The following is a 112,892-nucleotide window of genomic DNA, read 5'->3' on the forward strand; positions in this document are numbered from 1 at the left end:
AAACTCGCTGCGCTCAGACATGGGCTGCTCTTCGGCCACGCCAGGCTCCGGTGCTCGGCTCGCTTTACGGCTCGATTTCAAATCAAGGGCCAAAGGCGAAGTCAGAGCCAGAGCCGGAGCCGAAGCCAGAGCCGGAGCCGAAGCCGGAGCAAAGCGAAAACCGAAGCCGAGCCCAAGGCCAAAAGCCGAGACCAGAACAGTCACCCACCTACACGCGGCCCATCACACCCGACGGTATGCTGGCGCCCCCGGAAAGCGTCACGGATGTCGCCATGGGCATATGGTCTCCGATTGAGATGTTCTGTCTGCTGGCGGGCCTGGTCGTCTGGGCTGTGGTCAGCGTTGTCAGCGTGCGTCTGGTGCTCGCGCACCGTCGTGTATGGCCGCCGGAGGTCGTCGAGCACGGCGCCGCGTTTCCGACGCTGTCCACGCATGCGCGACTGGCCGCGCTCGATGCGCTGTTGGCGAACGGACGGATCGGTGTCGCCGAACATGCGGCACGTCGTCGGGATCTGATGCTGGAATCGGTCGGTTTCGGGCGCTAGGACAACGACAAACGACGCTGCTCAAAAAATCCGCGCCAGCCATTCGGTCGCGGCCGTGGCGAGCGTGCCGCTGAGTACGCCAAAGAAGCCGATCGCGACGACGCCACCGAGCCACGCCCACAGCATCAGCGCGCCGTCGCGTTCCAGCAGCGCCAGCGCGTAGGCCAGCAGCAGCAGGCCGAACACGTAGTTGGTGAACGGGATCGGCAGCGCCAGCAGCACGCCGAGCAGCACCAGCTGCAAGCCGGTGAACATCGCTGCCGCGCGGTGGTCGAGCACGCCGGGCAGGCGCGGGCGGCTGAGGCGCTCGACGCGCCGGAGCCAGGGGTCGAGCACGGTTTCGAACCGTTGCACGGCGCTGCGGTGCGGGCCGCGTTCGGCGATGAAGCGGGGCAGCCAGGGCTTGCGCAGGCCGATCAGCAGTTGCGCGCCGACCAGTGCGACCAGCGGGCCGCCGATCGCGCCGCCGACGCCCGGAATCGGGATGAAGGCGGGCAGGGTGGCGACGAACAGCATCATGCCGAACACGCGCTTGCCCAGGCCGATCAGCAGGTCGGCGAAGCGCAACTGGTCTTCGGGGTCGCCCAGCGCCATCGCGGTGAGCAGTTCCCGGGTGCTGGCTTCCTCGCGCGAGGGGATCTCAGGCGTCATTGACGCTCGCGTCCGCATCCGGAAGACGCTGCAGCAGCAGCTTGTCGACCCGGGGACCGTCGAGGTCGACGATCTCGATGCGCCAGCCCTGCCACTCGAAATGCTCGGCCACGTTGGGAATGCGGCTGAAGCGCGCGATGGTCATGCCGGCCGCGGTGTGGAAGATGTGCTCATTCTCGCCCGGCAGCGGTCCGCCACCCAGGAGCTCGCGCAGCGCGCCGGTGGGCAGCGTGCCGTCGACCAGCATCGAGCCGTCCTCGCGCATCACCACCAGCGGCGTCGCATCGAGTCCGCTGCTCTGGGTGCGGCCGATCACCGCTTCCATGACGTCGTTGAGCGTGACCATGCCGGTGATGTCGCCGTATTCGTCGACCACCAGCGCCAGCGACTGCTGGTTCTCGCGCAGGATTTCCAGCAGCTTCATCGCCGGCGTCGACTCGGACACGAACAGCGGCTCGCGTAGGTACTTGAACAGGTCGAATTCTTTCTTCTCGAGCCGGTCGATCAGCGACTTGATCTCGAGCACGCCGACCACGTCCGAATCGTTGCCGCGGAACACCGGATAGCGCGAGTACGGCGTCTCGCGCATCTCGGCGAGGTTCTCCTCGAAGCCGGACGCGATGTCGAGCCAGGCGATGCGCGTGCGCGGCGTCATCAGGCTCTCGGCATCTCGATCGCCGAGCGTCAGTACCCGGTTCATCATGTTGCGTTCGTCGGCGTCGATCACGCCCTGCTCGTGGCCTTCGCTCACCAGCATGCGGATCTCTTCTTCGGACACCTGCGCCGCCTCGGTCTTGTCGAGGCGCAGCAGCTTCAGCATCCCGCGCACGCTGGCGCTGAGCAGCCAGACTGCAGGCGTCGCGGCGCGCGACAGCCAGTGCATCGGCAGGGCCACCAGCGATGCCAGCCGCTCGGGCGCGAGCAGGGCCAGGCGCTTGGGCAGCAGCTCGCCGAAGACGATCGTCAGGAACGTGATCAGGCTGACCGCGAGCACAGTGCCGACGGTCGAGGCATAGGTGCCCAGGATCGGCAGACTGGTCGCCAGCCACATACCGATCAGACTGCCCAGCGCATCGCCGCCGAGCATGCCGGTCAGCACGCCGATCGTGGTGATGCCCACCTGCACGGTCGACAGGAAGCGCTCGGGATGCTCGGCGAGTTCCAGCGCGGTGCGTGCGCTGCGATGCTCGGCGGCCATCTGTTTGAGACGCGGTTTGCGGGACGTGACCACCGACATTTCCGACAACGCAAAGAACGCGTTGCAGGCGATCAGGGCCAGGACGATGAGGATCAGCTCAAGCATTGCCGGGGCCTCCTGCCGGATTGGGGGCGATGCAGGGCATCGGGGGAGGCGTCAGCAATATGCGTCGCGGGGAACGGTCTAGAGTCGTCGTCCATGTGAAAGATGAACAGCGCAAAGGGCGCGGCCCGGACTATAACAGCCCGCGATGTGAGGGCTGCCGTACACCGGCGGCGGCCCGGGCTGGCCCGAAGTGTCATCGAACCGTCATAATTCGCGCCTTGCGCAGAGCGTCCGGTCCCGGGCGCGCGACTTCAAGGCGTCCGGTCATGTTCTCCCTGCAAACGATCTTCGGCCAAGGCAACCAGTTCTACACGCTGCTCGAGGAGGCCGCCGTGGCCGCCCACGACAGCACCGTGGCGCTTCACGCGATGCTCAAGGCGGCGGACCGCCAGCCGGCGCTCGACGCGTTCAAGCTGGCGCGCATGCGCGAGCGCGAAGCCTCCGACAAGATCAGCCAGGCGCTGGTGGACAGCTTCATCACCCCGATCGAGCGCGAAGACATCGAGGCGCTGGGATCTGCGCTGTACAAGATTCCCAAACAGGTGGAGAAGTTCGCCGACCGCTATTCGCTGGCGACCATGCATCTCGAGCACATCGACTTCGCGCCGCGCGCGGCGATGCTGGAGCAGGCGTCAGCGGTCGTGGTGAAGATGGTCAAGACCCTGCGCAGCATGAAGCTCGAGCCGATGAAAGCGCTCAACGACGAGCTGCGCGCGCTGGAGAACGAAGCCGACAGGCTGATGCTCGAGCTCTACCGCGACATCTATTCGGGCAAGCTCGATCCGCTGCAGATGTTCCTGCTCAAGGAATTCTTCGAGATTCTCGAAAAGGCGATCGACCGCTGCCGCGAGGCCGGCGTGGTCGCCTACGAGATCGTGCTGAAGAACTCCTGACGGGCTGCCGGACATGCTGACCCTCGTGCTGATCGTGGTCGCGACCGCGCTGGTGTTCGAATACATCAACGGGTTCCACGACACCGCCAATTCGATCGCGACCGTCGTCGCCACCAAGGTGCTGTCGCCGATGCAGGCGGTGGGCCTGGCCGCGTCGATGAACCTGATCGGCGCGCTGATGGGCACCGCGGTCGCCAAGACCATTTCCTCCGGCCTGATCAATGCCGGCGTCGTCGACGTGGGCTCGCAGCTGATCCTGTGCGCGCTGCTGGGCGGCATCGTGTGGAATCTGATCACCTGGTGGTGGGGCCTGCCGTCGTCGTCCTCGCATGCGCTGATCGGCGGCCTGATCGGCGCCGCGCTGGCGGCGGCGTCCAACAACTTCAACGTGGTGATCTGGTCGGAGCCGGCGCAGCCGATCTGGCACAGTGCGGGTGTGCTGTGGAAGGTGATCGTGCCGATGGTCAGTTCGCCGGTGCTCGGATTCGCGGCAGGCTTTCTGATGATGGGTGTGCTGTTCTTCGCGATCTCGATGATGGCGCGCAGCGGCGGCGTCCTTGCACGCATCGCGCGGCCGCGTTGGGTCAACGCGTTCTTCGGCAAGAGCCAGATCGTCTCGGCTGCCGGCATGGGCTTCGCGCACGGCATGAACGATGCGCAGAAGACGATGGGCATCGTCGCCCTGACCCTGGTCAGCGCGCAGAGCGTTGGCACGCTGGACAACCTGCCGGCCTGGCTGGCGTTCCTGCATCCCTCCGATGCGGCGCTGGCGGAAGGCGACATCGATCTGTGGATCAAGATCACCTGCGCCCTGGTCATGGCGGCCGGCACCGCGGCGGGCGGCTGGCGCATCATCAAGACGCTGGGCCACAAGCTGGTCAAGCTGCACCCGATCCACGGTTTCGCCGCCGAGACCAGCGCCGCGTCGGTGATCCTGGCCGCGTCGTCGATGGGCATTCCCGTGTCGACCACGCACAACATTTCCGCCGCGATCATGGGCGTGGGCACGGCCAAACGCCTCAACGCAATCAAGTGGACGGTCGTCAACAAGATGATCTGGGCGTGGATCCTGACGATCCCGATGTCCGGCGGCATTGCCTACGGCCTGTTCCGGATGTTCCACCACTTCGGCTGGGTCTGACCCACAGCGGCTGGCGCTTGCCGGCCGTTTGCTAGAGTCGTCGGACACCTGCATGAGGATGTGCCCGTGTCCCGACTCGGCCTCACCAATATCTATCTGAAATGCGGACTGGTTCTGATCGTCATTGGACTGGTCTGCGCTGTTGCGCTGTTCGCGGTGATGCCGCCGGCGAACAGCACGTCGTTCCAGTTGCTGATGTGGGGCGCGCAGGGCGGATTCCTGAGCGGCCTCGTGCTCTACGTCATCGGACGCGTCGTGCACGCCACGCGCCAGTCGCGTCGGGCCTGATCTCGGCCGGCACATGGCGGCCAAGAGCCCGGCAGCCGAAGACGCCTACGCGATCTCCCGCGCCCGCATTCTCGCCGCGATCCACGCGGTGCCGGTCGGCAGAGTCGCCGGTTACGGACACATCGCACGCCGCGCCGGTCTGCCAGGGCGCGCGCGGCTGGTCGCGCGGGTATTGCGCGATCACGGTGATCCGGACCTGCCCTGGCATCGCATCTTGCGCAGCGATGGCCGCATCGCATTTCCCGATGGCTCGCCGGGCTTCCGAGAACAGGCGCAGCGGCTGCGCGCCGAGGGCGTCACGGTGACGCGTGGCCGGGTGCGAATGCCGGCCGACGACACCCTCGACGCCGCGCTGTGGGGACCCGACGCACACGCCTGATCCGGCACGATGGTCTACACAGCGTCGCCGGTATCATGGCGCCGGAAAAAACGAGGATTCCGGATGTTTCCGAGGTTGCCGCTGGCCGTCAAAGTGATCCTGGCCATCAATGTGGTCGTGTTCGTGTTGCAGCTGGCGATCGGCAACGCGCTCGCGCATTTCATGCTCTGGCCGCTCGGCGGCGCGGATGCGGGCGGGCTCGGTTTCCAGCCGTGGCAGCTGGTGACCTACGGCTTCATGCACGATCCGCGCAACATCGGGCATCTGGCCTTCAACATGCTGGCGCTGGCGATGTTCGGCTCGCAGCTGGAATACACCTGGGGCACCAGGCGCTTCGTCACCTATTACCTGGTCTGCGTGATCGGCGCGGGGCTGTGCCAGCTCGGCGTGGTGACGTGGTCGCTGGCGCAGGGCGCGTTCCCGTATCCCACCCTCGGCGCGTCTGGCGGTGTGTTCGGCCTGCTGCTGGCATACGGCGTGCTGTTCCCGAACCAGCGGCTGGTGCTGCTGTTTCCGCCGATCCCGATGCGTGCGCGCACCCTGGTGATCGTCTACGGCCTGGTCGAGCTGGTACTCGGCATCACCGGTACACGCTCGGGCGTGGCCCACTTCGCGCACCTGGGCGGCATGCTGTTCGGTTGGCTGCTGCTGCAGCACTGGCGCGGGCGTCCGCCGTTCAATCGCGGTGGCGGCAAGCGGCACGTGCGCAGGGTCTGAGACGTCCAGCTCCGTCAGGTTTCGATGGGTTTCGCTTCGCGCTACCCATCCTACGAAAGCCTGGCCAGTCGACGCACGGTCGATCGTCAGCCGCACACATCGCCCGACGCATCACAAGCCGCCCAAAAAAAAATGCGCCGGACAAGCCGGCGCATTTTCGTGTCGCAAAGTGGCCCCGGCTCAGCGCCAGATGCGCACCTGGTCTTCGGCCTTGCGGGTCATCGCATCGGTGGCGCCGCACTTGAAGGTCTCGGTGTAGACCGGCAGGTTCGCCACCGGACCGTTCGCGCGCCACTGGCCCGGCGCATGCACGCTGGTGGCGGCATTGCGTGTGGCGGTGTCGACGGCCGACTGCTGGCGCCACAACTGCGCCCAGCCGCGGAAGAAGGCTTCCTTGGCCGGCTGCGCGAGCTCCGGGTTCGCCTGCTGCAGCGCGTCCCATGCGAGCTCCACGCCGGCCAGATCGGCGGCGTTCTCGTCGCGGGTCAGCGCACCGTTGACCTGCGAGCCGGTCAGGCCCGGGTAGCCGTAGGCGTTGTACTGGGCGACGAGCTTGTCGGTGGCGGTCAGCCAGCCGGCATCGTCGTCAGTGCTCCACCAGTTGCGTACGGTGCCGGTGGCGTCGACCTGCTTGCCCTTGATGTCGATCGCGCGGCTCAGCTCGTGACCGACCAGTGCGCCGTACGTGCCGTAGTGCGTGGCGGCTTCGGCAGCGACGTCGAGCACCGGCGGCTGCAGCACGGCGGCCGACACGATCAGGCGGTTCTGCGCCAGGTCGTAGGCGAGCGCCGGCGTCTGCGGCAGCACGTCCCAGCGGCGGCCGGCATTGGCCTGGCCGATGCGACGCATCTCCTGCGCGTGACGCCAGGTGGAGGCGATCAGCATGTTGCTGCCGAAGCTGGCGCGGCCCATCGGCTGCACGGTGTAGTCGATGTCCTGCACCGGCGCGCCGATCTCGATCTTCAGCGCGGCGAGCTTGGCCGTCGCCTCGGTCTTCGCGGTCGGGGTCATCCAGGTGCTGCGCTCGATGCCGCGGCCCAGCGCATCACGCACCTGGCCGGCGATCGTCTCGGCGCGGGCACGCGTGGTATCGGGCAGATACGCAGCCACGTACTCGCGCGACATCATCGGGCCGGCCGCGCGGTTGATCGCGCCCAGCACCAGTTGCTGGCGCGCGGGCTGGGCGGTTTCGCCGCGCAGGATGCGGCCGTGGAAATCGTATTCGGCGTCGCGGAAGCTCTTCGACAGGTACGGCGCCATCGCGTTGCCGATATGGAAGCGCAGGTACGCCTTCCACTGCTCGGCCTTCAGCGAATTGACCAGTGTGTCGAGCTGCGCGAACAGCGCCGGATTGGCCAGCGACACCTGCGTCGCCTGCACGCCCTGAGCGGCGAGGAACTCACCGAGTTCGAGACGGCGGTACTGCTTGTCGAGGCCGGCGGTGTCGACCAGCGCGTACTGCGCGCGCGGATCGCGCAGTTCGGCGAGGGGCTTGGACGCGGCCGCGATGCGGCGCTCCAGATCGATCACCAGTGCGGTCTCGGCATCCAGACGGTCTTCTGCGGTGCCGGTCAGCGCGAGGATGTTGCGCACGTACTGCGTGTACTGCGAGACGATCTGCTGCGTCTCGGCATCGCCGCGGCTGTAATACGCGGGGTCGGGCAGGCCGAGGCCGCCCTGGGTGAAGTAGCCGACGTGACGCGTGAGATCGCCCAGGTCGACTTCCGCGCCGAATTCGAACAGCACCGGAATACCGACCTGATGCAGCGCAGCGAGCGCCGGCGCGATGTCGCGGGTGCGGCGGATGCCGTCGATGCGTGCGATCAGCGGCGCGATCGGCTTGGCGCCATCGGCCTCGACCGCGGCCTCGTCCAGGCCGCTGGCCCAGAAGTCACCGAGCAGGCGTTGCACGTCGTTCTGCGGCGACGTCATCGCCTTGTTGAGCAGATCGTGCTGCTGGGTGAGCGCGAGCGCCTGCAGTTCGCCGAGGGCCGAGCGCGTGCCCTGACCGGCGACGACCATGTTCGCGGCCAGCCAGTCCTTGTTGACGAAGCTGTAGAGGTCGGTACACGCGGTGACCGGCGGCGGTCCCTTCGGGGCGGCGGCGCGACGGCGCTGCGCGTCGGCATCGGAACTCAGGCCGACCAGCAGTGCGATCGAGGCGGCGAGCAGGGCGGGGCGGGCGAGCGTGTGCTGGATCGGCATTGCGGAGTCCGTGCGGGCATGAATCGCGCAAGTCTAGCAAGCTGTGGGATGCGGCAACGGTGCGATTGACCGCGTGGGCGATGGAGGGCGATGGCGTCCGCAGCCGGAACGATATCGATCGCTCGGCTCAACCTGTTCAGCTCGATTGGAGCTGCTGTTGACGGTGTAGGAGCGCGCTTGCGCGCGACATGGGTTCACCGTGGAGCCCCATCGCGCGCAAGCGCGCTCCTACAAGGGGCGTCGGCCCCAAACAGAAAAGCCCGGCATCGCTGCCGGGCTTTTCTTCGTTACCGCGATGCCGCGTGGATCACCAGATCACGACCTGCTGGTCGCCGCTGCGGACCATCGGATCGCCGGGCTTGCACGAGAACGCGGCCGCGAACGCGGGCAGGTTCGAGGGTGCGCCGACGGCGCGGAAGTTCGCCGGTGCGTGCGAGTCCGTCTTCAGGCGCACGTCCAGCTCCTGCGGCGTGAAGTTCCGGCGCCACACGGTGGCCCAGTTGAGGAAGAAGCGCTGGTCGCGGCTCAGGCCGTCGGTCATCGGGTCGGGCGTGTCGCCGGCCGCCTTCTTCATCGCGTCATAGGCCGTCGCCAGACCGCCGAGATCGGCGATGTTCTCGCCGAGGGTGAGCTTGCCGTCGACATGCTTGCCCGGCGCGGCTTCATACGCGTTGAACTGCGAGGTCAGCAGATCGGTGCGGCCGGTGAAGCCGGTCGAATCGGCCTGGGTCCACCAGTTCTCGAACTTGCCGGTCGGGCCGAAGCGGCTGCCCTGGTCGTCGTAGCCGTGGGTCATCTCGTGACCGATCACCGCGCCGATGCCGCCGTAGTTGATCTCGTCCGACGCATTGGGATCGAAGAACGGCGGCTGCAGGATCGCGGCCGGGAACACGATCTCGTTCTGCAGCGGGTTGTAGTAGGCGTTGACCGTCTGCGGCGTCATGCCCCACTCGGTCTTGTCGACCGGCTGGCCGATCTTCGACAGCATCCACTTGTAGTTGAATTCCGTCGCAGCCAGAACGTTGCCGATGTAGCTGTCGCGCGAGGTCGACAGGCCGTCCCACGCGCGCCACTTCTCGGGGTAACCGATCTTCGGCGTGAACGAGGCCCACTTCTCCATCGCCTTGGCCTTGGTCTCGTCGCTCATCCAGGCCAGGTTCTCGATGCGCACCTTCAGCGATTCGCTGAGGTTCTTGACCAGCGTTTCCATGCGCGCCTTGGACTCGGCCGGGAACGCGACCTGCACGTACAGCTGGCCCAGCGTCTCGCCGGCCTGGTCATTGAGCGTGTCGAGCACGCGCTTGCCGCGCTCCTTGAGTTCCTTCTGGCCACGCAGCTTGTTGCCGTAGAAGTCGAAGTTCTCCTGCACAAAGGCATCGCCCAGATACGGCGCGGCGCCGTCGACGAGGTGATAGCGCAGATAGGCCTGCCAGTCGGCGACCGGCGTGTCGCCGAGCATCGCGCTGACTTCCTTGTGGAAATCCGGGATCGCCAGCGAGAACTTCTCCGGCACGGCGACGCCCTGCGATTCGAAGAACGCCGTCCACGGGAAATTCGGGGTCAGCGCATCGGCTTCCGCCGGCGTGACCGGGTTGTAGAACAGCTTCACGTCACGCGACATCTCGACGCTGGACTTGGACTTCGACGCCAGACGCGTTTCGAACGCCAGCACCGACTTGGCCTGCGTCGCCGCATCGGCGGCCGGCACGCCGGACAGCTCGAGCATCTTCGCCACGTGGGCGACGTACTGCTCGCGCACCGGAGCCTTGTCGGCATCGGTGTAGTAGCTGGTGTCGGGCAGGCCCAGACCGCCCTGCATCGCATAGGCGATGTTCATCGTCGGCACGTCGAAATCGGCCTCGGGGCCGAAGCCGAACAGACCGCCTTCGCCGCGCGCATAGGTCTGGCGCAGGTACTCGGCGACGGCCGGGCCGTCGGCTAGCGCTTCGATCGCGGTCAGACGGTCCTTCAGCGGCTCGACGCCCTGGGCGTTGATCTTCGCCTCGTCCATGCCGGTGGCCCAGAAGTCGCCGACGATCGTCTCGATGCCGGTCGCGGCGGTGTCGGCCGCCGACTGCTCGGCGAGCTGGCGCTGGATGGCGGTCGAACGCTCGTCGAGCATTTCGAACGCGCCCCACGAGGTGCGATCACCCGGGATCGCATTGGCAGCGAGCCACTTGCCGTTCGCGTAGGCGTCGAAATCGGTACAGGCGTTCTTGCTGGTGTCGAGATCGCCGATCTCGAAGCGGTTCACGCCGGGCAGCGTGCTCTCGTCGAGCGTCAGCTTTCTGGGTGCGGCGGCATCCGTCGCCGGCGCGGCGGCCGTGGCCGGCGGGGTGTCCTGGTCGCCCGAACAGGCGGACAGCGCCAGCACCACCGAACAGGTCAGCAGCAGGCGCTTGGGAACGAAGGCAATCACGTGGAATCTCCGAAAGGAAGGACCGCCGGGCGGCGCCCGGTGTGGGCGCACTCTACGCCTGCCCCGGAAGCGCCGGGGGTGTCGAAGGTCATGCGTGCGTCCGGGCCGCTGGGGCGCGGTCAAGGTCCGGCCGCGCGCGGTTGTGCGGTTCGTGGCGATCCGCTTTTCAACGGCGGGTGACGTTCGACCCATGCGCAGTTGCGCGGGACAGGTGAGGATCGCGCTGTCGTGCCGATGGCACAGGGAGAGAACCCATGCTCGCGATCCGTGACCTGACCAAGACCTATGCCAACGGCGTGCGCGCGCTGGACGGCGTGACCCTCGACATCCCGCGCGGCATGTTCGGGTTGCTGGGGCCCAACGGCGCGGGCAAGTCCTCGCTGATGCGCACGCTGGCAACCTTGCAGTCGGCTGATGGCGGCAGCGCCACGCTCGACGGCAGCGACGGTCCGATCGATGTGCTGCGTGACAAAGATGCGGTGCGCCGCCAGCTCGGCTATCTGCCGCAGGATTTCGGCGTGTATCCCAAGGTCAGCGCGCTGGATCTGCTTGAGCACTTCGCAGTGCTGAAGGGCCTGACCGACCGCAAGCAACGACGCGAGGTCGTCGACGGCCTGCTGGCGCAGGTGAACCTGTGGGATGCGCGCAAGCGCAAGCTCGGCACGTTCTCCGGCGGCATGCGCCAGCGCTTCGGCATCGCCCAGGCGTTGCTCGGCAATCCGCGCCTGGTCATCGTCGACGAGCCCACCGCCGGTCTCGATCCCGAAGAGCGCAACCGCTTTCTCAACCTGCTGGCGGCGATCGGCGAGGACGTGGTGGTGATCCTGTCGACCCACATCGTCGAGGATGTCACCGACCTGTGCCCGACCATGGCGATCATGAATCGCGGTCAGGTGCTGCTGACCGGACGACCCAGCGACGCGATCGAGGCGCTGTCGCAGCAGGTCTGGCGCAAGCAGGTCAGCAAGGAGACGCTGTCCGGGTACGAGGCTGCGCACACCGTGCTGTCGACGCGACTGGTCGCCGGTCAGCCGGTGATCCACGTGCACAGCGCGGAACGGCCGGAAGACGGTTTCGTGCAGATCGATCCGGATCTCGAAGACGTGTACTTCCAGCGCCTGCGCCTGCAGGCACGGCAGCAGGTCGCCGCAGCGCCGGTCGTCTGAGCCGGAGCCCGCCATGATTTTCGAATTCTTCCGTTTCGAGCTGCGTCAGCAGCTCCGCTCGCCGCTGCTGTGGTTCCTCGCGGTCCTGTTCGCACTGCTCGGTTTCGGCGCGGCCTCCAGCGATGCGGTGCAGATCGGCGGCGCGATCGGCAACGTGCATCGCAATGCGCCGGTCGTCGTCGCGCAATTGTTCGGCGCGTTCACCCTGCTGACGATGCTGATCGTGCCGATCTTCGTCAGCACCGCGCTGCTGCGCGATTTCGAGCAGGGCACCGCGGACCTGCTGTTCGCGGGTCCGGTACGCCGACGCGACTATCTGCTCGGCCGCATCGGCGCCGCGCTGTCGGCCAGTCTGGCGGTGTTCGTCATCATCGGCATCGGCCTGTTCGTCGCGCAGTTCATGCCGTGGATCGATCCGGCGCGCCTCGGGCCGGTGTCGCTGCAGCCGTATCTGTGGTCGCTCGGCGTGCTCGTGCTGCCGAACCTGCTCTTCGTCACCGCACTGCTGGCGTTGCTGGCGGTCACCACGCGATCGATCCTGTGGGTCTACATCGGTGTGCTGGCGTTCTTCGTGGTTTACGGCGTCAGCGCGACGTTGATCAAGGACATCGACAACATCTGGCTGGCGACGCTGGTCGAGCCACTCGGCGTGCGCGCGTTGTCGCGCACGGTGCGGTACTGGTCGGCCGAGGAACGCAATGCCGGCCTGCCCGCATTCGCCGAGTATCTGCTCGCCAATCGCGCATTGTGGCTGGGCGTATCGCTGACGCTGTTCGCGGCGGCCTTCGCGCTCTTCCGGACCGAGCGCAGCGGGACGGGGCGCGGACTGTTCAAGCGTCGACGCGTGACGGCTCCGGCCACCGTGGCATCGGTCGTGCCGTCGCGCGCACCGATCCGCGTCCAGCCTGTGTTTGGCGCGGCGACCGCGTGGTCGCAGACCTGGCGACAGGTGCGCTTCGACACCGTCGGCGTGCTGCGCAGTGTGCCGTTCCTGGTGATGCTGCTGTTCGGCATCCTCAACTTCGTGCCATCTGCGCTGTTCCAGCAATCGATGTACGGCACGTCGGTCTATCCGGTCACCTCGCAGATGCTCGATGCGCTGCGCGGCAGCTACAGCTTCCTGCTGCTGATCGTGGTGATGTTCTACGCCGGTGAACTGGTGTGGAAGGAGCGCAGCGCCAAGCTCAACGAAGTGGTCGACGCGATGCCGGTGCCCAACCGCATTCCGTTGCTGGCGAAGTTCCTGACCCTGCTGGTGGTGATCGCGCTGTTCCAGCTGATCGGTATGGCGATGGCGATGGCGGTGCAGCTGTTCAAGGGCGGCGTGCAGCTCGAACCGCTGGTCTATGCGCAGGCGCTGGTGTTCGACTCGATTCCCTACGTGATCATGGGCGGGCTGGCGCTGGCGTTGCAGGTCTTCGCCAACAACAAGTTCATCGGCTACGGCCTGCTGGTGCTGGTGCTCGTCGCGCAGGCCGTGCTCGGCATGCTCGACTTCACCCACAACCTCTACACCATCGGGGCGTGGCCGAACGCGCCGTACTCCGACATGAACGGCTACGGGCATTTCCTAATCGGTCAACTGGCATTCCAGGGGTACTGGGGCCTGTTCGTCGCAGCGCTGTTGTTGCTCGCGGCCGCGCTGTGGGTGCGCGGCGTCGATGGTGGCTGGCGCCAGCGTCTGGCCGGCATGCGCGCGCAGTTGCGTGGTGGGTTGGGCATCGCATTCGCGGTCGCGGTGCTCGCGTTCGGATCGGTCGGCGGCCTGCTGTTCTGGAACACCAACGTCCGCAACGATTTTGTCTCGCCCGATGGCCAGCTCGATCTGCAGGCCCGCTACGAGCGCGACTACAAACAATACGAGTCACTGCCGCAGCCGCGCATCGTCGCCAGCCGATCGGACATCGATCTGCGCCCGGAAACACAGTCGATGACCGGCACGTTGATCTACACGGTCCGCAATCCGTATGCCGTCTCGATCACCGACGTGCACATCGGCATGAGCGACGACCGTGCGCTGGTCGACGTGGATCTCGGTGGGCAGACGCTTGCCAAGCACGACGAGCCGCTGGGCTATCGCATCTACCGGCTCGCCACACCGCTGGCGCCGGGCGAGACGCGCGAGTTCCGCTTCCGGGTGGACTTTCATCCGACCGGCATCACCAGTAGCCAGGCGCAGACGCAGTTCGTCGAGAACGGCAGCTTCTTCAACAGCGGGATGTTTCCGCAGTTCGGCTACAGCGCGCGTGTCGAGATCAGCGACCGCAACGAACGGCGCAAGCGCGATCTCGGCGAACCGCGGCGCATGCCGAAACTGGAAGACGAAGCCGCCCGCGCAAACACCTATCTGACCGACGACGCCGACTGGATCGATTTCAGCACCACGATCTGCACCGCACCCGACCAGATCGCGCTCGCGCCGGGCTACATCGAGCGCGAGTTCGAACGCGACGGGCGTCGCTGCTTCAGCTACGCGATGGATCGCCCGATGCTGAATTTCTACGCTTTCCTGTCCGCGCGCTGGGAGGTGCGCAAGGTGATGTACAAGGACATCCCGATCGAGGTGTATTTCGATCCCAAGCATCCGTTCAACGTCGACCGGATGATCGAGGCGACGCAGAAGTCGCTGGCGTATTACGAAGCCAACTTCACCCCGTACCAGCACCGTCAGCTGCGGATCATCGAGTTTCCGGGCTATGAGAGCTTTGCGCAGGCTTTCGCCAACACGGTGCCGTACTCGGAGTCGATCGGTTTCATCGCCGACCTGCGGGATGCGGACACGCTCGACTATGTGTTCTACGTCACCGCGCACGAGGTCGCGCACCAGTGGTGGGCGCACCAGGTGATCGGCGCGAACGTGCAGGGCGCGACGATGCTGTCCGAATCGCTGTCGCAGTACTCGGCGCTGATGGTGATGGAGCAGGAATACGGACGTCCGCGCATGCGCCAGTTCCTGAAGTACGAACTGGACCGCTACCTCGGCGGCCGCGGCGGCGAGCGGCTGGAGGAACTGCCGCTGTACCGCGGGGAAAACCAGCAGTACATCCACTACCAGAAGGGTTCGCTGGTGTTCTATCGCCTGCGCGAGGAGATGGGCGAGGCTGCGCTCAATCGCGCACTCAAGCGTTTCCTCGAGGACAAGGCCTACCAGCCGCCGCCGTACACGACGTCGCGCGAACTGCTGGACTACATCCGTGCCGAAGCGCGACCCGACCAGCAGACGCTGATCACCGATCTGTTCGAAAAGATCAGCTTCTACGACAACCGGGTGGTGGCGGCCGCGGCGAAGCGTCGCGACGACGGGCGCTACGACGTCACGCTAACCCTGCATGCGGCCAAGCGCTACGCCGACGGCACCGGCCGCGAGACCGAAGGCGCGCTCGACGACTGGATCGAGGTCGGCGTGTTCGCACGCGGGTCGTCGGGCAAGGAGCACGACGAGAAGGTGCTGTACCTCGAACGCCACCACATCACGACGGCCGATCCGGTGATCACGGTGACGGTTGACGAGGCGCCGTTCGAAGCCGGCTTCGATCCCTACAACAAGCTGATCGACCGGGTGTCGTCGGACAACCGGCGGCGGGTGTCGCTGTAACGCAGTGGGACGTTCGGGGCGATGCGGCGCATCGCCCCGGATGTCCACGATCAGGCCGCCGGGGCGTCGGGTCCCGGCGGTGCCGCCGCGGCATCGTTGAGCCGCTTGCTCTCGCGGCGCGGCCGCGTCAACGGCGTCGGCTTCGGGCCCGGTGCGCTGGTGTTCTTGATGATCAGCGGGATGCCGGCGCGGGTGTCATTGCTGGCGGTTTCCAGTTCGAAGCGTTCGGCGTCGAGACGGCGGACCTGGATCGCGATCGCGTCGGCGTCTTCTTCCGGAACATCGAGTTCGCGCAGTACCGCGGCGCCAAACTGCACCGCCGATTCGAAGGTCTCGCGGATCTGGAAATCGACGCCGGCGTTGACCAGCGACAGCGAATGCTCGCGGTCGAACGAACGCACCAGCAGCTTGGCCTGCGTGAACTGGTGCGCGGCCAGTTCGACGATGCGGTCGGCGGCCTCGCGGTTGTCGATGCAGATCGCGATCGCGCGGGCGGTGCGGGCGCCCGAAGCATGCAGTACATCAAGCCGGGTGCCGTCGCCGTAGTAGACCTTGAAGCCGAATTCCGCCGCGCTCTGGATCATCTCGATATCGGTGTCGATGATCGTGACGTCGACATCGCGCGCCAGAAGCGACTGGCTCATCACCTGGCCGAAGCGGCCGAAACCGATGATCAGCACGCTGCCGCTCTGGCCCGCGACGTCTTCCACGTCGTCCGGCCGCGCCGCCTTGGCCTTGACGATGAAGCGCTGGGTCATCAGCACGACCAGCGGCGTCAGCGCCATCGACAGCACGACGATCGCGGTGAAGTTCGCATTGACCTCGGCGTTGATCAGCCCGGTCGCGGCGGCGGTGGAGAACAACACGAACGCGAATTCGCCGCCCTGCGCCATCAGCACCGCGCGCTCCAGCGCTTCGGGATGCGAACTGCGGGTGACGCGCGCGACGATGTAGATGCACAGCGCCTTGGTCGCCATCGCAGCGAACACGCCGCCGACGATCAACGGCCAGTTCGCCGCGACTACCGTCAGGTTCAGCGCCATGCCGACGCCGAGGAAGAACAGGCCCAACAGGATGCCGCGGAAGGGTTCGATGTCGGCTTCGATCTGGTGCCGGAACGAGGATTCCGACAGCAGCACGCCGGCGAGGAACGCGCCCATCGCCATCGACAGGCCACCGAGCTGCATCAGCAGCGCCGCGCCCAGCACCACCAGCAGCGCGGCCGCGGTCATGACTTCGCGCGCTTTGGCCGCAGCGAGAATGCGGAACATCGGGTTGAGCAGATAGATGCCGGCGATGATCAGGGCGACCAGGGAGCCGATGCCGATCGCGATCGATATCCAGCGCGAGGGGGCATCGGCAGCGGCCTCGGGCGTCGGCGCGAGGAATGCGATCAGCGCGAGCAGGGGCACGATCAGCAGGTCTTCGAACAGCAGCACGGAGACGATCTTCTGGCCGTGGGGCAGGGCGATCTCGCCGCGTTCGGACAGCAGCTGCATGACCACCGCGGTCGAGGTCATCACGAAGCCGGACGCGCCGACGAACGCGATCGGCCACGGGAAGCCGAACGCCGCGCCGAGCAGGGTCAGCGCGGTGATGCTGAGGATGATCTGCAGCGCGCCGAGCCCGAAGATCTGCCGGCGCAGACTCCACAGGTGCGAGGGCCGCATTTCCAGGCCGATGACGAACAGGAACATCACCACGCCGAGCTCGGCGACGTGCAGGATCGATTGCGGATCGGAAAACCAGCCGAAGCCGAACGGCCCGATCGCCAAGCCCGCGGCCAGATACCCGAGCACCGAGCCGAGCCGGAGCTTGCGGAACAGCGGCACCGCGACAACGGCCGCGCCCAGCAGCGCGACGACCTGGATCAGCTGGCTGGTGGTTTCGTGGGCCTCGGTGGCCATCGACTATTTCCTGGATGCGGTTGCGGACAACAGCAAGAAGCCGCCGGCCAGTGCGATGTTCTTCATGAAGTGCAGCAGCTGGCCGTCGAACACATGGGGGCGTGCCGACCAGAACGGATGCGACAGCGCGGCGTACGCTACCAGCAGCGCCGCAGCCGCCAGTGCGACCCAGCGTAGGCGCCAGCCGCCGAGCAGCAATAGCCCCAGCAACAATTCGCCGACGCTGAGCACCAACGCGGCATTCGACAGCGCCATGCCGTTGAGCGCGCCCCAGACCCGCCAGCCCCCCAGCACGACGAACAGGCTGGCCATCAGGACGCGAGCGAGCAGCATCGGTGCGGACGGCGCACTGGATCTGAAGGCCATGGGTGGATCCTGTCGAGGATGCGTGAAGGGTGACACAGCGCCGGACGGGCGCCCAGCGGGGACGTGGCACGCATCGTGTCGCGACCTGGCGCCTGAGCGCCGGCTGTCGCGGCGCACGGCCGGCCGCTGGAGTGGCAGGCTGAATTGGCGTAGACTCTGCCCCGTTCTGCAACACGGCTGCCCCTGGCCGACGCGATCCGCGTCGACAGATACGATCCTGGTACGCCTACCGCATTGATCGATTCCTGATCCGCGCGGACTTATCCCGCACGTCTTTCGTCGCGCAGACCACGGCCCGGAGCATCCGGCAGCCGTTTCATCATTGCTCGCAGCGCGGTTCTGGATAGCTCCGAGCAAGACTTCCCAGCGTTTCCGTTCCGGTGTCGTGCGTCCGCACGATTCGCAGGCGGTGGCGTGCGGAAGCGCAAGGAGTTCCAAGATGACGTTTGAAGACCTCGGGCTGTCGCCCGCGCTGCTGCGCGCGCTCGCCGAAAACGACTACAACACGCCCACGCCGATCCAGGCGCAGGCCATTCCGCTGATCCTCGGCGGCAACGACGTCCTGGGCGGCGCCCAGACCGGTACCGGCAAAACCGCCGCGTTCGGTCTGCCGCTGCTGCAGCGTCTCGCCAAGGAAACGCCGCCCAAGGGCCCTCGCAAGCCGCGCGCGCTGATTCTGGTGCCGACCCGCGAGCTCGCTGTGCAGGTCGCTGAGAACCTCAAGACCTACGGTCGCCATCTGCGTCTGAACGTTACGACGATCTTCGGCGGCGCCGGCATGCAGCCCCAGATCGACAACCTGCGCCGCGGCGTGGACGTGCTGATCGCATGTCCGGGCCGTCTGCTCGACCATATGGAAAGCGGTCACGCCAAGCTCGACGCCGTCGAAGTGCTGGTGCTGGACGAAGCCGACCGCATGCTCGACATGGGCTTCCTGCCGCAGATGAAGCGCATCATGAACCGTGTGCCGAAGCAGCGTCAGACGCTGCTGTTCTCGGCCACGTTCGAGCCGCGCATCAAGGCGATGGCGCTGGAGTTCATGCGCGATCCGCAGCAGGTGCAGGTGGCGCAGAACAGCACGATCGCCGAGACCATCGCGCACCGCGCGCATCCGGTCGACAACAGCCGCAAGCGCGATCTGCTGGTCGATCTGTTGTCCAAGCGCCACACCGACCAGGTGCTGGTGTTCGGCAAGACCAAGCACGGCTGCAACCGTCTGGCCGAACAGCTGGCCGAGTCCGGCCTGCCGGCAGTCGCGATCCATGGCAACAAGAGCCAGGCGCAGCGCCAGAAGGCACTGGACATGTTCAAGTCCGGTCGTGCCCGCATCCTGGTCGCCACCGACGTCGCCGCGCGCGGCCTCGACATCCCGAACCTGCCGTTGGTGATCAACCACGATCTGCCGATGGTCGCCGAGGACTACGTGCACCGCATCGGCCGCACCGGCCGCAACGGTTCCACGGGTGAGGCGCTGTCGCTGGTCTCGCCGGAAGAGGGCGGTCTGCTGCGCCAGATCCAGCGCATGCTCAAGGCCGAGATCGACCTGACGGCCGTGCCCGGCTTCGAGCCCAGCCAGCCGGTGCGTCTCGACACGCCGATCCCGAAGAACGGTGGCGGTCAGCGTCGTCAGCCGTCTGCCGGTCGTCCGGGTGCACGCATGGGCGAGCAGAAGCCCGGTGGCGAGCGCGCTCCGCGCAAGCCGGGCAACCGGGGTCACGGCAAGCCGGCGGACCGCAGCGCGCATGCGCATGCGGGCCCGAAGCAGCACCGTCCGGGTGCTGGCCGTCCGCAGGAACGCCGCGACAGCCGCGCGTGATGCAGAGCGCGGCGCGGGCCTGACGGTCCGGTTCGTGTTCGATCCGCGTTGATGAAAAAGGCCGCCTTCGGGCGGCCTTTTTCTGTTTCGGCGCTGGCGCAACTCTGGATGTCAGGTCGCATCGCCGCTGACTTTTCGGGCGCTGGGCGTATCAGGTTGGAGGTCTCAGGTGCTGGAAGACCAAAGCCCTCCCCCGCAGGCGGGGGAGGGCTTCCAGAATCCGTGCTGCGCCCACAACGCAAAAGACCGCCTTCCGGCGGCCTTCTCGCATCGGGCGTGCGCCCTCAGACGCCGGCGACGCGGCGCGCGGACTGGAAGCGGCTGGCCCAGTAGCCCGAGTCCAGCTCGGAGACCATGACGTCCTTGCCGGTACGCGGTGCATGCACGAAGCGGCCGTCGCCCAGATAGATGCCGACGTGGTCGATGCGGTTGCCGCGGCGGCCGAAGAACACCAGGTCGCCGGCGGTCAGCGCGGTGCGCTCGACGCGCTCGCCGTTCTGCGCCATGTCACGGGAGACGCGGGGCAGATCGATGCCCAGCGCGGTGCGGAACACGTAACCCACCAGACCGCTGCAGTCGAAGCCGCTGTCGGGACTGGAGCCACCCCAGCGGTACGGGGTGCCGATGAAGCTCAGGGCGCGCTTGAGCAGGCCCTCGACGCGACCGTCGGCCTGGACCGGCTTGTCGACGTCCATCGCAATCAGTTGGTTGATGTCGCTGGCCAGCAGCATTTCCGGCTGGGCGAGCTGCGCGGTCGGGGTGGTGAGCGCGCGGGCGACCGAGGTGGTCGTTTCGATCTGGTCGGCGGAGTCGCCGGCGAGGCCTGGGCCTGCAAAAACGGGTGCTGCGGAGAGCGCGAGAACACTTGCGACAAGGGCAGTGCGAAGGCGGCTGTGGCGTTTGGCGCGGGCGCCTGGCGTTGCGTCTGTCATCGTCACGTGTGTTTCACATTGTCGCGGATCAGCGGGGGAAGCTACCGGACGAAGATGTGAAAGTTGTTAAACAAAAATTAATGAATGCGTACAATTCCTCGTTTTTGAACAGAAATCGGTGAAGGCCATGTGGAGAAAGCGGCGTCATCTTCAGGTCCGACAGGCGAAATTCGGCGCTGCGATCACGATGTGAAATTGTGAATGCGCGTGTGTGTGAATGCCACGAGAAAGATGGCGGATCGGGGTGACCGTCCTCATAAGTGGTCCACCGATCCGGGGAAGGGCACCCCGGGTGCTGCACATGCATCCCCAATCTATATCGGTAGGCGTTGCCCGCAGCAGACCACAACACGCGGGTTGGCGCGGCGCCGTACGGCGCGCTAGTGGAGGACGCGCTTGGACCCGGAGTAGTTCCGCACCCAGTAGCTGCCGTCCAGGTGGTCCAGCCGCACGGTGCCGCCGGTACTCGGGGCATGCACGAAGCGGCCCTCGCCGACATAGATGCCGACGTGGGTCACGCTGCCACCACTGCCGAAGAACACCAGGTCGCCGGTGGCCAGGCGGGCGGGCTCGATCTTCGGGCCCTGATAGGCGAACAGGTCGCGGGAGGTCCGCGGCAGGCGCAGGTCCAGCATGTCGCGGAACACGTAGTTCACCAGGCCGCTGCAGTCGAAGCCGCCCTCGGGTGTGTTGCCGCCGTAGCGGTACGGCGTGCCGACGAGGCTGATCGCGCGCATCAGCACTGCATTGGCCGCGGCCGGGTCGGCCGGTGCGACGGGGGTCCAGGTGCGGGTCGCGGCTTGCGGCTTCGCAGCTGGCTGGGTGGGGCGGACATCATCGCGCCCGCAGCCGGCCAGCGAGAGCGCGCCCACGAGCAGCGTAAACAGCCAGCGGCGCGCAGCGGTTGGCGCCGGCGTGCCGGAGTCCGGATAATGTGGGGTTGCTTGCATGGGGCTACCGGTGGATTGCATCGCCGCATCCTGCCCCAGCCACACATCCTCCTCAAGCGGCGCTGCCGCGCTATCCGGATATTCCAGCAATGAAGATCGAGAAAGACCGCGTCGTCCGTTTCCATTACAGCGTCGCCGAAGCCGGCCAGGAGCCGGTGGAAACCTCGCGTGACCGCGAGCCGCTGGCCATCCTGTTCGGCCACGGCAACATCATCCCGGGTCTGGAGAAGGCGATGGACGGCCGTGAAGCCGGCGAGACCTTCAAGGCCGACGTGATCGCGGCCGATGCCTACGGCGAGCGCCGCGACGGCATGACCCAGCGCGTGCCCAAGAAGCATTTCGCCGAGCAGAAGCTCGCGCCGGGCATGCAGGTCGTGCTCAATACCAGCTTCGGCCCGCGCGCGGTGACGATCGAGAAGATCGGCATGAGCGTCGTCGACGTCGACCTCAACCATCCGATGGCCGGCAAGGACCTGCAGTTCGACATCGAGATCGTTGAAGTGCGTGAAGCCTCGGCCGAGGAAGTCGAGCACGGCCACGTGCACGGCGACGGTGGTCACCAGCACTGAGGCACGTCCGCGCCGCCGGCATTGACGCCAGCGGCGCTCCACATCGCGAGGACCGCAGGATGCAGACGCAGGCCGCGCTTGGACCGGTGCCCACCGGTCAGCGACTCGAAGTGATGGACGTGCTGCGCGGCATCGCGCTGCTCGGCGTGTTCGCGATGAACATCGAATGGTTCAACCGGCCGATGCAGCAGATGGGCTCGGGCATTCCGGTCGATGCGGCCGGGCTCGACTACGCGGTCGCGTGGATCGTGCACGTCTTCGTGGCCGGCAAGTTCTGGACGATGTTCTCGCTGCTGTTCGGTATGGGCTTCGTGCTGATGAGCGGCCGGATCGCCGCGGCCGGACTGTCGGTCGAACGCGTCTTCCTGCGCCGGATGGCAGCGCTGCTGCTGTTCGGTGTGCTGCACATCGTGCTGCTGTGGCCGGGCGACATCCTGCATACCTATGCGATCGCCGGCGCGATCCTGATGGCGATGCGCGCCGTCGCGCCGAAGTGGCAGCTGGTGACCGGCCTGCTGCTGTACGCCGGCATTGCGGCTTTCTATCTGTTGTTCGCGGCGGTGATGTTGGTGCTGCCCGAAGCTGCACTGGCTGAGATGTCCGCGCCGATCGCGGCGAGCGCCGAGCGCGCGGCGAGTGTCTATCCCGATGGCGGCTTCGGCGCAGTGCTCGTGCAGCGCGTCAGCGATTACGCGCAGATCGGTCTGATGGGCCAGACGATGATGGTGCCAATGGTGCTGGGCGTGTTCCTCATCGGCAGCTGGCTGATGTCCGGCGGCTGGCTGCAGGCCCCGGCCGCGCAGCGCCGGTTCTGGTGGCGCCTGCTGGCGATCACGTTGCCGACGGGCCTGGTGTTCACTGCGCTCGCGGTCACTGTCGGCACGACGTTCACGCTCGGCGCGATGGATCCACACGGACTCCTGGCGCAGGGGTTGATGCTGTGCGGCGCGCTGCCGATGTCGCTGGCGTATGTCGCGCTGATCGTGCTCGCGTGGACCAGCGGCGCCGGGGCGCGCGTGCTCGGCGTATTCGCGCCGGTGGGGCGCATGGCGCTGACGCATTACCTCGCCCAGTCGCTGATCTGCTCGCTGCTGTTCTATGGCTACGGCTTCAGCCTGTTCGGCGAACTGGGCCGCGCGGCGCAGACGGGGATCGTGCTCGGTGTGTTCGCGCTGCAAATCGGGATCAGCCATGCGTGGCTGTCGCATCACCGCTATGGACCGATGGAATGGACCTGGCGCTGGCTGACCTACGGACGTCGTCCGGGTTGGCGGCGCATTCCCGCACTGCCGTGAGGGCACCGGCATGAACGCGCGGGATGACGTGCTGATCGTCGGCGGCGGGGTCATCGGCCTCGCCAGCGGCATCGCGCTGCTGCAGGCCGGCCGCGGTGTGCGTGTGCTCGAGGCCGGCACTGCGGGCTGCGGCAGTTCGCACGGCAACTGCGGCACGATCACGCCGAGCCACGCCGCACCGTTGGCCGCGCCCGGCACGGTGGCCAAGGCGCTGCGCTGGATGCTGATGCCCGACGCGCCGTTCCGGGTGAGCCCGCGGTTCGACCCGGCGCTGTGGCGCTGGATGATCGGCTTCGCGGGCCACTGCAACCGGCGCGACTGGCTGCACGCGATGCGCGCGCGCTCGACGATCCTCGAAGCCTCGCGCAGTGCATTCCCGGAGTGGCTCGACACCCTGGGCATCGACTGCGAATTCGAAGCCTCCGGCGTCGATTACATCTACCGCGACCGCGCCGATTTCGACACGTTCGAGGATGAAGCCACGCAACTGCGCGCGCTGGGCGTCGCGGTCGAGCGCATCGACGGCGCCGACTATCTACGTCAGGAGCCGGCCCTGCGCGAAGGCGTGGTCGGCGCGATCCGTTTTCCCGGCGATGCGCGCCTGCGTCCCGATCGCTACGTCGCAGGCCTGGCACGCGCGTTCCGCGCGCTGGGCGGCGAACTGGTCGAGCACTGCGAAGTGCGATCACTTGAGGAGACCGGCGAGGGCGTGCGCGTCGACACCATTGCGGGCGTGTTCACCGGTCGCGACTTGTTGCTCGCCACCGGCGCCTGGTCGCCACTGCTTGCGAAGTCGCTGCGACTGCGGGTGCCGGTGCAGCCCGGTAAGGGCTATTCGATCACCTATTCGCGTCCGTCGATCGTGCCGCGCACGCCGATGGTGCTGCACGAACGCAGCGTCTGCGTGACGGTCTGGGACAGCGGTTTCCGGCTCGGCAGCACGATGGAATTCTCCGGCTACGACCGCTCGCTCAATCGCGTGCGTCTCGATGCACTGGAGAACGCGGCGCGCGAATACCTGCACGAACCGGTCGGTCCGGTGCGCGAGGAAGAGTGGTACGGCTGGCGACCGGTCAGCGTCGACGACGTCCCGATTCTCGGTCCCGCGCCGGGTCATCGTCACCTCTGGCTCGCAACCGGGCATGGCATGCTCGGGGTCAGCATGAGCGTGGCGACCGGACAACTGATGAGCGATCTGATCTGCGGCCGCACGCCGCGCTTCGACCCCGCGCCGTATGCGCCGGCGCGGTTCGCATGAGCGCTTCGCAACACGACGACGCCGCATTGCTGCACTTCGACCTGATCGTGATCGGTGGCGGCTCAGGCGGCCTCGCTGCGGCGTTCCGCGCGGCCGAATACGGTCAGCGCGTCGCGGTACTCGAGCCGCAACCGCTCGGTGGTACCTGCGTCAACGTCGGCTGCGTGCCGAAGAAGGCGATGTGGCTCGCGGCCGATCTGCGCCAGCGCATCGGGCAGGCCGCGCGTTTCGGCTTCAATCTGCCGATGGACGCGCACGTCGCATTCGACTGGCCGTCTTTCATCACCGATCGCCAGCGTTACATCCACGGCATCCACGACAGTTACCGCAAGCGGCTCGACCGCGACGGCATCCTGGTGCTGCCATCACGCGCGCGGCTCGCCGGTCCCGATCGCGTCGAGTGCGAAGACGGGACCTGTCTCACCGCGCCGCATATCGTGCTCGCCGCGGGCTCGCATCCGCAGCGCCCCGATGTTCCGGGAGCCGCGCTGGGTGCGATTTCCGATGACTTCTTCCGCTGGTGCGAGGCGCCGCCACGCGTGGCGATCATCGGCGGCGGTTACATCGCCATCGAGCTTGCGGGTGTGCTGCAGGCGCTCGGCAGCCAGGTCGCGGTGTACGTGCGCGACCAGCGGCTGCTGCGCCAGGCCGATGCCCAGCTCACCGCGCAGCTGGAGGACAACTATCGCCAGCAGGGCATCGAACTGGTGTTCGGCTACGCGCTCAAAGCGCTGCATCGCGATGATGACGGCCTGCGTCTCGAAGCCGAAGACGGCACGATGCGTACGGGCTTCGATCAGGTGCTGTTCGCGACCGGCCGCCGGCCGAACACCGCCGACCTCGGGCTCGAAACCGTCGGCATCACCGTCGACGCCGCCGGCACGTTTCCGGTCGACGCGTGGCAGGCCACATCCGCGCCGGGCGTGTACGCGGTCGGCGACATCTGCGGCTGCGGACCGACGCTGACGCCGGTCGCGATCGCGGCGGCGCGTCGTCTGTGCGACCGCCTGTTCGGCGGCAAGCCCGACGCGAAACTCGACGCCGACAACGTGCCATCGGTGGTGCTCTCGCATCCGCCGCTGGCGATGGTCGGCCTGACCGAGGCGCAGGCGCGCGAGCGGCATGGCGACGACGTGCACACCTATTGCAGCAACTTCCGCCCGATGCGCGAAGCGCTGGCCGAATCGACCCAGCGGAGCCTGTTCAAGCTGGTCTGCGTCGGTGACGACCGGCGCCTGGTCGGCATCCATCTGCTCGGCGATGGCGCCGACGAGATCCTCCAGGGGTTCGCGGTCGCGCTCAAGCGCGGGATCACCCTCGACGATCTGCACGACACCATCGCCATCCATCCGACCAGCGCCGAAGAAGTGGTGCTGATGCGCTGAATGTCAGCGCGGTCCGGATGCCGGGGCAGCCGGACCGCGCCTACAATGCGCCGATGCGCACCGACCTCTTCGACCTTCATCGCGGCGACGCGCCGCTGCTGATCAGCGTCCCGCACAACGGCACGCACGTGCCCGACGCGATCGCCTCGCGGCTCACCGACGATGCGCGCCGCGTGCCGGACACCGACTGGCACGTCGCCGATCTCTACGCATTCGCACGCGAGCTCGGCGCGTCGATGTTGGTGCCCACGCATTCGCGGTACGTCGTCGACCTCAACCGGTCCGAGGACGACGTCTCGCTGTATCCCGGCCAGAACACGACCGGTCTGTGTCCGGTGGTGCGTTTCGACGGCGGTTCGGTATATCTGCCCGGCGCAGAACCATCGCCCGACGACGTCACTGAGCGCGTGGACACCTACTGGCGCCCGTATCACACCGCGCTTGCCGAAGAGATCGCGCGCCTGCGCGCCGCGCATGGGTGGGTGGTGCTGTGGGAAGCCCATTCGATCCGCGGCACGCTGCCGTTCCTGTTCGAAGGTCCGCTGCCGGATCTCAATCTCGGCACCGCCAGTGGTGCGAGCTGTAGTCCCGAGCTCGAAGCGCGGATGACCGCGCAGCTCCAGGCGCAGTCGACGTTCGGCTTCGTCGCCAACGGCCGCTTCAAGGGGGGGCACATCACTCGGCACTACGGACAGCCGGAGACCGGCGTCGAAGCCGTGCAGTTGGAAATCAGCCAGCGCTGCTACATGGACGAGGAAACGTTCGCCTGGGACGCGGCGCGCGCCGATCGGCTGCAGCCGCTGCTGCGCACGCTGATCGAAGACGCGATCGGATATGCCGGCGGAGACTCGCGCCGCGCATGAGCGCCACGCGTGCCAGCGATGCCGAGCTGCTGCGTCCGTTCAAGCCGATGCTGTGGCTGGTCGCCGCCGCGGTGTTCATGCAGATGCTCGACACCACGATCGTCAACACCGCGCTGCCGTCGATGGCGGTCGATCTGGGCCAGTCGCCGCTGCGCATGCAGTCGGTCGTCGTGGCCTACGCGCTGACGGTCGCGATGCTGATTCCCGCGTCGGGCTGGCTCGCCGATCGCTTCGGCACGCGGCGTCTGTTCGTCGCGGCGATCGTGCTGTTCTCCGCCGGTTCGCTGGCCTGCGCGCTATCGCAGAATCTCGATGCGCTGGTCGCTTCGCGCGTGCTGCAGGGCGTCGGCGGCGCGATGATGATGCCGGTCGGGCGGCTGGCGGTGCTGCGCGCGGTGCCGCGCACGGCGTTCCTCGCGGCGATGAGTTTCGTCACCGTGCCCGGCCTGATCGGCCCGCTGATCGGTCCGGCGCTTGGCGGCTGGCTGGCCGATGTCGCGTCCTGGCACTGGATCTTCCTGATCAATCTGCCGCTGGGCGTGCTCGGCGCGATCTCCGCATTGAAGTGGATGCCAGACCTGCGCGCACCGGTCTCGCGCTTCGACCTACCGGGCTACGCGATGCTCGCGTTCGGCATGATCGCGATCTCGTTGTCGGTCGAGGCGTTGTCGGGCAATGCCGCGCGGCATGCGGCACTGGTCGTGCTGCTGGTCACCGGCCTCGCCGCGCTGGTCGCGTACTGGCTGCACGCCGCGCGCTCGGTCGCGCCGCTGTTTCCGTTGACGCTGTTTCGCACGCGCACCTTCAGTGTGGGTCTTCTCGGCAATCTGTTCGCGCGCCTCGGCAGCAGCGGCATGCCGTACATGATTCCGTTGCTGCTGCAGGTCGCGCTCGGCTATCCGCCGACCCACGCCGGACTGATGATGATTCCCGTCGCGCTGGCAGGCATGTTCTCCAAGCGTATCGTCGTGCCGCTGGTGCAGCGCTTCGGCTACCGCAACGTGCTGGTGGTCAACACCGTGCTGACCGGTCTGACGATGGCGAGCTTCGCGCTGGTCGACGTGGGCCAGCCGACCTGGCTGCACATCGTGCAGTTCGCGATCTTCGGCGCGGTCAATTCGCTGCAGTTCACCGCGATGAACACCCTGGCGCTGCGCGATCTCGGCGGCCCGGAGGCGAGCGCCGGCAACAGCCTGCTGTCGATGGTGATGATGCTGGCGATGAGCCTGGGTGTTGCGACCGCGGGCGGTTTGCTCGGCGCCTTCAGCGGTGAACCGGTCGGCGACGCGCCGGTGCTCGCAGCATTCCGATGGACCTTCGTCTGCATCGGCGCGCTGACGTTGGCATCGGCAGCGATCTTCGCCCAGCTCGGCCGCACCCATCGCATTCCCGGGCGCGTGGTCGAGACCAGCGATCAGGCCTGACGCAGACCGGCGCGGCGGTTCGCGCAGCGACTGTTGCAGGTACGGCTCGTTCCACTCACGCCGGCCACCACACCAGCAGTTGCAGCGCGAGTGGCACCGTGACGATCGCGAGCAGGGTCTGCAACGTGATCAGAGATGCCATCAAAGGCGCATCGCCGCCCATCTGGCGCGCCATGATGTAGGCGTTGGACGCAGCCGGCAGCGCGGCATAGAAACAGGCGGCGCGGGTGACGTCTTCGTCGGCGCCGAGCAGACGACAGGTCGCGACGGCGAGCAGCGGCAGCGCCAACAGTTTCAATGTCGAGGTGATGCCGAGTGCCAGCGGCCGCGCGGACGACCAGTTGAAGTCGAGTCCGCCACCGACGCAGATCAGACCCAGCGCGAGCGACGCGCTGCCGACGATGTCGAGCCCGTTGCCGAGCGGCGCGGGCACCTGCAGGCCGATGACATTCACCAACGCGCCGGCGACCGTCGCGACGATGATCGGATTCTTCGCCAGCATCGTCGCGATGCGCGCGGCACCGACGCGCGTGCCGCTCCACCACGCCAGCGCGACGACGGCGACCACGTTGACCACCGGCAGGCAGATCGCCAGCGCCAGCATCACCAGTGCAGCAGCGTCGTCCTCGAACAGCAGCGACGCGACTGCGAGTCCGAAGTAGGTGCTCGGACGCACGGCGCCCTGGATGATCGACGAACGGCTGGGGTCGGGCAGGCGCGGTGCGAAACGCAATGCGATCACCAGCAGCGCGACCATCGCCAGCGTCGGCAGCAGGGTCGCTGCGGTGAGATCGCGCAGCGCGCCGCCGGTGAATTCCAGCCGCGCGGTGTTGATGAAGAGCAGCGCGGGAAACGCGACGTAGAACGAAAACCACTCGATCGCCGGGAAGAAGCCCTCCGGCGTCCAGCGGCTGCGCCGCAGCCAGACGCCGAGCAGGACGATCAGCAGAACCGGGATGGTGTAGTCGAGCATCGGTCAGGCGCGGCTGACGGGCGTGGCGGTGTGATCCGTCGCCACGTCACGGCGCGCCATCAGACTTCCAGTGTGGCCAGGTCGCCCTTGGTTTCCAGCCAGGCCTTGCGGTCCGACGCGCGCTTCTTCGCCAGCAGCATGTCGACCAGCGAATGCGTCTGCAGGCTGTCGTCGTCGGTCAGCTGCACCAGGCGACGTGTGTCGGGATGGATCGCCGACTCGCGCAACTGCGAGGGATTCATTTCGCCGAGACCCTTGAACCGGGTGACGTTGATCTGGCCCTTGAGCTTCTCGCGCGCGATCTTCTCCAGCAGCAGGCGCTTCTCTTCCTCGTCGAGCGCGTAGAACACCTGCTTGCCCACGTCGACGCGGAACAGCGGCGGCATCGCGACGAAGATGTTGCCGGCCGCGACCAGCGCCGGGAAATGGCGCAGGAACAGCGCGCACAGCAGCGTCGCGATGTGCAGGCCGTCGGAGTCGGCATCGGCCAGGATCACAACCTTGCCGTAGCGCAGACCGGAGATGTCTTCCTTGCCCGGATCGCAGCCGATCGCGATCGCCAGGTTGTGCACTTCCTCCGATGCCAGCACCGAGGTGCTCGCCACTTCCCAGGTGTTGAGGATCTTGCCGCGCAGCGGGAGGATCGCCTGGAAATCCTTGTCGCGCGCCTGCTTGGCACTGCCGCCGGCCGAGTCGCCCTCGACGAGGAACAACTCGGTACGCGAGAGATCCTGGCTGATGCAGTCGGCCAGCTTGCCCGGCAGCGCCGGGCCCTGGGTGACCTTCTTGCGGACGATCTGCTTCTCGGTCTTGAGCCGCGCACTGGCGCGGTCGATCGCGAGCTGGGCGATCTTCTCTCCCAGATCCGTGTGCTGGTTGAGCCACAGGCTGAAGGCGTCGTGCGCGGCGCCTTCGACAAAGCCCGCGGCCTGGCGCGACGACAGCCGTTCCTTGGTCTGGCCGGAGAACTGCGGGTCGGTCATCTTCATCGACAGCACGAAGGCGACGCGGTCCCAGACGTCTTCCGGCGCCAGCTTGACGCCGCGCGGCAGCAGATTGCGGAAGTCGCAGAACTCGCGCAGCGCGTCGGTGAAGCCGGTGCGCAGGCCGTTGACGTGGGTGCCGTGCTGCGCGGTCGGGATCAGATTGACGTAGCTCTCCTGCACCAGCTCGCCATCGACCACCCACGCAACCGCCCAGTCGACGGTCTCGGTGTCCTTCTTGAGCGCGCCGACGAATAGCTCCGGCGGCAGCAGCTCGCGTTCGGCCAGCTCGCCCTTGAGGTAATCGCGCAGGCCGTCCTCGAACAGCCACTGGTCGCGCTCGCCGGTGGCTTCGTCCAGCAGGGTGACGGTCAGGCCGGGACACAGCACGGCCTTGGCCCGCAGCAGATGGCGCAGCGCGCGTACGCTGAACTTCGGGCTGTCGAAATACTTCGGGTCGGCCCAGAAGCGCACCCGGGTGCCGGTGTTCTTCTTGCCGACGGTGCCGACCACTTCCAGCGGCGACGCGCGGTCGCCATCGCGGAAGGTGATGCGGTGCTCGCTGCCGTCGCGCTTGATGTGCACTTCCACCAGCGTCGACAGCGCATTGACCACGCTGACGCCGACGCCGTGCAGGCCGCCGCTGAAGGTGTAGTTCTTGTTGTTGAACTTTCCGCCCGCGTGCAGGCGCGTGAGGATCAGCTCGACGCCCGGAATCTTTTCTTCGGGATGGATGTCGACCGGCATGCCGCGGCCGTCGTCGGACACCTCGCAACTGCCGTCCTTGAACAGCGTGACGGCGATCTCGCGGGCATGACCGGCCAGCGCTTCGTCGACGGCGTTGTCGATGACTTCCTGCGCCAGATGGTTCGGGCGCGTGGTGTCGGTGTACATGCCGGGGCGGCGCTTGACCGGATCCAGGCCGGAGAGGACTTCGATATCGGCGGCGTTGTAACGGGTGTTCATTCGATGCTGCGCAGCGGGAATCGGCGCATGTTAAAGGAATTGCCGATCCGCCGATTCCAGGTCCCTTCGCAACAGGAAATGCCGCAATCCGCGCCGCCGCTGCATGTAAGCGGTTGCAGCGAAGTTAGGGCCTTGTGCACCGGTTGTAAGCGGGGCGTTGTTCAGTTGCGGGCCGGGTCGCGGTGGCTAGGTTCGAACCGTCGAGCAGATCCAGCCGACACCCTTCATCCGCCGCTCCGCCGCGGATGGTTTGCAAGACGCAACGCTGCTCCACTTTCGAATTCAAATCCGGAGAGTCCAATGAAGACCCGCAACGTACTGTTCGCCGCCATCGTCGCCACCGCCTTCGCCGCCCCCGCGTTCGCCCAGGATGCCTCGGTCGAGCAGCAGGCCCGCGACGCCCAAGTCGCCGCGCAGCAGGCCGAGCAGGCTGCCCAGACCGCCGAGGCTTCGGCGCAGGCTGCCGAAACTGCCGCCACCGAAGCCGGTTACGCGACCGACGCGGTGAACGAGGCCTACGACGCGCAGGCCGACGCCGCCGTCCAGACCGCCGAAGAGCCGGTGCCGCAGGTCGAGGCAGAAGAGGAAGATCCGGCCTGATCCACGCGCCCGGCATCACCCACGGAACGCCCCGGTCATCCGGGGCGTTCTGCTGTGCGGGCGGGCATCGATGTGCCGATCTGTTGCGCGGGACCGGGCGCCGCTCGGCCACAGCCTGTAGAATGGGGCTTTCCAGCGACCTGCTGTGCCCATGACGCCTCCTTCCAGTTCCATCACTCCGCTCGTGTTCGTGACCGGCGGCGTGGTCTCTTCCCTCGGGAAGGGCATCGCGGCCGCCTCGCTGGCGGCCATTCTTGAAGCCCGCGGCCTGCGGGTGACGATGATGAAGCTCGATCCGTACATCAACGTCGATCCCGGCACGATGAGCCCGTTCCAGCACGGCGAGGTCTACGTGACCGACGACGGCGCGGAAACCGATCTCGATCTCGGGCACTACGAGCGCTTCATCAATGTGCGTCTGTCCGGCAAGAACTCGATCACGACCGGCAAGATCTACGAAAGCGTGATCCGCAAGGAGCGCCGCGGCGATTACCTCGGCGCGACCGTGCAGGTCATTCCGCACATCACCGACGCGATCAAGCGCGCCATCGACGAGGCGACGCAGGGCTACGACGTGGCCCTGGTCGAGATCGGCGGCACGGTCGGCGACATCGAATCGCTGCCGTTCCTCGAGGCCATCCGCCAGATCCGCACCGACCGCGGCAGCGACAAGGCCGTCTTCATGCATCTGACCCTGGTGCCGTACATCGCGGCCGCCGGCGAGCTGAAGACCAAGCCCACGCAGCACTCGGTCAAGGAACTGCGGTCGATCGGCATCCAGCCCGACATCCTGCTGTGCCGCAGCGAGCAGCCGCTGCCCGATGGCGAGCGCCGCAAGATCGCCTCGTTCACCAATGTCTCGGAGAAGGCGGTGATCTCGGCCGTCGATCTCGACAACATCCACAAGATTCCGATGTGGCTGCACGCGCAGGGTCTGGACGAGATCGTCGTCGAGCGCCTGCGCCTGGGCGACAAGGCCAAGCCGACCGCCGATCTGTCGGAGTGGATCGATGTCGTCAATGCGGTCGAGCATCCGATCGACGAAGTCGTGATCGGCGTGGTCGGCAAGTACGTCGACCACAAGGACGCTTACAAGTCGGTCGGCGAAGCGCTCAAGCATGGCGGCGTGCGCCAGCGCACCCGCGTCAGCCTGAAGTGGATCGAATCGCAGGACATCGAGCGCGATGGCGCCGCCGCGTGGCTCGGCGATGTCGACGGCGTGCTGGTGCCGGGCGGCTTCGGCGATCGCGGTTTCGAAGGCAAGGTCCTCGCCTCGCAGTACTCGCGCGAAACCGGCCTGCCGTATTTCGGCATCTGCTACGGCATGCAGGCCGCCGTCGTCGACATGGCGCGCAACGTTGCCGGTCTCGAAGGCGCCAACAGCACCGAGAACGACAAGCAGTCGCCGCATCCGGTGATCGGTCTGATCACCGAATGGCGCACGCAGTCGGGCGATGTCGAGCGTCGCAGCGAAGAAAGCGATCTAGGCGGCACGATGCGTCTGGGCCTGCAGGAACAGCGCCTCAAGCCCGGCACGAAGTCGCGCGAGGTCTACGGCCAGGATGTCGTCGGCGAGCGCCATCGCCACCGCTACGAATTCAACAACCGCTACCGCACCCAGCTCGAGGACGCCGGCCTGGTGATCGCCGCCAAGTCGATGGACGACCTGCTGGTGGAGATGGTGGAACTGCCGCAGCATCCGTGGTTCATCGCCTGCCAGGCGCATCCCGAATTCCTGTCCACGCCGCGCGGCGGCCATCCGCTGTTCGTCGGCTTCGTGCGCGCCGCGCGCGAGCAGAAAGCCGGCGGCGCGCTGCTCAAGGAGGCACATGCATGAAGCTCTGTGGATTCGAGGTCGGTCTCGACCAGCCGTTCTTCCTGATCGCCGGTCCCTGCGTCATCGAGTCCGAGCAGTTGCAGCTCGACGTCGCCGGCCAGTTGAAGGAGATCACGTCCGATCTCGGCATCAACTTCATCTTCAAGTCGAGCTTCGACAAGGCCAACCGCACCTCCGGCACCAGCTTCCGCGGCCCGGGCATGGAAGAAGGCCTGCGCGTACTGGCGGAGGTGAAGCGCCAGCTCGGCGTGCCGGTGCTGACCGACGTGCACGAATACACGCCGATGGACGAGGTTGCCTCGGTCGTCGACGTGCTGCAGACGCCGGCCTTTCTCGTGCGCCAGACCGATTTCATCAAGAAAGTCTGCGCCGCCGGCAAGCCGGTCAACATCAAGAAGGGCCAGTTCCTGTCGCCGTGGGACATGAAGCCGGTCGTCGAGAAGGCGAAGTCCACCGGTAACGACCAGATCATGGTCTGCGAGCGCGGCGCGAGCTTCGGCTACAACAATCTGGTCAGCGACATGCGTTCGCTGGCAGTGATGCGCGAGACGAATTGTCCGGTCGTGTTCGACGCCACCCATTCGGTGCAGCTGCCGGGCGGGCAGGGCAATTCCAGCGGTGGCCAACGCGAGTTCGTGCCGGTACTGGCGCGCGCGGCGATCGCCGTCGGCGTGGCCGGCGTTTTTATGGAGACGCATCCCAAGCCGGAAGAAGCACTCAGCGACGGTCCGAATGCGTGGCCGCTGGCCCGCATGCGCGCATTGCTGGAAACCATGCTCGAACTCGACGCCGTGACCAAGCGTGCCGGCTTCGCGGAAGCGGACCTCTGACCGGCTGGCGAATACGTTCTGGTCCGGGAAGCGTGATTTCATCCAGAACAGTTGAAGTCGTGATGCGCGGCGCACGCTCGTTCTGGCTTGCAGTGGCGCTCATCCTGGTGTCAATGCCGTCCGTCGCCTGCTCGTGGGGCGATCCCTCGCGTCGACTCCAGGATGAGATTCGCGGCTATTACGATGCTGATGTGGTCTTTCTCGCGCGAATCCGTGATGTTAAAGAACGTCCCCCCGGCGGCAATGACCGTTTCTGGACGGCTGTCGCTACATACGACGTGCTCGAGGTCTATCGGGGCACGCCGTCCAGCGACGGCGTCGTCGCATCTGAAATGACTTTCAAACCGGGTGTTGACGGGGCTCCCCCCAGCTCCTGTACTGGAGGTTCTCTCCCGACGGGTAGTGAAGGTGCCGTGTTGCTGATCTTTGCATCGAGGCAGGATCGGGAAGATGTCGCCTCTTACTACACAATCGACCGATTCAACACTTCGCGGATAGGCGCCTGCGAAGGGTGCGACGCTGTCCTGGAAAGAATGCGCCTGTACGGTGAAGCTGAGCACGTCCCGCCGAAGCAAAACTAGAATCCGTTTTTCCGTTTCATCCTTCGACATTGAGACTTTTTGCGACCATGACGACCATCGCCAAGATCCACGCCCGCGAGATCCTCGACTCCCGTGGCAATCCGACCCTCGAAGCCGAAGTGACGCTGGAAGACGGCAGCTTCGGCCGTGCGATGGTGCCCTCCGGCGCCTCGACCGGCGCCCGTGAGGCGGTGGAGCTGCGCGATGGCGACAAGACGCGCTATCTCGGCAAGGGCGTGCTCAAGGCCGTCGGCAACGTCAACGGCGCGATCGCCGAGGCGTTGAAGGGCTTCGACGCCGCCGACCAGGCCGGTCTCGACAAGCGCCTGATCGATCTCGACGGCACCGAAAACAAGGGCCGACTGGGCGCGAATGCGCTGCTGGGGGTCTCGATGGCGAATGCGCACGCGCTGGCTGCGTCGAAGAAGATTCCGCTGTGGAAGCTGCTCGGCGGCGACCGCGCGCCGGTGCTGCCGGTGCCGATGATGAACATCATCAACGGCGGCGCGCATGCCGACAACAACGTCGATTTCCAGGAATTCATGGTGTTGCCGGTCGGCTTCTCGAGCTTCTCCGAGTCGCTGCGCGCAGGCACCGAAATCTTCCATGCACTCAAATCCGTGCTCAAGAGCCACGGCCTGAGCACGGCGGTGGGCGACGAAGGCGGCTTCGCGCCGGACTTCCGCAGCAACGTCGAAGCGCTCGACACGATTCTCGAAGCGATCGGCAAGGCCGGCTATGCCGCGGGCGACGATGTACTGCTGGGTCTGGACGTCGCGTCGAGCGAATTCCACGACAACGGCAAGTACCACCTGGTCGGCGAGAACAAGCGCCTGACCGGCGAGCAGTTCGTCGACTTCCTTGCCGACTGGGCCGCGCAGTACCCGATCGTCACGATCGAGGACGGCATGGCCGAGGATGACTGGACCGGCTGGAAGCAGCTGACCGACCGCATCGGCGACAAGGTGCAGCTGGTCGGTGACGATCTGTTCGTCACCAACCCGAAGATCTTCAAGGAAGGCATCGATTCGAAGACCGCGAACGCGATCCTGATCAAGGTCAACCAGATCGGCACGCTGACCGAAACGCTCGAAGCCATCGCGATGGCGGATGCGGCCGGTTACGCCGCGGTCGTGTCGCACCGTTCCGGCGAGACCGAGGACACGACGATCGCCGACATCGCGGTTGCCACCACGGCCACGCAGATCAAGACCGGTTCGCTGTGCCGCAGCGACCGCGTCGCCAAGTACAACCAGCTGCTGCGCATCGAAGAGGCCCTGGGCAGTGCTGCCCGGTATGCCGGCCGCGATGCGTTCGTGTCGCTGAAGCGCTGATTCCACAGGACTCATTCGATGCGCGCGTTGCTCGTCGTGCTGCTGGTGCTCGCCACGCTGCTGGCCTGGTTGCAGTACCGGCTGTGGTTCGGCGTGGGCGGGACCGAGCAGGTCGAGGAACTGCGCGGTCGCGTCGAAACGCAGGCGCGCCAGAACGAAGGCCTGGAACAACGCAACGCCGCGCTCGCGGCCGAAGTCGCCGACCTCAAATCCGGTGAGGCGGCGATCGAGGAACGCGCGCGTGGCGAGCTCGGCATGATCAAACCGGGCGAAACCTTCTACCGCGTCGTCGACGATGCACGCATCGCGCCGCTGCCGGCCGAGCACGCGCTCGATCCGGACGCGCAGCGCCGCGCGCAGGACCAGGCGCCGTGAGCACCCCGGATCGGGTCCGGGGCGGGCTCTGGGTCATCGTGCCGGCCGCCGGTCGCGGCAGCCGGTTCGGTGGCGCGGTCCCGAAACAATTTCTCGAGGTCGGCGGGCGCAGCGTTCTGGCGCACACGCTCGACGCGCTCGCCAGTCATTCCGGCATCGGCGGCATCGTGCTGGTGCTCGGTGCGGACGACGCCCCGCTGCTGCCCGAAGCCGTGCTGCACGGCAAGCCGCTGGTCCGCGCACCGGGTGGCGACACACGTGCGGCATCGGTGCTCGCCGGTCTGCACGCATTGCCCGAATCGGTCCGCCCCGACGACTTCGTGCTGGTGCACGACGCCGCGCGTCCGAACCTGCATGCCGACGATCTGGATGCGCTGCTCGAACGCGGCCGCATGGATCCGGTCGGCGCGATCCTCGCCTCGCCCGTACGCGACACGCTCAAGCGGGCGGGCGACGACGGCGGCATCGACGGCACGCAGCCGCGCGAACGCCTGTGGCGCGCGCTGACCCCGCAGCTGTTCCGCCGCCTGCAACTGGGCCGCGCACTGGAAGCGGCCGACGCTGACGGCATCGCCGTCACCGACGAAGCCATGGCCATGGAGCGCCAGGGCGCCCGACCATTGCTGGTCGAAGGCCGCGAAGACAACTTCAAGATCACCACGCCGGCGGATTTCGCGCGTTTCGAGTTCGAGTTGTCGCGACGGCCGTAACGCCTGCGCGACTGACACCTCTGTCTCCGGGACCTGATTCGCGTCGTGTCTCAGACAACGTCTGGTTTCCGATCTGCAGTTGCGCCTAAGTATCTGGAAGGGCTAGAAAATTTCCCGTCACTCCCGCGAAAGCGGGAGTCCATTGACGTGCGCGTGGACGTTACGAAAGTCCTTGGATTCCCGCCGTCGCGGGAATGACGACTCTTAATTTCAGTCGCCAGCCGAGGCACGACGCAAATCAGGCCTCCGCGAGAGGTCGACGCGTACCGCGCATCGCGTGAGGGCAGGGCGCGCCACCAGATCCAATGATGGGTTTCGCACCGCTCTACCCCTCCTGCGCAGATCCGGCCTGCCGACTGGTCAGGCGTGTTCGCCAAGGCCGTACCTCCGACTTGCCCGCGCGCCGATCCATGGCAAGCTGCCGTCCCGTTTTCCTGCAGGGTCCGCCCCATGACCGCCACGCCTGATTTCCGCATCGGCCAGGGCTTCGACGTCCACGCCTTCGGCGACGGCGACCACGTCATGGTCGGCGGCGTCCGCATCCCGTTCGAGCGCGGCGTGCTCGCGCACAGCGATGGCGATGTCGCATTGCATGCACTGTGCGACGCGATGCTCGGCGCGCTCGCGCTCGGTGATATCGGCGTGCATTTCCCGCCGTCCGACGACCGCTGGAAGGGTGCCGACAGCCGTGCGCTGCTGCGGCATTGCAATACCTTGCTGGACGAGCGTGGCTGGCGCGTCGGCAACGCCGACGTCACCGTGATCTGCGAGCGGCCGAAGATCGGCCCGCATGCGGCGGCGATGCGCGCGGGGATTGCCGACGACCTTGGCATTGCGCTCGACTGCATTTCGGTCAAGGCGACGACCAGCGAACAGCTCGGCTTTACCGGCCGCGGCGAAGGCATCGCCGCGCAGGCCGTGTGCCTGCTGGTGCGCGATGGCGGCTGAGCCGGACGAGAGCGCCGACCTCGTGGCCGGCACGCCGACCGCGCATGGCGCGCCGGCGCTGTCGGCGACGATCCGCCAGCATCCGTCGGATTTTCGTGTCGACGAGATCGACGGCTTCGAGGCCAGCGGCGCGGGCGAACACCTGCTGCTGACGATCGAGAAGACCGGCATGAACACCGCGTTCGTCGCGCGCCTGCTCGCGCAGTGGGCGGATGTCGACGGCCGCGCGGTCGGCTACGCCGGGCTGAAGGATCGCCACGCACTGACGACGCAGCGTTTCACCGTGCAGTTGCCCGGCCGCGACGCGCCCGACATCGCCGCGCTCGAGGCCATGGCCACCGGACACGGCCAGTCGCTGCGCGTGCTGGCGCAGGCGCGGCACGCGCGCAAGCTGCCGCGCGGCGCGCTGGCGGGGAACCGCTTCGTGCTGACGCTGCGCGATGTCGTCGGTGATGTCGCGGCGATCGAGGCGCGCCTGCAGACGATCGCCACGCGCGGCGTGCCGAATTACTTCGGCGAACAGCGCTTCGGTCACGACGGCGGCAACATCGACAAAGCACTGCGCATGTTCGCCGCGCCGCGCCGGCGCATGGACCGTGACCAGCGCGCGATGCTGCTGTCGGCCGCACGCTCGGCGTTGTTCAACCGCGTGCTCGCGGCGCGCGTCGACGCCGGCGACTGGGACACCGGTCTCGATGGCGAGGTCTGGATGCTCGACGGCAGCCGCAGCGTGTTCGGGCCAGAACCGGCCAGCGTCGAGCTCGACGCACGCGTCGCCGCGCAGGACATCCATCCGACCGCGCCGCTGTGGGGCCGCGGCGCGTTGCGCAGCACCGGCGAAGCACTCGCACGTGAAACCGCGGCACTCGACGATCCGCAGGCGCTCGCGCTGCGCGAAGGCCTGGAAACCGCGGGCCTGTCGCAGGAACGTCGCGCGACACGCCTGCGACCGGGCGAGCTGCGGTGGACCTGGCAGGCAAAGGACCAGTTGCAGGTGTCGTTCGTATTGCCGGCGGGCTGTTATGCGACCTCGGTGCTCGCCGAACTCGGCACGATCGGCAACGCCGCCGCCCGTCGGCCCGCACCGGACGCGCCGACCGACGGTTGATCTGCATACGCGACGCGGGTGTATAGCGCAGGGGCAGGTACCGCAACGGCGGCGCGCCTGCGCCGAGCCAGTCGCCGCGGAGCACGACCATGCCGTCCTTCCTCCGAACCACCCTCGTGCTGTCGGCCTGCGCGCTGGCGGCCTGCGCCAGCAACTCGCCACGTCTGGCGGATGCGCCGCCCACCGGCCTCCGGATGCAGTCAGCGGATCCTTTGCGGATCACGACCGACGACGACTATGTCGCACGGGTCAACCGCGAGGCGCAGCGCCGCGGTCTGCAGGTGCAGTGGATCAATCCGCCGCTGCGGCGGAATGACTGATCGCGCTCAACCGGCAACGCGCAGGGCGGGATCGCTGATTTCGAGGCCGCGCAGGATCACGCCGGCGTGGGTGCGGTTGCGCGCGCCGAGCTTCTCGAAGATCGCCGACATGTGCGCCTTGATCGTGCGTTCCTGCACGTCGAGGCGGTCGGCGATCTGCTTGTTGAGCAGGCCTTCGGCGACCAGACGCAGCACCCGGAACTGCTGCGGCGTCAGGCTCGCGAGGCGCGCGGCGAGATCCATGTCGGCCGGCGCGGACTGCGCGCGCGCGACCGCGCCGCGCAAGGCGGGCGGCAACCACTGCTCGCAATCGAGCACCGCGCGGATCGCTTCCCGCAATTCTTCGAGACCGGCGCTCTTGGGGATGTAACCGGCGACGCCGTGATCGAGCGCGCGGCGCACGACCAGCGGATCTTCGTTTGCCGACACCAGCACCACCGCCACTGCGGGGAACTGCGCGCGGATCGCGGCCAGTCCGGCCAGCCCGTGGTTGCCGGGCATGTGCAGGTCCAGCAGCACGAGGTCCATGTCGTCCTCGTTCTCCAGCGCTTCGAGCACGCCGTCCAGCGTCTCGGCCTCGCGCGTGGTGACGTCGGGCGCCGCGTCGGCCGCGGCGCCGCGCAGGGCGGCGCGGAACAGCGGGTGGTCGTCGGCGATCAGCAGCTTGGGCATTCGGGGGCCGGGATTGGAATTCGGAATCGAGGGTTCGGCGCGGTGGGAGCCAGCGGTGGTTGTCGAATCCCGCGTCCGGATCCGATCGCCACACTAGCAAGCCCGGGCGGGGCGCGCGGCTGGTACCAAAGTACGATGGCCGCCGGCGAACGCGCTGCTACGGTGACTGCATGACCAAGACCCGCATGCGCCGGCCGCTGTGCCTCGCCACCCTCGCGCTGTCGCTCGCCGCCTGTGCCGGCAGTGCGACGCGCAGCGATCCTGCCTCGATGCGCGGAGACGACGCCACGATGTTCAGCGCCCAGCGCACCAGCCTCCACCGCGGCGACGACGATCTGCTGACCGCCGGCCTCGGTCTGGCCGGCCTGCAGGCGATGACGCCCCCGACCTTCGCCGATCCCGAACATCCGCTCGCCGCCGAAGCACGCCGTCGCGCGCTGTGGGCGAACTGGCGCGGCATCGCCGATCTCGCACCGGGCGGCGGTTACGGCACGCTCTACGGCAGTCTGGCCGCTGTGCCGGGCCGCGAATTCCACGCGCTGGCCACTGTGCCCGGTGCCTCGCAGCCGCATCGCGTACTGGTGCAGGTGCCCGACGACTTCGACCGCACGCGCCGCTGCATCGTGGTCACCGCGTCTTCCGGCTCGCGCGGCATTTACGGCGCAATCGCCGTCGCCGGCGCCTGGGGTCTGCCGAAGGGTTGCGCCGTCGCCTACACCGACAAGGGCGCAGGCACCGACTACTTCGACGCCGATGCGGGCATCGGCATCGCGGCCGAAGGCACGCCGTCCGCCGATCGCACGCAGGCCGTCTTCGCGCCGGATGGTGCGGGGCAGGGCGTTGCGTTCAAGCATGCGCATTCCGGCGACAACCCCGAGGCCGACTGGGGCCGCCACGTCCGCCAGGCCGCCGAGTTCGCGCTGCAGGCGCTGGGCGAGGCGTATCCGGACGACGCGCCGTTCGACTTCGACAGCACCCGCGTCATCGCGGTCGGCATCTCCAATGGCGGCGGCGCGGTGCTGCGCGCGGCGGAACTCGAAGGCGACTGGCTCGACGCCGTGGTCGCCGGCGAACCCAGCATCCACGTCGATGCACCGGGCGCGCGTTCGCTCTACGACTACACCACCGAAGCCGCGCTGCTGATGCCGTGCGCGCTGCTCGCCGTCGACAACCTGCCGCAGCCACCGTTGACCGCACAGGTCGCACCGCTGTGGACCGCGCGTTGCGCCTCGTTGCGCGCGGCTGGTCTGGTCGAAGGCAACGACGCTGCGGCGCAGTCGCGGTCTGCGTTGGAGATCCTGCGCACGCATGGCTGGACCGATGGCGCGCTGCGCGCCGGCGCGTTGTCGGCCGGCTTCGATCTGTGGCGCGCGATCGCCGCGACCTATGCATCCGCCTATGGCCGCTTCGATGCCGACGCGCATCCCTGCGGTTACCGCTACGCGGCGCAGGGCCCGGACGGCAGTCCGCGCCCGTCGACCGCGACCGAACGTGCGGCCTGGTGGAGCGACGGCGGCGGCATTCCGCCGGGCGCGGGTGTCGGCCTCGTCGACACACGCATGGCCGGCGCAGATCCGCTGTTGCCCGGCCTGCAGTGCCTGCGCGCGCTCAACGATGGTGACGATGCGGCCGCAAGGCGCGTGCAGGCCGGTATCGCCGAGACGCAGGTCGGCCTGCCACGCGCAGGCCTGCCGGTGGTCGTGGTCCATGGCGCCGACGACGGGCTGATCCCGATGGCCTTCACCAGCGCGCCCTACGTCGGCTGGGCGCAGGCGGCCGGACGCGACGTGCGCCTGTGGCAGGTCGCCAATACACAGCACTTCGACGGATTCCTTGGGCTTCCGGACTATGCCGCGCGCTATGTACCGCTGCTGCCGTACGTGTACGCCGCGCTCGACCGCGTCGACGCACACCTGGACGGCGAGGGCGCGCTGCCGACGGACGCCTCGATTCCGACCACGCCGCGCGGCGCAGGCAAGGCACTCGACGCGACCCACCTCGCGATGCCCCGCTGACGGACCGACGTCCAGCGCGGTTTGCCTCACGACAACGCTTGCAGCCCCCATGCGTTAGTAGTAATACTACTCACCATGGACATCACCCAGACCCAGCACGCGATTCTCGAGATGATCGGCGAGCGCATCGCAGCCGAAGGCATGCCGCCCTCGCAGACCGAGATCGCCCGCGCGTTCGGCTTCAGTGGTGTGCGCGCCGCGCAGTACCACCTCGATGCACTGGAAGCTGCCGGTGCCATCGAGCGGGTGCCGGGCAGGGCGCGCGGCATCCGCGTGCTGGTCCCGGTGCAGCAGGCGCAGCATGCGTTGGCCCTGGGCGTGACGCCTGGCGACGCGCTCCGGCTGCCGGTGCTCGGGCAGGTCGCCGCCGGCGCGCCGATCGGTGCCGACATCGGCTCCGACGATTACCTCGTGCTCGACCGCGTGCTGTTCTCGCCGTCGCCCGACTACCTGCTCAAGGTCAAGGGCGATTCGATGCGCGACGAAGGCATCTTCGAAGGCGATCTGATCGGCGTGCACCGCACCCGCGATGCGCGCTCGGGCCAGATCGTCGTCGCCCGCGTCGATGATGCGATCACGGTCAAGCTGCTGAAGATCGGCAAGGACCGCATCCGTCTGATGCCGCGCAACCCCGATTACGCGCCCATCGAGGTGCTGCCCGACCAGGATTTCGCAATCGAAGGCCTGTATTGCGGGCTGGTCAGGCCGAACCGTTGAGCACACTGCCGCTCAAGCGCATGTCGCGCGCGGTGTTCCCCGACGGGCATCCGCGTCGCGCGCCGCTGACCGGCACGCATCCACCCACTTAATTTTGCATCCTCCCAGCAGCGTCGCAGCCTGTGCGACCTGCGATTGCGAGGATGCCTCCACCAGACCGGAACACGAATGACGAGGACCACCACGATGGACGAGAACAAGAAGCGCGCGCTCTCCGCAGCCCTGAGCCAGATCGAGAAACAGTTCGGCAAAGGCTCGGTAATCCGCATGGGCGACCGCGTGTCGGAAGTGGTCCCGGTGATCCCGACCGGTTCGCTGCAGCTCGATCTCGCACTCGGCATCGGCGGCCTGCCGCGCGGCCGCGTCATCGAGGTCTACGGTCCGGAATCGTCGGGCAAAACCACGCTGACCCTGCAGACGATCGCGCAGTGCCAGAAGCTCGGTGGCGTCGCAGCGTTCATCGACGCCGAGCACGCGCTCGATCCGACGTACGCTGCGAAGCTCGGCGTCAACGTCGAGGATCTGCTGGTCTCGCAGCCCGACACCGGCGAGCAGGCGCTCGAGATCGCCGACATGCTGGTGCGCTCGAACTCGGTCGACATGGTCGTCATCGACTCCGTCGCCGCGCTGACCCCGCGCGCCGAAATCGAAGGCGAGATGGGCGACCAGCTGCCGGGCCTGCAGGCCCGTCTGATGAGCCAGGCGCTGCGCAAGCTGACCGGCAACATCAAGCGCAGCAACTGCATGGTGTTCTTCATCAACCAGCTGCGCATGAAGATCGGCATCATGATGCCGGGCCAGAGCCCCGAGACCACGACCGGTGGCAACGCGCTGAAGTTCTACGCCTCGGTCCGCCTCGACATCCGCCGCATCGGCGCGATCAAGAAGGGCGACGAGATCATCGGCAACCAGACCCGCATCAAGGTCGTCAAGAACAAGATGGCGCCCCCGTTCAAGCAGGTCATCACCGAAATCCTCTACGGCGAAGGCATCAGCCGCGAAGGCGAACTGATCGACATGGGTGTCGAGGCCAAGCTGATCGAAAAGGCAGGCGCCTGGTACAGCGCGGGCGACGAGCGGATCGGGCAGGGCAAGGAAAATGCCCGCCAGTACCTCAAGGACAATCCGGAAGTCGCCGCGCGCATCGAGGCGGGCATCCGCGAGAAGCTGCTGCCTGCAGCGGTGCTGGCGGCGGCAGCGGCGGGCAATGAAGAAAACGACGACGACTGAGGCAGTCGCGTCGGGCCCGCCCGGCATCGACGAATCGCACGACACGGACCTGCCGGCTGGCGGGTCCGTGGAACGCGTCGACACAGCCGGATCCGGATCGACTGACGATGGTGACGCGCGTGCCACAGGCAGACGCAAGAAACGCCGCGAACTGACGCCCGCCCAGCGGGCGTTGTCGTTGCTGGTGCGGCGCGAGCATTCGCAGCCCGAACTGCTGCGCAAACTTGCCGCGCGCGGCATCGAGCCCGACGCGGCTGCCGATGCCGTCGAGCGCATGCGCGAGGCCGGCTGGCAGGATGACGGACGTTTCGCCGCGAGCCTCGCGCGCGCGCGCGCGACCGGTGGTCATGGCCCGCTGCGGATCGAGGCCGAACTCGCCACCCATCGGCTCGATGCAGGCAAGATCGCTGCCGCCTTCGAATCGCTGGCCGCCGATGGCGAGGCGGATTGGCCGCAACGCGCGCGTGATCTGATCGAGCGCCGATACGACGTGACCGCATTTGCAGACGATCCGGCGCTGCGGCGCAAGGCCGTGGATTTTCTGCTGCGCCGGGGATTCGATGGCGAAACCGCCTATGGCGCGGTCCGGGCGTTCCGGGCCGACTGAAACATCGAGGCAGGCGCTGGCTGACAGACCCAGACGTGCGGGCGCGCGTCGCCCCCGGACGGCCTGCTACCCTTTGCGGCTGTGGGCACCGCTCCGGACCTGCACCCGTCTAGATGGCGGGCGCGCACGTCTGCCGGGGGATGCCCTTACCCCTCCAGCACGTCCGTCACGCCAGGCCCATGACCACGCAGACCCCCACCAGCACCGCCCAGATCCGCAGCGACTTCCTCGAGTTCTTCAAGGGCAAGGGCCACACCATCGTGCCGTCGGCGCCGCTGGTGCCCGGCAACGATCCCACGCTGCTGTTCACCAACTCAGGCATGGTGCAGTTCAAGGATGTGTTCCTGGGCGCCGAGAAGCGCAGTTACGTGCGCGCGGCCGATGTCCAGCGCTGTCTGCGCGCAGGCGGCAAGCACAACGATCTGGATGTGGTGGGTTACACCGCGCGTCACCACACCTTCTTCGAGATGCTCGGCAACTGGTCGTTCGGCGACTACTTCAAGAAGGACGCGATTGCCTGGGCCTGGGAACTGCTCACACAGGTCTGGAAGCTGCCGGCAGAGCGCCTGCTGGTCACCGTCTACCAGACCGACGACGAGGCCTACGCGCTGTGGCGCGACATGGTTGGCATTCCGGAAGCGCGCATCGTCCGCATCGGCGACAACAAGGGTGCGCCCTTCGCCTCCGACAATTTCTGGCAGATGGCCGACACCGGTCCGTGCGGCCCGTGCACCGAGATCTTCTACGACCACGGTCCCGCGCACTTCGGCGGCCCGCCGGGCTCGCCTGATGAAGACGGCGACCGTTTCATCGAGATCTGGAACCTGGTCTTCATGCAGTTCGACAAGCAGTCCGACGGCACCCTGGTGCCGTTGCCTGCGCCGTGCGTCGATACGGGCATGGGTCTGGAGCGCCTCGCAGCGATCCTGCAGGGCGTGCACAGCAACTACGAGATCGACCTGTTCCAGGCCCTGATCCGCAAGGCGGGTGAACTCACCGGCACGCAGGATCTGGAGAACAAGTCGCTGCGCGTGATCGCCGATCACATCCGCGCCTGCAGCTTCCTGATCGTCGACGGCGTGCTGCCGTCCAACGAAGGCCGCGGCTACGTGCTGCGCCGGATCATCCGCCGCGCACTGCGTCACGGCTGGATGCTCGGCGTGCGCCAGCCGTTCTTCAGCGCGACGGTCGGCACGCTCGATGAGGTGATGGGCGATGCGTATCCGGAGCTGCGCGAGAAGCGCGAACTGGTCGAGCGTGCGCTCAAGGCAGAAGAAGAACGCTTCGCCGAGACGCTCGACGCCGGCATGCGCATTTTCGACGACATCGCCTCGCGCAGCAGCGGTGCGATTCCGGGCGCGGACGCGTTCCGCCTTTTCGATACCTACGGTTTTCCGCTCGACCTCACCCAGGACATCGCGCGCGAGCGTGGCCTCGAGGTCGACATGGCCGGCTTCGATGCCGCCATGCAGCGCCAGCGCGAGACCGCGCGCGCGGCAGGCAAGTTCACCTCGAGCGCCGGCCTGTCGGCCGATCTCGTTGCGCAGCTGTCGCCGACCGTGTTCGTCGGCGACGACCAGAACGAAGCCGATGGCCTGCAGATTCTTGCGCTGCTCGTCGGCGGGCGTCCGGTCGAGTCCGCATCGGCCGGCGACGAAGTCGTCGTGATCCTCGACCGCACGCCGTTCTACGGCGAGTCGGGCGGCCAGGTCGGTGATACCGGCGTGCTCGAAGCCGACGGTGTGCGTTTCGAAGTCGACGACACGCAGAAGTTCGCAGGCCAGTTCCACGGCCACGTCGGCCGTCTGGTGTCAGGCACGCTGCAGCGCGGTGGTCAGGTGCGCGGCGCGATCGATGCCGCACGCCGCGGCACCATCGTGCTCAACCACAGCGCGACACATCTGCTGCACGGCGCGCTGCGCGATCTGCTGGGCACGCACGTCGCGCAGAAGGGCTCGCTGGTCGCGCCCGAGCGTCTGCGTTTCGACTTCTCGCACTTCCAGCCGGTGACCGCCGACGAACTCGCCGAGATCGAACGTCGCGTCAACGTCGAAGTGCGCGCCAACCATCCGGTGAGCATCGAGCAGATGGACATGCAGTCCGCGCTCGACTCCGGCGCGATGGCGCTGTTCGGCGAGAAGTACGGCGAGCGCGTGCGCGTGGTGACGATGGGCGAATCGGTCGAGCTGTGCGGCGGTACGCACGTCGATCGCACCGGTCGCATCGGTCTGTTCAAGCTCGTGTCCGAAGGCGGTGTGTCATCGGGCGTGCGCCGTGTCGAAGCACTGACCGGCCAGGCCGCACTCGATCACGTGCGCAGCGATGAAGAACGCATGCGTCAGGCGGCCGGTCTGCTCGGCGGCACCGCCGGCGAAGTGGGCGAGCGACTGCGCGCGCTGCTCGATCGTCAGAAGCAGCTGGAGCGCGAACTCGAATCGCTCAAGGCCAAGGCCGCCAGCGGCGCGACCGCGGACCTCGGCGCGTCCGCGATCGATGTCGACGGCATCAAGGTCGTCGCCGCGCGTATCGAAGGCCTCGACGCCAAGGCGCTGCGCGATGCAGTGGATCGTCTCAAGCAGCAGCTCGGCGATGTGGTGGTGCTGCTGGCCGGCACGAGCGACGGCAAGGCCGCACTGGTAGCCGGCGTCGGCGGCGCCGCGACCGGTCGCGTCAAGGCGGGCGAGCTGCTGTCGCATGTCGCGGCGAAGACCGGTGGCAAGGGCGGCGGTCGACCCGACATGGCACAGGGCGGCGGCGAAGATGGTCCGGCGCTGCTCGCGGCGCTCGGCGAAGTCCGCCAGTGGGTGGCGGAACGCCTCGGCTAAGCGGGCGCTAAACGCCCGTCCCCGGTTGTTGACCGGCCGCCCGGCAGGGGACATGCTTCACGGCCTAACGAGGTCTGTAATCGGTTTCCAAGGTCGAGAACGGTCCGAATACAGTCCACGCCGGCGCGTCGAAACGGGCCGGTTCCAGGAGATTGCTATGCTGATTTTGACCCGCCGCGTCGGGGAGACGCTGATGATTGGTGACCAGGTGTCGGTCACCGTATTGGGCGTCAAGGGCAACCAGGTGCGCATCGGTATCACCGCACCCAAGGACGTCGCCGTGCACCGCGAGGAGATCTATCAGCGCATCCATCGCGAAGGCGATGGTGCCGACGCGCAAGAAGATTTGCCGCAGACGCCCTGAGCCGTTATCCTTCGCACCGCGTTCGGCGCTTGCGTCGAACGTGTTGCTTCGGAGAGTTGCCCGAGTGGCTGAAGGGGCTCCCCTGCTAAGGGAGTATGGGGCTTAAAACTCCATCGAGGGTTCGAATCCCTCACTCTCCGCCACTGCTCGAATTCGATCGGATTTCTTCGGAAATCGCAGAGAAAAATTCTGGATAGTGGTTGACGAAGCAAACGTTTTGCTAGAAAATTCCGCTTCTGTTCAAGGCGCCCGTAGCTCAGTTGGATAGAGCACCAGGCTACGAACTTGGGGGTCGGAGGTTCGAATCCTTCCGGGCGCACCAGAACAACGAAGAGGCCAGCGAGCGATCGCTGGCTTTTTTGTTGCGCGCGTGTTTTTCGCAGGGACGTGTGCGTCGGTGTCGATCCACTGCGCATCTCGCGATTGACGGACGCCGCACCGTGCATTGGCCTGCGACCGCGGCGGCGCAATGCATCTTCGAGGGCATGGATCACGTGCCGTACGCGGCGCTCCCGTCGACGAGTGGCGCGCGCGACGAGATGCGCGTGCGTTGCATGCCGGTGCAGAGGCGGGTCGCGATGCGTCGTGGTGAACTTGCATCGCTGACGCCGCCGCATGCGACGCGCGTCAGCTCGCCGGAAGGGAACGTCGGACACCGGGATCGCGGACGCGACGCTGCGACGCGATCGACCCGCTCCAGGCGGGCACCGCTTTACGACAGCCTGGAGGGCGGGTCATCCATGCACGCCGCGCATCCGGGCGCAGCGTAGCGACGCGCTAGAGTCGCGCGTCCACCGCGTCCGCAGGCAGCACAGCCTTGACGTCGAACAGCACCGCGCCCGGTTTGCCGAACGCGCGCATGCCATCCGCGCCCAGATCGCGGAACTGGGTGTGTGCGACCGCGAGGATGATCGCGTCGTAGGCGCCGGTCTCCGGGGTGCCGATCGGCGTGAGCCCGTATTCGTGCTGCGCGTACGCCGCCGCGACCCACGGGTCGTGCACGTCGACGTCAATGCTGTAGCTCTGCAGTTCGCGCACCACGTCGATCACACGCGTGTTGCGCAGGTCCGGACAGTTCTCCTTGAACGCCAGGCCCAGCACCAGCACGCGCGCGCCAGCCGTCTGTATGCTGCGCTGTTGCATCAGCTTCACCACGCGCTGGGCGACGTGCAGGCCCATGCTGTCGTTGATGCGGCGGCCGGCGAGGATCACTTCGGGGTGGTAGCCGATCTCCTGCGCCTTGTGCGTCAGGTAGTACGGATCGACGCCGATGCAGTGGCCGCCGACGAGACCCGGGCGGAACGGCAGGAAGTTCCACTTCGTGCCCGCGGCTTCGAGCACTTCGTGCGTGTCGATGCCGAGGCGGTCGAAGATCAGCGCGAGCTCGTTGACCAGGGCGATGTTGACGTCGCGCTGGGTGTTCTCGATGACCTTGGCCGCTTCTGCCACGCGGATGCTCGACACGCGATGCGTACCGGCTTCGACGATGTCGCGATACAGCGCGTCGACGAAACCGGCTGCCGCGTCGCTGGAACCGGCGGTGACCTTAAGCGTGTTCTCCAGCCGGTGCTGCTTGTCGCCGGGATTGATGCGTTCGGGGCTGTAGCCGACGTGGAAATCGTCGCGATACCGCAGGCCCGACACGGCTTCGAGAATCGGCACGCAGATCTCTTCCGTCGCGCCCGGATAGACGGTCGACTCGAAGATCACCACGCCACCGCGCTGCAGGGCGGCGCCGACCGCGCGACTCGAGGCTTCCAGAGCCGACAGGTCGGGCCGCTTGTAGGCATCGACCGGCGTCGGCACGGTGACGATGTGTACGTTGCAGCTTGCGAGATCGGTCGCGTCGGCGCTGTAGCGCAGACGCGCGGCCGCGCGCAGTTCGTCGGGCGACAGTTCGCGGGTGTGGTCGTCGCCGCGCTGCAGACCGGCCACACGCGTCTGGTCGATGTCGAAGCCCAGCGTCGCGTGGCGGCGGCCGAATGCGACCGCGAGCGGCAGGCCCACGTAGCCGAGGCCGATGACGGCGATGCGGATGTCGTCGCGTGCGGGCAGCGGTGCGGTCATGCAGGAGAGGCTCGTTGGTCGATCGACGCAGTGTAGCGGACGCCTGCGCGCGGCCTCAGGTGCCGGCGAGCCAGGCGGCGATCGTGTCGGGCGTGCGCATCCACGCGAAATGGTCGGCCCTCGCGTCCAGGCGCGCGGCGTCGAACCCCTCGATCGCGACATCCGCGCTGCCGAGCTTGCCGAGCAGGAAACGCAGCGACGACGGTGGGCCGAGCCAGTCGTCGCCGAGCCAGGCTGCACGGACGGGCACATCGACACGCGCCATCGCCGCATCGATGTCGACATCCACGCCGGCTGCCGCATAACGCCCGCGCAATCCGCTGCGCGTCCAGTCAGCGATCACGCCGCGCGCTTCATTGCCGGCGAAGCGCAGCCGGCGCCCCGGCAGCACACCGCGCGTGCGTGCGAGCCACGCCATGAAGCGGTACAGCGGTGGCAACGTGTAGCGCACGCGCGGCGGGAACGCGCGCCAGTAGGGCGCGCCGCTGGCGACCAGCCACAGCGCGTCGGCCGCATCGGGCTGCAGCGCGAGATGGCAACAGGCGAGCTGACCGCCGAGGCTGTGCCCGCCGATGACGCGTGTCGCGCCCGGCACGGCGGAATCCAGCGCCGCTTCGCTGCGCGCGATGTCGGCCAGCAGTTCGCGGTAGCCCCAGTCGTGCGCGCGGCCGGCGCGCAGGCTGCTCGAGCCGATGCCGCGCCATTCGTGCAGGCCGACGGCGATGCCGCGCGCAGCCAGCGCGTCGGCGAACGGCAGGTAGTGCTTCGCCGGCACACCCATTGCCGGCAGCCACAACAGCCGGCGTGTTGGCGCATCGGGCACGCACATGATCAGTTCGAAGCGATGGCCGTCACTGCTGTCGATCGCTTCGACGCGGGCGGCCGCCGTGCTCACGACGCGAGCGGGCCCAGATGACCGAGCACGCTGACCGCACTGCGCCCGGGGCGATACGCGTCACGCATTGCGCGGTGCACGTAGTCGATGCCGGCGCGGCATGCAGTCGCGGCGTCGTCGCCCAACGCGAGGCGTGCGGCGATCGCCGACGACAGCGTGCAGCCGGTGCCGTGGCCGTCGATCTCGAGCCGCGGCGCGCGATGCGCGAATGCCGCGTCTGCATCGGCGTAGCGATCCACGACTTCGTCGCCTTCATCCAGATGGCCGCCTTTGAGCAGCACGCCTCGCGCACCGAGCGCGCGCAGCGCCGCGAGTGCGGCTTCGGCGTCGGGGCCGGCTGCGATGCGGCGGCCGAGCAGCAGTTCGGCTTCCGGCAGATTCGGTGTCAGCACGCGCGCGCGTGGAATCAGGCGCGTGCGCAATGCGCCGAGCGCGTCGTCGTCGAGCAGCTTCGCGCCCGAGGTCGCGATCATCACGGGGTCCAGCACCACCGGCACGTCGGGACACAGCGCCAGCGCGTCGGCAACGGCGTCGACGATCTCCGCGGTCGCGAGCATGCCGATCTTCACCGCACGCACGTCGAAGTCGTCAAAGCAGGCGTCGATCTGCGCGCGCAGGAACGCGACCGGCGGCGCATGCACCGCGGTCACGCCGCGGGTGTGCTGCGCGGTCAATGCGGCGATCGCGGACAGGCCGTGCACGCCGTGCGCGGCGAAGGTCTTGAGGTCGGCCTGGATGCCGGCGCCGCCGCCGGAATCGGAACCGGCGATCGTGAGCACGGAAGGCGGGCGGGGCGCGGACGGATCGGTCATGCGCACATTGTGCAACAGCGCCCGGCGCGGAATGCAGCGTGCACGCATCGACCGGCCGCGTGTGCGGCCGGTCGTGCGCGGGTCAGAGCACTTCGGACGCGAAGTCGGCCAGGCGCGAACGCTCGCCCCGACGCAGCGTCACGTGCGCGCTGTGCGCCCAGTTCTTGAAGCGGTCGACTGCATAGGTCAGGCCCGATGTCGTCTCGGTGAGGTAGGGCGTGTCGATCTGTTCGACGTTGCCCAGACACACGATCTTCGTGCCTGGACCGGCGCGGGTGATCAACGTCTTCATCTGCTTGGGCGTGAGGTTCTGCGCCTCGTCGAGGATCAGATACCGCGACAGGAACGTGCGCCCGCGCATGAAGTTCATCGAGCGGATCTTGATGCGCGACGCCAGCAGATCATTGGTTGCCGCGCGGCCCCAGCTGCCGCCTTCCTGGTTGTGCGTCAGCACTTCGAGGTTGTCCGTCAGCGCGCCCATCCACGGCGTCATCTTTTCCTCCTCGGTGCCGGGCAGGAAGCCGATGTCCTCGCCGACGCTGACCGTCGCGCGGGTCATGATGATCTCGCGGTAGCGCTGCTGGTCCATCGTCTGCGCCAGCCCTGCCGCGAGTGCGAGCAGCGTCTTGCCGGTACCGGCAGTGCCGAGCAGGGTGACGAAATCGACCTCCGGATCCATCAAGGCGTTGAGCGCGAAATTCTGCTCGCGGTTGCGCGCGTTGATGCCCCAGACCGCGTGCTGGCTGTGGCGGAAGTCGTCGACGATCTGCAGCGTCGCGCGGCCGTCTTCCACCTTCGTCACGCGGAACTCGGATTCCTCGTCACCCGGCAGATACAGGAACTGGTTCGCGTACCAGCCGTCCTCTTCCGATACCGAGAGGTCGTAATACGTGCGGCCCTTGTCGGTCCACGAGCGCAGGTCCTTGCCGTGAATCGTCCAGAAATCCGCCGGCAACGCGGTTGCGCCGGTGTAGAGCAGGCTGAAATCGTCGAGCGCGCGATCGTTCTCGTAATCCTCGTTGGGAATGCCGGCGATCGCGGCCTTGATCCGCAGGTTGATGTCCTTGGAGACGAACACGACCGGGTAGTCCGGTTCGGTGCGTACCAGGTCGAGGATCGCGCCGAGGATCCGGTTATCGGGAGCGGCCGCGCCAAACGAGGTCGGGTCTTCGCTGGGCGTCGTGGTCTGGAACCGCAGCTTGCCGACGCTCTGCGCGCCACGCAGTTGCAGGCCCTGCGGACGCAGCAACGGCAGACCTGTCGCGATCTGGTCGCTGCCCGCCGCTTCGATCAGTTCGTTGAGAAAGCGGCTGACCTGCCGCGCATTGCGGCTGGCCTCGGTAGTGCCTTTCTTGCCGTTATCGAGTTCTTCGATCACCTGCATCGGCAGGTAGACATCGTGCTCCTCGAACTTGAACAGCGCCGTGGGATCGTGCATGAGCACGTTGGTGTCGAGAACGTAGACGCGCTTGCCTTTGGTCATCATCGGAGTGTCGGCGTTCCGTGTTGAAAAGGGATGACGGGAGTGGAGCTTTCGTTGCACACGCACGGCCGCGCCGCCGTGACCCGCGATGCGGGACGGCGAGTGGCACGTTCGGAAGTGGCCGTCACTGCGACTGCGCAGCCTGCAGTGCGTCGAGTACGGCCTGCGCATGGCCCGGCACGCGGAGCTTGCGCCACTGCGCCGCGATGCGGCCGTCGGGATCGATCAGGAACGTGCTGCGCTCGATGCCCAGCACGGTCCGGCCATACATGTTCTTCTCGCGGATCACGTCGAACGCGCGGCACAGCGCTTCGTCCGCATCGCTGATTAGCGGAAACGCGAAACCCTGTTTGGCGCAGAAGTTGTCGTGCGATTTCACCGAGTCGCGCGAGACGCCCAGCACGTCGGCGTCGAGCGCCTGGAACTGCGGCAGCAGCGCGCTGAAATCCAGGCCCTCGGTCGTGCAACCGGGCGTGGAATCCTTCGGGTAGAAGTAGAGGACGAGCCAGCGTCCGGCGTGGTCGGCCAGTGTGGCCTTCGCGCCGCCCGACAGCGCCAGTGGCAGCTGCAGGGTGGCCTTTGCGAGCTTCTTGCGTGTTCCGCTCATCGTTCGAACGGGCGTTCCATTGCGACGGTCGTGATCACAATGCGCGCGTGTTCCTGCTTTCGCAAGCGTCCGCGCGCATTGGATCAGAACTTCATCGGATCCATGATCGCGTCGAGGTTCAGGTGGTCGCAGAACTCGAGGAAATCGTCGCGCAGCGCGGCGATGTGCATGTTCGCCGGGATGCCGATCGTGATCTGCGCCGAGAACATGTCGGCGCCGGTCTGCATCGCGCGATAGCGCGAGGAGTGCAGGCTTTCGATCGTGATGCCCTGGCGATCGAAGAAGTCGGCCAACTGGAACAGGATGCCGGCCTTGTCGGCGGCGACCACTTCCACCACGTAGGGCAGCAGGTTCGACTGGATCGGCTTCGGGCCCGTGCGATACCACACCAGCTTCAGGTCTTCCTCGCGCTCCAGGCGCGTGAGCATGGCCTCAAGCTTGGCGACCGCATCCCACGGACCGTTCGCCAGTGCCGTGACCGAAACGTCCCGGCCCACGGTCGACAGGCGCGTATCGACCATGTTGCAACCGCTGTCGGCAATGCGACGCGACACCGACAGCAGCGGCGACGCCGGATGCGTGGTGTACGCGTTGATCAGCAGGTAATTCTCGTTCGGCGAGGGCCGGGCAGCGGTATCGGATTCGGTCAAGGGGGCGTCCGCGGCGGAAAATCTGTTCGACTGCGAGGGTCGATGGCGACTGGAGGGTGAACGGCGGTCCGGTCAGGGCCGGATGCGGCGGCCAGCATACTTGCCCGCGCTTCGTGGCCGCAAGTAACATCGGCCAGCATTTTCCGGGCCAAACTGCGTGTTTCCCGGCCTCCACGTTTCTCTGCGACCGCGTTGCGGCCGCCCATCGGACTCCCATCTTGCGACTTTCAGGCAGCATCACCGCACTCGCCACCCCCTTCGACGCCACCGGAGCACTGGACCGCGCGGCGTGGAAACGGCTGGTCGAGTGGCAGCTGGCGGCCGGCACGCAAGGACTCGTGGTGGCCGGTTCGACCGGCGAAGCGGCGACGCTGGAAGACGATGAATACGACTGGCTCGTCCGCAGCGCGGTCGAACTGGCTGCCGGCCGCGTGCCCGTGCTCGCCGGCACCGGCCTGTCGGCGACGTCGAAGACGATCGCCGCGACGCAGCGGCTCGCGCAGCTCGGCGCGGATATCGCGCTGGTGGTCGTTCCGGCGTATGTGCGGCCGACCCAGGCCGGCCTGCTCGCGCATTACCGCGCGGTCGCCGATGCCGGCGGCCTGCCGGTGCTGCTCTACAACGTGCCCGGTCGCACCGGCACCGACATGCTGCCGGAGACGGTTGCCGAACTGGCGCGGCACCCGCGCATCGTCGGCATCAAGGAAGCGCACAGCGGTGTCGAGCGCATGCAGGCGTTGCTCGCGCTGCAGAGCGAGGATTTCGCGGTGCTCAGTGGTGACGATCCGACCGCCGCGCGCGCGATGCTCGCCGGCGCCGATGGCGTGATCTCGGTCGTGTCGAATCTCGTGCCCGGCGCGTTCCGCAAGCTGTGCGATCTGGCCCGCAACGGCCAGGCCGACGCCGCCCACGACTGGGACGCGCGTCTGCAGCCGCTGCACACGTTCTGCGGCATCGAACCCAACCCCATTCCCGTCAAGGCGGTGCTGAGCAGGCAGGGCCTCGGCCATGGCCTGCGTCTGCCTTTGACGACACTGGCCCAGGCGCATGATGCGCAGGCCGACGATGCGACGCGACTCGCGGCGGACCTCGAAACGTCCTGCCGTGCCCGCGCCGCCTGATTTCCCAGGAGATTCCACGATGCGTCCACCCCGTTCCTCCATGCGCTATCTCGCCATTGCCGTCGTCGCGGTCGCAGTCGTGGGCACCAGCGGCTGCCGCTGGTTCAAGAAGGACAACGCGCTGTACGCGCAGAGCCCGGAAACCCGTCCGCTCGAAGTCCCGCCGGATCTCGACCGTCCGCGTACCGACGGTGCGATGGCACTGCCGGAAGCCACCACGTCGGTGACCCGCTCGGGCACGGCAGCAGCGCCGGCCGATTCGAACGTGTCCTTCAGCGCCACCGGTGCGCGCGATGCGGTGTTCGCGCAGGTCGGCGAAGCGCTGGCCGCGACCGACGGCGTGACCGTCAACAGCCGCTCGCAGGTGCTGGGCACCTATGACGTGTCCTACGCGGGCAGCCAGTTTCTGGTTCGCGTGGCATCGCAGCAGGGTGGCGCCGTGGTGTCGGCCGTCGATCCGCGTGGCGTGGCCGCGACCGGCGATGCGCCGACGCGTCTGATCGCGGCGCTGCAGGCGGCGCTGGCACAGTAAAGACGGGCAGGCGGCGTCCGCGGTTTGGACGTCGTTGATCCCGGATACGGAAACGGGCGCCTCGGCGCCCGTTTTTCGTAGTGCAATCGCGGTGCGCGGATCAGCGCTCCAGCAGCGGCAGCTTGTCCGGCTTGCCTTCCCAGTCCTTGGCGTCGGCCAGCGCGTCTTTCCGCGTGGTGATGACCGGCCACGCTTTGGCCAGATCGGCATTGAGCGCGACGAACGCTTCCTGGCCCGCCGGCACGTCGTCCTCGGGATAGATCGCGTTGATCGGGCATTCCGGCTCGCACAGCGTGCAGTCGATGCACTCGTCGGGATCGATGACGAGGAAGTTCGGCCCTTCGTGGAAACAGTCCACCGGGCAGACCTCGACGCAGTCGGTGTACTTGCACTTGATGCAGTTTTCGGTGACGACGAAAGGCATGGAATTCGGATCGGGCGGGGCGACGACGGGCTGCAGTTTAAGGCAGCGCCCGCGGCGCCGGTGCGAAGTGTTCGCATTTGCGGAAGAGATGGTGTGTCGCGCATCGCCCGCGCGACGGATGGCGGCCAGATGTCCCGTCTTGTGGCGCGCGCCGAAGTCGTAGCTTCGGATCACCGGCAGTCGCCGTTGGTCCTCGATCGTGTTGTACGGCAGAGGCTTGTGTCGGGGGCGCGGTCGCCGGGTGGTCTGCGGAGGGTTGGTCGAGAGCGGCCAGACCGAGCGGCGCGCGCGGGTCGACGAAAGGCGACATGGGCGAGGCGCTGCTGCTCGTCAGCCAACCGCTAGTGCTGGGCCGGCTTTCGGAGCCACAAATGCAGACAGCCCACACCTTGCGGCATGGGCTGTCGACTTTGATATGGTGCTCCCTACGGGATTCGAACCCGTGTTTTAGCCTTGAGAGGGCCACGTCCTGGGCCTCTAGACGAAGGGAGCTGGGCGCCGCGAGCGGCTCCGGTTGGACGACCGGTCTGCAAACGCGTCTAAGACGTGTGCAGCTTGCTAGTATATCAGGCTTGCTGGCGCCGCAACGGCCGCCTGAGAATTTTTTCAGACTTGATGCATACCGATTCCGCTCCGATTCAAAGCGCCATCTCCGCCGAGCTGCGGACGATTCCGCGCGACCAGCACACCATCTCGCGGCGGCAGATTAGCCAGAACGCGCTGCGCGTGCTGTACCGCCTGCACGAGGCCGGTCACGAGGCCTATCTGGTCGGCGGGGCGGTGCGCGATGTGCTGGTTGGCCTGACGCCGAAGGACTTCGACATCGCGACAGACGCGACGCCCGAGCAGGTCAAGGGGCTGTTCCGCAACTGCCGGTTGATCGGCCGCCGGTTCCGTCTGGCGCATGTCGTGTTCGGCCGCGAGATCATCGAGGTGGCCACGTTTCGCGCCAACGTCGACGACGGCAGCGGCGACCGCGAGGTCCACGACGGCGGCCGCCTGCTGCGCGACAACGTCTACGGCACCATCGAAGATGACGCGGTGCGCCGCGACTTCACCGCCAACGCCCTGTATTACGCGATCGCCGATTTCTCGGTGCGCGATTACACCGGCGGCTTCGAGGACGTGCAGAACCGGGTCATGCGCCTGATCGGTGATCCCGACACGCGCTACCGCGAAGATCCGGTGCGTATGTTGCGCGCGGTGCGTCTGGCCGCGAAGCTCGACTTCACGATCGAACCCGGTACCGCCGAGCCCATTCCGCGTCTGGCTTCGCTGCTGGCCGAAGCCGCGCCGGCGCGGCTGTTCGAGGAATGTCTGAAGCTGTTCCTGTCCGGACATGCGGTCGCCAGCTTCGAAGGACTCGAGCGCCACGGCCTGCTGTCGGCGCTGTTCCCCGAATCTGCCGCTGCACTGGCCAGCAACCGCAGTGGCGCGTTGCGCGCGATGGTGCTATCGGGCCTGGCGTCGACCGATGCACGCATCGCTGCAGGCGATCCCGTGTCGCCGGCATTCCTGTTCGCCACCCTGATGTGGCCGGCGTTCTGCCGCGCCTGGATGAAGCTGCAGGCCGACGGCGTGCAGCCGGTCGAGGCCCAGCGCCGCGCCGCCGATCGCGTCACGTTGCATCAGGTGACGACGGTCGCGTTGCCGCGCCGCTTCTCGCTGCCGATGCAAGAAATTTGGCTGCTGCAGGCGCGCTTCCCGCTGCGCCAGCGCAAGCGGGTTACGCGCACGCTCTCGCATCCGCGGTTCCGTGCCGCGTTCGATTTCCTCGTGCTGCGCCAGACCGCGTCCGATGCGCATGCCGCCGATGTCGCGTTCTGGGAAGAAGCGCAGAACGATCCGGATCATGCGATCGCGCTGTATCCGGGCGAGGATGAGGTGGATGGCGACGAAGACGCGCCGCGTCGTCGTCGGCGTCGTCGGCGCACACCGGCCGCCGCTGGATGACGCCGCGCGCGCCGCGTGGCGTGCAGGCAGACGTCCGCGCGTGAGCGTGCGCGCGTGGATCGGGCTCGGTGGCAATCTGGGAGACGTGCCGCAGGTCCTGCGTGACGCCGCCGCGGCGCTGTCGTCGCTTCCGGATATCAAAGACCTCCGGCTGTCGTCGCTGTATCGCACGCCGGCCTGGGGCCGCACTGACCAGCCCGATTTCGTCAACGCGGTCGCGGTACTCGATACCAACCGCGCGCCGATGGATCTGCTCGACGCGCTGCTCGATATCGAGCGCCTGTTCGGCCGGACCCGCAGTGACGAGGCCGGTGACCAGTGGGGCCCGCGCACGCTGGACCTGGACCTGCTGCTCTACGGCGATGCAGTGATCACGCTGCCGGGACTGACCGTTCCGCATCCGCGCCTGCACCAGCGCGCATTCGCGCTCGTGCCGCTGCTGGAACTCGACGCCGGCATCGTGATTCCACGCGTCGGCGCGGCGGCTGATGCGCTCGTGCACGTGGATCGCGCCGGTATCGAGGCGTTGCCTTGATCTCGCGTCGGGTTGTCGCTCGCTGATCCCAGGCGCTGCACTGTTCTATGGGGCGATCCCGGCGCACACGACCGGCATTTCGGCATTGGTGCGACACTAATGCGATGAACACTTCATCTTCCGCGCCGGTCACCGTGCCCGCGCTGTTCGAGGCCCGCGCCGCCGGTCGCCGTCTCGCGATGCTCACCGCTTACGACGCCGGCTTCGCCCGCACCTTCGATGCCGCAGGCGTTGACCTGTTGCTGATCGGCGATTCGCTGGGCATGGTGGTCCAAGGGCATGGTTCGACGCTGCCCGTGACCGTCGACGACGTCGCGTACCACACGGCCTGCGTGGCCCGCGCCGTGCAGCGTGCACTGGTCATCGCCGACCTACCGTTCCAGGCCGATGCCACGCCCGAGCGCGCGCTCGATGCATCGACGCGGCTGCTGCAGGCTGGCGCCGGCATGGTCAAGCTGGAAGGTGCGACGCCGAACAAGTGCGAGGTCGTGCGCTTCCTCGTCGAGCGCGAGATTCCGGTCTGTGCGCATCTTGGGCTCACCCCGCAATCGGTGCTGCGTTTCGGCGGCTTCAAGATCCAGGGACGTGGCGATGCCGCGGCGCAGGCGCTTCGCGACGATGCGCGCGCGATCGCGGAAGCCGGCGCGACGCTGATCGTGCTCGAAGGCGTGCCGGCGTCGCTCGCTGCCGAAATCACCGCCGCCTCGCCAGTGCCCACGATCGGCATCGGCGCAGGCCCGGATTGCGACGGTCAGGTGCTGGTGCTGCACGACATGCTGGGTCTGGACAGTGGCCATCGCCGGCCCAAGTTCGTGCGCGATTTCCTCGTCGAAGGCGGCTCTGTTGCTGGCGCCGCGCGCGCCTACATCGACGCGGTGCGAGACGGGAGCTTCCCGGGGCCGGAACACTCCTACAAGTAAGCGGAGCGTCGTGTCCGCCCGGGCGACGACAGGCCGATATGCGCGCGCTGACGCCCTGCGTCGCCGATCTGCGAAAATCGACGCCTCCCCATTGCCGGACCCGCCGTGATCGACACCGTCCATGACCTCGCTGCGCTGCGCGCGCGGATCGCCGACTGGAAGCGCGCGGGCCTGCGCGTCGGCCTCGTGCCGACGATGGGCAATCTGCACGCGGGTCATTTTTCGCTGGTGGAGACGCTGCGCTCGCGCGTGGATCGCGTGGTCGCCAGCGTGTTCGTCAATCCAACCCAGTTCGGCCCGAACGAGGACTTCGCCCGCTATCCGCGCACGCCGGACCAGGACGCGCATGGCCTCGCCGCCGCGGGTTGCGATCTACTGTGGCTACCATCGGTCGAGGTGATGTATCCGCTGGGCCTGCACAACACGGTGACCGTGCGCGTGCCGGGCGTGACCGAAGTGCTCGACGGTGCGCATCGACCGGGCCATTTCGACGGCGTGGCGACCGTGGTCGCGCGTCTGTTCAACCAGGTGCAGCCGGACGTCGCCGCGTTCGGGCGCAAGGACTACCAGCAGCTGGCGGTGATCGCGCATCTGGTCGCCGATCTCGCATTTCCGGTGGAACTGCTACCGGTCGCGATCGCCCGGGAGGCCGACGGCCTGGCGATGAGTTCGCGCAACCAGTATCTCGATGCCGACGCCCGCGCCCGTGCGCCGACGATGCAGGTGGCGCTGCGTGCGCTTGCGGACGCGATGCGGGGCGGCGTGCCCGCAGCGGACGCGGCGGACAATGCCGCGGCGGCGCTGCGCGAGGCCGGCTTTGTGGTCGATTACGTCGAAGTGCGTGCGCCAGACCTCTCGCTCTATGTCCACGGCCAACAGACTGCCGTCGCACTGGCAGCGGCGCGCCTCGGCGCCACACGCCTGATCGACAACCTCGAATTCAGCATCGACGGCACGCCGACGGCCCGCTGAATCTCCCGTCGCCGCGGCACGCGGTGATGTTGCGATGCCGCAGATGGTCCCTATACTTCGCGGTTCCTGCGGGCTTCCCGCGTTGTCCGATGCCGTGATCCGGCCGCATCCGTCATGCAACTCACCCTGCTGAAAGCCAAGATCCATCGCGCCTCCGTCACCCACGCCGAGCTGCATTACGAAGGCTCGTGTGCGATCGACGGCCGCCTGCTCGACCTGTCGGGCATCCGCGAGTACGAGCGCATCGAGATCTATAACATCAACAACGGCGAGCGCTTCGCGACCTACGCGATCCGCGCCGATGTCGGCAGCGGCATCATCTCGGTCAACGGCGCCGCCGCGCACAAGGCCGGCGTGGGCGATCTGGTGATCATCTGCGCCTACGGCGCGCTGGACGAAGCCGAAGTGGCGAAGTTCAAGCCCAAGCTGGTGTACGTGGACCGCGACAACCGCATGACCCACACCAACGATTCGATTCCCGCACAGGCCGCCTGATGACGACAGCGGCGCGGCGGATCGAAGACACGCTGGCGCCGCACGCGCGTCGCCTCGATTCGGCGCGCATCGCCGACCTCGTCGAAGCCGATGCGGCGCGCCCGCACCACTTTGCGCTGCGCTTCGGTGGGCTCTACGCCAGCTTCGCGCGCCAGCGGCTCGACCGCGATGCGCGCGACGCGTTGGTCGCACTCGGTGAAGCCGCAGAGTTGCCGCAGGCGTTCCGTGCGCTGTTCGACGGCGCCACTGTCAACACATCGGAGCACCGCTCAGCGCTGCACGTCGCCCTGCGGTCCGCGCTGTCCGACACGGCGATCGCGCGTGACGCGCATGCGCAGGCTGCCGAAGCGCGCGTGCGCATGGCCGAACTGGTCGCGCAGCTCGAAGCGTCCGATGTCACCGACATCGTCAATGTCGGCATCGGCGGTTCGGATCTCGGTCCGCGCCTGGTGGTAGACGCGCTGAAAGATTTCGGCACCGGTCGCTTCCGCGTGCATTTCCTGACCAACGTCGACGGCAGCGATGCGCAGCATCGTCTGGCGAAGCTCGATCCCGCGAAGACCGCCGCGATCCTCGTGTCCAAGACCTTCGGCACGCAGGAAACCCTGCTCAACGGCGCGGTTGTGCGTGACTGGCTCGGCGGCAGCGAACGCCTGTACGCGGTCAGCGCCAACGTGCCGCGCGCCGAGGCCTTCGGTGTCGCGCCCGAGCGCGTGCTGCCGATGTGGGACTGGGTCGGGGGTCGCTACTCGCTGTGGTCAGCGGTCGGTTTCTCGATCGCACTCGCGGTCGGCATGGACGGATTCCAGGCGCTGCTCGCCGGCGCCGCCGACATGGACGCGCACGCGCTGCAGGCGCCGATCGGCGAGAACCTGCCGCTGTTGCACGCGCTGACCGGCGTGTGGAACCGCAACGCGCTCGGCCTCGCCACCCATGCCGTGCTGCCTTACGACGAGCGCCTCGCGCTCCTGCCGGCGTATCTGCAGCAGCTGGTGATGGAGAGCCTCGGCAAGTCGGTCACGCCTGATGGCGAGGCCGTCGGCATCGATACTGTGCCGGTGCTGTGGGGCGGGCCGGGGACCAATTCGCAGCACAGTTTTTTCCAGGCGCTGCACCAGGGCACGCAGACCGTGCCGGCCGATTTCATCGGCGTGGTGAATCCTGCGCATCCGCATGCCGACAACCACGCCGCGCTGCTGTCGAACCTGCTCGCGCAGACCGAAGCGCTGGCCAACGGCTATTCGGCCGACGATCCGCAGAAGTCGTATCCGGGCAATCGCCCCTCGACGCTGTTCCTGCTCGACCGTCTCGATCCGCGCAGCCTCGGCGCGCTGATCGCGCTCTACGAGCACAGCGTCTATGCGCAGTCGGTGCTGTGGGGCATCAACGCCTTCGACCAGTGGGGCGTCGAGCTCGGCAAGCGTATTGCCGGCGAACTGATGCCGGCGGTGCAGGGCGATGACGTGGCGGTGGCCGATCCGGTCACGCGCGCGCTGCTGGACGAGATCCGCGCGCGTCGCGCGCGCTGATCGATCGCTGCTCGCGCGGGCGCGTCCCGCGCCTGCGGATTCAATCCACGCCGTGGCGCGCCAGCGCCCAGTCCACGTGCTCTTCGATCAGAAGATCGCCGGAGTTCCGGCGCGTGCGCAGCGCGGCGACGGTCTCCGGCGTCGTCGGCGCATTGCCCAGCGCGACTGCGAGATTGCGCAGCCAGCGGCGATGTCCGCTGCGGCGGATCGGCGAGCCTTCCGTGCGCTGCAGGAATTCATCCTCGTCCCAGGCGAACAGCTCGGCCAGGCTCGCGGTGTCGAGATTGTTGCGCGCGCGAAAGTCGGGTTCATCGGTGCGCTTGGCGAACTTGTTCCAAGGGCAGACCAGCTGGCAGTCGTCGCAGCCGAAGATGCGGTTGCCGATCAACGGGCGCAGCGAGACGTCGATCGCGCCTTCATGTTCGATCGTCAGATAGGCGATGCAGCGCCGCGCATCGAGCCGGTGCGGCGCGATGATCGCGCGCGTCGGACACACGTCGATGCAGCGCACGCAGGTGCCGCAATGCGCGGTCGCCGGTGGGTCCACCGGCAGCGGCACGTCGACGTAGATTTCGCCGAGAAAGAACCAGGAGCCGCCATTCTTGTCGATCAGGCAGGTGTGCTTGCCGATCCAGCCCAGCCCAGCGTTGCGTGCGAGTGCGCGCTCGAGCACCGGCGCCGAATCGACGAATACGCGATGGCCGAACGGACCGATTTCCTCGGCGATGCGATGCGCGAACTTCTGCAGCCGGTTGCGCATCAGCTTGTGATAATCGCGGCCCAGCGCATAGCGCGCCACGTAGGCGCGGCTGCCATCTGCGAGCGTGTCCCAGGCGCTGTCATCGTCGTTGCGGCCATAGTCGAGACCGACCGACAACACGCGCACGGTGCCGGGTAGCAGTTCGTCCGGGCGGGCGCGCATGTCGCCGTGACGCGCCATCCAGTCCATGGTGCCGTACAGCCCCTGGGCGAGCCAGTCGCGCAGATGCGCTTCGTCCTCGCGCAGATCGATGCCGGCGATGCCGCAGCGCTGGAAGCCCATCTCGCCCGCGATCGCCTTGATGCGCGCGGCGAGCGCGTCGGGCGATGCGGAGGATGGAGCGGCGGTGGCGGCGGACGGCATCACGATGCGCGAAGTATAGAATCCGCGCGATGAGTGCTTCCTGTGCCACGCCTGCGCCCGGCGCTTCGCTGCCGGGCACCCCGCTGTACGACGCGGCCGCGCTACGCGCGATCGAGGTCGCGGCGCTCGCGCACGAAAGCGACGCCACCACGCTGATGCAGTGGGCCGGCCAGGCCGGCTGGCGCACGCTGCTGGCGCACTGGCCGCAGGCGCGGCGCATCGTCGTGGTCTGCGGGCCGGGCAACAACGGCGGCGACGGCTATGTGCTCGCGACGCAGGCGCTGGCCTCGGGGCGCGACGCGGTCGTCGTCCGGCTCGCATTGCATGCACCGCGGACCGATGCAGCGCAGGCGATGTGCGCCGCGTTCGAGGCCGCAGGCGGCCGGATCCTTGCGTTCGATGGCGCGTTGCCGGCTGCCGACATCGTCGTCGATGCGGTGTTCGGTATCGGCCTGTCGCGTGCGCCCGACGACGCGACCGCTGCATTGATTGATGCGATCAACGCCGCCGGTGTGCCGGTGCTCGCATTGGATACGCCCAGCGGCCTGTCCGGCGATCGCGGCAGCGCGGATGGCGTTGCCGTGCGCGCGACGCGCACGCTGCAGTTCCTCGCGCCGCAGATCGGGCTGCAGACCGGCGATGGCCCGGATCATGCCGGCGCACTGTCGCTGGACACGCTCGGTGTCGACGAGTACTGGTTCGCGGATGCGCAGGCACAGGCGCGCCGGATCGACGCACACGATCTCGCGCACTGGCTGCGGCCGCGTCCGCGCAATGCGCACAAGGGCCGCCACGGCCGCGTGCTGTGCATCGGCGGCGATCACGGCACCGGCGGCGCGGTGCTGCTCGCGGCCGGCGCGGCATTGCGCGCAGGCGCGGGACTGGTTGAAGTCGCGACCCAGGGTGTACACGTCGCGCCACTGCTCGCGCGCTGGCCCGAGGCCATGGTCCGGCGTACCGACAACGTGTCCGCGCTGGCCGGCGCTCTCGATGCCGCCGATGTCATCGCGCTCGGTCCGGGCCTCGGCCAGGGTAGCTGGGGTCACGCACTGTTCGACGAAACGCTCGATGCGGCCAGCGCTGCCAGAACACCGCTGGTGCTCGATGCCGACGCGCTCAACCTGCTCGCCGCGCGTCCGCGCGCGTTGCCGGCAAGCGCGATACTCACTCCGCATCCGGGCGAAGCCGCGCGATTGCTCGATCTCGATACCGCCGCAATCCAGCGCGATCGTCCGGCCGCGGTGCGCGCACTCGCCGCGCGCTGGAACGCCGTCGTCGTACTCAAGGGCGCCGGTACGCTGGTCTGCGCGCCCGGCGGACTGCCGTGGCTCATCGCAGCCGGCAATCCGGGCATGGCCACCGGCGGCATGGGCGATGTGCTGACCGGCGTGACCGCCGCCATGCGCGCGCAGGGACTCGAGGTCGAACACGCGGCCGCCTGCGGCGCCTTGTTGCACGCCGTAGCCGGCGATACCGCCGCAAGCACCTTCGGCGAACGCGGCCTGTTGCCGGGCGACCTCATCGACGTGCTGCGCGTCTGCGCGAATCCGGAGCCGAACGCATGATCCGCCGCCATCTTCCCGACGACGCGGCGACCCGCCTGCTCGCCGAACTTCTCGCCGCGCATCAGCCGCGCGGCGCCGTTGTGTACCTGCAGGGCGACCTCGGCGCCGGCAAGTCCACGCTGGCCCGCGCCTGGCTGCGCGCGCTCGGCGTGACCGGCACCGTGCGCAGCCCCACCTACACCCTCGTCGAACGCTATCCGGTCGATGGCGGCGAAGCGCTGCATCTGGATCTGTACCGGATCGGCGATGCCGGCGAACTCGATTTCCTCGGGCTCGACGACATCGACGCCGCGCTGTGGCTCATCGAATGGCCTGAGCGCGGCGCCGCGGCGCTGGCGCCTGCCGATCTGGAGATCCACCTGGCCATCGACGGCGCGGGCCGTTCGGTCGAACTCGTGCCCGACGGGCAGGGCAGTAACGCTTGGTTGGCCGCACTTCTCGATGATCCCCGTTTGTCGACGCTTCCTGAACCGAAACCATAGGAAGGATCTGCAGGCCACGGATTTGAAAGGGAAAACGGCTTGCAATGTTCCAGGGGCGGTGATTGACTAGCCGCCATGCGCATCCGGGGAATCAATCTGTCTCAGCTCGCGTTGGCGGTCGCCCTGATCGCCGCGCTGTGCTGGAACATCGCTTACGGCGCCGAGCTGCGGGGGGTCGACGTGCGCGCCGGTGCCACCGGCACCCGCGCCGAGCTCAAACTCGATGCCCGCGCCGAGTACTCGGTGATCTCCCTCGCCAATCCTGACCGCCTGGTTGTCGACCTGCCTGGCACTCGCCTACGAACGACGGCGATGCCGGCGGGCGCGGGCACCATCAAATCCGTGCGTAGTGGACAGCCCGTTGCCGGGACCACGCGCATCGTGTTCGACCTGGCCTCGTCGGTAAAATCGATGCCGCCGCGGATCGAGGACGGCGCGGATGGTACGAGGCTTGTCATCGAGTGGCCCGGGGACGGCGTGGCCGATCCGATCGCCCGCATCGCCGCGGCGAGTGCATCGACACCGACGACCGGCGCCGCGCCAGCCACGTCACCTGCGGCCGATCCGTCGCTGGCATCGAACGATGCAACCTCGCGCCTGATTTCGAGCATGGGTCCGCAGCAGGGGCCTGCCGCATCTGCGCCTGCGCCTGTTGCGGCCACCGCGCAGGTCGTCGAGACACCGCTGCCGCCCGCACCGATTCCCACACCGCCGTCCGCGACCCCGCGCGAAATCGCGCCTGCGCCTCAGGTGCCGATGCCTGCTGCGGTGGGTCCCGGGATGCGTCCGCTGGTGGTCGCGATCGATGCCGGACACGGCGGCCGCGACCCCGGTGCGATCGGGCCGGCTGGCACGCACGAGAAAAACGTCGTGCTGGCGATCGCGCGCGAACTCGCGCGCCAGATCAATGCCACGCCCGGCATGCGCGCGCATCTGGTACGCGAGAACGACAGCTACATCGAACTCCCGCAGCGTGCAGCGCGCGCCCGCCGGGCCAAAGCCGACATGTTCGTGTCGATCCATGCCGACGCCGCACATAACCGCGCGGCGTACGGCTCGTCGGTCTATACCCTGTCCACGCGCGGCGCCTCGTCGCAGCAGGCGCGTTGGCTGGCCGACCGCGAGAACAGCGCCGATCTGGTCGGCGGCGTGTCGCTGTCGCAGGACACCCTGTCGAACGTGCTGCTGGAAATGGCCCAGAGCGGTCACATGCGCGCCTCGCAGGACGCCGCGACGCACGTGCTGTCGGGCCTGCGCAACGTCGGCAAGACGCACAAGGCGAACGTCGAGTACGCGAACTTCTCGGTGCTGCGCAACGCCGACATGCCGGCAATGCTGGTCGAGACCGGCTTCATCTCCAATGCCGAGGAAGAGCAGCGCCTGCTCGATCCCGCGCATCAGCGTCGCCTCGCCAGCGCCGTGCTCAACGGTATCAATACCTATTTCGTCGCCCAGCCGCCGCCGGGCACGCTCTACGCCGCACGTGCAGCCGCGGCCGATGCAGGCACCGCCGCCGGCGGCAGTCCCTGAGATCCCGGGCGCAGCGCCCGAGCCGGTATCATCCACGTTGATTCCTGCCGCGACGCGCCTGCGTCGCCGATGCCCACGTGCCGATCCGCCAGCTCCCCGACATCCTCGTCAACCAGATCGCTGCCGGCGAAGTGGTGGAACGCCCTGCGTCCGTGGTCAAGGAACTCGTCGAGAACGCACTCGATGCCGGCGCGCAGCGCGTCGACATCGATCTCGAAGAAGGCGGCGTCCGTCTGATCCGCATCCGCGACGACGGTGGCGGTATTCCGCCCGAGGAACTGCCGCTGGCCGTGCAGCGACACGCGACCAGCAAGATCGGTTCGCTCGATGATCTGGAAGCCGTCGCCACGCTCGGCTTTCGCGGCGAGGCGCTGCCGTCGATCGCGTCGGTGAGCCGCTTCTCGCTGATCTCGCGCCGCGAAGACGAAACCCACGGCTCCGCGCTGGAAGTCGAGGGCGGCCGTGTCGGCGACGTCACACCGCGATCGCATCCGCGCGGCACGACGGTCGAAGTGCGCGATCTGTTCTACAACGTGCCCGCGCGCCGCAAGTTCCTGCGTGCCGAACGCACGGAGCTCGGCCACATCGAGGAATGGCTGCGTGCGCTGGCTTTGGTGCGGCCCGATGTCGAACTGCGCATCAGCCACAACGGCAAGGCGTCGCGTCGGTACAAGGGCGACGAGGATCTGTTCTCTGGCGCGCGCCTGGTCGAAACCGTCGGCCGGGAGTTCGCCGACAACGCATTGCGCATCGATCACAGCGCCGCAGGTCTGCGCCTGCACGGCTGGATCGCCAAGCCGGCGTACTCGCGCGCGAGTGCGGATCAGCAGTACCTCTACGTCAACGGCCGCGCAATCCGCGATCGCAGCGTGGCGCACGCGGTGAAGCAGGCATTCGCGGACGTGATGTACCACGGTCGTCAGCCGGCCTATGTGCTGTTTCTCGAACTCGATCCGACGCGCGTCGACGTCAACGTGCATCCCGCGAAGCACGAAGTGCGCTTCCGCGATGCGCGACTGATCCACGACTTCGTCTATCGCACGCTGCACGAGGCCTTGGCCGACACGCGCGCAGGCCAGATGAATCACGCGCCTGCGGATGCGGCGATGACGGCATTTGCCGCCATGCCCGCATCCGGCACTGCGTCGATGCCCGATTGGTCGCGGCCGATGCCGCAACCGAATCTCGCGTTGCGCGTCGACGAAACGCGCGCGGCCTACGCCGGGCTGTATGGACCGACGCCTGCGCAGATCGCATCGGGTGCCGACACCTGGACGCCGTCGCCGATGGCCCCCGATGCCGCGGTCGACGACGCCGGCACACTGGTCCCGCCGCTCGGCTACGCGGTGGCGCAGCTGCATGGCATCTACATCCTGAGCCAGGCCGCTGACGGCATGATCGTCGTCGACATGCACGCCGCGCACGAACGCATCGGCTACGAAAAGCTCAAGACCGCGCACGACGGCGAAGGCGTGCGCACGCAACCGCTGCTGGTACCGCAGACGGTCGCGGTGTCGGAGCGCGAGGCCGATGTCGCCGAAGCCGAAGCGGCGACGCTCGCCGACCTCGGCTTCGAGGTGTCGCGTGCCGGCATCCAGTCGCTGTTGCTGCGCGGCGTGCCGGCTTTGCTCGCACAGAGCGACACCGAAGCCCTGCTGCGCGACGTGCTGGCCGATCTGCGCGAGCACGGCGAGAGCCTGCGCGTGCGCTCGGCACGCGACGAACTGTTGTCGACGATGGCCTGCCACGGCGCGGTGCGCGCCAACCGTCGACTGACGGTCCCCGAGATGAATGCCCTGCTGCGGCAGATGGAAGCCACCGAACGCTCCGGGCAATGCAATCATGGCCGTCCGACGTGGGCGCATTTTCCGATCGCCGAGATCGACCGCTGGTTCCTGCGAGGACGCTGACATGCTGCGATGGCGCCATTGCTGCACGATCTTGCTGGCGGCGTTGCTCGCCGCCTGTGGCGAAACCACCGAGAGTGAGGATCCTGCGGCACGTGCAGACGCGGCGCGACTCGACGTGATGTTCTCGGCGCAGACCCGCGTCTGGCAGGACACGCGCCGCGCGGAACTGGTCGCGCCCGATGGCTGGTTGAGCCTGATCGGCCTGCATCGCATCGAACTGAAATCGCATTTCATCGGCAGCGGTGAAACGGCCGGCATTCGCCTGTCGATAGGCCCGGACAAGCTCGGCCTGCTGCAATCCGACAACGGCGCGTATGCGTTCACGCCCGAGCGCGGCGTCGCGGTGATGCTCGACGGCGCGCCGGTGCGTGGCCGCGTGTCGCTGCAGACCGACGCCGATGCAGCGCCGAGCGTGCTCGGATTCGACGATGGCAAGGGTGCGCTGACGATCATCGAACGTGGCGGCTCGGCCTTCGTGCGTGCGCGCCACGAGGACGCGCCCACGCGCCGGCGCTTCACCGGCATCGAATACTGGCCGACCGCGCGCGACTGGCAGGTCGATGCGGAATTCGTGCCGGCAGCGGCCGGTGCGACGCTGCCGATCGCCAACATCCTGGGCATGGTCGAAGACACGCCGACACCGGGATCGGTCGCATTCGAACGCGACGGCACGCGCTATACGCTGCAGGCGATCGACGGTGGCGACGGCGGGCTGTTTCTAATTTTCGCCGACCGCACCAGCGGCCACGGCAGCTACAGCGCCGGGCGTTATCTCGATGCGCCCGCGCCGGGCTCCGATGGCAGTCTGCAGATCGACTTCAACCGCGCCTACAACCCGCCGTGCGCGTTCACCGCGTTCGCGACATGTCCGCTGCCGCCTGACGGCAACCGCCTCGATCTCGCGATTCCCGCAGGCGAGAAGACCTACGTACCCGCGACCACGGTATGACACCGAACTCCGAACAGGACCGCTTCCGCATGCGTCGAGCCACGCCGATCCGTTTCCTCCGCTCGTGTGCAGTGGTGGTCTGCCTGCTCGCCGGCGGCGCGAGCCAGGCCGAACTGCCGCCGCTGGAAGCGCCCGCGATCCTGCTGTCGCCGGTGGTCTTGCCGGCCGACGGTCTGCAGGAGACGCCGGCCATCGGTTACGGCGCGCTGGCACCGGCGCCGGTGCCGCTGCTGTGGCGGGTCAGCGGCGAGCACGGTGCGTTGTATCTGCTGGGCTCCTTCCACTTCCTGACGCCAGCGGATTACCCGCTGTCGGAAGACGTCGCGCGCGTCGTGTCCGGCGCGGGCGAAGTCGTGTTCGAGCTCGCGCCCGAAGAACTGCATTCGCCGACGCTGGGCCTGCAGATGATGCAGGCGGGCCTGCGCAACGATGGCAGCCAGCTCGACGACGAGATTCCCGCACAGACCGCGACGCAACTGCGCGCATGGGCCGACACGAATGCAGCATCGCTGCAGGGCGCAGGCGGCGCATCGAACCTGCAGCTGTTCGAGCCCTGGTTCGTGTCGCTGCTGGTGACGACCACCGAACTCGGCCGTTTCGGTCTCGAGGCGAAGCTGGGCATGGATGCGCAGCTCGCGCGTCAGGCCCAGGCCGCCGGCACGCCGACTGCGGGGCTGGAATCCGCGCAGCAGCAGATCGAGCTGCTCGACGGCATGGGCCGCGTCGAACAGACGCAGATGCTGCAGGAAGCGCTGGAGCAGGCGGGCGCAGGTCCGGAATCGATCCAGGCCCTGCACGAGACCTGGCGCGCCGGCAATGCGGACGCGCTGTGGCAGGAAATGGGCCTCGACATGCAGGCACGTTTCCCCGCGCTCTACGCGCGCATAAACACCGAGCGCAACGACGCCTGGCTGCCCAAGCTCGAACAGATGCTGCAGCAGCAGGGCGACATCCTCGTCGTCGTCGGCGCACTGCATCTCGTCGGGCCCGACGGTGTCGTCGAGAAGCTCGCGGCGAAGGGCTACGCGGTGGAGCGGCTTGGCCTGGAGATTGTGGAATGAGTGAGGCCGAGGCCAAAGTCGTGTATGGACGTGCAATCCAGGCGCTCAATCATCAGCGCTGGAACGAAGCCCGGCAGCTTGGTGCCAGCCTGCTGCCACGCTGGGCAGGGCACGCTGGCGTCAATTTTGTGGTGGGCGTGGGTGCGCACTGGATGGGGGATCACCGCGTCGCCCATCAGCACCTGCGCGAAGCTGTCAGGCTCAATCCGAGCCGAGCGGACTACCTGGCCCAGCTGGCGCTGCTGTTCGCGACGATGCGACTCTATTCGCAGGCGCTGCACGCTGCCGTGCGTGCCAAGGAAATGGGTCCCAACGACGCGCTGTCACTCGATGCGCTCGGCATGGTGTTTACCCAGGCCAATGCACATGAGAGCGCGGAAGAGGTCTATATGCAGGCATCGGCACTGGCGCCCGATGTTGCAAGCCTGCACTTCAATCTGGCGACTGCGCGCATGTTTGTAGGCAAGCTTGAACTTGCCGGAGCCAGCTACGCCCAATGCATCGAGCTGGATCCTCGCTACTGGCGTGCCTATCTTGCACGAGCACAGTTGCGTCGTTGGACGCCGGAAGAAAATCACGTCGATGAACTTCTGCTCTTGCTGGAGCGAACGGGCGACGATCCTCAGGCTCTGCTGCACGTCCATCTCGCGCTCGAGAAGGAGCTCTACGACCTGGGTGAGATCGAGCGGTCGTTCCATCACCTCAAGGCCGGGAAAAGTGCTTGGGCACATGTGCTTGGTTACCGGGCCGAAGAGGACGAGCGTCTGGTCGCCGCGATCATGGAAGGCTATGACGCGATGCCTCAGTCGGGTCACAAGGCCTGTTCGTCAGATGAGCCGATCTTCATCATCGGCATGCCCAGATCCGGCACTACGCTTGTCGAACGGATTCTGTCTTCCCACTCCGCGGTGACCTCTTCGGGGGAGTTGCAGAACTTCGGTGTCCAGGTCAAACGGCTTTCTGGTAGCACCTCTGCCGCAATGATGGACGCCGATACATTTCTCGCCGGCCCACGCATCGACTTGGCAGCTCTCGGAAGCGCATACATCGACAGCACCCGGCCCGGCACTGGCGGATCGCGGCACTTCATCGACAAGCTGCCGCAGAACTTTCTCTATGCGGGCCTCATCGCGAGGGCGCTTCCAAACGCCCGGATGATCTGCCTGCGCCGTGATCCGGTGGACACCACACTTTCGAATTTTCGGCAGCTGTTCGCGCTTCGGTCTCCGAACTTCGGTTACTCGTTCGACATCTGCGATACAGCGCGCTACTACGTACTGTTCGATCGCCTGATGTCGTTCTGGCACGACCGCATGCCCGGTCGGATCCTTGAAGTTGCCTATGAGGACATCGTGGAAGCCCAGGAAGTCCAAACCCGCCGCCTGTTGGCGCATTGTAGGTTGGAGTGGGAGCCTGCCTGCCTGGAATTCGAACGCAATGCGGCGCCTGTAGCCACCGCAAGTGTGGTGCAGGTTCGCTCACCGATCTATCGTTCGTCGATGCAGCGTTGGCGACGCTACGGAGATCTCTTGGATGCCCCGCGCAGGATCCTCGCCGACGCGGGAATCAGCAGCTGAAGCCTAGTGGTCCTGAAATTTCGGTGGACTGCATTTCGATGCAGTCCACCGGACACGCCGGCACGCACAGCGCGCAGCCGGTGCAGGCATCGACGAGCACGGTGTGCATCAGTTTCGAACCGCCGACGATCGCGTCGACCGGGCAGGCCTGGATGCACTTGGTGCAGCCGATGCAGTCGGCCTCGATGACCAGCGCGACCGGCGGCAATGCGTGGTGCTCGCCGCGCTCGCGGTCGAACGGCAGCGCGACGGTCTCGAGTGCGCGGGCCAGCGCGCGTGCGCCCGAATCGCCGCCGGGCGGACAGCGATCCACGTCGGCCTCGCCGCGCGCCATCGCGTCGGCATAGGGGCGACAGCCGTCGAAACCGCACTGGCCGCATTGGGTCTGCGGCAACAGGCGGTCGAGGCGTTCGACGAGGGACGGCGGCATGCGTGGCGGTCGGCTGGGCGTGCGGACTGGGCTGGAGTCGCGGCGATGCCGCGCCGGCTCAGCGGACCGGCATGCCCGGCTGCGCGGCGGCATCGGCGTCCAGCAGCGCGAGCGCGCCGCCGTCGAAGCCGGCCGACAGGATCATGCCTTCGCTGATGCCGAAGCGCATCTTGCGCGGCGCGAGATTGGCGATGAACACCACGTTGCGACCGACCAGCGTGTCCGGTTCGCCGTAGCTCGCACGGATGCCGGAGAAGATCTGGCGCATGCCGAGATCGCCGGCGTCGAGTTCGAAGCGCAGCAGCTTTTCCGAACCTTCGACGAACTCGCAGGCGACGACCTTGCCGATGCGCAGGTCGAGCTTCGCGAAATCGTCGATCGAGATGTGCGCAGGCGCATCCGCGTCAGCGGCTTTCGCGGGCGTCGCGACAGGTGCTTCGACCGGCTTCTTCACCGCGGTGGGGGCGGCCGGTGCAGCGGCGAGGGTGTCCTTGGAGGCGTCGGTCATGGCGTCGATCTGCTTGGGGTCGATTCGGGTGAAGAGCGGGGCGTATGGCTGGATGACGTGGCCGAGCAGCGGCGCGTCGAGCGCGGACCATATGTCGGCCGGTGCGGCGAAGAACGCATCGACTTCGCCCGACACGCGCGGCAGCACCGGCCGCAGCGCCGTCGCCAGCACGCGGAACAGATTCAGACCCTGCGTGCAGACGGCCTGCAGTTCGGCGTCGCTGCCGTCCTGCTTCGCGATCACCCACGGCTTGCGGTCGTCGATGTAGCGGTTGGCTTCGTCGGCCAGTGCCATCACCTGACGCAGCACACTGGCCGGCTCGTTGCGCGCATAGGATTCGCGGATCGGTGCCAACGCTTCGACGAAACGCGCGTAGGTCTCCGGCTCCGGCAATGCGTCGGCCAGACGGCCTTCGAAACGCTTGCCGATGAAGCCGGCGCAGCGGCTGGCGAGGTTGACCAGCTTGCCGACCACGTCGCTGTTCACGCGCGCGATGAAGTCTCCGAGGTTGAGGTCGAGATCGTCGACACCGCCCGAGGATTTCGCGGCGAAGTAGTAGCGCAACGCTTCCGGATCGAGCCCTTGGTCGAGATACGTGCGCGCCATGACGAAAGTGCCGCGCGACTTCGACATCTTCGCGCCGTCGACGGTCAGATAGCCGTTGACGTGCAGGCGCGTCGGCGCGCGCAGGCCGGCGCCGTGCAGCATGGCCGGCCAGAACAGGCCGTGGAAATTGACGATGTCCTTGCCGATGAAGTGGTGCAGCTCGGCGCCGCCATCGGGCGCGAGCCAGGCATCGAAGTCCAGACCTTCGCGTGCGCACAGCGCCTTGAAACTGCTGAGATACCCGATCGGCGCGTCCAGCCAGACGTAGAAGAACTTGCCCGGATGGCCCGGAATCTCGAAGCCGAAGTAGGGCGCATCGCGGGAGATATCCCAGGCGCGCAGGCCGCCTTCGCCGTCGAGCCATTCGGCCAGCTTCGCCTTGACGCCTGACACCGCGACATCGCCCGCCAGCCACTCGCGCAGGAAGGCTTCGAAATGGCCGAGCTCGAAGAAGAAGTGCTCCGACTCGCGCACTTCCGGCGTCGCGCCGCTGACCACCGACACCGGATCGATCAGGTCGCTCGGCGAATAGGTGGCGCCGCAGTTTTCGCAGTTGTCACCGTACTGGTCCGGGGTGCCGCATTTCGGGCAGATGCCCTTGACGTAGCGGTCCGGCAGGAACATGCCGCGCACCGGATCGAACAGCTGCGCGACATCGCGACGCGCGATGTGACCGCCCGCATCGAGACGCGCATAGATCGTCTCGACCATCGTGCGATTGCCAGCCGAATGGGTCGAGTCGTAGTAATCGAAGTCCACGCCGAACGCCGCGAAATCGCGTTCGTGGCCGACCTGGATGTCCGCGATGAAGGCTTCAGGCGTCGTCCCCGCCTTCTCGGCCGCCAGCATGATCGGCGTGCCGTGCGTGTCGTCCGCGCAGACGAAGCGTGCCGTATCCCCATCCATGCGCCGCGCCCGCACCCAGATGTCGGCCTGGATGTAACCGACCAGATGGCCGAGGTGCAGCGGCCCGTTGGCATAGGGCAGGGCGGTGGTGACGAGCAGCGTGCGCGACATGGGGCGGGGCTTGGAAGAGCGGGCGGATCGGGATTATCGCATGGGGTCGGCGGGGGCCTTCGTTGGCGCCTTCGAATAGCGAGGCCTCTGACTCCAGCCGCCCTGCTAATGCGAGAGAGGAACCGTGATCGAAGCTCTCCTGTGGATCGGGTGCCAGGACTTGGGTTCGATAAGGCCTGCGCGCGAAACGCGCATAGGAAGCGTGGTGCCCTTGTTTGCCTGCGCACTCCCGCTACTCCTCTGTGGCGAGGGCAGGCCTATCCCATCAGAAACAAAAAGGCCCGGCAGTTGCCGGGCCTTTGACTCACACATTCGAAGCCGATTTCACTCGCGCTGCCAGACCTGCTCGCGGCAGATGAACGCGATGCAGCCCGACACACCGATGCGGTTGGCATCGAGCATCTTGGCCTTGGACTTGTAGGTCTTGCCGTTGGCCGGATCGAGAATCGTGCCGCCCGACCATTCGCTGCCGTCCGGCTTGAGATCCCACAGGATCGTCATGCCGGTGATCGGCTGGTTCTGACGGTTTCCGGTGCACTTGTCGCAAACCGGATTCGGCCCGCGATCGGACTGCAGCACCTGCGCCACACGACCACTCAGCGTGCCGTTCGCCGCCTGTGAGATCTCGACGATCGACTTCACCCGACCGGTCTCGTCGTCGATGGTCTTCCAGCGCCCCACCGGCGATTGCTGGGCAAACGATACCAATGGCAGGCACGCCAACAGGACGACCACACAGAACTTTTTCATCTACCCCTCCCGAAGTAATGGATGATTCCACCGGTTCGCAGCGTAGGCGCGGCCAGGTCGGTCGTCCAGTGGCGCTAGGAACAGAAACGGCCCCCGGTTAAGGGGGCCGTCCATGTTGCTTCAATTGAGTTTGATCAACGGCCGAAGGAGTACTTCGCTTCCAGGTAGACCGCCCGACCAAACGCGTTGAAGTTGGACGTGTTGTATGGCGCGCCAGAGGTGCCCGGATAGCTCACATCCAGCGGCGGCATCTTGTTGGTCAGGTTGTTGACCATCACAGAGAACTGCAGATCCTCGATCGGGCTGAACGAGACTGTGGCGTTGTAGGTGATGTAGGAGCCAAGCTTCCAGGAAAGCGGATCGGCGTAGTTGCCGATCACGCGCGCGCGGTAGTTCGGCGTCTCGCTGATCCAGTTGCCGTAAAGCGTCGTGGCCCAGCGATCGGTCGCCCAGGTGACCGAAGCATCCGCTTTGTGCTTCGGATCGCTGCTCCAATATGGATCGTTGAGCAGGTCGATAAGCGGATCACCATCGTACTGCTGGTACTCGTGGTTGATCTTCTGGGTGTAGTTGCCGCGGAAGATCAGGTTGCCGACGCCGATTTCATGCGCGTAGTTGACTCCTGCCGTGAAGGCTTCCAGCGTCTGGCGGGACACGTTGATCTTGGGGGTGTAGATCTCCGTGACCAGACCTGTGTTCGGATTGCGCGTGATCTGGGACAGTGCGGCTGTACACAGCTGCGACGATACATCATCCAATCCGGTACGGCAGCGATACTCCTGCAGCATCAACGCATCGCTGCTCTGCTGCGTCACCTCATCCTCGATGTCCCAGCTGTGGTAGTCCACGCTGATCGACAGTCGCGCGATGGGCGACCACACCGCGCCGATGCTCCAGACGTCTGCGGCGATCGGCTGCAGATTGACGTTGCCTTCCTGGGTGCCGAAAACCTGACGCCCCGTCAGAGAAGCCGGGCATCCATCGGTGTTGCCCGGCGTGAAACCGAGAAGCGAGCAGCCGTAGTAGTCGGTGACCGAGGTGTAGTAGCCGCTCACACCCTGGAAAAGATCGGAAAGGGTCGGAGAGCGGAACGCGGTGCCGTATTTGCCGCGGATCAGCAGTTCTTCGATCGGACGGTATTCGAGACCGAGGCTGTAGGTCGGCTTGTCGATCGTGCCACCGCCATCCGGTTTGAACGCGTCGTAGCGACCCGAAACAGTGACGGTCAACGGGTCGAGGACCGGCAGGCGCAGTTCGCTGGTCAGCGCGTAGCGGTCACGCTCGCCGCCGCCCGATACCGCAGTGGTGCCCCACACAGAACCGTCCAGGTAGCCCGGATCCGGGTTGTACCGCCATTCCTGCATACCGACTTCGCCCACCACCGCAAGGCCGGCATCGCCGCCAGGCAGCGAGAAGAGCGAGGCGTTCGTCAGCTGGAAGCGAACCATCTGATCGACGGTCTTGGAGCGGGAGGTCGCGTAGCCGGTGAAGCTGGCGAAATCCTCCGGCGAAATCGCTGAATAGAACGCGGCGTAGTCGGGGGCGTAAACGGGGTAGGCACCGTAGATCGGGTCCAGCCCCAGCTGGGGGCCTAGAACACGATCAGTGAAGTAAGCATCGATCGGATCGGCCCAACGGACGAAGCCGATCTCTTCGAGTTCGTAGTCGGTCCGCGTGTAGCCGAAGTCGTAGTCCCAGGAGGACTCCCCGATGACGCCGTTGACGCCGAGCGAAACGCGAGTCGACTTGCTTTCGTCGTGTGCCATGGTGTTTCTGAAACCGCCCTGGCCCATTTCCTCTGGCGAGAACGAGCGCTGCAGACTCACGAGATCCTCGAGTGCCGGGTCCCAGAAGTAGTAGCCCATCGATTCGGTGTTGCTGCCCCACCAGGTGTAGTTCGAGCCGACGTGGTACGAGATCTTCTCATCCGAATGCAGCACGTTGGCGTAAAGCTGCGTCGAGTCGTTGAGGTCGAACGTGACGTTGCCGTAGACCTGCGTGGCTTCCTTCCCATTCTGCAGCGTGCGATAGCCCGGCGTGTAGAACGAGCCGCAGTAGAACTCGTCGCCGAAACCCGGACGCTGCTGGAGACCGACCGTGCCACCGAACTGGCTGGTCACGTTCGCGCAGTTGTTCGGGTCGGTGAAGCGGTAGCTGTTGAACGGGCTGACCACCAGATAGTCGCGGCTCGCCAGCGGAGCTGTCGTGCCCTGGGTGAAGAACTGCTTGGTGATGTCGCGATCGTACGCCCAGATCGGATCCCGCTCCTCGTACTGGATGCCGAGCAGCGCATTCGTGCGACCGTCGTCGGACTGGAATCCGGTCGCGAAGCTGCCGCGGAAGCTGTTGCCACCGCCTTCGCTGTAGGTGCCGCCGCGGATGTTGAGGACCGAGCCCTCCATCTCCTTCTTGAGGATCACATTGATGACGCCGGCGATCGCATCGGAGCCGTAGAGCGAGGACTGGCCGCCGGGCAGAATTTCGATGCGCTCGATCAGGTCGATCGGAATGCCGCTGATGTTGTTGAAGGTGTCGCTGCCGTTGTAGAGCGCCGGATAGTTGGCCATCGGACGACCATCGATCAGGTACTTCGTATAACCCGGCGGCAGACCGAACAGGCTGATGGTTTCCGCGCCCTGCGTGAACGACGCGGAACTTTGGGACCCCTGCACGCCGCCAGTGGCAAACGAACTCTGCTGCAGGACTTCCGAGACGCTGGAGAAGCCGCGCGCCTGGATATCGCTCGCGGTGATCACGGTCACCGGCGTGGATGTCTCGATCTGCGACTGCGGAATCAGCGATCCGGTCACGGTGACCTTGTCGAGCGTCGTCGCTGAAGTGCGGGCGGCTCTGGAGTCCTCGTCGGACGTGTCCTGCGCGAAAGCAGCGGTAGACGCCGGAACGAGGAGTGCTGCAAGAAGTGCCGATGCAAGACGGCTGCGGTGCGGCGTGGAGCGATGCGACATCGTGAATTTCCCCTGGTTGGACCAGTTGCTGACTAAGGAGGAGGTGGCCTCAGCTGTCCCTTTCCCCACAAGCTGCGACCTGTCTGCAAACAGACAGGTCGAACTTAACATGAGGTTAATGCCGCTGTCACATGTCAGAAAAATACCCATGGCAAGGCGGGGAACTTCTTAGTTGCGAGGCGTTCTCCGAGAGCTTCGGTGAGCGGATGGGAGGAGGAAACGAAACACCTTCGATAGGGAAGCAAGTCAGCCGCCGAGGGCGGTTCATGCACCGCATCACCTCGTGAGTCACTCCGAAGCCCGCGGCTGTTCACCTTCACGAGCGTTCCACGTGGCCAACTGAGGAATCGCGGCTGTGGGCGTACTCAGAAGCGAGCGCTGTACAGCTGCCGGAATCCTGCGATGCAACAATGCAACGCTATCTCTCACTTTTTTCTCTTATGACGCAGTCTCGGGTTCCAAGTCGAATCGTCCAGGCGACGCTTTCTCCACTCCCCCGCATCCGCAACATCATCGCCATCGGCTCCGGCAAGGGTGGCGTGGGCAAATCCACGACGGCGGTGAACCTCGCGCTTGCGCTGGCGGCCGATGGCGCGCGGGTCGGTGTGCTCGACGCCGATGTGTACGGCCCGAGCATTCCGATGATGCTGGGGCTGTCGGGCAAGCCGGACAGTCCAGATGGCAAGTCGATCCTGCCGATGCGGGCGCATGGCATCGAGGCGATGTCGATCGGGCTGCTGGTCGATCAGGACACGCCGATGATCTGGCGCGGGCCGATGGCGACATCGGCACTGACGCAGCTGCTCAACGACACGCTGTGGGGTGGCGACGAAGCGCTCGACTACCTGCTGGTCGATCTGCCGCCGGGCACGGGCGACATCCAGCTCACGCTGGCGCAGAAGATTCCGGTCGCCGGCGCGGTGATCGTGACCACGCCACAGGATGTGGCGACGCTCGATGCGCGCAAGGCGCTGAAGATGTTCGAGAAGGTCGAGGTAGCGGTGCTCGGGCTGGTCGAGAACATGGCCCAGCACGTGTGCTCGAACTGCGGGCACGTGGAGCATCTGTTCGGCGACGGCGGCGGTCAGCGCATGGCGACGCAGTACGGCGTGCCGCTGCTGGGTTCGTTGCCGCTGGAGATCGGCATCCGCGCGCAGGGCGATGCCGGTGTGCCGATCGTCGTCGCGGCGCCGGATTCGCCTGCCGCGCAGGCCTATCGCGACACTGCGAGGCGGCTGGTGGAGGAGCTCGAGAAGCGGCCGCGAGCGCCGATGTCGATTTCCGCGTCGCTGGTCTGACACCGCCGTCGCGGCAAGGTGACGCAGGCGGGCTGTGCGGCGACAATGCGCGTCCAGGCCGCAGAGCCGCAGGAACCCCACGATGAGCATCAAGAGCGACCGCTGGATCCGCCGCATGTCCGAGCAGGGCATGATCGAGCCCTTCGAGCCGGGCCAGGTGAAGCAGGACCCCGCCGGCCAGCGCATCGTCAGCTACGGCACGTCGAGCTATGGCTACGACGTGCGTTGCTCGCGCGAGTTCAAGATCTTCACCAACATCAACTCGACGATCGTCGATCCGAAGCATTTCGATCCCGGCAGTTTCGTCGACATCGAGGCCGACGAGTGCATCATTCCGCCGAATTCGTTCGCGCTGGCCCGCACGGTCGAGTACTTCCGCATCCCGCGTGACACGCTGGTCGTGTGCCTTGGCAAGAGCACGTACGCGCGCTGCGGGATCATCGTCAACGTGACGCCGCTCGAGCCGGAATGGGAAGGCCACGTCACGCTGGAATTCAGCAATACGACGCCGCTGCCGGCGCGAATCTACGCCAATGAAGGCGTCGCCCAGATGCTGTTCTTCCAGTCCGATGCCGACGATGTGTGCGAGACCTCGTACAAGGATCGCGGCGGCAAGTACCAGGGGCAACGCGGCGTGACCCTGCCGCGCACCTGATCGTTCGAACCCATCACGCAAGGACGCTGCGATGCACGAGACGAATCCCTATCAGGCGCCGACCGCGCAGCTGCAGATCGATGACGGCGAGCAGCTCGCGGAGCGCGGCACGCGTCTGGGCGCGGTGCTAATCGATGGCCTGATCGGTCTGGCCGTCATCACGCCGGTGATGTGGCTCGGCGGCTACTGGAGCGCGGTGATCGATGCGGCGCAGCGCGGTGAGCAGGTCGGGTTCGGTCTGCAGGCGATGTGGATGGTGATCGGCATGTTGATCTTCGCTGCGATCCACGCATGGCCGCTGCACATCGGTGGCCAGACCTGGGGCAAGCGCCTGCTCGGCATCCGCATCGTCACCCTCGATGGCCGGCCGGTGACGGCGGTCCGCGCGATCGTGGCGCGCTATTTTCCGATGCAGGTGGTCGGCGCCATTCCGTGCCTGGGCGCGCTCGTGCTGCTCGGCAGCCTCTGCATGATCTTCCGCCAGGACCGCCGCTGCGGCCACGATTTCGTCGCCGGTACGCGCGTGGTCCGCGCGCGCTGACTCAGCGCGGCAACGCGGCCTGCAACTGGCCGATGCGTTCCACGATCTGCTCGGGCGTATAGGGCCGTGCGGCGACGCGCCCCCACACAGGTGCCGGCCACGCGGGATCGTCCTGCTCGCGGCCGATCACATGCACATGCAACTGCTCGACCATGTTGCCGAGCGCGGCGATGTTGAGCTTGTAGGGCTGGAACGCATCCCGCAGCAGGCGCGCGGCAATGTCGATTTCGTCGGTGAGCTGGCGACGCTGGTCGGCATCGAGATCGATCATCTCGCGCGCGCTGGCGATGCGCGGCACCAGCACCAGCCACGGGTAATTGGCGTCGTCCATCAGCCGCAGCTCGCACAACGTGAGTGTCGCCAGCGGATGGGTGTCGTCGGCCAGCTGCGGATGCAGCGCGAAGGCGGCGTGGGTCATGGCGTCGCATCCTGCCGCAGGGCGGCATCGAGGAAGGCGAGGGTGGCGCGGCGTGCGGCGGCTGCGCTGGCTGCGTGGTAATGGTCCGGGTCGACATCGCGGTTGAAGCCGTGCCCGCCTGGATGCACCAGGAATTCGGCGTCGGGCTGGGCGCTGCGATGGCGCTCGATATCCTCGGGCGGGATCGCGGAATCTTCGGCGCCGAACTGGAACAGCATCGGTGCCTGCAGGGGTTCGTCGAGGAACGGCACGGTGCGCGCGCCGTAATAGCTGACCGCGGGCAGCGCCAGGCGCGTATTGGCGAGAAAGGCCAGCGTGCCGCCCCAGCAGAAGCCGACCACCCCGATGCCGCGATGGCCTTCGGTCTGCAGCGCGCTGCGGCAGCTGCGGAGGATGCCGACGGCACGTTCGGTGCCCAGCGCTTCAACGAGTTCGCGGCCGCGCGCGAAGCCGTCGGCGTCGTAGGCGAGTTCAACGTGGCGCGCGACCGGGTCGAACAGTGCCGGCGCCAGCGCCACGTAGCCCGCGGCCGCGTAGCCGTCGGCGACGCTGCGGATATGCGCGTTGACGCCGAAGATCTCCTGGATCACGACGACCGCGCCGAGCGCGGCAGCGCCGTGGGGCGGATCCGCGCGCCAGGCGTTCACCGGTCCGGAGGGCGTGGCGAGGATGACGTCCCGGCCCATGGGGAATCCCTGTTCAGGTGGCGCCCCGAGTCTAACCGAGTCGCGAACGGCGAATCCGTGCGGCCGGTCCACAGGCGGGCCGGCGGTATACTGCGCGGCCATCGCGCGCGGGCGTCACGCCGCGCGACCGCGATCCCAGCCGCCCTCGGCGGCCATCTTCAAGCCACGGTTCCCATGTCCGCAGCCAATCCCAAGGTCGGGTTCGTCAGCCTCGGCTGTCCGAAAGCCCTCGTCGATTCCGAACGCATCCTCACCCAGCTCCGCGTCGAGGGCTACGACATCGTCCAGACGTATGACGATGCCGACGTCGTCGTCGTCAACACCTGCGGCTTCATCGATTCGGCGGTGACCGAATCGCTGGACGCGATCGGCGAGGCCATCGCCGAGAACGGCAAGGTCATCGTGACCGGTTGCCTGGGCAAGCGCGAAGAGGTGATCCGCGAGGCGCATCCGGGCGTGCTGTCGATCAGTGGCCCGCAGGACTACGGCTCGGTGATGCGCGCGGTGCACTCGGCAGCGCCGCAGACGCACAATCCCTTCATCGATCTGGTGCCGCGCCGCGCCGCGATGGACGACATCGGCATCAAGCTGACGCCCAAGCACTACGCGTATCTGAAGATTTCCGAAGGCTGCAACCACCGCTGCAGCTTCTGCATCATTCCGTCGATGCGCGGCGATCTGGTCTCGCGCCCGGTCGACGACGTGCTGCGCGAAGCCGAGAAGCTCGTGCGCGGCGGCGTGCGCGAACTGCTGGTGATCTCGCAGGACACCTCGGCCTATGGCGTCGACGTGCGTTACGCCGAGCGCACCTGGCGCGAGCGCCAGTACGCCACGCGCATGAAGGCGTTGTGCGAAGGGCTGTCGGAACTCGGCGTGTGGACGCGCCTGCATTACGTGTATCCGTACCCGCACGTCGACGACATCATTCCGTTGATGACCGAGCGCCATGCTGATGGCATGCCGAAACTGCTGCCGTATCTCGACGTACCGCTGCAGCACGCCAGCCCGCGCATTCTCAAGCTCATGAAGCGTCCCGGCGCGATCGACAAGACCCGCGAGCGCATCGCGCGCTGGCGCGAGATCTGCCCGGAACTGACGATCCGCAGCACCTTCATCGTCGGTTTCCCCGGCGAGACCGAGGACGATTTCCAGCAGCTGCTCGACTTCCTCGACGAGGCGCAGCTCGATCGCGTGGGTGCGTTCGCGTACTCGCCGGTCACCGGGGCGACCGCCAATGCGCTGCCCGACGCGGTGCCCGAGGAAGTGAAGCAGGAGCGTCTCGCGCGCTTCATGGAGAAGCAGGCGGAGATCTCGACCGCTCGGCTCGAGGCCAAGGTCGGCACGGTGCAGATGTGCATCGTCGACATGGTCGATGGCGATCTCGCGATCGCACGTTCGATGGGCGATGCGCCCGAGATCGACGGCGTGGTGCAGATCCAGGATGGCCGCGAGGCCGATCTGCAGCCCGGCGATTTCGTCGACGTGGCGATCATGGGCAGCGACGAGCACGATCTGTACGGCGAGGTTGCCGAGGTCCTGGCGTGATCCGCCGCGCGGCTATGCTCGCGGCTGCGCTGTGCGCGACCGGCTTCGCGCAGGCGGCCGACGGTTTGAGTGGCACGTATCGGCCGGCCGGCGAAGGCGGGGCGGCGTTTCCTGCCGACGCGCAACTGGTGGTGCGCGCCGAAGGCCGCGGCTGGCTGGCGATGTTCCGTGGCGAAGGGCTGGCCCTGCTGCCGCTGAGCGCGATGGAGCAGCACGGCCTGTTCCCGGACATCGGTCCCGAGGCGCGTCTGCAGTGCGCGTATTCGCGTGCGTTCCTGTTCTGCCGCGTGTCGCCCGGCACCGAGTTCCCGGACAAGAATTTCACGTCGACGACCGGTTACTTCACCGCGTTGTCGGACGACGGGATTTTCGAGATGCGGCGCGTCGATTGAGGTGATGCGCTGCACGTGTCCGGTCGCATCACCCGCCGGAGACTTGACGGGTTGTGCTGTGCGCGATCCAGCGCGCCCGAGCCGCGGGTCGCCCATGCCGCCACGCTGCGCGTGTCGATACCACCCTTCCATCCGCGGGCGGGTCCGGAGCGAGAACCGCGGTGGATGAGGGCATTTGGACACCGCGTATTCGCGCGACCGCACTGATGGCGCCTGTGTGTCAGCGGGTCGCCCCGACCGCGTCCACGTAATCCCAGGTCGCGACTTCGATCGCGTCGATCGACGCGATCGCCCACGGCAGCAGACGCCGGCCTTCGCCGCCACCGTCGTCGCCCATCGTGCCCGCGGCGTTGTAGTCGACCAGCGCCTGCCACGCGGGCAGGCGTGCATCCACGGTGTCGCGCAGCCGGCGCAGCGCGGCATCGGCGGCCGGCGCGGAACCCGTTGCGGTGAGGGCGTTCTCCGTCCGCGACTGGAAGTCGGCGCCGAAGTGATGGGTGTCGGTGCGGGCGCGCCAGAACGCGCCGAGCCGGAAGCGCTCGTCATCGGCTGCTGTCTGACCGCGCGCGACACCGGGCAGGCTGCGTTCGATCAGGAAGCGCCGCAGTCGGTGCGCGAGATCCACATGCGCCAGCGTCTTGGCGTCGGACGCGGGGCGCGCTGCGTTGCCCTGCGATGGAACGGGCGTCGAAGCGTCTCGCGTGCAGGCGGGCAGGGCGAGCAACGCGAACGGCAGCAGCCACACGCTCACGAGGCACGCTTTCGAGCGCCATCGTGACGCAGAAAGACCCGTCGCGCTCACGCCGCGCGATAGTCCACGGCGAGTACCGCGAAGCGCACCAGGCCACTCGGCAGTTGCGCCTCGAACTCGTCATCGACCCGCTTCTTCAGCATCGCCCGCGCCAGTGGCGAATCGATGCTGATCCAGCCGGCCTTCGCGTCGGTCTCGTCGGGCCCGACGATGCGGTAATGCGCCAGTTCACCGCTGTCGGTGTCTTCCAGCTCGACATGCGCGCCGAAGAACACGGCGTCGGGATCGCTGGGAGCGGCGTCGATGACGCGCAGCGATTCGAGCCGCTTCGACAGATAACGCACGCGCCGGTCGATTTCGCCGAGCTGCTTCTTGCGGTAGGTGTACTCGGCGTTCTCCGAGCGGTCGCCTTCGGCAGCCGCGGCCGACAAGGCGCGCACGACCTCGGGCCGGCGCACGCGCCACAGATCGTCGAGCTCCGCCTTCAGGCGCGCGTGGCCTTCGGGCGTGATCAGTGCGGTGCTCTTCTCTGCGGGCGGACGCCAGCGGCTCATTGATGTCTCCGAACCTGTTCAAGATCCATCGCGGGCGCAGCCGGGTGGCGTGCGGCGGCGCGCAGGAAGCGCAGCGTACGGTCGGTACGTGAGCATTCCGAGCACCGCACGCACGCCAGCTGGCAAGCGCAGCAGGAGCTTGGGCAGGTTCTCACTTCATGCGGATCCCGCCGAGCAGATTGCGCACGATGCGATTGGTGATCGTGCGGACCGCCTGCTTGCCGGCGCTCTGCACCGCGCCCTGGCGGCGCCTGGTGCCGAACAGGAATTCGTTGATCGAGCGGCCCACGCCGCCTTCGCCCTCGTCGGCCTCGGCGTCGCGTGCGGTCTTCGCCGGCGGCGCCTTGGCCTGCGCGGTCGCATCTTCGGCGCGTTTCGCGAGCAGCTCGGCGGCGGATTCGCGATTGATCGCGGTGTCGTATTTGCCGCCGACGGGGCTGTTCGCACGCACCTGCGCGCGCTCTTCCGGCGTGATCGCGCCCATGCGGCAGCGCGGCGGTGCGATCAGCGTGCGCTCGACCGGCATCGGCACGCCCTTGTCCTGCAGCGTGGATACGAGCGCCTCGCCGGTGCCGAGCTGCGAGATCGCGCTGGCGACATCGAGCGCGGGATTCGGCACGAATGTTTCGGCCGCGGTGCGGACAGCTTTCTGGTCGCGCGGGGTGAACGCGCGCAATGCGTGCTGCACGCGATTGCCGAGCTGGCCGAGCACGTTGTCGGGCACGTCGTCGGGAAACTGCGAGCAGAAGTACACGCCCACGCCCTTGGAGCGGATCAGGCGCACCACCTGCTCGATGCGTTGCTGCAGCGCGGCCGGCGCATCGTTGAACAGCAGATGCGCCTCGTCGAAGATGAAGACGAGCTTCGGTTTGTCGAGATCACCGACTTCCGGCAGCGTCTCGAACAGCTCCGACAGCAACCACAGCAGGAAGCTCGAATACAGCCGCGGGCGCAGGATCAGCTGGTCTGCAGCGAGGATGCCGATCACGCCGCGGCCGTCGGTGGACGTGCGCATCAGATCGTTGAGTTCCAGCGCCGGCTCGCCGAAGAAATGATCGCCGCCGTCCTGTTCCAGCCGCAGCAGCGAACGCTGGATCGCGGCCACCGATTGCGGGCTGACCAGGCCATACTGCGTGGAAATGTCCTTGCGTTCGTCCGTCACCACGCCCAGCAGCGCGCGCAGATCGGCGAGATCGAGCAGCAGCAGGCCGCGGTCGTCGGCGAGCTTGAACACGATATCGAGCACGCCCGACTGGGTGTCGTTGAGCTCGAGGATGCGCGCCAGCAGCAGCGGGCCGACTTCGCTGACCGTCGTGCGCACCGGGTGGCCGAGCTTGCCGTAGAGATCCCAGAACACCACCGGACTCGCGGCCGGCGCCCAGTCGGCAACGCCGATCTCGGCCGCGCGCGCGAGCAGCTTGTCGTTGGCCGTACCCGCGACCGCCAGCCCGGCGACATCGCCTTTGACGTCGGCCATGAACACCGGCACGCCGATGCGCGAGAAGCCTTCGGCCAGCGTCATCAGGGTGACGGTCTTGCCGGTGCCGGTTGCGCCGGCGACCAGTCCGTGGCGGTTGCCGAGCTTCGGCAGCAGGTGGACGGGCCCGGCGTCGGGTGTGGTGACGGCCTTGCCGAGCAGGATCGGATCCATCGCGCTGGCGCTCCTTGAGGTGAGTGTCGCGATTCTAGCGACTGCATTGCAGTTCGCGCTGCGCGCCTTGCCGCGCTGCAACGGGCGGGGCTACCCTGCGGGCCCTGTCTGCTGGACCCCCGTCACGATGCGAGATTCCGTTTCCACGACGCTGCGCCTGGGCGCCCTCGCGCTGGCGCTCGCGCTGGCCGCTACGGCCACCGATGCGAACGCGCAGTCGCGCCGCGACCGCGAAGCCGGCGAGGCGCTCAACCAGCGCATGCTCGATGCCGAGGCCCGCTACCGTCAGGCGCTGGTGCAGATCGCCAACGACGATCCGGCCGGCATCAATGCCAGCAACGCGGCGCTGGAGGACATGGAAGACGTGATGCTGGCCTGCGAGAAGCAGCGCGGCTGCAGCGTTCCGCAGTTGCTGACCACCTACAAGCGCCTGCTCAAGTCCGATGCCGACGCCCAGGCCGGGCAGGGGCCGGACGATGCCGATGTCGACGGACTGGAAGGCACGCTGCCGACCGCCGACGTGCCGGCCGCCGCCAGCGCGTCGGCGCTGCTGGCCGAGGACGAGCGCTTCAAGCGCATGGTCCAGCTCAACCCGGCCGTGCAGGCGTCGATCCGTCGCTGGCTTACCGACATGCGCGTGTCGCTGATGACCAGCCAGGAGAACTACCAGTACATGCAGCACCTGATGTCGCCGGCGTTCAAGCGCAGCGGCCTGCCCGAGGCGCTGCTGTTCGGCATCCTCGCCAAGGAATCCAATGGTCGCGTGCACGCGCGTTCGCGCGCCGGTGCTGCCGGGCCGCTGCAGTTCATGCCGGCGACTGGGCGCCGTTTCGGCCTCGGCCCGGATGGCACCGGCTTCGATACGCGCTACGACCCACGCATGGCGGCCGATGCGGCGGCGGTGTATCTCAACGAGCGCTTCGCCCAGCACGGCAACGAGATCGAGTACTGGCTCGCCGGTTACAACGGCGGCGAAGGTCGCGCGCTGCGCGTCTACCGCGAGGCAGCCGGCCGCAGCTTCTGGGATCCGGCCGTCTACAACCAGTTCCCGGCCGAGACCAAGGACTACGTGCCGATGGTGATTGCCGCGGCCTGGCTGTACCTGCATCCGCAGGAATACGGCCTGACGTTCCCGAAGATCGACACGCGTCCGGCGACCTTCACCCTCGAGCGCCCGGCGTCGATCTACGAGTTGACGATCTGCCTCGGCAACGGCAACACCCGCGACGGCTACATGCGCGCGCTGCGCAATCTCAATCCGAGTTACGAAGCCGAGAGCTTGCTGCCGGTCGGCACTACGCTCGCCGGCACCACACGCATGGCCAGCCTGTACAAGCGCTGGTGCGTGCGCGGCGAACGCGCCGATCTCGCGGCCGAACTCGTCAACAGCGATCCGCGCGCTGCGATCGTGCGCACCGGTGCGATCGAAGTGCTGTCGACGGACGGCGACCCGCCGCCGGCTGCGGTGCCGCCGTCCGCGTCTGCGCCGCGTCCGCCGGAAGCTGCGCCCGCACCGGCACCGGCACCTGCACGCACGCATCGCGTTGCACGCGGCGAAACGCTCGGCAGCATCGCCCAGCGATATGGGTGCGATGTGCCAGTGTTGGCCCGTGCGAACGGCCTGCGCGCGCCGGCATATGCGCTCCGGCAGGGGCAGTCGTTGAAATTGGAGGGGTGCAGCCGCTGAGATCTCGTCGGGGCGACGGATGTGCCCCTTCCCCCGCGTGCGGGGCATTGCGCCCTTCACGGGCGGAAGGCTGGGATGGGGGCGAAGCATCAGGACCGACGACAGATCATCGGACGAGCTTTCGTCTTCGAACTCGCTTGGGAGGGCTGAGCCGAGGCCGGGCCGTTTGCCCCCACCCAACCCTCCCCCGTGTACGGGGGAGGGCTATAGAGCTCAACCGTCGTTGCGCACCGCCAACCGCTGCCCCAGCCGCACCGGCGATTCGGCATGTAGTGACGGGTCCAGATCGGCCACGCCCCTGGGCAACAGCACGATGACCGTCGAGCCGTAGTTGAAGCGCGCCATTTCTTCGAAGCGCTGCAGGGTGATGCCCTGGCCGCGCCAGTCCTTGCGCTGGATGCGGTCGCCGTAGGCGGGAATTTCCTCGCCGCTCCAGACGGTTTCCACGCCAGAGACCAGCAGCGCGCCGACCATCACCTGCACCATCGGGCCGAAGTCGGTATCGAAGTGGCAGACCAGACGCTCGTTGCGGGCGAACAGGCGCGGCACCTTCGAGACCGCCGCGGTGCCAACGCTGAAGAGTCGGCCGGGCACATGCACGGTTTCGCGTAGCGTGCCGGTCCACGGCATGTGCACGCGGTGGTAGTCGCGCGGCGACAGGTAGACCGTCGCGAAGCTGCCGTCGAGATAGGGCGCGGCATCGGCTGCGTCGCCCAGCAGTTCGGCAACAGTGAACGACTGGCCCTTGGCCTGGAAGATGCGACCCGCTTCGATGGGGCCGCACTGGCTGATATGGCCGTCAGCGGGCATCACCAGAGCGCGCGGATCGGGGTCGGCAACGCGCGCGCCCTCGCGCAATGCGCGGGTGAAGAACGCATTGAAGCTGGCGTAGGACGCCGGGTCGGAGTTCGCCGCCTCCGACAGGTCGACACCGAACTTGCGCACCACGGTGTCGATCAGCCAGCGGCGCGTGCCGGGATGCTGCGAATACGCGAGCCGCCGTGCCAGCGAGGACAGATAGCGGTGCGGCAGGGCGTAGGTCAGCGATGTGACGAGACTCATGGACGATGCTCGGCGGTCAGGCGCAGCAGGTCGGCGGCGACGGCTTCGGGGCGCGGTGTTTCGGCGTTGAGCACGCTGCCCGAGACCACGCCGGCCATGCGGCCCTGCGGGTCGAGCACGGCCAGCGACGCACTGTGGTCGACTGTGTAGGCGCCGTCGGGCGCGTCGCGGTCCAGCGGCACCTTGGCGAACACCATCGACAGCGAACGCGCGAAGCGCTCCAGCGACGGGATGTCCGCGGTTGCGGCCAACGTGTCGCGGTGGAAGGCGTGCGCGTAGTCGCCGAGGCGTTCGGGCGTGTCGCGTTCGGGATCGACGGACACGAGCAGCACGCGCGGGCGCGTCGCTTCGGGCAGCGCTTCCCACTGGCGCTGCGCCTGGGCGAGATGGGTCAGCGTCATCGGGCAGACATCGGGGCAATGCGTGAAGCCGATGAACACCAGCGTCCAGTGGCCGGCGAGTTCGCCGGGCAGCAGCTGCGTGCCGTCGGACTGCTGCAGCGCGAAATCGGGCAGCTCGCGCGGCGCCGGATACAGCTGCACGACCTCGAGCTTCGGCGCCGCAGCGCTGCCGCTCGAGGCGAAATACTTCTGCGCGACCAGCAGGCCGAGACCGCCGGCGAGGGCGATGCAGAGGATGACGAGGGTGGTCCTGTTGAACATCGCGAAGTCCGGTTCGAGCGCCGGGCATGATAACCGGCGCGCTGTCGGAGGCCGTGGCGGGCCGGTGACCTATAATCCGCGGCCATCAAGCCGTCCCGAGCTCCGCGCGCCATGACCGAAGAACTGCAGACGATCGTCGACCTGATCCGCTACGGCGCCAGTCGCTTCAACGCCGCCGGACTGACCTTCGGTCACAGTTACGACAACGCGATCGACGAGGCGACCCAGCTCACCCTGCACGCGTTGCACCTGCCGCATGACCTGAGCCCGGTCTACGGCCAGTCGCGGATCACGCTGTCGGAGAAGGAGGACGTGCTGGGCCTGTTCCTGCGTCGCATCGAGGAGCGCGTGCCCGCCGCCTATCTGACTGGTGAGGCCTGGTTCGCCGGTCTGAGCTTCAAGTCCGATGCGCGCGCACTGGTGCCGCGCTCTCCGATCGCCGAGCTGATTCTGTCGGGTTTCGAGCCCTGGCTGGGCGGCCGCGAAGTGCGTCGCGCGCTGGATCTGTGCACCGGTTCGGGCTGCATCGCGATCGCGATGGCGCACCACAACCCGGATTGGCACGTCGACGGTATCGATCTCAGCGACGAGGCCCTCACGCTGGCGGCCGAGAACGAGCAACGGCTCGAAGTGCGCAATACGCGCTTCCTCAAATCCGACCTGTTCGACGGCCTGCAGGGCGAGCACTACGACCTGATCGTCACCAATCCGCCCTACGTCACCAACGATGAGACCGACGCGCTGCCGCGCGAGTACGGCTACGAGCCCGAGATGGGCCTGCGCGCCGGCGACGACGGTCTGGACCTCGTGCTGAAGATCCTGCGCGACGCCCCGCTGCACCTGACCGAAGACGGCCTGCTGATCTGCGAAGTGGGCGAATCCGAGCAGCACCTGATCAAGCTGCTGCCCGAGCTGCCGCTGATGTGGATCGAGTTCCAGGTCGGCCAGATGGGCATCTTTGTCGTCGAACGCCACGACCTGGTCACGCACAGCGCGCGCATCACCCAGCTGGCGGCGGAGCGCGAGGGCAAGACGCCCGCTGCGGCGGCGGTGACGGGGAGTGCAGGGGCGGAGCTGTTCTGATTCGATGTCGTCATGCCGGCGGCTTTCAACAGACGCATGTCTGGTCAAACCGGAATGACAGACACAAGCGGGCGCAATGCCTGCCGGCTCGCTGACAGCAGGTTCCCGTCATCCGAGCGTAAGCCGGGATTCCCGTCATCCCAGCGAAAGCCGGGATCCATTCTGATCTTCGTGGACATCAAAACGGGCCCCAGCTTGACCAGACACACGTCTGTTGAAAGCCGCTGGGGCGGTGATGTGAGTTCTGCGCGATGCCTGCCGAGCTGTACCCAACGGTTCGCCCAGAAACCATGCGTCCACGCGCGGCCCGGTCGCGCTAAGCTTGCCGGCCCGCGTTTTCGTGCCGCGTCGCTCCGACGCCCCGTCCCATGTCCAGCAACAGCTTCGGCCAACTGTTTACCGTCACGACGTTTGGCGAAAGCCACGGGCCGGCGATCGGCTGTGTGGTCGATGGCTGTCCGCCCGGCATTGCACTCGCGGTCGAGGATTTCACCGAAGATCTGGCACGGCGCGCGACCGGCAAGACGCGGCATACCTCGGCGCGGCGCGAGGCCGACGAGGTCGAAATCCTCAGTGGCCTCTACGAAGGCCTGACCACCGGCACACCGATCGCGCTGCTGATCCGCAATACCGATGCGCGCAGCAAGGACTACGGCAACATCGCCCAGCAGTTCCGGCCCGGGCATGCCGATTACGCGTACTGGCAGAAGTACGGCATCCGCGATCCGCGCGGTGGCGGTCGCTCGTCGGCGCGCGAGACCACGATGCGCGTCGCCGCGGCGGTGATCGCCAAAAAGTGGCTGAATGATCGCTTCGGCGTGCGCGTACACGGATATCTGTCGCAGCTGGGCGAGATCGTGCCGGCGCAGTTCGACAGCGCCGCGATCGATTGGGACGTGGTCGAATCGAATCCGTTCTTCTGGCCCGACGCCGCGCAGGTGCCCGAGCTCGAAACCTATATGGACGCGCTGCGCAAATCCGGCGATTCCGTCGGCGCGCGCGTGACCGCCGTCGCCGATGGTGTGCCGCCGGGCTGGGGCGAGCCGATCTACGGCAAGCTCGACGGCGATCTGGCTGCGGCCATGATGTCGATCAATGCGGTCAAGGGCGTCGAGATCGGCGCCGGCTTCGCATCGATTCCCCAGAAGGGCAGTGAACACCGCGACCTGATGACGCAGCAGGGCTTCGCATCCAATCACGCTGGCGGCGTGCTCGGCGGCATCAGCACCGGCCAGCAGATCGTGGTGTCGACGGCGTTCAAGCCGACGTCCAGCCTGCGCCTGCCGGCGGAGGGTCTGGACACTGACGGCAACACGGTCGAAGTGATCACCACCGGGCGCCACGACCCCTGCGTCGGCATTCGCGCGACGCCGATCTGCGAGGCGATGCTGGCGCTGGTATTGATGGACCAGGCGCTGCGCCATCGCGCGCAATGCGGCGATGTCGGCACCGTGACGCCGCGGATTCCGGGACGCATCGATGGCTGACTCACGACCGAAGGTCTGGGTGTCGCAGCCGCTGTTCGACGACATCGTCGAGCGCCTGAACGCGCATTTCGACGTGGTGCAGGTGCCGGTCGTCAGCGAACACGACGCGTCCGCGATCTCCGACGCGTTGCGCGAGGTCGACGGCGCGCTGGTGACGCTCAACGAGCGCATCGACGGTGATGCAATCGCCGATGCGTCGAGGCTGCGCGCAGTCGCCAACGTCGGCGTCGGCTACAACAATCTCGACATTGATGCGCTGCACGCGCGCGACATCGTCGCCACCAACACCCCCGATGTACTGACCGAGACGACCGCCGATTTCGGCTTCGCGCTGATGATGGCCGCCGCGCGCCGCGTCACCGAAGCCGAGCGCCATCTGCGCGCCGGCAAATGGCAGGGCTGGAATTTCAAGGGCCTGCTCGGCGCCGATCTGCACGGCAGCACGCTGGGCATCCTCGGCATGGGCCGGATCGGGCAGGGCATCGCGAAGCGTGCGTCCGGCTTCGATATGCGCGTGATCTATCACAACCGCAGCCGCCTGCCGGCCGATGTCGAGCGCGCGTTCAACGCGTCGTATGTCGATTTCGACACGCTCTTCGCACAGGCCGATCACCTGGTGCTCGTGCTGCCCTATTCGGCCGCCAGCCACCACATCGTCGACGCCGCCGCACTGGCGAAAATGCAGCCGACCGCGACGCTGACCAATATCGCGCGCGGCGGCATCGTGGACGAAATCGCGCTGGCCGATGCGCTCGAGAACGGCCGCCTGGCCTCGGCCGCACTCGACGTGTTCGAAGGCGAGCCCGCGGTCGATCCGCGCCTGCTCGCGCTCGACAACATCGTGCTGACCCCGCACATCGCCAGCGGCAGCCTCGCCACGCGCCGCGCGATGGTCACGCTCGCAGTCGACAACCTGATTGCCGCGCTCGGCGCGGGCCCGGATGCCGGTCATCCGCCGAGCGTGATTGCGCCGGCGAAACAGGACGATACCGACGCGAAACGTCCGGGAACCGCCTGAGCATCAGGGCGGGCGGTTCCCCGAAGCCCCAGCTGTGCAGCGCCCGCGCGCCACGCGCGACCCACGTCCAGATCTTTTCGAGAAGTTGTCCATGTCCAGTTTCCAGAACCGCCGTTTCCGCGTTGCCGTCGTCGGTGCCACCGGCGCCGTCGGCGAGACCATGCTGTCGATCCTCGCCGAGCGTGATTTCCCCGTCTCCGAACTCGTGCCGCTCGCCAGCGAGCGCTCGGCCGGCACCACGGTGAAGTTCGGCGACGAGGACGTCGTCGTGCAGGATCTCGCCACCTTCGATCCCACCGGCATCGACATCGCGCTGTTCTCCGCCGGTGGCGACACCAGCAAGGCATACGCGCCGAAGTTCGCCGCGGCCGGCGCCGTCGTCATCGACAACAGTTCCGCGTTCCGCTACGACGACGACGTGCCACTGGTGATCAGCGAGGTCAATCCGGAAGCGGCGCGCAATCGTCCGCGCGGCATCATCGCCAATCCCAACTGCTCGACGATGCAGATGCTGGTCGCGCTCGCACCGCTGCATCGCCGCGCCGGCATCGTGCGCATCAACGTGTCGACCTACCAGTCGGTGTCGGGCGCGGGACGTTCGGCGATGGAAGAGCTCGGCCGCCAGACCGGCGACCTGCTGAACTTCCGCGGTATCGATCCGCAGAAGTTCCCGGTGCAGATCGCGTTCAACCTGATCCCGCAGATCGACGCGTTTCTCGAGAACGGCTTCACCAAGGAAGAAATGAAGCTGGTCTGGGAGACGCACAAGATCCTCGGCGACGACAGTATCTTGGTGAACCCGACTGCGGTGCGCGTGCCGGTGTTCTATGGGCATTCGGAATCGGTGGCCGTCGAGCTGCGCGAGCACCTCACCGTCGACGAGGCGCGCGCGATCCTGGCGACCGCGCCGGGCGTGGAAGTCGTCGACGAGCGCGTGAGCGGTGGCTGGCCGACGCCGGTCACGCACGCCTCGGGTCGCGACCCGGTGTTCGTCGGCCGCATCCGCGAGGATCTCTCGCACCCGAACGGCCTGAACCTATGGATCGTCGCCGACAACATCCGCAAGGGCGCCGCGCTCAACGCGGTGCAGGTCGCGGAGCTGGTCGCGGCCGAAGGCTGATCGCACGCCATGTCGCGTCGCAGCCGCGGCTGCGGCGCTTTGCGTGGATACTGACGCGATGCGGTGGACGCATCGCGCGTTGCGGAGCGGGAGTCCGCGCCGCTACAGTCGCCGGATGAATCCGGATCATCGGCAGCAGGCCCGGCCATGCCGGGTGGGGCCAGCCGCAAGCACCAGGGGATGTTCGTGTCGCGCACCTTGAAGCGTCTGTTGCTGGCCGGTGGCCTGTTGACCCTGGCCGGGCCCGTGCTCGCGCTGGGGCTGGGCCGCATCGAGGTCCGCTCGCAGCAGGGCCAACCGCTACTGGCGGAGATTCCGGTCGTCTCCAGCGATCCGGCCGAGCTGCGCCAGTTGCAGGCGCGCCTCGCATCGCCCGAAACCTTCGCGCGCATCGGCCTCGAGCCGCCGCGCGGTGTGGTCTCCGATCTGCAATTCAATGTCGCGCTCGACCGGAGCGGGCGTCCGGTGATCCGCGTCACCAGTGCCGCGCCGGTGACGCAGGAAGCGCTGACGTTCCTGGTCGAAGTCGACTGGGGGCAGGGCCGTCTGGTCCGCGAATATTCCGCGCTGGTGGCGGTGCCCGATACCGTCGCCGCGCCCGCGCAGCCGACGATCCAGGCGCCGACAGCGGCGTCCGCGCCGAGCATCGTGCGTCCCCCGGTCGCACCCGCACCGCCGCCGCAGCAGGCCGCCGCGCCGGTCGAGCCGACGCCCGCCAGCGACGCGATTGCGACGACGCCACCTCAGCCGACACCTGCATCTGCACCAACGCCCGCACCTGCGGCGCGTCCTGCCGCTGCTGCTGTCACGCCCGGTGACGCGCTGCCGGCGGTGCGCGCCGGACAGACGCTTTCGTCGATCGCCGCGCCGCTCGCCGACGAGGCCGGCATCAGCGTCAACCAGGCGATGTTGCTGTTGTTGCGCACGAATCCAGAGGCCTTCATCGGCGGCAACCTCAACCTGATTCGTCAGGGCGCGGTGCTGCGCGTGCCGGCGCGCGATGCCTGGACCCAGTTCAGTGCGGCCGAGGCAAACGCCGTGGTGCGCGAGCAGGTGGGTCAGTGGCGCGAGATGCGCCGTCCCGCGCCGCAGCCCGCAGACCCCGTGGACGAGGCGACGGCGGCCACGACGCCACCGGCCGCGGCCCCGCGCACCGCCGATGCACGACTCGAAATCACACCGCCCGCCAGTGACAGCCAGCCGGCAGGCACCCAATCCGGCATCGCTGCCGGCACTGGAGGCGACATGCTGCGTCAGGAACTGCAACAGGCCAACGAGACCGTCGCTGCGCGCACCGCGGAAATCGACGAACTCAAGGCCCGCCTCGATGATCTCCAGCAGCTGCAGCAGCAACAGCAACAGCTGATCCAGCTCAAGGACGCCGAACTCGCCGCCGCGCAGCAACGCATGGAAGCGAGCAACCAGCAGCAGGCGAGCGTCGCCGCGCCGATGCCGTGGCTGTGGCTGGGTGTGGCGATCCTCATCGTCGCCGCGCTCGCGTTTCTGCTCGGCCGTCGTGCCCGCACGCCGGCCACGAAGCGTTCGTTCGACAGCGCTGCGCTCGCGGCCAGCCTGCCGACGTCGACGGTCAACGCCACGCCGCCAGCGGCGGCGGTCCCGGAACCGGCGACGCCGCCTGCATTCGTGCGTGAGCCATCTGCGCCAGCGCCGGTGGTCGAGCCCGTGCCGGTTGCCGTGCCGTCCGCCTCGGGTGGGCCGACTTGGCATGCCCCACCTGCTGCGCCATCCAGCGAGCCCGAGGTTTTGCCGACCGACGTGGTCTCTACGGGCGACGCCCAGGTCGAACTCGATACCGGCGGCGCCGTCGAAACGCCGATTGGCGTGGAGCGCGTCGAACTTGCACGCGCCTACATCGATCTCGGTGACACCGACACTGCGCGCAACCTGTTGCAGGAAGTGGTGGAAGGCGACGATCTGCCCGCCGCTGCACAGGCCGCGCAACTGCTGCGCACACTGGACTGAGCCACGCGATGCGGTACGCGATTGGCGTCGAGTATGACGGCCATGGATTCCACGGCTGGCAACGTTTGGGCAAGGCGGCCGAGACCGGCCGCGGTTCGGTGCAGGCTGCGCTGGAGGCCGCGCTGTCGCGTGTCGCCGCGCATCCGGTCGTGACCACATGTGCCGGCCGCACGGACTCCGGCGTGCATGCGCGCTGTCAGGTCGTGCACTTCGATACCGATGCAGTACGCCCACCGCGCGCGTGGATGCTCGGCACCACGGCGCATCTGCCGCCGGCCGTCTGCGTGCGCTGGTGCCAGCCGGTGCCACACGATTTCAGCGCCCGGTTCTCGGCGCGCGCGCGGCACTACCGCTATCGGCTCATCAACCGTCCGGTGCGCCCCGCGCTGCACCGGCAATACCTGTCGTGGGAGCTGCGCCCGCTCGATGCCGACGCCATGCACCGTGCCGCGCAGGCGCTGCTGGGCGAACAGGATTTCTCCGCCTTCCGCACCGTGCACTGTCAGGCCCCGCATGCGCGTCGTGACCTGCAACGCATCGCGGTGACGCGCGATGGCGACGAAGTCATCGTCGAAGTGCAGGCCAATGCGTTTCTGCACCACATGGTGCGTAACATCGTCGGCTCGCTGCTGGATGTCGGCGCCGGTGAACAGCCCGAGGGCTGGATCTGCGAGCTGTTGGCCGGGCGCGATCGCAGCGTCGCCGGCCCCACCGCACCGGCCGCCGGACTCGTATTTCTCGGTCCGCTCTATCCATCGGAGTGGGAACTGCCGGCGGAAGTGACGTTGACGCCATGAGCGCTGCGATGTCCACGCTGATCAAGTACTGCGGCCTGACCCGCGCCGAAGACGTCGCCGAAGCGGTAGCGCTCGGCGTCGACTGCATCGGGCTCGTGTTCGCGACGCGCAGTACGCGTCGGCTGACGCCGGAGGCTGCGCGCGGATTGCGCGATGCGGTGCCGGTCGCGACTCGCGTCGTCGCGTTGACGATGGACAATCCGGTCGATGAAGTCGCAGCCATTTTGGCGACCGTGCGGCCGGACATCCTTCAATTCCATGGTGCGGAGGACGACGCGTTCTGCGTGCAGTTCGGTCTGCCGTACTGGAAAGCGATCGCGATGGGCGGCGATCCGGCTGCGGCGCTGCGCACGCTGGATGCGTGGCCGAACGCGTCGGCATTCCTGTTCGACGGTCACGCTGCGGGCGAGCCCGGCGGCAGCGGGGAGCGCTTCGACTGGGCGGCACTGCCGGCATCGCTCGACAAGCCGTTCTGGCTCGCCGGCGGACTCGATGCGGGCAATGTCGCGCATGCGATCGATGTGGCGCACCCGGCGGGCGTCGACGTCTCCAGCGGCATCGAATCCGCGCCGGGCATCAAGGATGCGGCGCGCATGCGCGCGTTCGTCGAAGCGGTACGCGGCACGCGTTGATCGCAGCCCATGCCGGGGCGGCGCGTTCGCGCGATACCGCGTTCCCGGGACAGCCTCGATCGCGCGCGAGCACGCCCCTGTAAAGGTTTCAGGCCAGTTCCTGCCTGAGCCAATCCGCCAGTGCATCGAGTCGCGCATCATCGTCGTCGCGACGCGTCGCCAGAATCCATTGCGCATCGGTTTCGACGAAGCCCCACGGCGCAAGCAGACGACCAGCGGCGAGATCGTCGGCCACCAGCTCCTGCGGCGCGATCGCGACACCGAGGCCGGCGGCCGCGGCTTCGAGCAGGAAGTACAGATGCTCGAAGCCCGTGCCGAGGTCCCCGGGCGACGCGGCGCCCTGCAGCGAGGCCCACGTCGGCCAGGCCTGCGGGCGCGAGGTGGTGTGCAGTAGCGGTTCGCGCAGCAGAGCGTCGGGCGTCAGTGCCGCGAGACGTGTCGCGTCGGCGTGGCGTGCACTGAGCACCGGGCCGATTCGCTCCGATGCGAGAGCGCGTACCGTCCACGCGGCCGGCCACGGCGACGTGCCGATCAGCAGCGCCGCGTCGAATCCGTCGAGCGATGCCGGGAACGCGCCCTCATGCGGCGACAGATGCAGCTTCAGATCGGGCAGGGCATCAGTCAGGCGCGGCAGTCGCGGAATCATCCAGCGGGCGAGCAGGCTGCCCGGGCAACCGAGCACCCGCGCAGGCGACGTGCCGGAGCGGCGAATCGCGGCGGCCGCGCCCTGCAAACGTGCGAATGCATCTCCTGCGGCGTCGCGCATGCGCATGCCGGCGGGTGTGAGCCGCAGGCCACGACCGGCGCGCACGAACAGTGGCGTGCCGAGCGCGTCTTCGAGCAGACGCACCTGCCGGCTGATCGCGCCATGGGTCACATGCAGCGCGTCGGCCGCGCGGCTCAGGCTGCCCAGGCGCGCGGCCGCCTCGAAGGCGCGCAACGCGTTGAGCGGCGGCAGATCAGTGTCGGTCATGTGAGATTTCCTGACGTATACGTCAGATCTTATCGATTCTGAAGCCGTGACGTGTGCGTTAGAGTGCAGGTCAGCCCGCACCGTGCACATCCCGATGTCGCAGTCCCCGATCACCGATTTCCACGCCTATCCCGATGCCAACGGCCACTTCGGCCGCTACGGCGGGCGCTTCGTCGCCGAGACCCTGATGGGGCCGATCGCCGAACTCGCGGCGGCCTACGACACCGCCAAGGCCGATCCTGCCTTCCAGCAGGCCTTCGACAAGGACCTCGCACACTACGTCGGCCGACCGAGCCCGATCTATCACGCCGAGCGGCTCAGTGATGCCGTCGGCGGTGCACGCATCCTGCTCAAGCGCGAGGACCTGAACCACACCGGCGCGCACAAGATCAACAACACCGTCGGCCAGGCGCTACTCGCTAGCCGCATGGGCAAGACCCGGATCATCGCCGAGACCGGCGCCGGCCAGCATGGCGTCGCGAGCGCCACGGTGGCCGCGCGACTGGGCCTGGAGTGCGTCGTCTACATGGGCGCGACCGACATCGAGCGGCAGAAAATCAACGTCTACCGCATGCGCCTGCTGGGCGCGGAAGTGGTGCCGGTGACCTCGGGCTCGGCGACACTCAAGGACGCGCTCAACGAGGCGATGCGTGACTGGGTCTCGAACGTGCGCGACACGTTCTACATCATCGGCACGGTGGCCGGTCCCGACCCGTATCCGCGGATGGTCCGCGATTTCAACGCGATCGTAGGCCGCGAGGCGCGCGAGCAGATGCTGGCCGAGTACGGCCGCCTGCCCGATGCGATCACCGCCTGCGTCGGCGGCGGTAGCAACGCGATTGGCCTGTTCCATGCCTTCCTCAACGATCGCGATGTGCGCATCGTCGGCGCCGAAGCGGCCGGTGACGGCATCGACACCGGGCGGCATGCGGCGTCGATCGCCGCTGGTCGTCCGGGTGTGCTGCACGGCAACCGCACCTATGTGATCTGCGACGACGACGGCCAGATCACCGAAACCCATTCGGTCTCAGCCGGCCTGGATTACCCGGGCGTTGGACCCGAGCATTCCTTCCTCGCCGACGCCGGCCGCGCGCAGTACGTCGGCATCACCGACGACGAAGCGCTGGCCGCCTTCCATCAGCTTGCGAAGACCGAAGGCATCCTGGCCGCGCTCGAATCCAGCCACGCGATCGCCCAGGCCATCAAGCTCGCGCGCGAATTGCCGAAGGACGCGATCGTACTGGCGAACCTGTCGGGCCGCGGCGACAAGGATGTGCACACGATCGCGCAGCGGGAAGGGTTCGTACTGTGAGCGCGCGCATCGATAGTGACGCGGGCCTGTCGAGCGCGACGGCCGAACACATCGCACTGCGACGGGCCACCATGAACCGCATCGACACCCGTTTCGCCGCGCTCAGCAAGGCCCGCCGCAAGGCTTTGATCCCGTTCTTCACCGCTGGCGATCCGTCGCTCGAAGCGACAGTGCCGGTGATGCATGCACTGGTCGCGGCCGGGGCCGATGTCATCGAACTCGGTGTGCCGTTTTCCGACCCGATGGCCGATGGTCCGACGATCCAGCGCAGTTCCGAGCGCGCGCTGGGGCGGGGCGCGGGCATGACCTATGTGCTCGATGCGGTGCGCGAATTCCGCACGCAGGACGACGCCACGCCGGTCGTGCTGATGGGTTATCTCAATCCGATCGATGTCCGTGGCGCGGACGTCTTCGCGAAGCAGGCGGGCGACGCCGGCGTCGACGGCGTGCTGCTGGTCGATCTGCCGCCGGAAGAAGCCGACGAGTTCCGCGTCGCGTTCGATGCCGCCGGCATCGCGCTGGTGCTGCTGGCCTCCCCGACGACCACCGATGCGCGCATCGAGTCGCTGTGCGCGGGCGCGCAGGGTTATCTGTACTACGTCAGCTTCGCTGGCGTGACGGGTGCCGCCGAGCGCCTCGACACCACGCAGGCCTCCGCCCGACTGCGGACGATCCGCGCGGCGAGTCGTGCGCCGGTGGTGGCGGGTTTCGGCATCCGCGATGCCGCGAGCGCTGCAGCGATGGCGGTCGATGCCGATGGCGTCGTGGTCGGCAGTGCGCTGGTCGCGGCGCTTGATGGCGCGGCGGATGCGGACGAGGCCGCCGCGCGGGCGAAGGCTTTCCTTGCGCCGTTGCGGACGGCCCTCGACGCAGGCTGAACGACCGCGGGACACAGGGCCATCCGCGTAGACGGGGGGAGGGCTTCAGAAACCGCTCGGTGACCGGATTCGGCCACGCGCCAGGCGAATAAACGCCGTACGGCGCTCGCCGGAAGCCCAACGGCCCGTCGGTTACACTTCCGCGCTTTGCGGCCCCGTTGCGGCCGTCGGGAGAAATACGCCCATGTCCTGGTTGCAGAAGATCATGCCGCCGCGCATCCGCACCGATGCGCCCGCGGCCAAGAAGCGCAGCGTTCCCGAGGGTCTGTGGGAGAAGTGCGAGCGCTGCAGCACCGTGCTGTATGGCCCGGAGCTCGAAGAGAATCTGGAGGTCTGCCCGAAGTGCAACTTCCACCGCGCGATCCGTGCCCGCGCGCGTCTGAAGGCGTTCCTGGATCCGGGCAGCCTGCAGGAGATCGCGGCCGATCTGGGCCCAACCGACATCCTGAAGTTCAAGGACCAGAAGAAGTATTCGGACCGTATCAAGGCCGCGCAGCGCGCCACCGGTGAGCGCGACACGCTGATCGCGATGCAGGGCACGCTGATGCAGCGCCCGATCGTCGCCTGCGCGATGGATTTCGCCTACATGGGCGGCTCGATGGGCTCGGTCGGCGGCGAGAAGTTCGCCCGCGCCGCCGAGCAGGCGCTCGCGCTGCGCACGCCCTTCGTGAGTTTCGCCGCGAGCGGTGGCATGCGCATGCAGGAGAGCATGTTCTCGCTGCTGCAGATGGCCAAGACCTCGGCCGCGCTGGCACGTCTGCGCGAAGCCGGCCTGCCGTACATCTCGGTGCTGACCAATCCGACCTATGGCGGTACATCGGCGTCGTTCGCGATGCTCGGCGACATCAACATCGCCGAGCCCGAAGCGCTGATCGGTTTCGCCGGCCCGCGCGTGATCGAACAGACCGTGCGCGAGACCTTGCCGGAAGGCTTCCAGACATCGGAATTCCTGCTCGAGCACGGCGCGATCGACCAGATCTGCGACCGTCGCGAAATGCGCGACCGCATCGCCCGCCTGGTGGCGCTGCTCGGCAAGCAGGACATGCCGACCGAGGCCGCTGCGTGAGTCGCCGGTACTTCGGCACCGATGGAATTCGCGGGCGGGTCGGTGAGGGATCGATCTCCGCCGATTTCGTGCTGCGCCTGGGCAACGCTTACGGCCATTCGCTGCGTGGACGCGGCGGGGACTGGCGTCGCCCGCAGGTGCTGATCGGCAAGGACACGCGCATCTCGAACTACATGTTCGAGGCAGCGCTGGAAGCCGGGCTGGTCGCGGCCGGTGTCGACGTGCAGCTGATGGGCCCGATGCCCACGCCTGCCGTCGCGCATCTGACGCGCTCGCTCGGTGCCGACGGCGGCATCGTCATTTCCGCCTCGCACAATCCGCATCACGACAACGGCATCAAGTTCTTCAGCGCGCAGGGCGAAAAGCTCGACGACGCGACCGAACTCGCGATCGAAGCCGCGCTCGACCAGCCGTTCCGTACCGTGGCGTCCGAGAAGCTCGGCAAGGCTGTGCGCACGCGCGACGCCGTCGGCCGCTATGTGGAAGCGTGCAAGGCGTCGGTGCCGCGCGGATTCGACCTCGATGGCATGCGTATCGTCGTCGACTGCGCGAACGGCGCGACCTACCAGGTCGGCCCGATCGTGTTGCGCGAACTCGGCGCACAGGTCGAGGTGATCGGCGCGGAGCCCAACGGCGTCAACATCAACGCCGGCGTCGGCTCCACGCATCCCGAATACCTGAGCGAGCGCGTCAGCCGCAGCGGCGCGAATCTCGGTATCGCCTTCGACGGCGACGGCGACCGCGTACTGTTCGTAGACGCCAACGGCACCGTGCGCGATGGCGACGACCTGCTGTACGTGCTCGCGCGCGACTGGCATCAGTCCGGTCGCCTGCAGGGCCCGGTGGTCGGCACGCTGATGAGCAATTTCGGCCTGGAGCGTGCGTTCGGCGAAGCCGGCATCGGCTTCGCGCGTGCGAAGGTCGGCGACCGTTACGTGCATCAGATGCTGCTCGAACAGGGGGGGGTGATAGGCGGCGAAACCTCCGGACATCTGCTGTGCCTGGATCGTGCGACGACCGGCGACGGCATCATCAGTGCGCTGCAGGTGCTCGAGGTACTGCGTCGCCGCGGGCAATCGCTGCAGGAAGCGCTGCACGGACTGTCCAAGGTGCCGCAAAAGACCGTCAACGTGCGTTACGAAGGTGCGTCGAAACCCGCCGAGGCGCCGGCCGTGCAAGCCGCCCTCGCCGAAGCGCAGGCCGCCGTGCAGGGCCGCGGTCGCGCGTTCCTGCGCCCGTCGGGTACCGAGCCTGTGGTGCGCGTGACCGTCGAGGCCGACGACGACGCCCTGATGCAATCGACCCTCGATCAACTGGCCGACGCCGTGCGCGCGGCCGCCGCCTGATTCCAAGGAGTCCGCGATGCCCCCCCGTATTCCCACGCTCGACATCCGCCGTTTCGACACCGATCGCGACGCCTTCGTCGCCGAACTCGGCGCTGCCTACCGCGAGTGGGGCTTCGCCGGCATCAACGGCCACGGCATTCCCCAGGCGCAGATCGATGGCGCCTACGATGTGTTCAAGGCGTTTTTCGCGCTGCCCGAAGCGACCAAGAAGCAGTACTACGTGGCCGGCGGTGGCGGCGCGCGCGGCTACACCGCGTTCGGCGTCGAGACCGCGAAAGGCGCCCAGCACTTCGACCTCAAGGAGTTCTGGCACATCGGTCGCGAGATTCCGGACGATTCGAAGTATCGCGAGGTGATGCCGCCGAACCTGTGGCCGACCGAAGTGCCGGGCTTCCGGGAACACGGCTACGGTCTGTACCAGACGCTTGATGCGCTGGGCTCGAAGGTGCTGTCGGCGCTGGCGCTGCATATCGGCCTGCCGGAGAACTACTTCGTCGACAAGACCGACTACGGCAATTCGATCCTGCGCCCGATCCACTACCCGCCGATCACCTCGGACGACATCCCGAACGAGCGCGCCGGTGCGCACGAGGACATCAACCTGATCACGCTGCTGGTCGGCGCATCGGCAGCGGGTCTGGAAGTCAAATCATCGCGTGGCGAGTGGGTGCCGTTTACGTCGGACGCAGACACCATCGTCGTCAACATCGGCGACATGCTGCAGCGCCTGACCAACCACGTGTATCCGTCGACGACGCACCGCGTGACCAATCCACCGGGCGAGCAGGCGCGCAAGCCCCGTTATTCGGTGCCGTTCTTCCTGCACCCGAATCCGGACTTCGTCATCGACGTGCTGCCGTCGACGGTGACCGCCGACAACCCGAGCCGCTACCCCGAAGCGATCACCGCGCAGGGCTATCTCGAGGAGCGGCTGCGCGAGATCAAGCTGAAGTAGGGCGTCAGTGGCGTGAGACGCAAGCAGAAACGGCGCCCGAGGGCGCCGTTTCCGTCAGGGATTCCAGACAAACGTATCAGAAGCCGTAGACCACGTTGACCGTCGTAAGCCGGTCCGTGCGGCGGCGATCGTCTGACACATCGGTGTTGTGGCGGATCTCGAAGCCGGCCTTCAGCGCCAGCGCGTCGGTCATCCGCACCTGCACGCCGAACTCGTTGCGCACAAAGGTGTTGTCGCCACCGGATTCGATCAGCAGCGTGTCGAACAGCCGTGTCGTCTCCGTCAACTGGTGGCTGAAATCCATGAAGCCGCGCGCGATCGCCTCGTTGTTGTGCACGCGCACGTCCTGTGCCTTGGACCAGCGGTAACCCGGGCCGATCTCGAACACCAGCTTCGTCTCCTCGGACATGAACGCCTCGAAGCCGTAACCGCTGGCGATCGTGGTCTGGTACTCGTCGCTGCTGAAGTGGTCGCGCTCGTTGCGGCCCGAGCCGAACACGTAGTGACGCTGCGCGAAGCGGTAGCCCGAGGAGCCGAACAGTTCGTAGCGGCGCGCGTTCTCCAGGCCGTCGCTGGTGCCGTACAAGAACGACGCGAGCACGGCGTGCTTCCAGATCTCGTCCTCGCGGGCGAGTTTGAACTTGCCGACCACGGTCTCGCTGTCCGTATTGCCCTTGGAAATCGCCAGGCCGAGTTCGCCGCTGCCAGTCCAACCCTCCTCGGCAGCGGACGCAGTCACGGGGGCGAGGGCGCAGACGAGCGCGGCGAGAACAGGTAAACGCATGGGATCTCCATCGGAAACGAAATACGGTTCGACACAAACGCGAACACCGGCCAGCGCCGGTGTGTGCGTATTTTGCGATGAACACGCCGCGCGTTGAACCCCGGCACGGTGCACACGATCCGATCTGCAGGCACGTTGGCTGCGCGAACGCGGGTATCCGCGGCTGAATCGTGACGCGCAGCGCGAAATTCATGTAGCGCGACGACACCGGTTCTGGTGCAATGCCTGCGCCGTCCGCTTGCGGCGGCACAGGGGAAATTCCGGAAATGATCGCGTCGAACAGACTGCGCCTGCGGGTGAGGCGGTGGTGCCTGTGTGCGCTCGCGTTCTGTGCAACGAGCGCGGCGTCGGCGGCGTCGCTGACCGTGACCGTAGAGGGAGAGGGCGCGGGCCTCGAGGGCGCGCTCGTCAGCCTGCATTCGCCGGCCGCACGCGCGGCGGTGAGTCCGATGTCGGCGCAGATGGACCAGCGCCAGGCCGAGTTCGTGCCGCACGTACTCGCGGTGACCACGGGCAGCCGGGTCGTGTTTCCCAACAGCGACAATTTTCGCCATCAGGTCTATTCGTTCTCGCCGGCGCAGCGCTTCGAGCTGCCGCTGTACAGCGGTCGCCAGGCGCAGCCGGTCGTGTTCGATACGCCGGGCGTGGTGGAGCTGGGCTGCAACATCCACGACTGGATGCTGGGTTACGTGGTGGTGCTCGACACGCCGTATTTCGCCACCACCGATGCGGCTGGCGCCGCGCGCCTGGAAGCGCCGGCAGGCGACTACACACTGCAGGTCTGGCACGAGCGGCTCGATGACGGCCCGGGTGCGCGGGTGACGCGACGCGTGCATGTGGGTACGCAGCGGGTCGAGCGGGTCACGCTGAATCTCGACGCGGCGCGCACCCCGCCGCAACCCGCCGACACGCGTCTGCGCGAGCTGCAGGAGCGGTTCCGGAGCCTCAAGCGTGGTGGATGAGGGTCTGCTGCCGCGGCGCGGACTCGGTGTCCGCGGGCGCATCGTCCTTGGTTTCCTGTTGCTGCTGGTCGGCACGCAGATCGCGACGCTGGCGATTGTCGGCGTTGCCGCCGACCGCGCGGTGCGCGCGCAGCTGGATGACCAGCTCAAGGTCAGCGAGCGTGTCTGGGCGCAGCTGTCGGCGGCCAGCGCGGAACGGCTGCAGGAGTCGGTGTCGGTGCTGGCCAACGACTTCGCATTCCGCGCCGCCGTCGCCACGCAGGACCAGCCGACGGCCGAAGTGGCGCTGCTCAATCACGGCATGCGGATCGATGCCGACGTCGCGCTGCTGCTCACCCCCGGCGGCGAGGTGCAGGTCTCGATCGGTCCCGAAGACGATGTCGAGACTGCGCGCGCGATCGCGCCGCTGCTGGCAGAGGCCGAGGCCAGCGGGCGTGCAACCGGCGTTGCGTTGCTCGACGCGCGGCCGTTTCTGCTGGCGGTGGTGCCGGTCATGGCGCCGCGACGGGTGGCCTGGGCGGCCGTGGGGCTGCATTACGGCGAAGCACTGGCGCGGCGCTACCGCGGCATCATCGGCATGGAGGTCGTGTTCGTCGAAGCCGACGGCGATCTCGTCCGCGTGTTGGCCTCGACCCTGCCCGAGGCGCAGACCGCGGCCCTGGGGCTGAGTCGCGATGCCGCGCGGGCCGTCAATGGTGCCCAGGTCGACCTTGCGCTCGATGGTCGCCACTACGCCGCGCATGCCTTCAGCGCCGCCTTGATGTCGGGCCGTCAGGTGCAGGTGATGCTGCTGGCCGATCTGGACGAGGCGTTGGCGCCTTATCACCGCCTGCGCGACCAGATTCTGTGGCTCGCGGGCCTCGCGGTGCTGGTCGCGGCCGTGCTGGCGGTGCTGGTGGGGCAGGGGATTGCGCGTCCGGTGCAGCGTCTGGCCGATGCCGCCCGTCGCATCGGCGCCGGCGATTACGCCGAGCCACTGCCGGTCAGGGGCCGCGACGAGCTCGCCGATCTCGCCCGCGCGTTCAACGCGATGCAGCGCGAGATCGGCCAGCGCGAAGCGCGCATCCGCTTCCAGGCTACGCATGACGATCTCACCGGCCTGCCCAGTCGTGGCCACGCGCTCGGTGTACTGGAACGCACGATCGAACGCGCACGCCAGCAGCGGCGCAATTGCGCGGTGCTGATCCTGGATCTCGACCGGTTCAAGGAGATCAACGATTCGCTCGGCCACGCCTATGGCGACGCGGTGCTGACCGGGGTTGCGGACCGCTTGCGCACCGCGGTGCGTGGTGAGGATCTGCTGGCGCGGCTCGGCGGCGACGAATTCCTGGTGCTGCTCGACGACGCCGATGCGGAGGCCGCCTGCGTGCGCGCGCGTCAGCTCGCACAGGTGCTGGAGACGCCGTTCCAGCTCGGGAACACCCAGGTCGGGCTGGAAGCCAGCATCGGCGTCGCGGTTTATCCGGGGCATGCCGATGACGCGGCGACGCTGCTGCGGCGCGCCGACATCGCGATGTACGAGGCCAAGCAGCAGCACGTGCGCGTGCTGGTCTATCGCGCCGGCGACGACGAGCATCATCTGCGTCAGGTCGGGCTGATGGGATTGCTGCGCCATGCGCTGGAACTGCGCCAGTTCCGGTTGGTGTTCCAGCCCAAGATCGACCTCGCCAGTCGCCGCGTCGTCCATGTCGAAGCGCTGCTGCGCTGGACTACGCCCGAGTACGGCGACGTGACGCCGGATGAATTCATTCCGTTGGCCGAGCGCTCTGGCGTGATTCGCGCGATCACCCGCCACGTCGTCGACGAGGCCCTGCGGCAGGCAGCGCCGTGGATCGCCGACGGCATGATCGAAGGCGTCGCGGTGAACTTGTCACCGACGGATCTGCTCGATCCCGAACTGCCCGACTACGTGGCCCAGCGCCTGCAGGCCCACGGTGTCCCGTCGAAGAGCCTCGTGCTGGAGGTGACCGAACACACGGTGATGCGCGACCTCGAAGCCGCGCGCGGCACCATGCACAGTCTGCGGGGCCAGGGCGTGCGGCTGTCGATCGACGATTTCGGTACCGGACATTCCTCGCTTGCCCAGCTGCGCAGCCTGCCGGTGGACGAGATCAAGATCGACAAGAGCTTCGTCACCGAACTCGGCAGCAGCAACGACGACACGGTGATCGTGCGGTCAGCGATCGAGATCGGCCACAACATGGGCTTGAAGGTCATCGCCGAGGGCGTCGAAGGCGCAGCGAGCCTGGCGATCCTCGAAGCGCTGGACTGCGACATGGTGCAGGGCTATCTGTTCTCGCGACCGCTGCCGGCGCCTGCGTTCGTCGAATGGTGCACGCAGTTCCAGCACGCGCAGGTGGACGCATGACGCGGCGCCTGCGCGCGTGGGCATTCGCGGCGCTGGCGTGCCTGCCCGCACTGGTCTGTCACGCCGGCGACGGCCGGCTGCTCGCCACCGGCGGCGCCAGCCAGATCGAAGGTGCTGCGGGCGGCGGGCTCGTGCCCTGGGCGGTTCTCGCCGGTTACGGCACCGACGACCAGCAGGGCGGCGTCGCCTTCGTGACCGCCGTGCGCACCGACGATTACGGGCTCGACGTCATCGGCGCGGCCTGGAGCTGGAACAACCGCATCGAACTGTCGATCGCGCGGCAGACCTTCTCGCTGGACACACTGCGCGACACCTTATCGCTGCCGACCGCACGTTTCCGCCAGGACGTGCTCGGCGCGAAGCTGCGGCTGCGCGGCGATCTGGTCTACGGACGCGGCCCGCAGATCTCGCTCGGCGTGCAGGCCAAGCGGCAGCTGGATTTCCAGGTGCCGTCGCTGGTGGGCGCGCGTGACGACGATGGCATCGATGTCTACGTGAGCGCATCGCGCCTGATGCTGGCCGCGGCAGGCGGTCGCAACCTGTTGCTCAACGGCACCCTGCGGGCGACGCGCGCCAATCAGACCGGGCTGCTCGGTTTCGGCGGCGACCGCCGCTCGGGTTACAGCGTCGTCGCAGAAGGCAGCGCTGCCGTATTGCTGGATCCACGCTGGGCGGTCGGCATCGAGTACCGGCAGAAGCCCGACAACCTGGGCTTCGCCCGTGAGGACGACTGGCGCGATGTGTTCGTCGCCTGGTTCCCGAACAAGCACGTCGCCGTCGTCGGTGCCTGGGCCGATCTGGGCGACATCGCCACCCTGAAGCACCAGCGCGGCGCCTACCTGTCCGTGCAGGCGAGCTTCTGATGGCGCGCGCCGCGCGCATCCGGACGCTGCTGATCGCCGCCGCACTGGCCGTCGGTCTTGTCGCCTGCGCCACGCGTCCTGCGTCGCCCCCGCCTGCACCGGTGGACGATTCGGTGTATCGCGCACTGGGCGGGCAGGCCGGCATCGAGGGGATCGTCGACGACCTGCTCGACGTCGTCGTCGAGGACGAGCGCATCAATTTCCAGTTCGCGCTGGCGAACATCGTGCGCCTGCGCGGCATGCTCATCACCCAGCTCTGCAGCGTCTCCGGCGGTCCATGCCGCTACGACGGCCTGTCGATGGAAGAGGCGCATGCCGGTCGCGGCATCACCACGGCGCAGTTCAATGCGCTGGTCGAGAACCTGATCCTGGTGATGGAACGTCGCGGCGTGCCGGTGTCGGCGCAGAACCGGCTGTTGCGTCAGCTGGCCCCGATGCACGGGGATGTCACCGGGCGCTGAGCCGGCGCGGACGGCGCATCGGCTATCCTCGTCCGCCTCTCGTCATATGGAGTCGCCCATGCGCCGCAGGATCGTCGCCGGCAACTGGAAGCTGCAGGGCAGCCGCACATTCGCCACCGAACTCGTCGAGGGCATCGCCGCCGGCCTGCCGGGTGGGGTGGAGGCGATCGTGCTCCCGCCGTTCCCGTATCTCTCGCTGCTGACCGAGTCGCATGGCGGGCGCGGCGTGGCCTTCGGTGCCCAGGACGTCAGCGCACACGCCAAGGGCGCCTACACCGGCGAAGTGGCCGCCTCGATGCTGGCCGACGTCGGCGCCGTCTACACGCTGGTCGGTCATTCCGAGCGTCGCCAGTACCACGGCGAGGACGACGCGTTGGTCGCACAGAAGTTCATCGCCGCCCGCGCCGCCGGCTTGGTGCCGATCCTGTGCGTGGGCGAGACCCGCGAACAGCGCGAGGCCGGCCGTACCGAAGCCGTGATCGCCGCCCAGGTCGAGGCCGTGCTGGCCGCGGCCGGCGTGGCCGCATTCGACGGTGCGATCGTCGCCTACGAACCGGTCTGGGCGATCGGCACCGGCCTGACCGCCAGCACCGAGCAGGCGCAGGCCGTCCACGCCTTCCTGCGTGGCGTGGTCGCCAGACAGGATGCTAGAATCGCCGATTCGTTGCCGCTGCTCTATGGCGGCAGCTGCAAGCCCGACAATGCCGCTGCGCTGTTCTCGCAGCCCGACGTCGACGGCGGATTGATCGGTGGCGCCTCGCTGGCGGCCGAAGACTTCCTGGCCATCGTCGCCGCGGCCGCGCGCTGAGCGCAGCCGGCGATTCCGACACAAGGCCCGTTCGCGGGCACCCGAGAGCACCCACGCAATGCTGCTGAACGTCTTCAACATCCTGTTCGTCATCATCGCCATTGCGATGATCGCGTTGATCCTCATGCAGCGCGGTGCAGGCGCCGCGGCCGGCTCCGGCTTCGGCGGCGGTGCGTCGGCAACTGTGTTCGGCGCGCGGGGTTCGTCCAATTTCCTGTCCAAGGCGACGAAGTGGCTGGCGATCAGCTTCTTTGCGATCACGCTGTTCATGGCCTGGTACGCGATGCATCGCGCCAACCCGAATGCACTGAACATGGATCTGGGTGTCATGGGCGGCCAGGTACCGGCGGCGCCGGTCGAGGGTGCGCCTGCAACGCCGGTTGCACCGCCTCCAGCTGCGGATGCGACCGTGCCAGCGGCGCCGTCCGCCGAGGGTGCAGTGCCGGCCGCGCCGGAAAATTCTTCGCAGGAATCGCCGCAGCCCACTCCCCAGAACGATTGATTGGGATTACAATGCGCGGCTCGCCGGGGCGAACGCCGCGGATGAGGTTTCAGGTTGACCA

At 67.4% G+C, this 112,892-nt stretch carries 103 protein-coding genes and 3 tRNA genes; 72 read left to right on the top strand and 34 right to left on the bottom strand.

The window, feature by feature from the left end:
* The coding region (locus tag ACZ9YD_RS02850) for a hypothetical protein (protein ID WP_465073633.1) at positions 1–204 on the bottom strand (204 nt) is incomplete at its 3' end.
* 68 nt (positions 205–272) lie between these two features.
* On the opposite strand from ACZ9YD_RS02850, the gene ACZ9YD_RS02855 reads away from it, so the two are divergent.
* Positions 273–545, top strand: a complete 273-nt coding sequence (locus ACZ9YD_RS02855; protein WP_465073634.1) for a hypothetical protein — start codon at positions 273–275, stop codon at positions 543–545.
* A 21-nt stretch (positions 546–566) separates the two neighbouring features.
* Here the strand turns inward: ACZ9YD_RS02855 and ACZ9YD_RS02860 are convergent, their stop codons facing one another.
* Positions 567–1,196: an exopolysaccharide biosynthesis protein gene (locus ACZ9YD_RS02860; protein WP_465073635.1), complete on the bottom strand. Its 630-nt coding sequence runs from the start codon at positions 1,194–1,196 to the stop codon at positions 567–569.
* Complete coding sequence (locus ACZ9YD_RS02865) at positions 1,186–2,499, bottom strand: hemolysin family protein (protein ID WP_465073636.1); 1,314 nt, start codon at positions 2,497–2,499, stop codon at positions 1,186–1,188. The genes ACZ9YD_RS02860 and ACZ9YD_RS02865 overlap by 11 nt, the downstream gene beginning before the upstream one ends.
* 266 nt (positions 2,500–2,765) lie before the next feature.
* Here ACZ9YD_RS02865 and ACZ9YD_RS02870 point away from each other — a divergent pair, with 266 nt between their 5' ends.
* From ACZ9YD_RS02870 to ACZ9YD_RS02890, 5 genes are all read left to right on the top strand, one after another.
* A complete protein-coding gene (locus ACZ9YD_RS02870; protein WP_465073637.1) occupies positions 2,766–3,392 on the top strand; it encodes a DUF47 domain-containing protein in 627 nt (208 codons plus the stop codon).
* A 13-nt stretch (positions 3,393–3,405) separates the two neighbouring features.
* Positions 3,406–4,533, top strand: coding sequence for an anion permease (locus ACZ9YD_RS02875; RefSeq protein WP_465073638.1), 1,128 nt, complete (start codon positions 3,406–3,408; stop codon positions 4,531–4,533).
* Between the two features lie 66 nt (positions 4,534–4,599).
* Entirely contained in the window at positions 4,600–4,821 is a 222-nt protein-coding gene (locus tag ACZ9YD_RS02880; protein WP_465073639.1) for a hypothetical protein, read from the top strand.
* A gap of 13 nt (positions 4,822–4,834) precedes the next feature.
* On the top strand, positions 4,835–5,200 hold the full coding sequence (locus ACZ9YD_RS02885; RefSeq protein ID WP_465073640.1) for an MGMT family protein: 366 nt from the start codon (positions 4,835–4,837) through the stop codon (positions 5,198–5,200).
* Between the two features lie 63 nt (positions 5,201–5,263).
* A complete protein-coding gene (locus ACZ9YD_RS02890; protein ID WP_232149838.1) occupies positions 5,264–5,917 on the top strand; it encodes a rhomboid family intramembrane serine protease in 654 nt (217 codons plus the stop codon).
* Positions 5,918–6,097: 180 nt separating this feature from the next.
* On the opposite strand, the gene ACZ9YD_RS02895 is transcribed toward ACZ9YD_RS02890, so the two are convergent.
* Positions 6,098–8,122, bottom strand: coding sequence for a M13 family metallopeptidase (locus ACZ9YD_RS02895; protein WP_465073641.1), 2,025 nt, complete (start codon positions 8,120–8,122; stop codon positions 6,098–6,100).
* A gap of 307 nt (positions 8,123–8,429) precedes the next feature.
* Positions 8,430–10,517: a M13 family metallopeptidase gene (locus ACZ9YD_RS02900; RefSeq protein WP_465073758.1), complete on the bottom strand. Its 2,088-nt coding sequence runs from the start codon at positions 10,515–10,517 to the stop codon at positions 8,430–8,432.
* A gap of 278 nt (positions 10,518–10,795) precedes the next feature.
* On the opposite strand from ACZ9YD_RS02900, the gene ACZ9YD_RS02905 reads away from it, so the two are divergent.
* Entirely contained in the window at positions 10,796–11,707 is a 912-nt protein-coding gene (locus tag ACZ9YD_RS02905) for an ABC transporter ATP-binding protein (RefSeq protein WP_465073642.1), read from the top strand.
* A gap of 13 nt (positions 11,708–11,720) precedes the next feature.
* Entirely contained in the window at positions 11,721–15,302 is a 3,582-nt protein-coding gene (locus ACZ9YD_RS02910; protein WP_465073643.1) for an ABC transporter permease/M1 family aminopeptidase, read from the top strand.
* 50 nt (positions 15,303–15,352) lie between these two features.
* Here the strand turns inward: ACZ9YD_RS02910 and ACZ9YD_RS02915 are convergent, their stop codons facing one another.
* Together ACZ9YD_RS02915 and ACZ9YD_RS02920 are read right to left on the bottom strand one after the other, a co-directional pair.
* Positions 15,353–17,209 (bottom strand): monovalent cation:proton antiporter-2 (CPA2) family protein, encoded by a 1,857-nt coding sequence (locus ACZ9YD_RS02915; protein ID WP_465073644.1) that lies wholly within the window; start codon positions 17,207–17,209, stop codon positions 15,353–15,355.
* Positions 17,210–17,212: 3 nt separating this feature from the next.
* Positions 17,213–17,575 (bottom strand): hypothetical protein, encoded by a 363-nt coding sequence (locus tag ACZ9YD_RS02920; RefSeq protein ID WP_465073645.1) that lies wholly within the window; start codon positions 17,573–17,575, stop codon positions 17,213–17,215.
* A 439-nt stretch (positions 17,576–18,014) separates the two neighbouring features.
* Between ACZ9YD_RS02920 and ACZ9YD_RS02925 the strand changes: the two genes are divergently transcribed.
* Positions 18,015–19,391: a DEAD/DEAH box helicase gene (locus ACZ9YD_RS02925; RefSeq protein ID WP_465073646.1), complete on the top strand. Its 1,377-nt coding sequence runs from the start codon at positions 18,015–18,017 to the stop codon at positions 19,389–19,391.
* Positions 19,392–19,675: 284 nt separating this feature from the next.
* Here ACZ9YD_RS02925 and ACZ9YD_RS02930 read toward each other — a convergent pair whose 3' ends face one another.
* Positions 19,676–20,323, bottom strand: coding sequence for a C40 family peptidase (locus ACZ9YD_RS02930; protein ID WP_465073760.1), 648 nt, complete (start codon positions 20,321–20,323; stop codon positions 19,676–19,678).
* A 380-nt stretch (positions 20,324–20,703) separates the two neighbouring features.
* Complete coding sequence (locus ACZ9YD_RS02935; protein ID WP_465073647.1) at positions 20,704–21,273, bottom strand: C40 family peptidase; 570 nt, start codon at positions 21,271–21,273, stop codon at positions 20,704–20,706.
* A gap of 89 nt (positions 21,274–21,362) precedes the next feature.
* Here ACZ9YD_RS02935 and ACZ9YD_RS02940 point away from each other — a divergent pair, with 89 nt between their 5' ends.
* The 6 genes from ACZ9YD_RS02940 to mdtD are packed head-to-tail and all read left to right on the top strand — an operon-like array spanning position 21,363 to position 28,067.
* On the top strand, positions 21,363–21,842 hold the full coding sequence (locus ACZ9YD_RS02940) for an FKBP-type peptidyl-prolyl cis-trans isomerase (RefSeq protein WP_465073648.1): 480 nt from the start codon (positions 21,363–21,365) through the stop codon (positions 21,840–21,842).
* Positions 21,843–21,901: 59 nt separating this feature from the next.
* On the top strand, positions 21,902–23,137 hold the full coding sequence (locus ACZ9YD_RS02945) for a DUF418 domain-containing protein (protein WP_465073649.1): 1,236 nt from the start codon (positions 21,902–21,904) through the stop codon (positions 23,135–23,137).
* 10 nt (positions 23,138–23,147) lie between these two features.
* Complete coding sequence (locus ACZ9YD_RS02950) at positions 23,148–24,395, top strand: NAD(P)/FAD-dependent oxidoreductase (RefSeq protein ID WP_465073650.1); 1,248 nt, start codon at positions 23,148–23,150, stop codon at positions 24,393–24,395.
* Complete coding sequence (gene gorA / locus ACZ9YD_RS02955; RefSeq protein WP_465073651.1) at positions 24,392–25,780, top strand: glutathione-disulfide reductase; 1,389 nt, start codon at positions 24,392–24,394, stop codon at positions 25,778–25,780. Before ACZ9YD_RS02950 ends, gorA begins: the two co-directional genes overlap by 4 nt.
* 53 nt (positions 25,781–25,833) lie before the next feature.
* Positions 25,834–26,643, top strand: coding sequence for an N-formylglutamate deformylase (gene hutG, locus ACZ9YD_RS02960; RefSeq protein ID WP_465073652.1), 810 nt, complete (start codon positions 25,834–25,836; stop codon positions 26,641–26,643).
* Positions 26,640–28,067, top strand: a complete 1,428-nt coding sequence (mdtD, locus tag ACZ9YD_RS02965) for a multidrug transporter subunit MdtD (RefSeq protein ID WP_465073653.1) — start codon at positions 26,640–26,642, stop codon at positions 28,065–28,067. The genes hutG and mdtD overlap by 4 nt, the downstream gene beginning before the upstream one ends.
* Positions 28,068–28,122: 55 nt before the next feature.
* Here the strand turns inward: mdtD and ACZ9YD_RS02970 are convergent, their stop codons facing one another.
* The gene (locus ACZ9YD_RS02970; protein WP_465073654.1) at positions 28,123–29,040 is read right to left on the bottom strand and encodes an AEC family transporter; all 918 of its coding nucleotides are present in this window, start codon (positions 29,038–29,040) and stop codon (positions 28,123–28,125) included.
* A gap of 59 nt (positions 29,041–29,099) precedes the next feature.
* Complete coding sequence (gene parE / locus ACZ9YD_RS02975; protein WP_465073655.1) at positions 29,100–30,989, bottom strand: DNA topoisomerase IV subunit B; 1,890 nt, start codon at positions 30,987–30,989, stop codon at positions 29,100–29,102.
* A 300-nt stretch (positions 30,990–31,289) separates the two neighbouring features.
* Here parE and ACZ9YD_RS02980 point away from each other — a divergent pair, with 300 nt between their 5' ends.
* The 10 genes from ACZ9YD_RS02980 (at position 31,290) to ACZ9YD_RS03025 (ending at position 39,632) form a co-directional block, all read left to right on the top strand.
* Positions 31,290–31,589 carry a hypothetical protein gene (locus ACZ9YD_RS02980; protein ID WP_465073657.1) on the top strand — a complete coding sequence of 100 codons (300 nt, stop codon included), beginning with the start codon at positions 31,290–31,292 and terminating at the stop codon, positions 31,587–31,589.
* 172 nt (positions 31,590–31,761) lie between these two features.
* Complete coding sequence (locus tag ACZ9YD_RS02985) at positions 31,762–33,426, top strand: CTP synthase (RefSeq protein WP_465073762.1); 1,665 nt, start codon at positions 31,762–31,764, stop codon at positions 33,424–33,426.
* On the top strand, positions 33,423–34,256 hold the full coding sequence (gene kdsA, locus ACZ9YD_RS02990) for a 3-deoxy-8-phosphooctulonate synthase (RefSeq protein WP_465073658.1): 834 nt from the start codon (positions 33,423–33,425) through the stop codon (positions 34,254–34,256). The genes ACZ9YD_RS02985 and kdsA overlap by 4 nt, the downstream gene beginning before the upstream one ends.
* Before the next feature lie 62 nt (positions 34,257–34,318).
* Entirely contained in the window at positions 34,319–34,837 is a 519-nt protein-coding gene (locus ACZ9YD_RS02995) for a hypothetical protein (protein ID WP_465073659.1), read from the top strand.
* A 47-nt stretch (positions 34,838–34,884) separates the two neighbouring features.
* Positions 34,885–36,171, top strand: coding sequence for a phosphopyruvate hydratase (eno, locus tag ACZ9YD_RS03000; RefSeq protein ID WP_465073660.1), 1,287 nt, complete (start codon positions 34,885–34,887; stop codon positions 36,169–36,171).
* 18 nt (positions 36,172–36,189) lie between these two features.
* Positions 36,190–36,546, top strand: coding sequence for a cell division protein FtsB (gene ftsB, locus ACZ9YD_RS03005; protein WP_465073661.1), 357 nt, complete (start codon positions 36,190–36,192; stop codon positions 36,544–36,546).
* The gene (ispD, locus tag ACZ9YD_RS03010; protein WP_465073662.1) at positions 36,543–37,256 is read left to right on the top strand and encodes a 2-C-methyl-D-erythritol 4-phosphate cytidylyltransferase; all 714 of its coding nucleotides are present in this window, start codon (positions 36,543–36,545) and stop codon (positions 37,254–37,256) included. The genes ftsB and ispD overlap by 4 nt, the downstream gene beginning before the upstream one ends.
* A gap of 450 nt (positions 37,257–37,706) precedes the next feature.
* Positions 37,707–38,204, top strand: a complete 498-nt coding sequence (ispF, locus tag ACZ9YD_RS03015; RefSeq protein ID WP_465073663.1) for a 2-C-methyl-D-erythritol 2,4-cyclodiphosphate synthase — start codon at positions 37,707–37,709, stop codon at positions 38,202–38,204.
* Positions 38,194–39,312: a tRNA pseudouridine(13) synthase TruD gene (gene truD / locus ACZ9YD_RS03020; RefSeq protein ID WP_465073664.1), complete on the top strand. Its 1,119-nt coding sequence runs from the start codon at positions 38,194–38,196 to the stop codon at positions 39,310–39,312. Before ispF ends, truD begins: the two co-directional genes overlap by 11 nt.
* Positions 39,313–39,401: 89 nt before the next feature.
* Positions 39,402–39,632, top strand: coding sequence for a hypothetical protein (locus tag ACZ9YD_RS03025; RefSeq protein ID WP_465073665.1), 231 nt, complete (start codon positions 39,402–39,404; stop codon positions 39,630–39,632).
* A gap of 6 nt (positions 39,633–39,638) precedes the next feature.
* On the opposite strand, the gene ACZ9YD_RS03030 is transcribed toward ACZ9YD_RS03025, so the two are convergent.
* Positions 39,639–40,304: a response regulator gene (locus ACZ9YD_RS03030; RefSeq protein WP_465073666.1), complete on the bottom strand. Its 666-nt coding sequence runs from the start codon at positions 40,302–40,304 to the stop codon at positions 39,639–39,641.
* A gap of 170 nt (positions 40,305–40,474) precedes the next feature.
* Between ACZ9YD_RS03030 and ACZ9YD_RS03035 the strand changes: the two genes are divergently transcribed.
* The 8 genes from ACZ9YD_RS03035 to ACZ9YD_RS03070 all read left to right on the top strand — a co-directional run bounded on the left by ACZ9YD_RS03035 (position 40,475) and on the right by ACZ9YD_RS03070 (position 48,384).
* Positions 40,475–42,319 (top strand): 3-hydroxybutyrate oligomer hydrolase family protein, encoded by a 1,845-nt coding sequence (locus ACZ9YD_RS03035; RefSeq protein ID WP_465073667.1) that lies wholly within the window; start codon positions 40,475–40,477, stop codon positions 42,317–42,319.
* A gap of 75 nt (positions 42,320–42,394) precedes the next feature.
* On the top strand, positions 42,395–43,036 hold the full coding sequence (gene lexA, locus ACZ9YD_RS03040) for a transcriptional repressor LexA (RefSeq protein WP_465073668.1): 642 nt from the start codon (positions 42,395–42,397) through the stop codon (positions 43,034–43,036).
* A 186-nt stretch (positions 43,037–43,222) separates the two neighbouring features.
* The gene (gene recA / locus ACZ9YD_RS03045; protein ID WP_232137357.1) at positions 43,223–44,266 is read left to right on the top strand and encodes a recombinase RecA; all 1,044 of its coding nucleotides are present in this window, start codon (positions 43,223–43,225) and stop codon (positions 44,264–44,266) included.
* Positions 44,267–44,333: 67 nt separating this feature from the next.
* Positions 44,334–44,873: a regulatory protein RecX gene (locus tag ACZ9YD_RS03050; protein WP_465073763.1), complete on the top strand. Its 540-nt coding sequence runs from the start codon at positions 44,334–44,336 to the stop codon at positions 44,871–44,873.
* Between the two features lie 179 nt (positions 44,874–45,052).
* Entirely contained in the window at positions 45,053–47,698 is a 2,646-nt protein-coding gene (alaS, locus tag ACZ9YD_RS03055) for an alanine--tRNA ligase (protein ID WP_465073669.1), read from the top strand.
* Positions 47,699–47,855: 157 nt separating this feature from the next.
* Positions 47,856–48,062 (top strand): carbon storage regulator CsrA, encoded by a 207-nt coding sequence (gene csrA / locus ACZ9YD_RS03060; protein ID WP_465073670.1) that lies wholly within the window; start codon positions 47,856–47,858, stop codon positions 48,060–48,062.
* Between the two features lie 50 nt (positions 48,063–48,112).
* A tRNA-Ser gene (locus ACZ9YD_RS03065) sits at positions 48,113–48,205 on the top strand.
* A gap of 102 nt (positions 48,206–48,307) precedes the next feature.
* Positions 48,308–48,384 (top strand) — tRNA-Arg (locus ACZ9YD_RS03070).
* Positions 48,385–48,839: 455 nt separating this feature from the next.
* Here ACZ9YD_RS03070 and ACZ9YD_RS03075 read toward each other — a convergent pair.
* The 6 genes from ACZ9YD_RS03075 to ACZ9YD_RS03100 all read right to left on the bottom strand — a co-directional run bounded on the left by ACZ9YD_RS03075 (position 48,840) and on the right by ACZ9YD_RS03100 (position 54,576).
* Positions 48,840–50,129, bottom strand: a complete 1,290-nt coding sequence (locus ACZ9YD_RS03075; RefSeq protein WP_465073671.1) for a nucleotide sugar dehydrogenase — start codon at positions 50,127–50,129, stop codon at positions 48,840–48,842.
* Between the two features lie 55 nt (positions 50,130–50,184).
* Complete coding sequence (locus tag ACZ9YD_RS03080) at positions 50,185–50,958, bottom strand: alpha/beta hydrolase family protein (RefSeq protein WP_465073765.1); 774 nt, start codon at positions 50,956–50,958, stop codon at positions 50,185–50,187.
* 62 nt (positions 50,959–51,020) lie between these two features.
* The gene (gene thiD, locus ACZ9YD_RS03085; RefSeq protein WP_465073672.1) at positions 51,021–51,836 is read right to left on the bottom strand and encodes a bifunctional hydroxymethylpyrimidine kinase/phosphomethylpyrimidine kinase; all 816 of its coding nucleotides are present in this window, start codon (positions 51,834–51,836) and stop codon (positions 51,021–51,023) included.
* Between the two features lie 82 nt (positions 51,837–51,918).
* Entirely contained in the window at positions 51,919–53,319 is a 1,401-nt protein-coding gene (locus tag ACZ9YD_RS03090; protein WP_232136951.1) for a PhoH family protein, read from the bottom strand.
* 124 nt (positions 53,320–53,443) lie between these two features.
* Positions 53,444–53,926, bottom strand: coding sequence for a peroxiredoxin (locus ACZ9YD_RS03095; protein ID WP_465073673.1), 483 nt, complete (start codon positions 53,924–53,926; stop codon positions 53,444–53,446).
* Between the two features lie 83 nt (positions 53,927–54,009).
* The gene (locus ACZ9YD_RS03100) at positions 54,010–54,576 is read right to left on the bottom strand and encodes a glycine cleavage system transcriptional repressor (RefSeq protein WP_232116503.1); all 567 of its coding nucleotides are present in this window, start codon (positions 54,574–54,576) and stop codon (positions 54,010–54,012) included.
* A gap of 218 nt (positions 54,577–54,794) precedes the next feature.
* Between ACZ9YD_RS03100 and dapA the strand changes: the two genes are divergently transcribed.
* Positions 54,795–55,697, top strand: a complete 903-nt coding sequence (dapA, locus tag ACZ9YD_RS03105) for a 4-hydroxy-tetrahydrodipicolinate synthase (RefSeq protein WP_465073674.1) — start codon at positions 54,795–54,797, stop codon at positions 55,695–55,697.
* 19 nt (positions 55,698–55,716) lie between these two features.
* Complete coding sequence (locus tag ACZ9YD_RS03110) at positions 55,717–56,229, top strand: hypothetical protein (RefSeq protein ID WP_232136948.1); 513 nt, start codon at positions 55,717–55,719, stop codon at positions 56,227–56,229.
* A 100-nt stretch (positions 56,230–56,329) separates the two neighbouring features.
* Here the strand turns inward: ACZ9YD_RS03110 and fdxA are convergent, their stop codons facing one another.
* Together fdxA and ACZ9YD_RS03120 are read right to left on the bottom strand one after the other, a co-directional pair.
* On the bottom strand, positions 56,330–56,653 hold the full coding sequence (fdxA, locus tag ACZ9YD_RS03115; protein WP_232116506.1) for a ferredoxin FdxA: 324 nt from the start codon (positions 56,651–56,653) through the stop codon (positions 56,330–56,332).
* 416 nt (positions 56,654–57,069) lie between these two features.
* Positions 57,070–57,145 (bottom strand) — tRNA-Glu (locus ACZ9YD_RS03120).
* Between the two features lie 123 nt (positions 57,146–57,268).
* Here ACZ9YD_RS03120 and pcnB point away from each other — a divergent pair.
* The 6 genes from pcnB to pgi all read left to right on the top strand — a co-directional run bounded on the left by pcnB (position 57,269) and on the right by pgi (position 63,057).
* Positions 57,269–58,606, top strand: a complete 1,338-nt coding sequence (gene pcnB / locus ACZ9YD_RS03125) for a polynucleotide adenylyltransferase PcnB (RefSeq protein WP_465073677.1) — start codon at positions 57,269–57,271, stop codon at positions 58,604–58,606.
* Positions 58,542–59,141 carry a 2-amino-4-hydroxy-6-hydroxymethyldihydropteridine diphosphokinase gene (gene folK, locus ACZ9YD_RS03130; protein ID WP_465073679.1) on the top strand — a complete coding sequence of 200 codons (600 nt, stop codon included), beginning with the start codon at positions 58,542–58,544 and terminating at the stop codon, positions 59,139–59,141. Before pcnB ends, folK begins: the two co-directional genes overlap by 65 nt.
* Positions 59,142–59,245: 104 nt before the next feature.
* On the top strand, positions 59,246–60,061 hold the full coding sequence (panB, locus tag ACZ9YD_RS03135) for a 3-methyl-2-oxobutanoate hydroxymethyltransferase (RefSeq protein WP_465073680.1): 816 nt from the start codon (positions 59,246–59,248) through the stop codon (positions 60,059–60,061).
* Positions 60,062–60,166: 105 nt separating this feature from the next.
* Positions 60,167–61,033: a pantoate--beta-alanine ligase gene (gene panC, locus ACZ9YD_RS03140; protein WP_465073681.1), complete on the top strand. Its 867-nt coding sequence runs from the start codon at positions 60,167–60,169 to the stop codon at positions 61,031–61,033.
* A gap of 114 nt (positions 61,034–61,147) precedes the next feature.
* Positions 61,148–61,528: an aspartate 1-decarboxylase gene (gene panD, locus ACZ9YD_RS03145; RefSeq protein ID WP_232136944.1), complete on the top strand. Its 381-nt coding sequence runs from the start codon at positions 61,148–61,150 to the stop codon at positions 61,526–61,528.
* Positions 61,528–63,057 carry a glucose-6-phosphate isomerase gene (gene pgi, locus ACZ9YD_RS03150; protein ID WP_465073682.1) on the top strand — a complete coding sequence of 510 codons (1,530 nt, stop codon included), beginning with the start codon at positions 61,528–61,530 and terminating at the stop codon, positions 63,055–63,057. The genes panD and pgi overlap by 1 nt, the downstream gene beginning before the upstream one ends.
* A gap of 40 nt (positions 63,058–63,097) precedes the next feature.
* Here pgi and queG read toward each other — a convergent pair whose 3' ends face one another.
* Positions 63,098–64,180, bottom strand: a complete 1,083-nt coding sequence (gene queG, locus ACZ9YD_RS03155) for a tRNA epoxyqueuosine(34) reductase QueG (protein ID WP_465073684.1) — start codon at positions 64,178–64,180, stop codon at positions 63,098–63,100.
* 29 nt (positions 64,181–64,209) lie between these two features.
* On the opposite strand from queG, the gene ACZ9YD_RS03160 reads away from it, so the two are divergent.
* From ACZ9YD_RS03160 to ACZ9YD_RS03190, 7 genes are all read left to right on the top strand, one after another.
* Positions 64,210–65,745, top strand: coding sequence for an NAD(P)H-hydrate dehydratase (locus tag ACZ9YD_RS03160; RefSeq protein WP_465073685.1), 1,536 nt, complete (start codon positions 64,210–64,212; stop codon positions 65,743–65,745).
* Complete coding sequence (gene tsaE, locus ACZ9YD_RS03165) at positions 65,742–66,227, top strand: tRNA (adenosine(37)-N6)-threonylcarbamoyltransferase complex ATPase subunit type 1 TsaE (RefSeq protein ID WP_465073687.1); 486 nt, start codon at positions 65,742–65,744, stop codon at positions 66,225–66,227. The genes ACZ9YD_RS03160 and tsaE overlap by 4 nt, the downstream gene beginning before the upstream one ends.
* A gap of 75 nt (positions 66,228–66,302) precedes the next feature.
* Positions 66,303–67,757, top strand: a complete 1,455-nt coding sequence (locus ACZ9YD_RS03170; protein ID WP_465073688.1) for an N-acetylmuramoyl-L-alanine amidase — start codon at positions 66,303–66,305, stop codon at positions 67,755–67,757.
* A gap of 77 nt (positions 67,758–67,834) precedes the next feature.
* Positions 67,835–69,667 carry a DNA mismatch repair endonuclease MutL gene (gene mutL, locus ACZ9YD_RS03175; RefSeq protein ID WP_465073690.1) on the top strand — a complete coding sequence of 611 codons (1,833 nt, stop codon included), beginning with the start codon at positions 67,835–67,837 and terminating at the stop codon, positions 69,665–69,667.
* Between the two features lies 1 nt (position 69,668).
* On the top strand, positions 69,669–70,616 hold the full coding sequence (locus ACZ9YD_RS03180; RefSeq protein WP_465073691.1) for a DUF1684 domain-containing protein: 948 nt from the start codon (positions 69,669–69,671) through the stop codon (positions 70,614–70,616).
* 29 nt (positions 70,617–70,645) lie between these two features.
* Entirely contained in the window at positions 70,646–71,677 is a 1,032-nt protein-coding gene (locus tag ACZ9YD_RS03185; RefSeq protein WP_465073692.1) for a TraB/GumN family protein, read from the top strand.
* Positions 71,674–73,254, top strand: coding sequence for a tetratricopeptide repeat-containing sulfotransferase family protein (locus ACZ9YD_RS03190; protein WP_465073694.1), 1,581 nt, complete (start codon positions 71,674–71,676; stop codon positions 73,252–73,254). Before ACZ9YD_RS03185 ends, ACZ9YD_RS03190 begins: the two co-directional genes overlap by 4 nt.
* On the opposite strand, the gene rnfB is transcribed toward ACZ9YD_RS03190, so the two are convergent.
* The 4 genes from rnfB to ACZ9YD_RS03210 all read right to left on the bottom strand — a co-directional run bounded on the left by rnfB (position 73,244) and on the right by ACZ9YD_RS03210 (position 79,531).
* Complete coding sequence (gene rnfB, locus ACZ9YD_RS03195; RefSeq protein WP_465073695.1) at positions 73,244–73,684, bottom strand: Rnf electron transport complex subunit RnfB; 441 nt, start codon at positions 73,682–73,684, stop codon at positions 73,244–73,246. The genes ACZ9YD_RS03190 and rnfB overlap by 11 nt on opposite strands.
* A 58-nt stretch (positions 73,685–73,742) precedes the next feature.
* Complete coding sequence (gene metG, locus ACZ9YD_RS03200; RefSeq protein ID WP_465073696.1) at positions 73,743–75,815, bottom strand: methionine--tRNA ligase; 2,073 nt, start codon at positions 75,813–75,815, stop codon at positions 73,743–73,745.
* A gap of 324 nt (positions 75,816–76,139) precedes the next feature.
* Complete coding sequence (locus tag ACZ9YD_RS03205) at positions 76,140–76,565, bottom strand: DUF2147 domain-containing protein (RefSeq protein WP_465073697.1); 426 nt, start codon at positions 76,563–76,565, stop codon at positions 76,140–76,142.
* A 134-nt stretch (positions 76,566–76,699) separates the two neighbouring features.
* Positions 76,700–79,531: a TonB-dependent receptor plug domain-containing protein gene (locus tag ACZ9YD_RS03210; RefSeq protein ID WP_465073766.1), complete on the bottom strand. Its 2,832-nt coding sequence runs from the start codon at positions 79,529–79,531 to the stop codon at positions 76,700–76,702.
* Between the two features lie 440 nt (positions 79,532–79,971).
* Between ACZ9YD_RS03210 and apbC the strand changes: the two genes are divergently transcribed.
* The 3 genes from apbC to ACZ9YD_RS03225 all read left to right on the top strand — a co-directional run bounded on the left by apbC (position 79,972) and on the right by ACZ9YD_RS03225 (position 82,025).
* The gene (apbC, locus tag ACZ9YD_RS03215) at positions 79,972–80,829 is read left to right on the top strand and encodes an iron-sulfur cluster carrier protein ApbC (RefSeq protein ID WP_465073698.1); all 858 of its coding nucleotides are present in this window, start codon (positions 79,972–79,974) and stop codon (positions 80,827–80,829) included.
* Positions 80,830–80,911: 82 nt separating this feature from the next.
* Complete coding sequence (gene dcd, locus ACZ9YD_RS03220; protein ID WP_232117224.1) at positions 80,912–81,484, top strand: dCTP deaminase; 573 nt, start codon at positions 80,912–80,914, stop codon at positions 81,482–81,484.
* 31 nt (positions 81,485–81,515) lie between these two features.
* Positions 81,516–82,025 (top strand): RDD family protein, encoded by a 510-nt coding sequence (locus ACZ9YD_RS03225; protein ID WP_465073699.1) that lies wholly within the window; start codon positions 81,516–81,518, stop codon positions 82,023–82,025.
* Between the two features lies 1 nt (position 82,026).
* Here the strand turns inward: ACZ9YD_RS03225 and ACZ9YD_RS03230 are convergent, their stop codons facing one another.
* Both ACZ9YD_RS03230 and ACZ9YD_RS03235 read right to left on the bottom strand, forming a co-directional pair.
* Positions 82,027–82,443 (bottom strand): HIT domain-containing protein, encoded by a 417-nt coding sequence (locus ACZ9YD_RS03230; protein WP_465073700.1) that lies wholly within the window; start codon positions 82,441–82,443, stop codon positions 82,027–82,029.
* Positions 82,440–83,129 carry a dienelactone hydrolase family protein gene (locus ACZ9YD_RS03235; RefSeq protein WP_465073701.1) on the bottom strand — a complete coding sequence of 230 codons (690 nt, stop codon included), beginning with the start codon at positions 83,127–83,129 and terminating at the stop codon, positions 82,440–82,442. The genes ACZ9YD_RS03230 and ACZ9YD_RS03235 overlap by 4 nt, the downstream gene beginning before the upstream one ends.
* Before the next feature lie 174 nt (positions 83,130–83,303).
* On the opposite strand from ACZ9YD_RS03235, the gene rimO reads away from it, so the two are divergent.
* Both rimO and ACZ9YD_RS03245 read left to right on the top strand, forming a co-directional pair.
* The gene (rimO, locus tag ACZ9YD_RS03240) at positions 83,304–84,674 is read left to right on the top strand and encodes a 30S ribosomal protein S12 methylthiotransferase RimO (protein ID WP_465073702.1); all 1,371 of its coding nucleotides are present in this window, start codon (positions 83,304–83,306) and stop codon (positions 84,672–84,674) included.
* On the top strand, positions 84,671–85,066 hold the full coding sequence (locus tag ACZ9YD_RS03245; protein ID WP_465073703.1) for a hypothetical protein: 396 nt from the start codon (positions 84,671–84,673) through the stop codon (positions 85,064–85,066). Before rimO ends, ACZ9YD_RS03245 begins: the two co-directional genes overlap by 4 nt.
* A gap of 220 nt (positions 85,067–85,286) precedes the next feature.
* On the opposite strand, the gene ACZ9YD_RS03250 is transcribed toward ACZ9YD_RS03245, so the two are convergent.
* The 3 genes from ACZ9YD_RS03250 to ACZ9YD_RS03260 all read right to left on the bottom strand — a co-directional run bounded on the left by ACZ9YD_RS03250 (position 85,287) and on the right by ACZ9YD_RS03260 (position 88,022).
* Complete coding sequence (locus tag ACZ9YD_RS03250; RefSeq protein WP_465073705.1) at positions 85,287–85,817, bottom strand: hypothetical protein; 531 nt, start codon at positions 85,815–85,817, stop codon at positions 85,287–85,289.
* 47 nt (positions 85,818–85,864) lie between these two features.
* Entirely contained in the window at positions 85,865–86,371 is a 507-nt protein-coding gene (gene greB / locus ACZ9YD_RS03255; protein ID WP_232117211.1) for a transcription elongation factor GreB, read from the bottom strand.
* Positions 86,372–86,522: 151 nt separating this feature from the next.
* The gene (locus tag ACZ9YD_RS03260) at positions 86,523–88,022 is read right to left on the bottom strand and encodes a helicase HerA-like domain-containing protein (RefSeq protein ID WP_465073706.1); all 1,500 of its coding nucleotides are present in this window, start codon (positions 88,020–88,022) and stop codon (positions 86,523–86,525) included.
* Between the two features lie 127 nt (positions 88,023–88,149).
* Between ACZ9YD_RS03260 and ACZ9YD_RS03265 the strand changes: the two genes are divergently transcribed.
* Entirely contained in the window at positions 88,150–89,709 is a 1,560-nt protein-coding gene (locus ACZ9YD_RS03265) for a transglycosylase SLT domain-containing protein (protein ID WP_465073707.1), read from the top strand.
* Between the two features lie 213 nt (positions 89,710–89,922).
* Here the strand turns inward: ACZ9YD_RS03265 and asd are convergent, their stop codons facing one another.
* Together asd and ACZ9YD_RS03275 are read right to left on the bottom strand one after the other, a co-directional pair.
* Positions 89,923–90,771, bottom strand: a complete 849-nt coding sequence (gene asd / locus ACZ9YD_RS03270) for an archaetidylserine decarboxylase (RefSeq protein WP_465073709.1) — start codon at positions 90,769–90,771, stop codon at positions 89,923–89,925.
* On the bottom strand, positions 90,768–91,433 hold the full coding sequence (locus tag ACZ9YD_RS03275; RefSeq protein WP_465073710.1) for an SCO family protein: 666 nt from the start codon (positions 91,431–91,433) through the stop codon (positions 90,768–90,770). The genes asd and ACZ9YD_RS03275 overlap by 4 nt, the downstream gene beginning before the upstream one ends.
* Positions 91,434–91,544: 111 nt before the next feature.
* Here ACZ9YD_RS03275 and prmB point away from each other — a divergent pair, with 111 nt between their 5' ends.
* The 7 genes from prmB to ACZ9YD_RS03310 all read left to right on the top strand — a co-directional run bounded on the left by prmB (position 91,545) and on the right by ACZ9YD_RS03310 (position 99,553).
* Positions 91,545–92,516: a 50S ribosomal protein L3 N(5)-glutamine methyltransferase gene (gene prmB / locus ACZ9YD_RS03280; protein ID WP_465073711.1), complete on the top strand. Its 972-nt coding sequence runs from the start codon at positions 91,545–91,547 to the stop codon at positions 92,514–92,516.
* A 368-nt stretch (positions 92,517–92,884) separates the two neighbouring features.
* Complete coding sequence (gene aroC / locus ACZ9YD_RS03285) at positions 92,885–94,003, top strand: chorismate synthase (protein WP_465073713.1); 1,119 nt, start codon at positions 92,885–92,887, stop codon at positions 94,001–94,003.
* Positions 93,996–95,021 carry a 2-hydroxyacid dehydrogenase gene (locus ACZ9YD_RS03290; protein ID WP_465073714.1) on the top strand — a complete coding sequence of 342 codons (1,026 nt, stop codon included), beginning with the start codon at positions 93,996–93,998 and terminating at the stop codon, positions 95,019–95,021. Before aroC ends, ACZ9YD_RS03290 begins: the two co-directional genes overlap by 8 nt.
* A 91-nt stretch (positions 95,022–95,112) precedes the next feature.
* Positions 95,113–96,141, top strand: a complete 1,029-nt coding sequence (locus ACZ9YD_RS03295) for an aspartate-semialdehyde dehydrogenase (protein WP_465073715.1) — start codon at positions 95,113–95,115, stop codon at positions 96,139–96,141.
* A 186-nt stretch (positions 96,142–96,327) separates the two neighbouring features.
* Positions 96,328–98,124, top strand: a complete 1,797-nt coding sequence (locus ACZ9YD_RS03300; protein ID WP_465073717.1) for a FimV/HubP family polar landmark protein — start codon at positions 96,328–96,330, stop codon at positions 98,122–98,124.
* An 8-nt stretch (positions 98,125–98,132) separates the two neighbouring features.
* A complete protein-coding gene (gene truA, locus ACZ9YD_RS03305) occupies positions 98,133–98,921 on the top strand; it encodes a tRNA pseudouridine(38-40) synthase TruA (protein ID WP_465073718.1) in 789 nt (262 codons plus the stop codon).
* A gap of 8 nt (positions 98,922–98,929) precedes the next feature.
* Positions 98,930–99,553: a phosphoribosylanthranilate isomerase gene (locus tag ACZ9YD_RS03310; protein ID WP_465073720.1), complete on the top strand. Its 624-nt coding sequence runs from the start codon at positions 98,930–98,932 to the stop codon at positions 99,551–99,553.
* A gap of 88 nt (positions 99,554–99,641) precedes the next feature.
* On the opposite strand, the gene ACZ9YD_RS03315 is transcribed toward ACZ9YD_RS03310, so the two are convergent.
* Complete coding sequence (locus tag ACZ9YD_RS03315; protein WP_465073722.1) at positions 99,642–100,526, bottom strand: LysR family transcriptional regulator; 885 nt, start codon at positions 100,524–100,526, stop codon at positions 99,642–99,644.
* Positions 100,527–100,620: 94 nt separating this feature from the next.
* Here ACZ9YD_RS03315 and trpB point away from each other — a divergent pair, with 94 nt between their 5' ends.
* The 5 genes from trpB (at position 100,621) to ACZ9YD_RS03340 (ending at position 106,083) form a co-directional block, all read left to right on the top strand.
* Complete coding sequence (trpB, locus tag ACZ9YD_RS03320) at positions 100,621–101,838, top strand: tryptophan synthase subunit beta (protein ID WP_465073723.1); 1,218 nt, start codon at positions 100,621–100,623, stop codon at positions 101,836–101,838.
* A gap of 71 nt (positions 101,839–101,909) precedes the next feature.
* Complete coding sequence (trpA, locus tag ACZ9YD_RS03325) at positions 101,910–102,716, top strand: tryptophan synthase subunit alpha (RefSeq protein WP_465073725.1); 807 nt, start codon at positions 101,910–101,912, stop codon at positions 102,714–102,716.
* Positions 102,717–102,900: 184 nt separating this feature from the next.
* Complete coding sequence (gene accD, locus ACZ9YD_RS03330; RefSeq protein ID WP_465073726.1) at positions 102,901–103,782, top strand: acetyl-CoA carboxylase, carboxyltransferase subunit beta; 882 nt, start codon at positions 102,901–102,903, stop codon at positions 103,780–103,782.
* Positions 103,779–105,128, top strand: coding sequence for a phosphoglucosamine mutase (gene glmM, locus ACZ9YD_RS03335; RefSeq protein WP_465073727.1), 1,350 nt, complete (start codon positions 103,779–103,781; stop codon positions 105,126–105,128). Before accD ends, glmM begins: the two co-directional genes overlap by 4 nt.
* 16 nt (positions 105,129–105,144) lie before the next feature.
* Positions 105,145–106,083 (top strand): isopenicillin N synthase family dioxygenase, encoded by a 939-nt coding sequence (locus ACZ9YD_RS03340; protein ID WP_465073728.1) that lies wholly within the window; start codon positions 105,145–105,147, stop codon positions 106,081–106,083.
* Between the two features lie 76 nt (positions 106,084–106,159).
* Here ACZ9YD_RS03340 and ACZ9YD_RS03345 read toward each other — a convergent pair whose 3' ends face one another.
* Positions 106,160–106,867: a DUF481 domain-containing protein gene (locus ACZ9YD_RS03345; protein ID WP_465073729.1), complete on the bottom strand. Its 708-nt coding sequence runs from the start codon at positions 106,865–106,867 to the stop codon at positions 106,160–106,162.
* Positions 106,868–107,157: 290 nt separating this feature from the next.
* On the opposite strand from ACZ9YD_RS03345, the gene ACZ9YD_RS03350 reads away from it, so the two are divergent.
* From ACZ9YD_RS03350 to secG, 6 genes are read left to right on the top strand one after another with little or no spacing between them, the layout of a single operon-like run.
* A complete protein-coding gene (locus tag ACZ9YD_RS03350; RefSeq protein ID WP_465073767.1) occupies positions 107,158–107,829 on the top strand; it encodes a methylamine utilization protein in 672 nt (223 codons plus the stop codon).
* Positions 107,819–110,197 (top strand): putative bifunctional diguanylate cyclase/phosphodiesterase, encoded by a 2,379-nt coding sequence (locus tag ACZ9YD_RS03355; protein WP_465073730.1) that lies wholly within the window; start codon positions 107,819–107,821, stop codon positions 110,195–110,197. Before ACZ9YD_RS03350 ends, ACZ9YD_RS03355 begins: the two co-directional genes overlap by 11 nt.
* The gene (locus tag ACZ9YD_RS03360; RefSeq protein WP_465073731.1) at positions 110,194–111,060 is read left to right on the top strand and encodes a DUF3034 family protein; all 867 of its coding nucleotides are present in this window, start codon (positions 110,194–110,196) and stop codon (positions 111,058–111,060) included. The genes ACZ9YD_RS03355 and ACZ9YD_RS03360 overlap by 4 nt, the downstream gene beginning before the upstream one ends.
* Positions 111,060–111,521 (top strand): group I truncated hemoglobin, encoded by a 462-nt coding sequence (locus ACZ9YD_RS03365; RefSeq protein WP_465073732.1) that lies wholly within the window; start codon positions 111,060–111,062, stop codon positions 111,519–111,521. Before ACZ9YD_RS03360 ends, ACZ9YD_RS03365 begins: the two co-directional genes overlap by 1 nt.
* A 58-nt stretch (positions 111,522–111,579) precedes the next feature.
* Complete coding sequence (tpiA, locus tag ACZ9YD_RS03370) at positions 111,580–112,329, top strand: triose-phosphate isomerase (protein WP_465073733.1); 750 nt, start codon at positions 111,580–111,582, stop codon at positions 112,327–112,329.
* A 58-nt stretch (positions 112,330–112,387) separates the two neighbouring features.
* Positions 112,388–112,831, top strand: a complete 444-nt coding sequence (gene secG / locus ACZ9YD_RS03375) for a preprotein translocase subunit SecG (protein WP_465073734.1) — start codon at positions 112,388–112,390, stop codon at positions 112,829–112,831.
* Positions 112,832–112,892: the final 61 nt, after the last annotated feature.

This window comes from Luteimonas sp. AC640a, assembly GCF_979256585.1.

Bases quoted from the DNA above. Each gene is read 5' to 3' on its own strand.
- ACZ9YD_RS02855 (WP_465073634.1), top strand. From the start codon at position 273: ATGGGCATATGGTCTCCGATTGAGATGTTCTGTCTGCTGGCGGGCCTG.
- ACZ9YD_RS02860 (WP_465073635.1), bottom strand. From the start codon at position 1,196: ATGACGCCTGAGATCCCCTCGCGCGAGGAAGCCAGCACCCGGGAACTG.
- ACZ9YD_RS02865 (WP_465073636.1), bottom strand. From the start codon at position 2,499: ATGCTTGAGCTGATCCTCATCGTCCTGGCCCTGATCGCCTGCAACGCG.
- ACZ9YD_RS02870 (WP_465073637.1), top strand. From the start codon at position 2,766: ATGTTCTCCCTGCAAACGATCTTCGGCCAAGGCAACCAGTTCTACACG.
- ACZ9YD_RS02875 (WP_465073638.1), top strand. From the start codon at position 3,406: ATGCTGACCCTCGTGCTGATCGTGGTCGCGACCGCGCTGGTGTTCGAA.
- ACZ9YD_RS02885 (WP_465073640.1), top strand. From the start codon at position 4,835: ATGGCGGCCAAGAGCCCGGCAGCCGAAGACGCCTACGCGATCTCCCGC.
- ACZ9YD_RS02890 (WP_232149838.1), top strand. From the start codon at position 5,264: ATGTTTCCGAGGTTGCCGCTGGCCGTCAAAGTGATCCTGGCCATCAAT.
- ACZ9YD_RS02895 (WP_465073641.1), bottom strand. From the start codon at position 8,122: ATGCCGATCCAGCACACGCTCGCCCGCCCCGCCCTGCTCGCCGCCTCG.
- ACZ9YD_RS02905 (WP_465073642.1), top strand. From the start codon at position 10,796: ATGCTCGCGATCCGTGACCTGACCAAGACCTATGCCAACGGCGTGCGC.
- ACZ9YD_RS02910 (WP_465073643.1), top strand. From the start codon at position 11,721: ATGATTTTCGAATTCTTCCGTTTCGAGCTGCGTCAGCAGCTCCGCTCG.
- ACZ9YD_RS02915 (WP_465073644.1), bottom strand. From the start codon at position 17,209: ATGGCCACCGAGGCCCACGAAACCACCAGCCAGCTGATCCAGGTCGTC.
- ACZ9YD_RS02920 (WP_465073645.1), bottom strand. From the start codon at position 17,575: ATGGCCTTCAGATCCAGTGCGCCGTCCGCACCGATGCTGCTCGCTCGC.
- ACZ9YD_RS02925 (WP_465073646.1), top strand. From the start codon at position 18,015: ATGACGTTTGAAGACCTCGGGCTGTCGCCCGCGCTGCTGCGCGCGCTC.
- ACZ9YD_RS02930 (WP_465073760.1), bottom strand. From the start codon at position 20,323: ATGACAGACGCAACGCCAGGCGCCCGCGCCAAACGCCACAGCCGCCTT.
- ACZ9YD_RS02935 (WP_465073647.1), bottom strand. From the start codon at position 21,273: ATGCAAGCAACCCCACATTATCCGGACTCCGGCACGCCGGCGCCAACC.
- ACZ9YD_RS02940 (WP_465073648.1), top strand. From the start codon at position 21,363: ATGAAGATCGAGAAAGACCGCGTCGTCCGTTTCCATTACAGCGTCGCC.
- ACZ9YD_RS02945 (WP_465073649.1), top strand. From the start codon at position 21,902: ATGCAGACGCAGGCCGCGCTTGGACCGGTGCCCACCGGTCAGCGACTC.
- ACZ9YD_RS02950 (WP_465073650.1), top strand. From the start codon at position 23,148: ATGAACGCGCGGGATGACGTGCTGATCGTCGGCGGCGGGGTCATCGGC.
- gorA (WP_465073651.1), top strand. From the start codon at position 24,392: ATGAGCGCTTCGCAACACGACGACGCCGCATTGCTGCACTTCGACCTG.
- hutG (WP_465073652.1), top strand. From the start codon at position 25,834: ATGCGCACCGACCTCTTCGACCTTCATCGCGGCGACGCGCCGCTGCTG.
- mdtD (WP_465073653.1), top strand. From the start codon at position 26,640: ATGAGCGCCACGCGTGCCAGCGATGCCGAGCTGCTGCGTCCGTTCAAG.
- ACZ9YD_RS02970 (WP_465073654.1), bottom strand. From the start codon at position 29,040: ATGCTCGACTACACCATCCCGGTTCTGCTGATCGTCCTGCTCGGCGTC.
- parE (WP_465073655.1), bottom strand. From the start codon at position 30,989: ATGAACACCCGTTACAACGCCGCCGATATCGAAGTCCTCTCCGGCCTG.
- ACZ9YD_RS02980 (WP_465073657.1), top strand. From the start codon at position 31,290: ATGAAGACCCGCAACGTACTGTTCGCCGCCATCGTCGCCACCGCCTTC.
- kdsA (WP_465073658.1), top strand. From the start codon at position 33,423: ATGAAGCTCTGTGGATTCGAGGTCGGTCTCGACCAGCCGTTCTTCCTG.
- ACZ9YD_RS02995 (WP_465073659.1), top strand. From the start codon at position 34,319: ATGCGCGGCGCACGCTCGTTCTGGCTTGCAGTGGCGCTCATCCTGGTG.
- eno (WP_465073660.1), top strand. From the start codon at position 34,885: ATGACGACCATCGCCAAGATCCACGCCCGCGAGATCCTCGACTCCCGT.
- ftsB (WP_465073661.1), top strand. From the start codon at position 36,190: ATGCGCGCGTTGCTCGTCGTGCTGCTGGTGCTCGCCACGCTGCTGGCC.
- ispF (WP_465073663.1), top strand. From the start codon at position 37,707: ATGACCGCCACGCCTGATTTCCGCATCGGCCAGGGCTTCGACGTCCAC.
- truD (WP_465073664.1), top strand. From the start codon at position 38,194: ATGGCGGCTGAGCCGGACGAGAGCGCCGACCTCGTGGCCGGCACGCCG.
- ACZ9YD_RS03025 (WP_465073665.1), top strand. From the start codon at position 39,402: ATGCCGTCCTTCCTCCGAACCACCCTCGTGCTGTCGGCCTGCGCGCTG.
- ACZ9YD_RS03030 (WP_465073666.1), bottom strand. From the start codon at position 40,304: ATGCCCAAGCTGCTGATCGCCGACGACCACCCGCTGTTCCGCGCCGCC.
- ACZ9YD_RS03035 (WP_465073667.1), top strand. From the start codon at position 40,475: ATGACCAAGACCCGCATGCGCCGGCCGCTGTGCCTCGCCACCCTCGCG.
- lexA (WP_465073668.1), top strand. From the start codon at position 42,395: ATGGACATCACCCAGACCCAGCACGCGATTCTCGAGATGATCGGCGAG.
- recA (WP_232137357.1), top strand. From the start codon at position 43,223: ATGGACGAGAACAAGAAGCGCGCGCTCTCCGCAGCCCTGAGCCAGATC.
- alaS (WP_465073669.1), top strand. From the start codon at position 45,053: ATGACCACGCAGACCCCCACCAGCACCGCCCAGATCCGCAGCGACTTC.
- csrA (WP_465073670.1), top strand. From the start codon at position 47,856: ATGCTGATTTTGACCCGCCGCGTCGGGGAGACGCTGATGATTGGTGAC.
- ACZ9YD_RS03075 (WP_465073671.1), bottom strand. From the start codon at position 50,129: ATGACCGCACCGCTGCCCGCACGCGACGACATCCGCATCGCCGTCATC.
- ACZ9YD_RS03080 (WP_465073765.1), bottom strand. From the start codon at position 50,958: ATGTGCGTGCCCGATGCGCCAACACGCCGGCTGTTGTGGCTGCCGGCA.
- thiD (WP_465073672.1), bottom strand. From the start codon at position 51,836: ATGACCGATCCGTCCGCGCCCCGCCCGCCTTCCGTGCTCACGATCGCC.
- ACZ9YD_RS03090 (WP_232136951.1), bottom strand. From the start codon at position 53,319: ATGACCAAAGGCAAGCGCGTCTACGTTCTCGACACCAACGTGCTCATG.
- ACZ9YD_RS03095 (WP_465073673.1), bottom strand. From the start codon at position 53,926: ATGAGCGGAACACGCAAGAAGCTCGCAAAGGCCACCCTGCAGCTGCCA.
- ACZ9YD_RS03110 (WP_232136948.1), top strand. From the start codon at position 55,717: ATGCGTCCACCCCGTTCCTCCATGCGCTATCTCGCCATTGCCGTCGTC.
- fdxA (WP_232116506.1), bottom strand. From the start codon at position 56,653: ATGCCTTTCGTCGTCACCGAAAACTGCATCAAGTGCAAGTACACCGAC.
- pcnB (WP_465073677.1), top strand. From the start codon at position 57,269: ATGCATACCGATTCCGCTCCGATTCAAAGCGCCATCTCCGCCGAGCTG.
- folK (WP_465073679.1), top strand. From the start codon at position 58,542: ATGGCGACGAAGACGCGCCGCGTCGTCGTCGGCGTCGTCGGCGCACAC.
- panB (WP_465073680.1), top strand. From the start codon at position 59,246: ATGAACACTTCATCTTCCGCGCCGGTCACCGTGCCCGCGCTGTTCGAG.
- panD (WP_232136944.1), top strand. From the start codon at position 61,148: ATGCAACTCACCCTGCTGAAAGCCAAGATCCATCGCGCCTCCGTCACC.
- pgi (WP_465073682.1), top strand. From the start codon at position 61,528: ATGACGACAGCGGCGCGGCGGATCGAAGACACGCTGGCGCCGCACGCG.
- queG (WP_465073684.1), bottom strand. From the start codon at position 64,180: ATGCCGTCCGCCGCCACCGCCGCTCCATCCTCCGCATCGCCCGACGCG.
- ACZ9YD_RS03160 (WP_465073685.1), top strand. From the start codon at position 64,210: ATGAGTGCTTCCTGTGCCACGCCTGCGCCCGGCGCTTCGCTGCCGGGC.
- tsaE (WP_465073687.1), top strand. From the start codon at position 65,742: ATGATCCGCCGCCATCTTCCCGACGACGCGGCGACCCGCCTGCTCGCC.
- ACZ9YD_RS03170 (WP_465073688.1), top strand. From the start codon at position 66,303: ATGCGCATCCGGGGAATCAATCTGTCTCAGCTCGCGTTGGCGGTCGCC.
- ACZ9YD_RS03180 (WP_465073691.1), top strand. From the start codon at position 69,669: ATGCTGCGATGGCGCCATTGCTGCACGATCTTGCTGGCGGCGTTGCTC.
- ACZ9YD_RS03185 (WP_465073692.1), top strand. From the start codon at position 70,646: ATGCGTCGAGCCACGCCGATCCGTTTCCTCCGCTCGTGTGCAGTGGTG.
- ACZ9YD_RS03190 (WP_465073694.1), top strand. From the start codon at position 71,674: ATGAGTGAGGCCGAGGCCAAAGTCGTGTATGGACGTGCAATCCAGGCG.
- rnfB (WP_465073695.1), bottom strand. From the start codon at position 73,684: ATGCCGCCGTCCCTCGTCGAACGCCTCGACCGCCTGTTGCCGCAGACC.
- metG (WP_465073696.1), bottom strand. From the start codon at position 75,815: ATGTCGCGCACGCTGCTCGTCACCACCGCCCTGCCCTATGCCAACGGG.
- ACZ9YD_RS03205 (WP_465073697.1), bottom strand. From the start codon at position 76,565: ATGAAAAAGTTCTGTGTGGTCGTCCTGTTGGCGTGCCTGCCATTGGTA.
- ACZ9YD_RS03210 (WP_465073766.1), bottom strand. From the start codon at position 79,531: ATGTCGCATCGCTCCACGCCGCACCGCAGCCGTCTTGCATCGGCACTT.
- apbC (WP_465073698.1), top strand. From the start codon at position 79,972: ATGACGCAGTCTCGGGTTCCAAGTCGAATCGTCCAGGCGACGCTTTCT.
- dcd (WP_232117224.1), top strand. From the start codon at position 80,912: ATGAGCATCAAGAGCGACCGCTGGATCCGCCGCATGTCCGAGCAGGGC.
- ACZ9YD_RS03225 (WP_465073699.1), top strand. From the start codon at position 81,516: ATGCACGAGACGAATCCCTATCAGGCGCCGACCGCGCAGCTGCAGATC.
- ACZ9YD_RS03230 (WP_465073700.1), bottom strand. From the start codon at position 82,443: ATGACCCACGCCGCCTTCGCGCTGCATCCGCAGCTGGCCGACGACACC.
- ACZ9YD_RS03235 (WP_465073701.1), bottom strand. From the start codon at position 83,129: ATGGGCCGGGACGTCATCCTCGCCACGCCCTCCGGACCGGTGAACGCC.
- rimO (WP_465073702.1), top strand. From the start codon at position 83,304: ATGTCCGCAGCCAATCCCAAGGTCGGGTTCGTCAGCCTCGGCTGTCCG.
- greB (WP_232117211.1), bottom strand. From the start codon at position 86,371: ATGAGCCGCTGGCGTCCGCCCGCAGAGAAGAGCACCGCACTGATCACG.
- ACZ9YD_RS03260 (WP_465073706.1), bottom strand. From the start codon at position 88,022: ATGGATCCGATCCTGCTCGGCAAGGCCGTCACCACACCCGACGCCGGG.
- ACZ9YD_RS03265 (WP_465073707.1), top strand. From the start codon at position 88,150: ATGCGAGATTCCGTTTCCACGACGCTGCGCCTGGGCGCCCTCGCGCTG.
- asd (WP_465073709.1), bottom strand. From the start codon at position 90,771: ATGAGTCTCGTCACATCGCTGACCTACGCCCTGCCGCACCGCTATCTG.
- ACZ9YD_RS03275 (WP_465073710.1), bottom strand. From the start codon at position 91,433: ATGTTCAACAGGACCACCCTCGTCATCCTCTGCATCGCCCTCGCCGGC.
- prmB (WP_465073711.1), top strand. From the start codon at position 91,545: ATGACCGAAGAACTGCAGACGATCGTCGACCTGATCCGCTACGGCGCC.
- aroC (WP_465073713.1), top strand. From the start codon at position 92,885: ATGTCCAGCAACAGCTTCGGCCAACTGTTTACCGTCACGACGTTTGGC.
- ACZ9YD_RS03290 (WP_465073714.1), top strand. From the start codon at position 93,996: ATGGCTGACTCACGACCGAAGGTCTGGGTGTCGCAGCCGCTGTTCGAC.
- ACZ9YD_RS03295 (WP_465073715.1), top strand. From the start codon at position 95,113: ATGTCCAGTTTCCAGAACCGCCGTTTCCGCGTTGCCGTCGTCGGTGCC.
- truA (WP_465073718.1), top strand. From the start codon at position 98,133: ATGCGGTACGCGATTGGCGTCGAGTATGACGGCCATGGATTCCACGGC.
- ACZ9YD_RS03310 (WP_465073720.1), top strand. From the start codon at position 98,930: ATGTCCACGCTGATCAAGTACTGCGGCCTGACCCGCGCCGAAGACGTC.
- ACZ9YD_RS03315 (WP_465073722.1), bottom strand. From the start codon at position 100,526: ATGACCGACACTGATCTGCCGCCGCTCAACGCGTTGCGCGCCTTCGAG.
- trpB (WP_465073723.1), top strand. From the start codon at position 100,621: ATGTCGCAGTCCCCGATCACCGATTTCCACGCCTATCCCGATGCCAAC.
- trpA (WP_465073725.1), top strand. From the start codon at position 101,910: ATGAACCGCATCGACACCCGTTTCGCCGCGCTCAGCAAGGCCCGCCGC.
- accD (WP_465073726.1), top strand. From the start codon at position 102,901: ATGTCCTGGTTGCAGAAGATCATGCCGCCGCGCATCCGCACCGATGCG.
- ACZ9YD_RS03340 (WP_465073728.1), top strand. From the start codon at position 105,145: ATGCCCCCCCGTATTCCCACGCTCGACATCCGCCGTTTCGACACCGAT.
- ACZ9YD_RS03345 (WP_465073729.1), bottom strand. From the start codon at position 106,867: ATGCGTTTACCTGTTCTCGCCGCGCTCGTCTGCGCCCTCGCCCCCGTG.
- ACZ9YD_RS03360 (WP_465073731.1), top strand. From the start codon at position 110,194: ATGACGCGGCGCCTGCGCGCGTGGGCATTCGCGGCGCTGGCGTGCCTG.
- ACZ9YD_RS03365 (WP_465073732.1), top strand. From the start codon at position 111,060: ATGGCGCGCGCCGCGCGCATCCGGACGCTGCTGATCGCCGCCGCACTG.
- tpiA (WP_465073733.1), top strand. From the start codon at position 111,580: ATGCGCCGCAGGATCGTCGCCGGCAACTGGAAGCTGCAGGGCAGCCGC.
- secG (WP_465073734.1), top strand. From the start codon at position 112,388: ATGCTGCTGAACGTCTTCAACATCCTGTTCGTCATCATCGCCATTGCG.